Source organism: Microtetraspora sp. NBRC 13810 (genome assembly GCF_030268685.1).
Lineage (GTDB): Bacteria > Actinomycetota > Actinomycetes > Streptosporangiales > Streptosporangiaceae > BSRQ01.
This window is the reverse complement of sequence record NZ_BSRQ01000008.1, coordinates 1-113,313: the sequence shown is the minus strand read 5'-3', so window position 1 is coordinate 113,313 and position 113,313 is coordinate 1. Positions and strand designations below refer to the sequence as shown.

Below are 113,313 nucleotides of genomic sequence, written 5' to 3'. Positions count from 1 at the left end.
CTCGCTGGTGACGAAGCCGGGCACCTCGGAGTTGGTGGAGTCCGACATCAGCAGGTCGACGCCTTCGCCGCCCAGCCTGGCGAACCCGCCCAGGTCGGTCAGCCGGCCGTCCATCGGCAACTGGTCCATCTTGAAGTCGCCGGTGTGCAGCACGATGCCGGCCGGCGTGCGCAACGCCACCGCCAGGGCGTCCGGGATCGAGTGGTTGACCGCGAAGAACTCGCAGTCGAACGGCCCGAACGCGTGCCGCTCGCCCTCCACGACCTCGTGCTTCACCGGCTGGATGCGGTGCTCGGTGAGCTTGCTCTCGATGAACGCCAGCGTCAGCCGCGAGCCCACCAGCGGGATGTCCCGCCGCTCGCGCAGCAGGTAAGGCACGGCGCCGATGTGATCCTCGTGCGCATGCGTCAGCACCACGGCCTCGACGTCGTCCAGGCGTCCCCGGATGTAGTCGAAGTCGGGGAGTATCAGGTCGACGCCGGGCTGGTCGGGCTCAGGGAAGAGCACGCCGCAGTCGACGATCAGCAGGCGGCCGTCGAACTCGAAGACCGCCATGTTACGGCCGATCTCACCCAGGCCGCCCAGGGCGACGATCCGCAGCGCGTGGGGATCCAGCGGCGGCGGCGCGCCCAACTCGGGATGCGGATGGCTCATGCCCGCCCCCCGTCACGTGAAGTGCTTACTCTCAAGCTCTCTTTTCCTCCCCGTCACTTTCGGTCATGCGACTCCGTCGTGAGGCTTCACGCCTCCGGCTACCAGGTCTTCTCTCAGCAGGGCGATCTGCGCCGCGGTCGCGTCGGTCAGCGGAGGCCGCACGTGACCGCCCGGCTGTCCCGTGAGGTTCAGCGCCGCCTTCGCCATGATGGCACCCTGTGTGCGGGTCATGATGCCCGTGACCACGGGCGTCAACCGCCGGTGCACCGCCAGCGCGCCCGCCACGTCGCCCGCGCGGTAAAGCTCGATCATGGTCGCGAGGTCGGCTCCCACCACGTGCCCGACGACGCTGACGAGGCCCGCCGCGCCGACCGACAGCCAGGGCAGGTTGAGCGCGTCGTCACCGGAGTAGAAGACCAGATCGGTGGCGGCCATCACCTGCGAACCGGCGAAGAGGTCGCCCTTCGCGTCCTTCACCGCGACGATGCGCGGGTGGCCGGCCAGCCTGATCAGCGTCTCGGTGTGGATGGGCGTGCCGGTGCGGCCGGGGATGTCATAGAGCATGACGGGAAGCCCGGTCGCGTCGGCCACCGCGGTGAAGTGGCGGGCGATGCCCTCCTGCGGCGGCTTGTTGTAGTAGGGCGTCACCAGCAGCAGGCCGTGTGCGCCCGCGCGCTCGGCGGCACGGGCCAGCTCGGCGCTGTGCCGGGTGTCGTTGGTGCCCGCTCCCGCCACCACACTGGCCCGATCGCCGACGGCCTCGACCACGGCCCGCAGGATGCGGTCCTTCTCCTCGTCGGAGGTGGTCGGCGACTCTCCCGTCGTGCCGCTCACGACCAGACCGTCGTTGCGCTGCTCGTCCACCAGGTGGGTGGCCAGGCGCTGTACCCCGTCGTAGTCGACCTCGCCGTCCACGGTGAACGGTGTGACCATGGCGGTCAGCATGCGGCCGAAGGGGGCATCAGTGGTTGCAGTAGGCGGTGCCATAGACCGAACGGTACCTGGATCCGCAGGGAACGGTGGACCCCGCCACCCCGTATAGCCCGGTTGGCCCTGCCCGGGAGGCTTCGCCGTCAGAGAAAGAGGCCGTCGATATGTGCTCGGGGGTACACACATCGACGACCTCTATCCGGAAAATCGCCGACCCTTACCCGGGCGTTACACGGTTCCTGGGATATTTTTTCCGCTCTGTACCGGAGACCCGAGGGAAGGGCTCCAATTTGCGCCGATTACCGTCCGTCGCCCCGTCGATACGACAAGATTGAGCCACGCCCCACGACCCGACCAGAGGGATGGACCCGTGGCCAGCTCCGACCCCGTCTACCTGCGCATCGTGGAGGACCTCCGGCGGCAGATCGTCGAAGGCTCGCTGCCGCCCGGCGGCTCGATCCCCTCCCGGGCCCAGCTCACGCGCAGATACGGCGTGGGCGAGACCGCCGCACGGCACGCACTGCGGGTGCTGGTCGCCGAGGGGCTCGTCGTCGGCAAGGTCGGCTCCGGTCACTACGTCAGGGAGCGGCCGGACCTGCTCCCCCTGCACCGGGACCGTTTCCTCGGCCATCACGCCCCCCTCGCCGCCGACCTTCAGGCCCAGGGACTGCGGGTGACCTGGAACTGGCGGCTGGAGCGGGTCCCCGCCCCGCCCGGCATCGCCGCGCGGCTCCGGCTGCCCGAGTCGGCGCCCGTCGTGCGCACCCGCTACGTCCTGCGGGCGGCCGGCCGTCCCGTGCAGCTCGCCGCCGCCTACGAGCCCGCCGAGCTGGCCGGGGAGAGCGGCCCCGCCGAGGGCGCCGAGGCCCGCCAGAGCGTGCCGGCCCGGATGTCCGCCGCCGGGATCAGGGTGACCGGCGTCGTCGAGAGCGTCCGCACCCGGGTGCCGGAACCGGCCGAGAGCGACATGCTCGACCTGGTGACCGGCACTCCCGTGCTGCACGTGGAGCGTACCCACCTGGCCGGTGAGCGGCCGGTCGAGACCAGCGACATCGTGCTGCCCGGCGACCGGTTCCACCTCGTCTATCCCCTCACTTTTCCCGCCTGACGACTGTCGGCGCCGCCTGATACAACCGGAGTCCGGGAGCCGGATCCGGAGGTGTCGATGCGCGTCAAGGACATGCCCGCCGCCGACCAGCCGCGCGAGCGGCTGCTGGCGGCCGGGCCGGCGGCGCTCGCCGACAGGGAGCTGCTCGCCCTGCTCCTCGGCTCCGGCGGCAAGGGCACCAACGCGGTGGAGCTGGCCTCCCTGCTCATCGCGCACTGCGGCGACCTGGAGGCGGTGTCCCGTTCCGACGCGCACCGGCTTCTCGCCGTCCCCGGCATCGGGCCGGCCAAGGCCGCCCGGGTCGCCGCGGCCTTCGACCTCGTGCGGCGGGCGCGCTCGGCGCCCGACCGTCCCAGGATCACCGGTTCGGGCGACCTCGCGGCCCTCATCTCCCCCGCCCTGCGCGGGCTCGGCCACGAGCGGCTCGTGGCGGTCGTCTGCGACCACGGCGGGCGCGTCCTGCGGCAGGCGGTGATCGGCACGGGCGGGACCGACCACTGCCCGGTCTCCGTGCGCGAGGTCGTCACGATGGTGCTGACCTCCGGCGGGGCCGCCTTCGGCCTGGCGCACAACCACCCGGCGGGCAACCTCGACCCGAGCCCCGCCGACGTGGAGTTCACCGCCAGGCTGCGCGAGGCCGCGGAGACGGTCGGCCTCCGCCTGCTCGACCACCTCGTCATCACCGACCGCGGTTGGCGCCGGGTCCCCTGACCGCGCCGGGAAAGATCCTCTCGCCGTACCCGGGCGGACCGCGATAAGGTTTGCCTAACCTAATAGGTTCCCCCTGCAGGATGGAGTTGGTGCGGTGCGGTCCGACGCCCCCTCGGGCCTCAGAGTGCTCGGCCGTTCGATCGCCGGTCAGCGGTGGCTGGTCGCGGGCAGCTCACTGCTCGCCGGCGCGCACCAGGCCAGCGAGGCCATGGTCCCCGTCCTGATCGGCGTGATCATCGACGAGGCCGTCAGCACCGGGTCCACCGACGCCCTGCTGCGCTGGATCGCCGTGCTGGCCGGCGTGTTCACCGTGCTGTCCGTCTGCTACCGGTCCAGCGCCCGGCTCGGCGAGCGGGCGGTCGAGCGGGCGGCGCACCGGCTCCGCATCGAGCTCACCGAGCGCATCCTCGACCCGCGGGGCGGCGCGGAGAGCGGCCGGCTGCCCGGCGCGCTGGTCAACATCGCCACCGACGACGCCAAGCGGGTCGGCACGGTCAACATGGCGCTGCCCGCCACGGTCTCGGCGCTCGCGGCCGTCCTGGTCAGCGCCGTCGCGCTGCTGAACGTGTCGGTGCCGCTCGGACTCCTCGTCCTGCTCGGCATCCCGCCGCTACTCGGCGTGGCCCACCTGCTGGGCAAGCCGCTGGAACGGCGCAGCGAGGTCGAGCAGGACCGCGCCGCGCACGCCTCCGGCGTCGCCGCCGACCTGGTCGCCGGGCTGCGCGTGCTCAAGGGCATCGGCGCGGAGTCCGCGGCGATCGGCCGCTACCGGCAGATCAGCCAGGAGTCCCTCTCCGCCACGCTGCGCGCCGCCGGCGCCCGCGGCTGGCACGACGGCATCATGCTCGCCGCCACCGGAATCTTCATCGCCGTGGTCGCCCTGGTGGGCGGGAGGCTCGCCGCCGCCGGCGACATCGGCATCGGCGGCCTGGTCACCGCCGTCGGTCTGGCGCTCTTCCTGCTCACCCCGCTGTCGATCTTCGCGTGGGCCAACCGGATGCTCGCCCAGGGACGCGCCTCCGCGGGCCGCATCGCCTCCGTGCTCGCCGCGCCGCCCGCGGTCGTCCCCGGCGGCGACCGTCTGCCCGCCGCCCCGCGAGGCCGGGTACGGCTGCGCGACCTGTCCCACGGCACCCTGCGCGGCGTGAACGCCGAGTTCGCCCCCGGCGAGCTGACCGCCGTCGTGACCCCCGACCCCGCCGCCGCCACCGACCTGCTCGCCTGCCTGGGCCGCCACGTGGACCCCGCCGCCGGCTCGGTCGAACTCGACGGCGTCCCCCTGTCCCGCCTCGACCCCGGCGAAGCCCACACGGCGATCCTGGTCGCCGCCCACGACGCAGCCCTCTTCGAAGGCACCCTCCTCAGCAACATCGCCCTCACCACCCCGGACCCGCCCCTCAACGGCACGTCCCCCGGTTCTGGAGGTGCGGCCTCCGGAGGCGTCGTCGCGTCGGAGGCCGTCGTTGCCTCTGAGGCGGTCGTTGCGTCGGAGGTTGCGTTGGAGACGGTCGTTGCGTCGGAGGCGGTCGTTGCGTCGGGGACGGCGGCCAGGGCGATGGCGGCGGCATCCGCCGACGAGGTGGCCCGCGCGCTCCCCCACGGGGCCGGCACGGTCATCTCCGAGCGCGGCCGTTCACTGTCGGGCGGCCAGCGTCAGCGGGTCGCCCTGGCCCGCGCCCTCGCCGTCGACCCACCCGTCCTCGTGCTGCACGATCCGACCACCGCCGTGGACCCGGTCACCGAGGCCAGGATCGCCACCGGTGTCAGGGAGCTGCGGCGCGGCCGTACCACGATCATGGTCACCGCGAGCCCGGCGCTGCTGGCCGTGGCCGACCGGGTCCTGATGCTGTCCGAGGGCACCGTGACCGCCCAGGGCTCCCACACCGACCTGGTCCGGGACGACGAGACCTACCGTTCGACGGTCCTGGCCTGAGCCGAGGAGAACCGTGCCCCCCACCACCCCAGACTCCTCCCCCACCGACCCCCTTCGATCACCGGCCACACCGGCCGGCCCGACCCTGGGAAGCGGTATGCCGAACGACCCGCCCCTTTCATCCGAGGCCGCTTCCGCCGAGGCCGGTGCCGTTGACGCCGGGTCTGTGGCCGGGCGGGAGTTGTTGCCCACGGCCACGACGGCTCGTACGCGGGCGGTGGTCCGGGGGTTGCTGCGGGAGCGGCGGGGGCAGGCGGTGGTGGCCTTCGCCGTGCTGATCGCGGCGACCGCGAGCGGACTGGTCACCGCACCGCTGCTGGGACAGATCGTGGACCTGGTCAGGGGGCGGGCCGATCCGGCCGCCGTCACGACGCCGGTCGTCCTGCTCGTGGTGGTGGCGATCGTGCAGGGCGTGCTGACCGCCGTCGGCGTGTCCCTGGTGGCGCGGCTCGGCGAGAGCATGCTGGCGTCGCTGCGGGAACGCTTCGTGGAACGGGCGCTGTCGCTGCCTCTGCAACAGGTGGAGGGGGCGGGCTCCGGCGACCTGACGGCACGCGTCACGGGTGACGTCTCGACCGTGAGCGAGGCCGTACGCGAGGCGCTGCCGGAACTCGCCCGGTCCGCCCTGACCATCGGGCTCACCCTGGTCGGCCTGACCGTGCTCGACTGGCGGTTCCTGGTCGTCGCGCTGCTGGCCGTACCGGTGCAGTTCCTGACCGTCCGCTGGTACCTGCGCCGCGCCATGCCGCTCTACGCCGCCGAACGCGTGGCGGTCGGCGCGCAGCAGCAGCAACTCCTGGACACGGTCGGCGGTGCCGCCACCGTGCGCGCCTTCCGCCTGAAGGAGGACCACGTCGAACGGGTGACGAGCCGGTCCTGGGCGGCGGTGGAGCTGGCGTTGCGCGCCGTGCGGCTGATGACCGGGTTCTTCGGCCGGCTCAACGTCGCGGAGTTCATCGGGCTCAGCGCCGTCCTGGTGGCCGGGTTCGTGCTGGTGCGCGGCGACGTCGTCACGCTCGGTACGGCCACCGCCGCCGCGCTCTACTTCCACAATCTCTTCGGCCCGATCAACACCGCCCTGTTCCTGATCGACGAAGCCCAGGTCGCCGCCGCCGGCCTCGCCCGCCTGGTAGGCGTGACCGACCTCCCCACCACCCAGCCCGCACCGGCGAACGACCGCACCCGGCCCGGCGCACCCCCTTCCGCGAACAGATCACGCGAAACGCCTTCCGCGAACGGGTCACCGACCGGTGGGCTGGTGCCCGTGGACGCGTCGGTCAGGGTGCACGGGGTCGGGTTCGCGTACGCGGCGGGGCATGACGTGCTGAACGAGGTCGAGCTGGCGATCGAGGCGGGTGAGACGGTGGCCCTGGTGGGGGCCAGCGGCGCGGGCAAGTCCACGATCGCCAAGCTGGTCGCCGGGGTGCACCGGCCCACGACGGGGGCGATCGTCCTCGGCGGCGCCGACGCGGCGGAACTCGCACCGGAGACGCTCCGCCGCACGGTCGCACTGATCACCCAGGAGGTGCACGTCTTCGCCGGCCCGCTCGCCGACGACCTGCGCCTGGCCCGCCCGGACGCCACGGACGAGCACCTCCGTGCCGTGCTCGACCGGGTCGGCGCCCTGGCCTGGGTCGACGCCCTGCCCGACGGCATGGCCACAGTGGTGGGCGACGGCGGCCACCGGCTCACCGTCACCCAGGCGCAGCACCTGGCCCTGGCCAGGCTCGTGCTGGCCGACCCGCCGGTGGCCATCCTGGACGAGGCCACCGCCGACGCCGGCAGCGCGGGCGCCCGCACGCTGGAGACCGCCACCGCCGCCGCCCTGGCCGGCCGTACCGCCCTCATCGTCGCCCACCGCCTCACCCAGGCCGCCACCGCCGACCGCGTCATCGTCCTGGAGGCCGGCCGCGTCACAGAGACCGGCACCCACGACACCCTCCTCACCACGGACGGCCACTACGCCACCCTCTGGGCAGCCTGGTCGGCCCCCCGCCACGACCCCGTCGCCTAAACGAACGACTCCAAGTCATCCGCACCCAACACCAGATCAAAACACTGCTCGTGCACCCCGGCAGAAGAAGATTGCGTCCATGGAGGTGGTGTAGGAGTTTCCGCTGATGACAAGTGTGACGTCGTGAGATGAGGACGGCTGCGGCGTCCTCCTCGGGCAAGACCAACCGGCATCGTCTCAACCACGTCGTCCCATGCCGCCCGCGCTGGGACCCTCGCCCCGCGCTTACCGCGTACCGGGACCTACCGGAATTCCACCGGCGGAGGGTTCAGCACACCTGTCCCGTGATCAGCTGGGTCCATAACTGCTCGCCGTCCCGGGCCACCATCCACACCGTCTCGTGCACCGTCACCCGCCTCCTCTCCCGGCTGGTTCGGCGGATGTAGAGCAGGCCGCCCGCCTGGCAGAGCTCGTAGAACGTCGGTTGGCAGTCGCAGGTGTACGCCTTGATCCGCACCCTGTCGGCCCGAGGCCGGGACTCCTGCCAGTAGATCTGGCAACAGGAGTCCCGCGGTAGCACGTGGATGCTGCCCGCACAACGGTGCTGATTGTCTTCCTTCGAACTCCCCACCCGCAGAACTATAAGTCATGGCTATCACATAAAGAGCTACTCGTCACAACTGGTCTACGACTTGTATCTAGAACGCCTAGTAGTCGGTACCTTTTGTGTAGTCATGCCCGATTGCTCTATGATCCGAGCGTGCTTGACCGAGACGGACCAGTACCGCTTTATCAGCAGATAACGCAGATTATTCGGGAGCAAATTCGCGACGGAAGGCTGCCCGCGGGCCAGCCCATGCCGAGCGAGGCGGAGATCGAGGCCGACTACGGCGTCGCCAGGACGACGGCGCGGCGGGTGGCCCAGGAGCTGCGCGAAGAAGGGCTCGTGTACACGATCCAGGGCGAAGGCACCTTCGTCGGCGAGCCCGACGCTCCTCGCATGCGCCGCAAGGTGGCGCTCTACCAGCAGATCGCCGGCGAACTCGCCGGCCGCATCCGTGCGGGCGAATTCCGGCCGAACCGCGCGATTCCCAGCGAGAAGAAACTCATGCAGGAGTACGGCGTCGCGAAAGTGACCGCTCGCCAGGCCGTCGCCCACCTTCGCGAGCTGGGATACGTCTTCACGGTGAGCCATCGCGGCACCTACGTCACGCAGCCGGAGTAGTGGCCGCCGGCTCCGGAGGAGGGCAAGGCCAAGACCTGAGGTGAACGGCGGTCAGGAGCCGTCACGCTCCGTTACTTTGCGGGCATGATGGATTACGAGGCCGACACCTATCGCTACATCCAGATAGCCGACGTCCTCCGGCGACACATCACCGACGGCGAGCTCGCGGCCGGAGAACCCCTGCTCAGTGAGGTCAAGATCCAGGAGCGGTTCGGCGTCGCCAGGACCACCGCACGCAGGGCCGTCAAGGTGCTCAGGGACGAGGGACTGGTCTACACGCTTCAGGGCGAGGGCGCCTTCGTCGGCCCCCCGGCCGCGCCTCGTAGATCCCCCCGGACCATCCCGATGTATCAGCTCATCGCCCGCGAGGTGGCCAAACGCATCGCCAGCGGCGCCATCAAACCTCGTCGCGGCATCCCAAGCGAGAAGCGACTGATGGACCAGTACGCGGTCGCGCGCGAGACGGCCCGCCGCGCCGTGGCGCTGCTGCGCGAGCAGGGCTGGGTCTACACGGTCCCGCAACTGGGAAGCTTCGCATCCCTGCCGGAGAAATGGCCGGTCGACCGCGAGGACGACGCCTAGCCGCAACTCCGCCGAGCGGCGGTGAGGTCGGCGAGATGCCGCGGTGCGCCGCGGGCGGCGGAGGGTGCGCGGGTTGTGCGTGGCGAGGCTCGGCGTGGCCCTGCTCCCCCGTTCCGGCGTTCCGGCATCCGTGGACGGGGGCGGGGGCGGGGGCGTTGTCGAGGTTCGCTGTCGCCGCCGGTCTTTCGCACGGTCGGCCCGTGCTGGCCTGCCGCCGATCGGCTCACCGCGGCCGTTCGTGCGTTCGGCGACCACGTCTGCGCGCGCCTTCCCGGCCTTGTCCAGGAGTTCGGTCCGGAGTTCGGCACGCCGGGCGGGTGAAGCCGCCTCAGGGCCGGGGGGCGGCGGTACGCGAGCGCTGGGTGGCGGCGACGCAGACGAGTACGGCGAGTGCCGCGACGAGAGTGACCGGGCCGACCTCCTCGTGCAGCAGGAGCCACGACCACACCACGGTGAGCAGCGGCTGGGCGAGTTGGAGCTGGCCCGCCCTGGCGATGCCGCCGAGCGCCAGGCCCGCGTACCACGGGATGAAGCCGAGGAACATCGACACCAGGCTCACGTAGGCGAAGCCGGCGAGCGCGGGGCCGGTGGGATGCGGGCCGGTGACGACCGCGAGGACGGCGGTGACCGGGATGGTGATCGGGGCCGACAGGACGAGGGTGTAGGAGATGACCCGCCAGCCGGGCGTCTCCCTGGCCAGCCGTCCGCCCTCGGTGTAGCCGACGGCCGCGGACAGCAGCGCGGCCAGGAGGAGCAGGTCGGCCCCGGTGAGGTGGCCGCCGCCGCGGTTGACCGCGAACACGGTGACGCACGCCGCACCCGCCGCGCACGCCACCCAGAACGCCCCGCGCGGCCGTTCCCCCGCCCGCAGCACCGCGAACACCGCCGTCGCCGCCGGCAGCAGCCCCGTGACGACGGCCGCGTGCGCGCTGCTCGACCCCGCGTCCAGCGCGAGCCCGCTGAACAGCGGGAATCCTACGACGATCCCGAAGGCGATCACGATGTACGATCCCACGTCCCGGCGCGGCGGCAGCAGCGGCGCACGCGTCACGAGCAGGCACCCCAGCGCGATGCCGGCCGCCACCGCCGCCCTGCCCACCGAGATGAGATACGGGTCGAACCCGCGCAAGGCGAACACCGTCCCGGGGAACGATCCCGAGAACCCCACCACCCCCAGCGCCGCCAGCGCACTCCCCCGCCACACCGTCCGCGACTTCCCCGCCTGACGCCCACCGCGAAGAGGGGAAAGAGGGAAAACACCCCGCGCCGGCTCCTGGCCTTCGTGGCGTTTGTCGTTGTGTGTGGCGTTGGGTGCCGGTTCCTGGCCTTCGTGGCGCTTGTTGTGGTGGGTGGGGTTGGGGGCGGGTTTCTGGCCTTCGTGGTGGTCCTTGGAGGCTGGGAGGGCCTTGTTCGGGGGGTGGGGTGGTGTTATCGGTTCGGGGAGGATAGCGCTACTCTCGTCTTTCATGAAAAAGGATAGCAGTATCGGGCATTTGGCCGGGGTGCTGCGGGATGAGGTGGCGCGGCTGCGGCCTGGGGATCGGCTGCCTTCGAGCCGGGAGTTGATGCGGGTGCACGGGGTGAGCCCGGTGACCGTGTCGCGGGCACTGGGGCAGCTCGCGGCGGAGGGGCGGGTGGTGACGCGGCCGGGGAGCGGGACGTTCGTGGCGCACTCGCCGGCGCCCGCCGCCGAGGCGCCGGACCTGTCCTGGCAGACCGTCGCCCTGAGCGAGCGGGTGGTGGACGACACCGAGGTCGGCTGCCTGCTCGCGCAGCCACCGGAGGGGGTCGTCCTGCTGGCGAGCGGTTACGCGCATCCGAGCCTGCGACCGGCTAGGGCGCTGGCGGGGGCCGCGTCGCGGGCGGTGCACCGGCCGGACGCGTGGTCGGTGCCGCCGCTGTCGGGGGTGCCCGAGCTGCGGCGGTGGTTCGCCGGGGAGGCGGGCGGCGACGTCACGGCGGCGGACGTGCTGGTCACCGGCGGCGGGCAGGCCGCGCTCGCGCACGCCTTCCGCGCGCTGGCCGCGCCGGGCACGCCGGTGCTGGTGGAGACCCCGACCTACCCGGGCGCGCTGGCCGCCGCCCGGGTCGCGGGGCTGCGGGCGCGAGCCGTACCCATGGACCGCGACGGGGTGCGGCCGGATCTGCTCGCCGAGGCGTTCGCCGTCACCGGGTCCCGGTTGTTCTACTGCCAGCCGACGTTGCACAACCCGACGGGCGCGGTGCTGCCCCTGGAGCGGCGCGAGCAGGTGCTCGCGGTGGCGCGGGCGGCGGGCGCGTTCGTGATCGAGGACGACTACGCGCGGTACCTCACGGCGGGCCCGGTGCCGCCGCCGATGGTGTCGCTGGACGCGCACGGCACGGTCGTGTACGTCAACTCGCTCAGCAAGATCCTGGCGCCGAGCGTGCGGGTGGCGGGGCTGGTCGCGCGCGGCCCGGCGGCGAGGCGGCTGCGGGCGAGCCAGGTCGTGGACTCGTTCTTCGTCGCCCGGCCGTTGCAGGAGACCGTGGTGGAGCTGACCGGCTCACCGGCCTGGCGGCGTCACGTCGCCGGCATCGGCGGCGAGATCGCGACGCGGCGCGACGCGCTCGCCGCCGCGCTCGCCGCCCGGCTGCCCGAGGCCGAGATCCACCTCGTCCCGCCGGGCGGCCTGCACCTGTGGGTACGGCTGCCGCCGGAGACGGACGAGGCGGCCCTGGTGGAGGACGCGAGGCGGGCGGGGGTCGTGGTCAGCCCCGGCCGCATCCACTACCCCGCCGAGCCGCCGGGCCCCCGGATCAGGGTCACCCACATCGCCGCCGCCCACGTCGCCGAGCTGACCGAGGGGGTGCGCCGCCTGGCCGCCGCCTTCCATGGCCACGCGGACGCGGTCTAGCCCGCTACGCCTGCGCGAAGACGGTGTAGTGGCCGACGGTGAGCTCGCGGTCGACGAGGTAGCGGTCGTCCTCGGGGTAGAACACGGCACGTCCGGGCTCGTCGCCCGCGAAGGCTCTGACGGCCTCCCAGGAGTCCCACAGCGAGGTCAGCAGGAACTCGGTCCTGCCGTCCTCCTCGCGCCGGGTGAAGCACGCCCCCCGATTGCCGGGGACGGCGGTGTAGTCGGCGTAGCCGGTGCGCAGGAGGTAGCCCTCGTAGGCGTCGGCGTCCTCACTGCGGGTCCAGCCGCGCCAGGTTCGCATGATCACGTTTACATCCCTTTCTCTCAGACACCGGCCAAGACCTTATGGCGGTGTCGCGAAGAGGTGCAACCCCCTAATGGCATAGGCTGGTGTCATGACGACCGCCGCGGAGTTGGTGCGCGACTTCGTGAACACCTACGACGTCGAGGCCGACTCGGACGAGCTGGCCTCTCCCGCCGAACTCGCCGTCTGGCTGCGGGAGCGCGGCCTCGTCTCCGCCGACGACCGGGCCGGGGAGGAGGACCTCGCCCTCGCCGTGGGCCTGCGCGAGGGCCTGCGCACGACCCTGCGCCACCACCACGACCGCGCCGGAACACCGGCGGAAAGACCTGCGGGAACACCGGTGGGAACGGCTCCGGAGCCCTTCTCGCCGCAGCTGGACGCCGCGCTCGCCGCGCTGCCGCTGCGCATCTCGGTGCCGCCGGGCGGCCCGCTGCTGGTGCCCGCCGTGGACGGGACGGCCGGCGGGCTGGCCGCGATCGCCGCGGCGGTGGCCGGAGCGCACGCCGAGGGCGCCTGGCCACGGCTCAAGGTGTGCGCCGAGAGCACCTGCCAGTGGGCCTTCATCGACTCCTCGAAGAACCGCTCACGCGCCTGGTGCTCGATGAAGGTGTGCGGCAACCGCACCAAAACCCGCGCGTATCGGGCAAGACAGGTTGTTGAACGACCTTCGCGTCATTCTCGACGGTGATTCCCCGATACGGTTAGAGGGCCTGCACCGCGGATCCCCCACGGTTCTCTTTCGCGCGACGCCCGCCGGACGAGATCCACGGCGACAGGTTCAGGCACGACGGCATGCGAAGGAGCCGGCCGAGATGGCAGACGTAGGCGTGCGGGCAGCCCGGCGCGAAGACGTGAGCGCGGTGACGCGTACCCAAATCCGGGCATGGCGGTTGGGATACCGCGAATTCCTGCCCGAAGGGCCTCTTGACCAGATGACAGGGGCCGCAGCGGAAGAGATGTGGCAGAGCCAGTGGGAGGAGGCGGTCATCGCGCCGCCGACTCCTCGCCACCGGCTGCTGGTGGCGATAGAGCGCATCCTGGACACCGACGCGTTCCCCGCGCTCGGTCCGGGCGGGATCGCCGCGGCGGCCGCGACGGTGGCGCCGGAGCGGATCGTCGGCCTGGCGTCGCACGGGCCCGCCGAGGACCCCGACGCCGACCCCACGGTCACCGCCGAGTTGCTCTCCCTGCTCGTGGACCCGGATCACATCCGGCGCGGACACGGCAGCAGACTGCTCAACGCCACGATCGACCACCTGGTCGAGGACCAGTTCAGCTCGGTGATCACCTGGGTGTTCGCCGACAACCACGCCATGCTCGCCTTCCTGGAGTCGGCGGGCTGGGGTGAGGACGGCGCCGAGCGGGTCCTCGACATGGGGCGCCCGGTGCGCATGGTCCGGCTGGTCACGGACATCCGCCCATGACGACGACAGAGAACGACCGGAGCGCGGACGGCGGTCGTCCCGCCCCGACTCCGGCGCAGTGGGTCGCGGGCGCCCGCCCGCGTACGCTGCCCGCCGCGGTGGTGCCGGTCGTGGTCGGCACCGGCGTGGCCGTCTCGACCGGCGGCGCCGTCTGGTGGCGCGCGCTGCTGGCCCTGGCCGTCGCGCTGCTGCTGCAGATCGGCGTCAACTACGCCAACGACTACAGCGACGGCATCAGGGGCACCGACAAGGTCAGGGTCGGGCCGCTGCGCCTGGTCGGCTCCGGCGTCGCCGCCCCGCGCGCGGTGCTCACCGCCGCCCTGGCCTGCTTCCTGGCCGCCGCCGTGGCCGGTCTGGCGCTCGTGGTCGTCACCGGCGCGTGGTGGCTGCTGGCCGTGGGCGCGCTGTCCATCGCCGCCGCCTGGTTCTACACCGGAGGCTCCCGGCCGTACGGCTACCGCGCCCTGGGCGAGGTGTCGGTCTTCGTCTTCTTCGGCGTGGTCGCCGTGGCGGGCACGACATACGTCCAGGTGGACGGGCTGCCGTGGCTCGCCCTGGCCGCCGCGGTGCCGGTGGGGCTGCTGGCCTGCGCGATGCTGGTCGTCAACAACCTGCGCGACCTGCGCGGCGACGAGCAGTCGGGCAAGCGGACGCTCGCCGTCGTGCTCGGCGACCGCGGCACCCGGCTGCTGTACGCCGCGTGCCTGATCCTGCCGTTCGTGGTCGCGGTGGTCCTGATCCCGGTCCGGCCGTTCGCGGCGCTGGCGCTGCTCGGCGTGCCGCTGGCGGTGCAGCCGGTCCGCGCGGTGCTGGGCGGCGCGACCGGCCCCGAGCTGATCGTCGGCCTCCAGCAGACCGGCCGCCTGCAACTGGTCTACGGCCTGCTGTTCACCATCGGCCTGGCCCTCTAGGCCCCGTCCCGTAGATCTGGTTGCCGCCTACTGCGGCGACCGCGCCCGAACCTTGGTGGCGTCGAACTCGACGTACTCGATGACCGCGCCTCCGGGGTGGAGGATCGTCAGGTTGCGTCCGGTGGGGACGTCGTTGGGGCCGTCGAGCGTCTCGCCGCCTTTCTGCGCGACGACCGCGAAGACGTCGTCGAGGCTGTCGACGACGGCGGTGGCCTGCACGTTGAGGAACGGGGCCAACGCCTCCCGGGTCCCGGCGACCAGGAGATAGCCGCCGATGGCCGCCAGTTCGACATCCCGGAAGGCGAAGCGCAGTGCGCCTGATGGCCTCCGGCGGCGAGGTGTCCTGTAGCCCAGAGCACCTGGACGTTCCGCGCTCCACGCTGTCCAACCACTGGCGCATCCTGCGGGAGGCGGGCCTCACCTTGACCCGTTCGGAGGGCAAGGCCCGCTATATGACCTTGCGCCGCGAGGAGTTGGAGGCCCGCTTCCCGGGTGTGCTGACCGCCATCCTCGCCAGCGCCTCGGATCAGGCGAGCGCGAGCCGTACCTCACGATGAGGTCCGCCGGAGGCGACGGCGCTGGAGGCGCATCTGATCCGGGATGACGGCGCCACGCCCGTCGGATTCAGGGGGCGTCGCCGACACGCGCGCGCCACAGGTAGTCCTCGACCGGCTCGTCCGCCGCGCCCAGGCCGACGGCGACCTGCGCCACGACGTGGACGCCGGCGACGTGACGCTGATGATGGCCCTGCTGCTGCGGCCGATCCCCGGCCTGCGTGCCGAGCTGACCCAGCGCAGCGTGGACCGCTATCTGGCGCTCATGCTCGACGGCCTGCGTGCCCGCCCTGACCTCCGGCGACTGCCCGGCAGTGAGATCGGCCTGGCCGACCTCGGCGGCGCCTGACGGTCTGTCACCACCACATGAAGGACAGGTTCGGGCAGCCTACGGCCCGGAACATGACGACGCGTGGCGCGACCTCGATGCCGAGGTCGCGTTCGTGCGCGACGAGGGCGGCGAGTTCGTCTCCCCAGTGCTCCCGGGGCAGCACGGTGAAGCCGTGCCGGGCGTACCAGGGGGCGTTCCACGGCACGTCGCGGTAGGTGGTCAGGGTGACGCCGGGGACACCGAGCCGCGCGGCGTGGTCGCAGACGGCGGCGAGCAGCCGCCCGCCGATCCCGCGCCGCCCGGCCGAGGGGCGGACCGCGAGCTGTTCCAGGTGCACCAGCCCGTCGGCCGTGCCCGTCAGCGCGAACCCCTCTGGCGGGTCGCCGCAGACCAGGACGCGCGACGGGTCCGACACTCCCTCGATCACCGTCGTGCCCGGCGGGAAGCGGATGCCCACCTCGGCGAACAGCTCGTCGGCGGCGAGCTCCACGGCGACGAGCGACAGGAGATCACACTCCCGGGCGGGACGCACCGGAGCGGACGCCGGATCCTGTGTCATGGAGCCACACCCTAGGAGGCCGCCGCCGGGCGGAGCATCCCCTTTTCACGGCCCCGGAGGGCGTCAGGGGCGTCTCCTTCTCGCGGCCCAGGATGGCGTCAGAGGTCGAGCAGGTGCTCCAGGCCGACGGTGAGGCCGGGCAGCTCGCGGACGCGGCGGACGCCGAGCAGCACGCCGGGGGTGAACGACGACCGGCTGGTGGTGTCGTGCCGGATGGTGAGGGTCTCACCGTCCATGCCGAGCAGCACCTCCTGGTGGGCGATCAGGCCGGCCAGCCGTACGGCGTGCACGCGGACGCCGGCCACGTCGGCGCCGCGGGCGCCGTCGAGCTGCGTGGTGGTGGCGTCGGGCATGGCGGCGAGCCCGGCCTTGGCCCGCGCCTCGGAGACCAGCTCGGCGGTGCGGCGGGCGGTGCCGGAGGGCGCGTCCGCCTTGTTCGGATGGTGCAGTTCGACGATCTCCGCCGAGTCGAAGAACCTGGCCGCCTGCTGCGCGAAGTGCATCATCAGCACGGCGGCGATCCCGAAGTTGGGCGCGATCAGCACGTTGACGCCCGGCCGCTCGGCCAGCCGGCCGCGGAGGGTGCCAAGCCTCTCGGCGTCGAAGCCGGTGGTGCCCACGACGGCGTGGATGCCCTGCTGGACGCACCAGCCCAGGTTGTCCATCACCACGTCGGGATGCGTGAAGTCGACGACGACCTCGGCGCCGCCCTCGGTCAGCGCCTCGATGCGGTCGCCCTGGTCGACCGCGGCCACCAGCTCCATGTCGTCCGCCGCGTGCACGGCCTTGCAGACTTCCACACCGACGCGACCGCGCGCGCCCAGAACACCGACCCTGATCACCCGCTCACCTTATCGTCCCCCGGGGAGGCCGTGCCGCTACGCGGCGCTGCAACCGGGGCAGCCGGGGCACTGGCCGGCGAGCGTGGCGACGAGGTCGTCGGCGAGCCGCTGGTCCAGCGGCTGGCGGGTGGCGAGCAGCCGGTACCAGAGGGAGCCGAACACGATGTCGATCACGGTCGCGGGCGGCGGGACCGGCGGCAGGTCGCCGCGCTCCTTCGCCCGGTTCAGCACGACCCACAGCGCCTCCCGGCGGCGCTCCAGGAACCCCGCCCAGAGCCGCTCGTAGAACCCGGGGTTGACCTGCGCCTCGGCTATGAGGGCGACCAGCATCCTGACGACCTGCGGGCGGGAGCCGAGCGTGAAGGTGTCGGTGAGGAAGGCGTGCAGGTCCGCCGGGTAGCACCCCTGGTCGGCCAGGCCGATGTGCGTCTCGGCCTTGGTGGCCAGCACCTCCAGCAGCACGTCGGCCTTGGACGGCCACCACCGGTAGATCGTCTGTTTGCCGGTCCTCGACCGCGCGGCGATCCCCTCAAGCGACAACCCGGCGTAGCCGACCTCGCCGACCAGCTCATAGGTCGCCCGCAGGATCGCCTGCCTGCTCTCCTCGCTGCGCTTCCTCCCGCGGCGAACCGGCTCGGATGAGTCGTTCACCAGGCTCATGCTAGCTGAGAAACAGAGACGAGACGGTTCGGTTCGGAATGCGGAGAGTGCCCGGCCGTCGTGGTCCCCGAGCGGGACGGGCCGGGAGACGCCGCGGGCGGGGACGCCGTGTGACGTCCCCGCCCGCGATCCGGACTCCGGCCTATGCGATGACCGAGCTGAAGTCCTTGTCGCCGTAGGGACCGATGACGGCGAGCGTCAGCGGCCGGCGGAGCACGTCCTGGGCGACGGAGACGATCTCGTCGGAGGTGACCGCCTCGATCCGGGCGAGCACGTCGTCCACCGACATGAGCCGGTCGTAGACGAGCTCGCTCTTGCCGATCCGGGACATGCGCGAGCCGGTGTCCTCCAGCCCGAGCACCAGGCCGCCGCGCATCTGACCCTTGCCCCGGACGATCTCCTCCGCGGAGATGCCCTCGGCGGCGATCCTGGCGACCTCCTCCCGGCAGATCTTCAGCACCTCGTCGGCCTTGGACGGCAGGCAGCCGACATAGATGCCGAACTGCCCGGTGTCCGCGTACTGCGAGGTGTAGCTGTAGGCGGAGTAGGCCAGCCCGCGCTTCTCCCGGATCTCCTGGAACAGCCGGGACGACATGCCGCCGCCGAGCGCCGCGTTCAGCACGCCGAGCGCGAAACGGCGCTCGTCGGTGCGCGCGATGCCGGTGGTGCCGAGCACCAGGTTGGCCTGCTCGGTGGGCCGGTCCAGCACCCGCACCCCGGATCGGGCCGACACGCCGGGGCCGGACAGCCGCGGCGGGGCCGGCACGGCGTCGCCGCCCAGCGCCCCCGCCCGCTCGTACGCCTCGGCGACCAGGCCGACCACGACCTCGTGCGAGATGTTGCCCGCCACCGACACCACGGTGTGCGTGGGCCGGTAGTAGGCGCGGTAGTACTCAAGGATGCGGTCGCGGCTCAGGGAGTTGATGGACTCCTCGGTGCCCAGGATGGGCCGGCCGATCGGCGTGTCGCCGTACACCTCCGCGGAGAACTGCTCGTGCACGACGTCCGAGGGGTCGTCCTCGTGCATGGCGATCTCCTCCAGGATCACGCCACGCTCGGACTCGACGTCCTCCGGGGTGATCAACGCCGAGGTGACGACGTCGGAGAGCACGTCGATCACCAGCGGCAGGTCCTCGTCGAGCACCCGCGCGTAGTAGCAGGTGTACTCCTTGGCGGTGAAGGCGTTGATCTCACCGCCGATGCCCTCGATCGCGGCGGAGATCTCCAGCGCGTCCCTGGTGGGCGTGCCCTTGAACAGGAGGTGTTCCAGGAAGTGGGTGGCCCCCATGTGCTCGGGGGCCTCGTCCCTGGAGCCGATGCCGACCCACATGCCGACCGCGACGGAGCGCACCGTCGGCATGGTCTCGGTCACCACGCGGAGCCCACCGGGGAGTACGGTGCGCCGCACGACCCCGGCGCCGTCCTTGCCGGGATGCAGAGTGACAGTGTTCAAAGCTTCAAGGCTCCTCGCGGGCGGCCCGGACGATCACGTCCGGGCCGTCCGTCACGTCGAAGCGGCCGGTGGTCGCCGAGCGGTCAGGAATTGCGCTCGTCGCGCCCGCCGCGGGTGCGGGTGCGGCGGGGCCGCGAGGAGCGCTCCTCGCGGGCCTCCTGCGGCTGCTCGGACCGGCTCTCGCCGTCCTCGGGGGCCGGCGCGCCGCCGCCGGCGGCGGCGTTCTCGGCCTCCCGCTCGACGACCTCGACCGGCACCAGGGACAGCTTGCCGCGCGAGTCGATCTCGGCGATCTCCACCTGGACCTTCTCGCCGACGTTCATGACGTCCTCGACGTTCTCGATGCGCTTGCCGCCGTGCAGCTTGCGGATCTGGGAGACGTGCAGCAGGCCGTCCTTGCCCGGCAGCAGCGACACGAACGCCCCGAACGCGGCGATCTTGACGACGGTGCCCAGGTAACGCTCGCCGACCTCGGGCATGTGCGGGTTGGCGATCGCGTTGATGGACGAGCGGGCCGCCTCGGCCGAGGGGCCGTCGGTGGCGCCGATGTAGATCGTGCCGTCGTCCTCGATGGTGATCTCGGCGCCGGTGTCGTCCTGGATCTGGTTGATCATCTTGCCCTTGGGGCCGATGACCTCGCCGATCTTGTCCACCGGGACCTTGATCGTGATGATCCGCGGCGCGGTCGGGTTCATCTCCGCCGGAGAGTCGATCGCCTCCTGCATCACGTCGAGGATGGCGAGCCGCGCGGCCTTGGCCTGCTTCAGCGCGGCGCCGAGCACGTTGGCGGGAATGCCGTCGAGCTTGGTGTCGAGCTGGAGCGCGGTGATGATCTCGTCGGTGCCGGCGACCTTGAAGTCCATGTCGCCCATGGCGTCCTCGGCACCGAGGATGTCGGTCAGCGTGACGTAGTCGCCGCCCTCGTGGATGAGGCCCATCGCGATGCCGGCCACCATCTTGGCCAGCGGGACGCCCGCGTCCAGCAGCGACATCGTGGACGCGCAGACCGAGCCCATCGAGGTGGAGCCGTTGGAGCCCAGCGCCTCCGACACCTGCCGGATCGCGTAGGGGAACTCCTCACGCGTGGGCAGCACGGGGATCAGCGCCCGCTCGGCGAGCGCGCCGTGGCCGATCTCGCGGCGCTTGGGCGAGCCGACCCGGCCGGTCTCACCGGTCGAGTAGGGCGGGAAGTTGTAGTTGTGCATGTAGCGCTTGGTGCGCTCGGGGTTGAGCGTGTCGATCATCTGCTCCATGCGGAGCATGTTCAGCGTGGTGATGCCCATGATCTGGGTCTCGCCGCGCTCGAACAGCGCCGAGCCGTGCACCCGGGGCACCACGTGCACCTCGGCGTTGAGCTGGCGGATGTCCTTCACGCCGCGGCCGTCGATGCGCACGCCCTCGGAGATGACCCGCTCGCGCATGAGCTTCTTGGTCAGCGACCGGAAGGACGCGGCGAGCTCCTTCTCCCGGCCCTCGAAGTCGGCCAGCAGCTTCTCCGCCGCCAGCGCCTTCACCCGGTCGAGCTCGGCCTCGCGCTCCTGCTTGCCGGCGATGGTCAGCGCCGACGCCAGCTCGCTGCGGACCGCGCCCGCGACGGCCTCGTAGGCGTCCTCCTGGTACTCCGGGAACACCGGGTACTCGGCGGTCTCCTTGGCGGCCACCTGCGCCACCTTGGCCTGCGCCTCGCACAGCACCTTGATGAACGGCTTGGCGGCCTCCAGGCCCTCCGCGACCGTCTCCTCGGTCGGCGCGACGGCGCCCTGGCCGATCAGCTTCAGCGTGTCCCTGGTGGACTCCGCCTCGACCATCATGATGGCCACGTCGCCGTCGGCGAGGACGCGACCGGCGACCACCATGTCGAAGGTGGCCCGCTCCAACTCGGGATGGGTCGGGAAGGCGACCCACTGGCCGTCGATCAGGGCGACGCGCACGCCGCCGATCGGGCCGGAGAACGGCAGCCCGCCCAGCTGGGTGGACAGCGACGCCGCGTTGATGGCGACCACGTCGTACAGGTGGTCGGGGTGCAGCGCGAGGACGGTCGCGACGATCTGGATCTCGTTGCGCAGGCCCTTGACGAAGGACGGGCGCAGCGGACGGTCGATCAGGCGGCAGGTCAGGATCGCGTCCTCGGAGGGACGCCCCTCACGGCGGAAGAACGAGCCGGGGATGCGGCCCGCCGCGTACATGCGCTCCTCGACGTCCACCGTCAACGGGAAGAAGTCGAGATTGTCCTTGGGCTGCTTGGAAACGGTGGTCGCGGACAGCACCATCGTCTCGTCATCGAGGTAGACGACGGCCGAACCGGCCGCCTGGCGTGCGAGCCGCCCGGTCTCGAACCGGATCGTCCGCGTGCCGAAGGAGCCGTTGTCGATAACGGCTTCCGTGCTGTGGACACCCTCCACGGGGGACCTCCTCTTACAGTCGGTCTCCCGCGTCCTGCTGCCGGCTCCCCGTCAGGTGCAGCGCCGGTCTTCGATCGAAGCACCCGGTTCGTTCGGCCTGTGCCGTGAACATGTGACCGGAAGCCACTACCGAGGACCGGCCCTCCGACGCCGCGGGGCGCGCTTGCTGTGCGGACGCGGGGCTTTCTCGGCTATTCAGTTTGCTCAGTGGCGCCGGCCACCGCACGGAGGCGGGGCCGGGCCTCTTCTCATAATCGCCCCCGCCTGGGGGCGGACCATGAGGGATAGGGAGCGGCACGCGAGGGGCCGCTCCCTGTCACTCTATCGGCGCAAGCCGAGCCGCTCGATGAGCGAGCGGTAACGAGCGATGTCGTTGGCCTGCAGGTACTTCAGCAACCGGCGGCGACGGCCGACCAGCAGCAGCAGGCCGCGCCGGCTGTGGTGGTCGTGGCTGTGCGTCTTCAGGTGCTCCGTGAGGTCGCTGATGCGCTTGCTGAGCAGCGCGATCTGCACCTCCGGCGAACCGGTGTCGCCGTCGCCGGTGGCGTACTCGTCGATGATCGACTTCTTGGTGGCGGTGTCGAGGGACACAGCTCTCCTCTATCTCATCCAGGGGCACGCGCAGAATGGGAAAACGCCCGGACGACCGTGCGTGCCTACAGTCGCCGTGCCAGAGCTCACAGGGCAGCGCGACGCCGCCGGTACAGAGCCGACATGTAAGGCTACCATCACGGATCGCAGCCGGGCACATCATCGAACGGCGGCGCCGCCCACGGCCGGAACGATCAGCCTCCCGCGATCCCGCGGGCGTCGTCCACGTCGCGGCGGATCTGCGCCACCAGCGCGTCGATCGACTCGAAGCGCAGGTTGCCGCGCAGGTAGGCGGCGAAGTCGACGGCCACGTGGACGCCGTAGAGGTCGAGGTCGTCGTGGTCGAGCGCATATGCCTCCACGGTGCGCGGCACGCCCTCGAAGGTGGGGTTGGTGCCGACCGAGATGGCCGCGGGCCAGCGGCACCCGCCGTACGGGGCGGGCCGGTTGCCGACGGTGACGCACTCCAGCCAGCCGGCGTAGACGCCGTCGGCGGGGATGGCGGTCTGCTCCGGCGGCTCGACGTTGGCGGTGGGGAAGCCGAGGACGCGCCCGCGCTGGTAGCCGCGCACGACGACGCCCTCCACCCGGTGCGGGCGGCCGAGCGCGGCGGCGGCGCCCGCCACGTCGCCGGCGGCGACCAGGTCGCGGATCAGGCTGGAGGAGATCACGTCGGCGTCGCCGGCCAGCGAGACCGCCTCGGTCACGAAGTCGTGCTCCTCACCGAGGGTGCGCAGGGTCTCGAAGTCGCCCGCCGCCTTGTACCCGAACCTGAAGTTCTCCCCCACGACGACGCCCGCCGCGTGCAGCCGGTCGACCAGCACGCCGCGCACGAACTCCTCCGGCGTCAACTGGGAGAAGTCCACGGTGAAGGGCAGCACGCACACCTCGTCGACGCCCAGCTCGGTGAGCAGCTCGATGCGGCGGCGCGGGCTGGTGAGCCTGGGCGGCCGGGAGCCGGGCCTGATCACCTCGTCCGGGTGCGGGTCGAAGGTCACGGCGACCGAGGGCACGCCCAGCTCGCGGGCCAGCGCGACGGCGCGCTCCGCCATCCGCCGGTGGCCGCGGTGAACCCCGTCGAAAACGCCGATAGTGACGACGGACCTGCCCCAGTCGTCGGGCACGTCGCCGAGTCCGCGCCAGCCGCGCACCTTGTCCTCGATCCTGTCGGTGATCCGGGTGGACCTCACCGGCCGGTCCCGCCGGACCGCCGGTGGACGTGTCCGGGACAAGACTGCCATGCTCCCCGGCGCCGCGCCGCACCGGGGAGGCTCACGACCATCTTCATGATCACTGGGCGCTTGCAGGGTACACAACCGGCGACCACTCTGCGAACCGGGCCTATAATCGTGCGTCACAGCCCACTTCCTTCGAATACAGGTCCATGCCCACGTTCGCGATCCTGATCCTGCCCGCCTTCAACCGGGTCTACGGCGACAGCGCCGTCCGGCTGACCCGCGGCGAGCTCGCCGTGTTCAACGCCACGGCCCTGGACGGCCGGCTGAGCGGCATCGGGGAGACCACGATGGGCGGCGTGCCCTACGTGACCTTCGAGGCCGAGTCGCTCGACGAGCGCGACGTGGCTTTCCTGTCCAACCTGTCGTCGCTGTACGCGCTGTTCCGGGTCGAGGACGGGCTGCTGCGACCGCTGGAGGTCCGGCCGCTCGACGCGTTCCCCAGCGACCTCATCACGATCCAGAAGTACTCCGGCAAGACCAACGAGCACTTCACCAGGCTGCTGCTCAACGTCACGGTGCTGTCCACCGCCTCGCCGCGGGACATGCTGGACCGCAAGCTGTCCGTGCTCGACCCGATGTGCGGCCGCGGCACCACCCTGAACCAGGCGCTGATGTACGGCTACGACGCCACCGGGGTCGACGTGGACGGCAAGGACTTCGACGCCTACGCCAACTTCCTGCGCACCTGGCTGAAGAACCACCGGTTCAAGCACTCCGCCGAGATCACCCCGATCCGCCGGGATCGCGCCCTGCTCGGCCGCCGGTTCCACGTCACGCTCGGCCGTACCAAGGAGCGGTACAAGGCGGGCGAGGTAGACGCGATCACCATGGTCAACGCGGACACGCTGCGCAGCGCCGAACTGCTGCGGGCGCGCTCCTTCGACGTCCTGGTCACCGACGCCCCCTACGGGGTGCAGCACGGCAGCCGCGGCTCGGGCAACACGCTCTCCCGCAGCCCGCTGGAGCTGCTGCGCGCGGCCGTCCCGGTGTGGCGCGGGCTGTTGCGTCCCGGCGGGGCGCTCGGCCTGTCCTGGAACACCTACGTTGCCCCCCGGGCCGAGCTGGTGAAGATCCTCGCCGACAGCGGCTTCGACGTCCTCGACACCCCGGACCACCAGGTCTTCGAGCACCGGGTGGACCAGGCCATCGTCCGCGACATCCTGGTGGCCCGGGTGCCGTGAGGCGTCCGGGGACCCTACGGGCAGCGGGTGCGCGGCCGTCCCAGGGCGGCGACCAGGCGGTCGAGCAGGGCGGGGTCCTCGGGTAGCGCGCCGTGGTTCACGCCGGGGTTGCCGGTCAGGCTGAAGTGGTGGCAGGGCATCGCCCGCCAGGCCAGGACGGCGTTGTTGGTGATGTCCTCCTGGTTGCCGTCGCCCTCCCGTCGCAGGAATCCCGCGGGGTCGGCGATCTGCCCGGTCGTCAGGTTCGCCAGCCGCGCCCCGACCACCGTCGGCAGGCCGGAGCCTTTCTCCGCATAGACGTCCACGCCGGGGAACGATCCCGGGTCGGCGAACCGGACGAAGCCGATGTAGTAGGCGGCGATCTTCCCGGCCGTCCGCAGCCCGGCGTCGGCGAACAGGCGCGGGTAGTCGCGCGGGGTGTAGGAGCGGCCCGTGGAGGCGTCGCGGATGACGACCTCGCGGTCACCGAAGATCGCCGGGTCGGCGGCGCTCATGTAGGTCGAGGGGGCGCTCTGGTACATCCGCGCGCTGCTCCGCGCGTTCTCCCTGGTCGTGGGGTAGCCGAAGTCCTGGATGTTCTGCCCGGTGAACATCAGCGGGTACATCAGGCCCTGCCCCGGCATGTTGCCCGCGATCGGGGTGAAGCCGTGGATGTACCGGTCCCGCCAGGCCCGGCTGGAGTGGGTGAGCAGGTACTGCGCGTAGAGCGGCCCGTTGGAGTGGCCGACCAGGTGCACCGGCCGGTCGCCGTTGTCGTGGTAGGCGTCCTCGATGAGCGCACGGGTGCGCTGGAGGAAGCCGCCCATGTCGGGGGTGAGCCGGGCGTCGTACCCGGCCACCCGGATGTCCCGGTCGCGCACGTAGCCGGCGGCCTCCAGCCTGCGGTACAGCGCCTGGTAGTACGGCGCGCTGCCGGTGCGGCCGTAGTCGACGATCCGGACGGTGACGCCAGGCTGCTCGGAGAAGCGGGCCGGCATCGGCAGCGACGGATCGTCTCGGTAGCGCAGGGTGAGCAGCCGGTCCCGGCAGACCTGGCTGAAGGTCCTGCTCGGCCGGTCGTTGCGGAACCAGTCCTGGAAGGCGCCCGACCGCGGGCATCCGGGCACCGCCGTCTGGTCGCGCACGGTCACCTGAAGCTTGGTGAAATGGAACGCGGGGAACAGCACGACCGGCGGTCGCCCCCGCGGCGCCGGCGGCCCCGCGAGCGGTCCCAGCGAGACCAGCGCCGCCAGCGCACCGTGAAACCAGCGACCGTCGAACATGCGGACATCCCCCTCAACCGATCGGCACGCGTGATCCGAGACGATCGGGACCCGCGATCACTTTCTGTGATACTCGCAGGTCAGAAGGGGCTACGAGGTGAACACCACGAGCGGCTTGGCAATTTTGCCGTGTTCCTCCAGGAGGGCGACCAGCGTGCCGTCGGGCGCGAACGCGCCCACCGGGCCGGGGCCGAGACCCGCCGCGGCCGGCCGCCCGCCGTGCGAGACGATCTTCGCCTCCTCGGCCGTCAGGTCGCGGCGCGGGAAGGCCGCCGCCACCGCGTCCCCGATCGGCAGGATCACGCACTCCTCGGCGAGCTGCTCCATCGTGCGCGCGCCGGACAGGTCGTAGGGGCCCACCCGGGTGCGCCGCAGCCGGGTCAGGTGCCCGCCGACGCCGAGCCCGGCGCCGAGGTCACGGGCCAGCGAGCGGATGTAGGTGCCGCTGGAGCAGGTCACCGAGGCGTCCACGTCGACGAAGCCGCCCTCCCGGCGGATCGCGGTGATCTCGAACGCCGAGACCGTCACCGGCCGGGCCTGCAACTCGACGCTCTCCCCGGCCCTGGCCCGCTTGTAGGCCCGCTCGCCGTTCACCTTGATGGCGCTGACCTGCGGCGGGATCTGCATGATCCGGCCGGTCAGCTTGGCCACCCCGGAGACGATGTCGTCCTCGGACACGCCGGCGGCGCCGGTCTCGGTGACCGTCTCCCCCTCGGCGTCGTCGGTGTTGGTGGTCTGCCCGAGGCGGATCGTGGCGTCGTACCCCTTCTCGGTGAGCGCGAGGTGGCCGAGGAGCCGGGTGGCCTTCTCCACGCCGACCACGAGCACACCGGTGGCCATCGGGTCCAGCGTGCCGGCGTGGCCGACCCGCCTGGTGCCCGCGATCCCGCGCAGCTTGCCGACGACGTCGTGCGAGGTCCAGCCGGCCGGCTTGTCGACGATGACCAGGCCGCTGGGAGGCGGCGTGCGCCTCGGTCTGGGCTGGTTCATCGCGGCGGTTCCACGGGGGCGGAGGCGAGCAGGTCGCGCAGGGAGGTCATGGTCTCCTCAACGGTCAGCAGGGAGGTGTAACCGGCGGCCATCCTGTGCCCGCCGCCGCCGAACGCGGTGCACACCCGGGACATGTCCACGGCGCCCTTGGACCTGGTGGACACCTGCCAGGCCCCGTCGTCGTCCTCTTTCAGCACCACGGCGACCTCGGCCTCGTCGGCCCGCCGGATGACGTCGATCATGCCCTCCACCTCCGCGTACGGCAGGCCGTACGCGGCCCGGTCCAGCCGCGGCACGAACGTCCACACCAGTCCGAGGCCGTGCACGGCGTCGCGCTCCAGCGCCACCCGGTCCAGGGCGAGCCCGAGGACCTTGAGGTAGCCGAACGGGGAGCGGTCCCACAGCTCGCGGGCGATCTCGTCGGTGCGCAGGCCGGTGGCGATGAGCCGGGCGGCCATGGCGTGCGCGGCGGGCGTGGTGGAGGCGTGCCGGAAGGAGCCGGTGTCGGTGACCAGGCCCGCGTAGAGGCACATGGCGATGTCCCGGTCGAGCGGCACGCCGAGGCGGCGCAGCAGCTCCTCGACGAGCACGGCGGTGGCCGCCGCCGCCGGATCGATCAGGGACATCGTGCCGAACCCCTCGTTGGAGGGATGGTGGTCCATCACGATCAGCTCGCGCGCCCTGGCGGCGTTGCGGTTCAGCAGGCCCAGCCGGGCGGTGGTGGAGGCGTCGAAGGTGATCATCACCTCCGGTGCCGCGGGATAGCCGGCCGGCTCGACGAGCAGCTCCTGACCGGGCAGGAAGCGCAGCAGCCTGGGCACGACGAAGCGGCGGTCGCCGAAGGAGGCGACCACCTTCTTGCCCAGCCCGGTCAGCGCCCGCCCGGCGGCGAGCATCGAGCCCAGCGCGTCGGCGTCCGGTGACACGTGACAGGCGAGCGCGACCTCGGGCGCCGCGGAGATCAGCCCCACGGCTCGGGCCCAGGCGCTCTCCGGCACGTCGGGACCGGGCGTGCCGTTCCCGACGGGCCCGGCCCTGCCGAGCCCGATGCGATCGCCGCGCACGTCGGGCCTCACGTCGCGGGGTACCCCGCACGGTCGGCCGATCCGCTGCCGTTGGACCCGGCCTCCGGCAGCTCGGGCTCCTCCTCGTCCTGCTGGTCGGGCTTGCGGTAGGGGTCCGCGTCGCCCGCGTGGCTGGCGCCCGCGGCGCGCCTGGCGATCTCCGCGTCTCGCGCCTTGGCCTCGGCCAGCAGGTCGTCGATGTGCTTGGCGCTGTCCGGCAGCGGGTCGTGCGTGAAAGTCAGCGTGGGCGTGTGCCGCAGTCCGGTCTGGCGGCCCACCTCCGAACGGATGATCCCCTTGGCGCTCTCCAGGGCTGCGGCGCTGTCGGCCCGCTCGGCGTCGGACCCGAAAACGGTGTAGAACACCGTGGCCTCGCGCAGGTCGCCCGTGAGCCGCGCGTCCGTGACGGTGACGAATCCCAGGCGCGGATCCTTGATCCGGCGCTCAAGCATCTCCGCCACGATCTGCTGGATCCGATCGGCCAGCTTGCGCGCTCGTGCGGCGTCCATACTCGCTCCCCCTCCTGCTCCGACGGGTGACCGGCACGGGCGGCTCCGGCCGGTCACCACAGTCAATCCTCGTCCTCGTTGTAGAGCCGCTGCCTGGCGGCCAGCAACTCGATCTCCGGGTGGAAGGCGACCAGGCGCTCGCACGCGTCCAGCAGTTCCGCGCAGTTGGCGGCGGAGGCGGACACGACGGCGATCCCGATCTCCGTGCGGCGGTGCAGATCCAGATGGCCGGTCTCGGCGACGGCCACACCCGGATACCGTCGTTGCACCTCGGCGATGATGGGGCGCACCACGGAGCGCTTCTGCTTCAGCGAGTGAACGTCGCCGAGCAGGATGTCCAACGTCAGAGCACCTACATACATGGGCGGTTTCGCCGTGCCCGGCGCTCCCGGGTCCCGCCGGCGCGGCCCTGTCGGGCCGCGCCGGCGGAACGGGAAGGAGCGTCAGACGCGCGGCTTCTCCCGCATCTCGAACGTCTCGATGACGTCGTCGAGCTTGATGTCGTTGTAGCCGACTCCGATACCGCACTCGAAGCCCTCGCGGACCTCGGTCGCGTCGTCCTTGAAGCGACGCAGCGACGAGACGGTGAGGTTGTCGGCGATGACGACACCATCGCGGATGATCCGGGCCTTGCTGTTGCGGACGATCGTGCCCGAACGGACCAGGGCGCCCGCGATGTTGCCGATCTTCGGCACCTTGAAGACCTCGCGCACCTCGGCGGTGCCCATCTGGACTTCCTCGAACTCCGGCTTCAGCATGCCCTTGAGGGCCGCCTCGACCTCCTCGATCGCCTGGTAGATGACCGAGTAGTAGCGGATGTCCACGCCCTCGCGCTCGGCCAGCTCGCGCGCCCGGACCTCGGGACGCACGTTGAAGCCGATGATGACGGCGTTGTCGTCGGCGATCGCCAGGTTGACGTCGTACTCGGTGATCGCACCGACGGCGCGGTGCAGAACCCTGAGGTTGACCTCCTCGCCGACGTCGATCTTGAGCAGCGCGTCCTCCAGGGCTTCCACCGAACCGGAGACGTCACCCTTGATGATGAGCTTGAGCTCGTCGACCTGGCCCTTCTCCATGTCCTTGAAGAGCTCTTCGAGGCTGCGCCTGCGGCCGGACTTGGCCATGTCGGCGGTGCGCTGGCGGGCCGCCCGCTGCTGGGCGATCTGCCGGGCCATCCGGTCGTCGGTGACGACGATGAAGTTGTCACCGGCGCTCGGCACCGCGGTCAGACCCATGACCAGGACCGGACGCGACGGGTCGGCCTCGGAGACCGGCTCGCCGTTGTCGTCGAGCAGCGCCCGGACGCGGCCGAACGCCTCGCCACAGACGATCGAGTCGCCGACCCGCAGCGTGCCGCGCTGGACCAGCACGGTCGCCACGGGGCCGCGGCCCTTGTCCAGGTGCGCCTCGATGGCGATGCCCTGGGCGTCCATCGTCGGGTTGGCGCGCAGGTCGAGCTCGGCGTCCGCGGTGAGCAGGATGGCCTCGAGGAGGTTGGCGATGCCGATGCCCTCCTTGGCGGAGATGTCGACGAAGAGCGTCGAGCCTCCGTACTCCTCGGCCACCAGACCGTACTCGGTGAGCTGGGCGCGGACGCGGTTCGGGTCGGCGCCCTCCTTGTCGATCTTGTTGACCGCGACGACGACCGGCACGTTGGCCGCCTGGGCGTGGTTGAGCGCCTCGATGGTCTGCGGCTTCACACCGTCGTCGGCGGCCACCACCAGGACGGCGATGTCGGTCGCCTGCGCACCACGGGCACGCATGGCGGTGAACGCCTCGTGACCCGGGGTGTCGATGAAGGTGACCCGACGCTCTTCGCCCTCGTGCTCGGTCATCACCTGGTAGGCGCCGATGTGCTGGGTGATGCCACCCGCCTCGCGCGCCACCACGTTGGTGTTCCTGATCGCGTCGAGCAGCCTCGTCTTACCGTGGTCGACGTGACCCATGACGGTCACGACCGGCGGACGGGCGGCGAGGTCGGCCTCGTCTCCCTCGTCCTCGCCGAACTCGATGTCGAAGGACTCGAGAAGCTCGCGGTCCTCCTCCTCCGGGCTGACGACCTGGATGACGTAGTCGAGCTCGGCGCCGAGGAGCTGCAGCGTCTCCTCGTTGACCGACTGGGTCGCGGTGACCATCTCGCCGAGGTGCAGCATGATCTGCACCAGCGACGCCGGGTTGGCGCCGATCTTGTCGGCGAAGTCGGACAACGACGCACCGCGCGGAAGGCGGATCGTCTGACCGCCGCCACGAGCGACCTGCACGCCGCCGATCGCCGGGGCCTGCATGTTGTCGAACTCTTGACGCCTCTGGCGCTTCGACTTGCGGCCACGCGCCGGGCGTCCGCCCGGACGGCCGAACGCGCCCGCCGTACCGCCGCCGCGGCCACGGCCGCCGCCACCGGGACGACCGGCGAAACCGCCACCGCCGCCACCACCGGGGGCGCCGCCGGTACCGGTACGGGCGCCGGCGCCACCGGCGGGACGGGAGAACCCGCCGCCACCGCCGCCGCCACCGGGACGGCCACCGCCGCCACCGGGACGACCGCCGCCACCGCCGGGACGACCGCCACCGCCGCCGCCACCGGGACGACCCGGACCGCCCGCGCCACCGCCGGAGACGGGACGCTGGGGCATCATCATCGGGTTGGGCCGGGGACCACCGGGACGCGGACCGCCGGCACCGGGACCGGGACGCGGGCCGCCGGGACCCGGCCGCGGACCACCGGCGCCGGGAGCACCCGGAGCGCCGCGACCCGCGGGCGGACGCGGCATCGCGCCGTCGCGCGGACCCTGCCCGGCACCGTCACGCCTGGGCTCGCGGGGACCCGCGCCCGGACCGCCCTCGCGGGGGCCGCCGTCACGGCCGCCACCGCGCGGAGGACGGGCCTGGCCCATGCCGCTGGCGTTGGAGGAGAAGGGGTTGTTGCCCGGACGCGGGCCACGGGGACCGGGGCGCGGCCCCGGCTTGGCGCCACCGCCCGGACGGGGAGCGCCGCCGCCGGCGGACGCCGGGGCGCCCTGCTGCGGACCGGGGCGCGCACCGCCCGCGTTGCCGGGCCGCGGGCCCGGCCTCGGACCGGGCTGCGGGCCCGGCCGCGGCCCGGGGGCCGGCGGACGGGCGCCCTCGGCGCGGTCGGCACGCGGCTCGCGATCGGCACGCGGCTCGCGCTCCGGACGATCGGCACGCGGCTGCGGAGCCGCGGGCGGCTGCGGCGCGTGCTGAGGTGCGGCCGGCGGCTGCGCGGCCTGCTGGGGCTGCGCCGCCTGCGGCTGCGGGTGCGGCATCGGCACCGGCGGGCGCTGGGGCGCCGCCGGGCCCGGCCGCGGGCCCGGACGGGGCCCTGGCTTGGGGATGTTGCCACTGATCGGCGCCGACGGGGCGCCGTTGCCCGGCTGATTGCCACCGGGACGCGGGGTCGCCCTCTGCGACCTCGACCTGTCGGACGAGCCCTTTGACCCGCCCGAGAAAGCTTCCGTGAGCTTGCGGACCACCGGCGCCTCGATGGTCGAGGACGCCGAACGCACGAACTCGCCCATCTCCTGGAGCTTGGCCATCACGACCTTGCTCTCAACGCCGAACTCCTTGGCGAGCTCGTAGACCCGGACCTTCGCCACTGCACTCCCTTACTCGGCCCGGGAGGCTTGGCCGCCGGACCGTCGTTACCTAGACGTGTTCATCGCCGCATGCTCATCAGGCGCTCATCGCTATCTGACCCGCCCATCAACTCGGCGTCCTACATGACATTTGGCAACCTTCACGCGGTTCCTCCATCTTCGTCGTGCTCTTCCAGGTGCGCCCGCAGACGCGTCGAATCGAGCCGTACCGCGACGCGAAAGGCGCGCGGAAAAGCTCGGCGACGCTCGGCGAGCGCGAGGCAGCCGAGGGTCGGGTGCAGTGACGCACCACGGCCCGGAAGCCGTCCTCGCTGGTCGGGAACGATGACGCCCTCAACCATCACCAGGCGCAGCAACTCGGACTTGACCGTGCGAACCCGGCAGCCCACGCATGTTCTCAGCGGGGCCGCCTGGCCACCATATTCCAGCTTACCTTGTGGACGCATCGTAGGGACCGGCGGCATCTCCGGCCATCGTGTCCGGCCGGATGTCGATGCGCCACCCCGTGAGGCGTGCCGCGAGGCGGGCGTTCTGCCCCTCTTTGCCGATCGCCAGCGAAAGCTGGTAGTCGGGCACGGTGACCCTGGCCACGCGGGCATCGGCATCGATCACCTCGACCTTGGAAACACGGGCCGGGGAAAGGGCATTCCCCACGAACTCCGCGGGCTCCTCGGACCAGTCGATGATGTCGATCTTCTCGCCGTGAAGCTCGGTCATGACGTTACGAACTCGTGACCCCATCGGCCCGATGCACGCGCCCTTGGCGTTCACCCCGGGCCGCCGGGACCGCACCGCGATCTTGGTGCGGTGGCCCGCCTCGCGCGCCACCGCCGCGATCTCCACGGTGCCGTCGGCGATCTCCGGCACCTCCAGCGCGAAGAGTTTCTTCACCAGGCCGGGATGGGTCCGCGAGAGCGTCACCGAGGGGCCCTTGTGACCCTTCTTGACCTGCACGACGTAGCACCGGATGCGCTCGCCGTGGCCGTAGTCCTCACCCGGCACCTGCTCGTTGTGCGGCAGCACGGCCTCGATCTTGCCGAGGTCGACCAGCACCACCCGGGGGTCCTTGCCCTGCTGGATGGTCCCCGAGACCAGCTCGCCCTCGCGGCTGGCGAACTCGCCGAAGTTGACTTCGTCCTCGGCGTCGCGCAACTGCTGGAGGATGACCTGCTTGGCGGTCGTCGCCGCGATGCGGCTGAAGTTGCCCGGGGTGTCGTCGTACTCCCTGGCCACCTCGCCCGTCTCGTCGATCTCCGCGGCCCAGATCGTCACGTGACCGGTATCTCGGGCCAGCTCGGCGCGCGCCTTCGGAGCCGCACCCTCGGTGCGGGTGTAGGCGATCAGCAGCGCGTCCTCGATGGCCTTGACGACCAGGTCAAGGGAGATGTCCTTCTCCCGTTCAAGGCTGCGCAGAACACTCATGTCGATGTCCACGAGGCTCCCCCTTAGCCCTCGTCGCCGTCGTCGCTGCCGGCGCCGTCCTCGGCGTCTTCATCGGCGTCGTCGAGCCGGCGGAATTCCACCTGCACCCTGCCGCGGGTGAGGTCTTGATAGTCGATCCGGCGGGGCAGGCCCGCGACGTCGAAGTCGACGCCCGACCCGTCGGCCGTGAGCACCCTGCCCTCGAGGGCGGTGCCGTCGCCGAGTTCCGCCTTGACCAGCCGCCCCGCGGCGCGCCGCCAGTGGCGCGGCTCGGTCAGCGGCCGGTCCACGCCCGGTGAGGTGACCTCCAGCATGTAGGGGGCCGCGCCCATCGTGTCCTCGGCGTCGAGCGCCTGGGACACCGCCTGGCTGACGTCGGCGACGTCGTCCAGGCTCACGCCTCCGTCACGGTCGACGACGACGCGGAGCACCCGCCGCTTGCCCGCGGGCGTGATCGTGACGTCCTCGAGATCGAGACCCTCCCCGGCGATCACCGGTTCGAGAAGCTTCACCAGGCGGTCACGGGATGCATCCCTTCCCATGCCGACCTCCCATTTGTCACGATCTTAGCCGGGCGCACCTCGCCCATGCGGTTTACCAGCCTATCCACACCCAGGCATGGAAAGAGCGCCACTCGTGCGGCGAGCCCGCCACGCCGATCATCCGGCGAGGCCATTCACCCGGTGGCGCGCCGTACGATGCTAGATGCGTCGGCGCCGTCCGCGGACGGGCACCCGGGCCGCTTCGCCGGAAGGCCACCGGGGAGCCTCCGCGAGAGCCGGCGACGAGACACCTGACCGTCCCGCGCTCCAGGGAGGCCCACCCGTGCGTCCGCCTCGCCTCACCCGGCGCGTCCTGCTGCGCGGAGGCGTCCTCGGCCTGGCCGCCGTGCCGCTGGCCGGCTGCGTGGAGACCGAAGCCGCGCCACCGCCGCCGAAGCCGCCCGACCCGGAGGTCGAGCTGCTCAAGGAGCTCGTCGCGGAGAAGGAGCGGACGATCGCGCTCTACCGGGAGGCGGTCGCCGGCGACGCCGGGCTGCGGCCCTTCCAGCAGCGTCACGAGGTCCACCTGGCCGAGCTGAGGCGGCGCCTGCCGCCGGTCGCCCGGATGGCCGCGTCCACCGGCGCTCCCACCGGCACTCCCGCTGTCAGCCCCGGCGTCACGGCCACGCCCTCGCCGCCCGCGAGAGTGACGGTGCGCGAGCTGCGCAAGGCCGAGAGCAGGGCCGCCGCCTCCCGGGTGGAGCAGCTCGGCAAGGTCTCACCGCCTCTGGCGCAGCTCCTCGCCAGCATCGGCGCGTGCGAGGCGGCGCACGCCCACGCCCTGTCGGAGCCGTCATGAGCGGCCGGGTGAGCGGCCGGGTGGCGGGCGCGGCGAGAAACCCCGCGGGAGGCGCCGTGACGGGCCCTGGGACGGCCTCATGACCGCGCCGAGACCCGGACCCGCCGAGGTGACCATGAACGGGCTGAACGAACTCGTCAAGGCCCTGGCGGCCGAGCACGCGGCGGTCTACGCCTACGGCCTCGTCTGCGCGCGGACGAGCGGCGGCCTGCGCACGGAGGCCATCGCGGCCTTCAACGCGCACCGGGCCAGGCGCGACCAGCTCCGCGGGCTCATCCTCGCCCGTGGCGGCACCCCGCCGGAGGCCCTGCCGTCCTACGCCGTGCCGTTCACGCCCGGCACGTCCGCCGAGGCGGCCCGGCTGGCCGCGATGGTGGAGGACGGCGTGACGAGCGCCTATCTGGAGCTGGCGGCGGCCGGCGAGCCGTCCATGCGGCGGCTCGCCGCCCTGGCCATGCAGGAGTCGGTCACGAGGTCCTACGGCTTCCGCCCGGCGATCGCCGCGCTGCCCGGCTTCCCCGCCCCGTCGACCGCCCGCACACCGGCCCCGGCGCCTCCGGCCACTCCGCGGCCGTCGCGGAGCGGTCAGTAGGCGCCGGGGGCGCGGGCGTCAGCCGGCGCAGGCGGCGGCGATCCTGGCTGCGGCCCCGTCGAGCGGGACCTCCTCCTTCACGCCGCTGACGCGGTCGCGCAGCTCGATCACGCCCTGCGCGAGACCGCGGCCGATGATCACGATGGTCGGCACGCCGAGCAGCTCGGCGTCCTTGAACTTGACGCCGGGCGAGACGCCGGGCCGGTCGTCGCAGAGCACCCGCAGGCCGAGCCGCTCCAGCTCGCCGGCGAGCTGGAGGGCCACCTCGACCTGGTTCTCCTTGCCGGTGCCGACGATGTGCACGTCGGCGGGGGCGATCTCGCGCGGCCAGACCAGGCCGAGCTCGTCGTGCCGCTGCTCGGCGATCACGGCCACGGCGCGGGAGACGCCGACGCCGTAGGAGCCCATGGTGACCCGGATCGGCTTGCCGTCGGGGCCGAGCGCGTCGAGCTGGGCGGCGTCGGCGTACTTGCGGCCGAGCTGGAAGATGTGCCCGATCTCGATGCCGCGGTCGATGGACAGCGGCGAGCCGCAGCGCGGGCACTCGTCGCCGGCCCGGACCTCGGCCGCCTCGATGGTGCCGTCGGGGGTGAAGTCGCGGCCGGCGACGACGTCGGCGGCGTGCCTGCCCGGCTCGTTGGCGCCGGTGACCCAGGCGGAGCCGGTGACCACGCGCGGGTCCACGAGGTAGGTGATCCCGAGGTCCTTCAGCACCTGCGGTCCGATGTAGCCGCGGACCAGGCCGGGGTGCTTCTCGAAGTCGGCCGCCTCGAAGATCTCCGGGATGCCCGGGGAGAGCGCCGCCTCCAGCCGCTTGAAGTCCACCTCCCGGTCGCCGGGGACGCCGATGACCAGCACCTCGGTCTTGTCCGAGCCGGGGGTGCCCACCTTGACGACGATGTTCTTGAGCGTGTCGGCGGCGGTGACGCCGAGGCCGAAGTGCTCGTTGACGTAGTCGACCAGGGTCTCGATGGTCGGGGTGCCGGGGGTGTCGAGCACGCGCATCGCCGGGCGCCCGGCGGGGACCGCGGGCGGGGCCGGCGTGGTGACCGCCTCGGCGTTGGCGGCGTAACCGCAGTTGTGGCAGGCGACGAAGGTGTCCTCGCCGGTGGCGCAGGGGGCGAGGAACTCCTCGGAGGCCGATCCGCCCATGGCGCCGGACATCGCGAAGACGATCTTGTAGTCGATGCCGAGCCGCTCGAAGATCCTGATGTACGCCTCGCGGTGCTGCTCGTAGGAGCGCTTGAGGCCGTCGTCGTCGAGGTCGAAGGAGTAGGAGTCCTTCATGACGAATTCGCGACCGCGCAGAATGCCGGCCCTCGGCCGGGCCTCGTCACGGTATTTCGTCTGGATCTGATAAAGAATCACCGGGAAGTCTTTGTAGGAGGAATACTCCCCCTTGACCATGTCGGTGAACATCTCCTCGTGCGTGGGGCCGAGCAGATAGTCGGCGCCCTTGCGGTCCTGGAGCCGGAACAGCGTGTCGCCGTACTCCGTCCAGCGGCCGGTGGCCTCGTAGTACTCGCGGGGCAGCAGCGCGGGCAGCAGGACCTCCTGGCCGCCCATCCGGTTCATCTCCTCGCGGACGACGCGGCCGACGTTGTCCAGGACCAGCTTGCCGAGCGGCAGCCAGGAGTAGACGCCGGGCGCGACCCTGCGCACGTAACCGGCGCGGACCAGCAGTTTGTGGCTCGGGACCTCCGCGTCTGCCGGGTCGTCCCGCAGGGTGCGAAGAAACAACGACGACATGCGCAGCAACACGGCTGACTCCCTGCTCGAAGCGGCGGCCCGGGACGCGGGCCGGTGAAGGGTTACAGGCTATCGGCTAGACGACCGGGGCGATGAGGATGAGTGCCCCGGGCATGGCCAGTGCGACCGCGAGCCCGCGCAGCCGGGCGGCGAGCCCGCGGCGCAGGAAGAGCACCATCCCGATCACCGGTACGGCGACCGCGAGCGCGGGCCCCGGCCAGAAGTCCGGAACGTACCGCAGCAGGCCGAGCACGGCCTTGTCCAGCAGGTTCGCCAGCAGCAGCCCGCCGAGCACGCCGGCCAGCAGGTCGGCCCAGTAGCCGTCCCTGCGCGCCGCGTAGGCGAAGACGCCGTAGCAGAAGACGGCGAGCAGGATCAGGTCGGCGCCGGAGGGTCCGCGGCTCCAGACGTCCGTCTCGTAACCCTCCAGCAGCGCGGCGCCGGCCAGTGCGAACACCGCGGGCGTCACCGTGGACAGCAGGCTGGACAGCACGGCCCAGCCGGGGCCGGACGCGGTGGCGCCGACGATCGCGCTCAGCAGGAAGTAGGCGTAAGGATCGAACACCGCCTGGACCTGGCTGAGCCCGGTGTGCTGGACCACCGCCCCCGCGACCCCGAAGGCCAGCCCCAGGGCGAATGCCACGAGCATGTGGCGCTGAATGCGGCTCTGCCGCCGGTCGAACCTGACAAGATCGGTTTCGTCGTCCAAGTCATACTTCATACGCATTTCTGCCCATCATCACCAGGCATCCCCCGTAATGCCTGCAATGAGGATATACGAGCGTCAAATGCGCGAATTCCAACTACATCGCGAAAGCCGTCAACCGCCGAGCAATTCCTCCCAGGGGTGCCGGGCGGTGGTGGGCCGGCTGGTGTCGAGCGCCTCGGCCAGCCGCCACAGGCCGCGGCGGGCCATCACCCGGTCGCTGCCGAGCGGGTCCACCGCGCGCAGCTCGAACGGCACGCCCAGCACCTCGACCTCGGCCGAGCCCCTGGTGGCCTCGCCCCGCACGACCGCGGAGGCGCCCGGCCCGGCCAGCAACGCGGCGACCTCCGAGGCGCACGGCCCGTCCCGCCACTCGATCCGCCAGCCGCGGCCGGCGCTCCGCCACCAGGTCAGGTCGCGGCACGACTCAAGGATCTCGGCCTCGGTCGCCAGCGCCGCCATCACCCGCCCGAGCGCCTCGAAACGCCGCGCGTCCGCCCCTCGCCGTTTCTCAGCACCCACGAGATCCCACTCTGATGTGGCGCCCCCTTTCCCGCAAGCCCTCCGCCACCACGGATACCGGTCGAGCGCTTGCCTGGCACGCGGCGCCGCAGGAGATATGTTCGGGAGTGGAAGACGATCGGGGACACGTCGATGAACGTCCGGGCCGCGTCTGGTAGCACGTGCGGGCGGTGATCACAATCGCCGGCACGGCTGTCGCGACCCGCCGAGGTGAGGAGGCTCACGTGCCGCTCCGTGTGGCGATCATAGGCTCGGGTCCCGCCGGGATCTACGCGGCCGAGGCCCTGACCAGGCAGGCCGGGACCGGTCAGGTCGAGGTCGACGTCCTGGAGCGGCTGCCCACGCCGTACGGGCTGGTCCGGTACGGCGTCGCGCCCGACCACACCTCGATCAAGTCGATCGCCGGCTACCTGCGCAGGGTCCTGGAGCTGCCGGGGGTGCGCTTCCTCGGCGGGATCGAGCTGGGCCGCGACGTCACCGTCGCCGACCTCGCCCGCTGCTACGACGCCGTGATCTACTGCACCGGCGCGATGGTGGACCGGCGGATGGGCATCCCGGGCGAGGACCTCCCGGGCAGCGTGGCCGCCACCGACTTCGTCAACTGGTACTGCGGGCACCCCGACGTGCCCGGCGACGCGTTCACCCTGGACAGCACCGACGTCGCGGTGATCGGCGTCGGCAACGTGGCGGTGGACGTGGTGCGCATCCTCGCCAAGACGGCCGCCGAGCTGAGCGCGACCGACGTGCCGCAGGAGGTGCTCGCCCGGCTGGAGGGCAGCCGGGTCAGGGCCGTGCACATGATCGGCCGCCGGGGTCCCGAACACGCCAAGTTCACCCTCAAGGAGCTGCGTGAGCTGGGCGAGCTGAGGAACGCCGACGTCCGGGTGCGCCCGGAGGAGGCCGGTGACACGGATGTCTCCGCGCTGTCCCGGCAGATCAGGGGCAACGTGGAGGTCCTGCGCGGCTGGGCGCGGCGGGCCCCCGAAGGCCGCCCGCGGCTGCTGGACGTGCGGTTCTGGATGCGCCCGGTGGAGATCCTCGGCTCGGAACGGGTGGAGGCGATCAGGCTGGAGCGCACGGTGCTCGCCGACGGGCGGGTGACCGGCACCGGCGAGTTCGAGACGCTGCCGGTCGGCATGGTGCTGCGCTCGGTCGGCTACCAGAGCGTGCCGCTGCCCGGCGTGCCCTTCGACCCGGCCACGAGCACCGTGCCCAACACCGAGGGCAGGGTCGCCCCCGGCCAGTACGTCGCGGGCTGGCTCAAGCGCGGCCCCACCGGCGTGATCGGCACCAACAAGTCCGACGCGGCCGAGACCGTGCGCACCCTGCTCGCCGACGCGGCCGGCCGGGAGCCCGTCGAGGGCCCGGCGCTGGACGACCTGCTGGCCGAGCGGGGCGTGCGGCCGGTGACCTACAAGGAGTGGCTCCTGATCGAGGCGGCGGAGGCCGAGCTGGCCCGCACCCTCGGCCGCGGCGACCGGGTCAAGCTCGCCGGCCTTCGCGCGCTGCTGGCCGCATGCGAGCGGGACTAGGCGGGCAGATCACGATCATGCGCGTCACGCTTCCCGACCCCCTGGCCCACATCCCCGGCTTCGAGCGCCTCTTCGCCGAGCAGTCGGCCCTCTATCCTGCCCGGGAGCCCGCCTGGCAGCCGGTGCACACCGTCTACGTGCCGGCCGACGTCTTCTCCGCCGGCACGGTGGCCGAGTGGGGGCGGGCGGCCTCGGCGCTGTTCGGCGCCCATCTGGCCGGGCCGGAGGTCCTCGCCGAGCTGTTCGGGGTGCCCGGTGACCTGGCCCGCGCGGTGCACGACCGGGTCGCGGCGAAGCTCGCCGCCGAGCCGGTCGAGGACCTGCGGATCGACTTCGAGGACGGTTACGGCGTGTGCGACCCGGCGCGCGAGGACGCGGACGCGGCGGCCGCCGCGGTGTCGGTGGCCGCCATGCACGCCGAGGGTACGCTGCCGCGCCGGTGGGGGCCGCGGGTCAAGTCGTTCGCGGACGGCGACCCCGGCCGCTCCGTCCGCACGCTGGACGTCTTCCTGACCGCCCTCGTGGAGCGGGCCGGGCTGCTGCCGCCCGGTTTCACGGTCACCTTCCCCAAGGTGCTCATGGAGGGCTATCTCGGCCAGTTCGCGGCCTGCCTGGCGGAGCTGGAGCGCGGGCTGGCGCTCGCGCCGGGGACGCTGCGGTTCGAGATCCAGGTGGAGGCGCCGCAGACCGTGTTGTTCCTGCACCGCTCGCCCGGACTGGTGCCCTCGCTCGGCGGGCGGCTCGCGGCGGCGCACTTCGGCGTGTTCGACTACACCGCCGCCTGCGGGCTGCCCCCGCACGAGCAGCGGCTGGACCATCCGGCGTGCGACCACGCCCGGCACGTGATGCAGACGGTCTTCGCCGGGACCGGGGTGGAGCTGTCGGACGGCTCGCTGGCCGCGGAGCCCGCCACCGACTCCGCGCACGACGTCCACGCCCTGTGGCGCAGGCACGCGCGGCTGATCGGCCACTCGCTGGCGCACGGGTTCTACCAGGGCTGGGACATGCATCCTTCGCACCTGGTCAGCAGGTACGCGGCGACGTACGCCTTCCACCTGGCCCCGATGGCCGGCTACGCCGGGCGGGTGCGCGCCTGGCAGGAGCGGCGGGCGGCCGGGGACGGCCTGCTGGACGAGCCGGCCACGATCAGGTCGCTGTCCGCCGCGCTCGGCCGGGCCGCGCACGCGCTCGGCGAGGCAGCGGCAGCCGACGGGGCCGGGGCTGGGGCGGTGCCGCTCACTCCTGGTCGATGAGGGAGCGCCACTCGCCGACGAGCTCCGGGTCCACCGGGTCGGACCAGGAGTGGCGGACGGCTCCGCCGACGTGGAAGGCCCGTACGCCGTAGTCCAGCAGGACCGGCACGTGGTGCCGCTTGAGCCCGCCGCCGGCCAGGATCAGCGGCGCGTCACCCGCGCCCGACCTGGTGCGCAGCACGCCGAGCCCGTCCCGCACGCCGCCGGGCGCGCCCGCGGTGAGCACGGTGGCGAGGTTCGGCAGCAGCCGCACGGCCCGCCAGCCGGCCTGGACGTCGGCCGCGTGGTCCACCGCGCGGTGGAAGGTCCACGGCAGCGGCGCGACGGCGTGGATGAGCGCCTCGGTGGCGGCGAGGTCGACCGCGCCCGCCTCGTCGAGGAACCCGAACACGAAGCCCGCCGCGCCCGCCTCGGCGAGGGCCCGCGCATCCCCGCGCAGGCCCTCGACCACCTCGTCCGTGGCCCTGAATCCCGGCCCCGGCCGCAGCATCACCATCTGCGGCAGGGCGCACTCCCTGGCGATCGCGGCCACCGTCTCGGCCGCCGGGGTGAGACCGTCCGACGCCATGTCGGTGACGATCTCCAGGCGGTCGGCGCCGCCCTTCTCGGCGGCGACGGCGTCTCGGACGTCGAGCGCGATCACCTCAAGCAGGGATCCGGTCATGAGTTGAGGCTATCGGGTGGGGTTTGCACCACGTGTAACGTACGTCCCTAAAAGGGGTCCGAACTCGGGTGGAGCGCGGTCAGGCGCCCACGAGTGCGGGGCGCTCGGCCGTACGGTCGAGGACCACGACGCCCGGTTCGCCCGCGGCGGCGACCCCGGCCCCGCGCTGGAACAGCGCGCCCGAGGCCCGGTGCGGCAGGTCCACCGTGCGGACGTGGCCGAAGCGCCGGCTCCGGTAGTAGTCCTGCAGCCCCCGGTTGCCCTTGGCGCAGTCCAGGCGCAGCCAGCGCTTGCCGCCCGCGAGGGCGAGCAGGCCGGCCCAGTCGAGCAGGACGTCCCCCACCCCCCGCCCGGACAGCGACCGGGCGACGGCCAGCTTGTGCACGTAGAGCGCGGCGGCCGGGTCGTCGTCCCCGGTCCAGAACTCCGGGTCGGCGTGCTCGTCGACGGCGACGACCGCGACGGGCCCCTCCCCGCCGTGCCGGGCGCCGGGGGCGTCCAGCACGTAGAGGACGGACTCGTCGATGAGCGGCTCGATGCGCTCGGCGCCGAACCCGCCGAGCGGCCACTGCCGTACGCCGCGCCGGTGCAGCCACTCGGCCGCCTCCGCCAGCAGGGCGAGGACGCCGGGAAGGTCGGCGTGGCCGGCGTTGCGGAGCGTGAGGGGCAGGGGGTGCAGAGCGGTGTTCGCGTGCATGGTTCATCCCTTCGGTGCTTACGGTGCTGAAGTGATTACGGAGCGCGCCTGACTGATGGCATGCCGAAGTCAGGTACAAATAGGACAATTCGGAGTGTGCAGCACCAAGCGAGCGCTTTCCCGCGGGAAACGCAAACCAGCTATCGGGGCACGGCCCTCGATCAGGGGCGTTCGAGCTCGTATCTGATCAGATGCTTGTCGGCGGGCAGCACCGACACCGCCACCCGGACGGGCAGCCCCTGCGGGTCGTAACCGACCCGCACGTACTCGACGACCGGCGTGCCGGGCTCCAGTTCGAGCCGCTGCGACTCGACCGGGGTCGGCATCCGGGCGGAGATGTCGTCCACCACCCGCACCTGCGGATGGCCCAGCTCCTCCAGGACCCGGTTCGCCCCGCGCAGGATGTCCGACGGGTGCACGATCTCCGACTCCGCCACGATCGCGTGCGGGAAGTAGGAGTCGTTCGTGTTGTACGGCTGGCCGTCCACGAAACGCAGCCGGCGGCGCACCACGGCGAGACCGCCGTCGGGGAGTTCGAGCCGGATGGCGATGTCCTCGGGCGGCTCCACCATGGCCACCTCGATCACCTGGCTCGGCCGGCGGCCCTCCTGGGAGACCGCGAAGGCGAACGCCTCCCGGGCCGCACGGGACGGCCGGGGCTCCAGCTCCCGCTGGGGGTACATCAGCAGCGGGCGGCGGGCGCGGACGATCGTGCCCCGCCTCGGGGTGCGGCTGACGAGCCCCTCGTTCACCAGCTCGCCGAGGGCGAGGCGCACCGTGTTCCGGCTGACGCCGTGTGTCTGCATGAGGTCGGCCTCGGTCGGCAGCTGATCCCCGGGACCGAGGTCGCCGGAGTAGATGGCCCGCCGCAACTCCCAGGCCACCTGTTGGTACAGCGTCGACCGCGCCACATTCACCCCTTTTGTGCCAACGAATCTAGACGATCTGGTTCTAGTGTGAAACTCAGGCCTTGACCGCGCCGCCTGTTGACCCGCATCATCCAAACGTTGGTACAAATCCATCAAAGGTCTGCAAGGGGGGTGGAGGCCGGTGCTGACGGTCCGCGAGGGCACGCCGAACCTGCCCTGGCACGATCCCCGGGAGGCGACGCGCCTGCTGCGTTACGCGTTGCATCGCCAGGGATTCACCCACACCTACCAGAGCAATGGGAGCGGCATGTCCGTGCTTTCCGTGCTGCCCGAGCTGACCGTGTGGTGCAGAGACGGGATGTTCGTCTGGACGACCGTGGACGGGCGGGAGACCACCCATCCGGCGGACGACCCCGTCGGTGCCGCCGACCTGATCGCGCGCACCTACCGACGACCGGAGCCCTCCGCCGAGGAGGTCCACTCCCCCACCGGTTCCGAGCACGGACGATCGGCCTAGGACCCCATCCCTCGCCGGGGTCCTGGAAACCGCCTCCGCGCTCGGAAGGGAGGTGTCCTGGCGGGTCCCCCACGCCCGCCAGGGCACTCTCCCCAACGTCCGTCGCGCCCGGCCCCCGCCGATCTTCTTCCCGGCGGCGACGGCGGCGTCGGCGGTCTCCGCGCCTGATCCACACCTTCCGGCAGATCCCCCGACCAGGGCAAACCTATACCTGCCACATATCGGTCGGTCTTGGACTGGCGATGCGGGCGGTACCAGGCTTGGGGGCGGCGAAAGGAGAAGGTGCATGATCGGGGTCGGCAAGATCACACTCAATGTTCGGGACCAGGACGGCGCCAAGCGGTTCTGGATCGACAAGATGGGCTTCGAGGAAGTGATCGACCAGCCGATGGGCGAAGACGCCCGCTGGATCGAGGTCCGCTCCACCGACTCCAGCATCCACCTCGTCCTGTTCGCCCCCGTCTTCGAGGAGTCGAAGATCGGCCGGCTGAGCAATATGATCTTCGTCTGCGACGACATCCAGCGCACCTTCGAGGAGCTGTCCGGCCGGGGCGTCGAGTTCGTCGACAAGCCCTCCCAGCAGCCCTGGGGCTGGTGGGCCAGCTTCCGCGACAACGAGGGCAACCTGTACGGCCTGAGCCCGCGAGGGGAGTGACCGGTGGCGGTCGCGCCGGCGGATCGCCCCGACGGGCGGGGCCGCCTGGCGCGCCGGGCCCGGTGGGCTCTAGCGTGCACGACCATGAAAGACACGCGGCGTGCCGAGCACATCCTCGAAGTCCTCAGCACGGAGTTCGGTGAATCGATCAGACGAGACCCCGCCGCCTTCCGGCGGAAGTTCAGGAAGATGGCGGCGACGCCGTTCGCGTTCTACCGGGGCAGCGCCTCCCTGTTCTACGCGGACCTGACCGGCGACTTCGCCGACGACGACTTCCTCGACGCCAGGACCGGCCGGGTCTGGATCCACGGCGACCTGCACGCCGAGAACTTCGGCACCTACATGAACGCCTCCGGCGTCCTCGTCTTCAACGTCAACGACTTCGACGAGGCCTACGTGGGGCCGTTCATCTGGGACCTCAAGCGGCTGTCCGCCAGCCTGGCGCTCATCGGCTACGCCAAGGCGCTGTCCGACGACGCGATCACCTCGCTGGTCACGGACTTCGCGCGGGCCTACCTCGACGAGCTCACGGCCGTCGCCGAGGGCGGCGACGAGGGCATCGGCGCCCTGACCCTGGACACCACCACCGGCGCCCTGCACAAGGTCCTCCAGCGGGCCAGGCTGAACACCCGGGTGGCGCTGCTCGACATCGAGACCACGATCGACGGCTTCGACCGGCGGTTCGCCGCCATGGACGGGCGGCGGCCGGTGGGCGCGGAGGCCAGGCAGGCGGTGGAGGAGGCGTTCCTCGGCTATCTGACGACCCTGCCGCCGGTCCCGGGAGGCGGCAGGCAGGTCGAGCACGTGATCAAGGACATGGCGCTGCGCAGCGGGGTGGGGATCGGCTCGGCCGGCCTGCCGTCGTACAACCTGCTGCTCGAAGGCCACACGCAGGCGCTGGAGAACGACGTCATCCTGTACATGAAGCAGGCCCAGGTGCCCGCCGTAGCCCGGTACATCGACGACGAGAAGGTGCACGGCTACTTCCTGCACCAGGGCCACCGCACGGCCGAGTCGCAGCGGGCGCTGCAGGCGTACGCCGACCCGTGGCTCGGCTACACGACGCTGGACGGCGTGGGCCAGCTCGTCGCGGAGGTCTCGCCGTACTCCGCCGACCTCGACTGGGACGACCTCAACGAGCCGGAGGAGCTGTCCTCGGTGATCCGCGACCTCGGGCACGCGGTGGCCAGGATGCACTCCGTGGCCGACGACGAGTCCAGCCACGACCTGGTGGACTTCTCCACCGAGGAGGCGATCGTGGCGGCGGTCGACGGCCGGCACGGCGACTTCGTCAAGACGCTGACCGGCTTCGCGCACGCGTACGGCGCGCAGGCCCGCGAGGACCACCAGACCTTCGTGGACCTGTTCCGCAACGGCCGGTTGCCGGGCCTCTGACCCCATCGAGACCGACCAGTCGGTATGGACGGGTCGGTGGCCGTAGGGCATCATCGGGGCGTATGAACCTGTTCTCGGTGGAAGGCAAGACGGTCGTCGTCACCGGCGGCTCACGGGGCATCGGCAGGATGATCGCCGAAGGATTCGTCCAGGCGGGGGCCAAGGTCTACATCTCCTCGCGCAAGGCGGCGGAGGTCGAGAAGACGGCGGCGGAGCTGGGCTGCGTCGCCGTTCCCGCCGACCTGTCCACGCCGCAGGGCGTTGCGGCGCTGCACGAGGCCGTGTCCGCCGCGGAGGACCGGCTGGACGTGCTGGTCAACAACGCGGGGGCCACCTGGGGGGCGCCGCTGGAGGACTACCCGGAGAGCGCCTTCGACAAGCTGTGGGGCGTCAACGTCAAGGGCGTCTTCTTCCTGACCAGGCGGTTCCTGCCGCTGCTGCGCGCCGCGGCGACCCCCGGCGACCCCGCCCGCGTGATCAACATCGGCTCCATCGACGGCATCCGGGTGCCCGGCCTGGACAGCTTCGCCTACTCCTCCACCAAGGCGGCCGTGCACATGCTGACCCGGCACCTCGCCCACCGGCTCGCCGGCGAGTCGATCACCGTGAACGCGATCGCCCCCGGGCCGTTCGACTCCAAGATGATGGCCTTCGCGCTCGACGACCCCGCCACCCGTGACCGGATCGCCTCCGACGTGCCGCTCGGCCGGATCGGCCGCCCCGAGGACATGGCGGGCACGGCGATCTTCCTCGCCTCCCGGGCCGGCTCCTACCTGACCGGCGCGGTCATCCCGGTGGACGGCGGCCTCTCCACCCACGGCTGACCGGTACCGCTACGTCAGCAGCGCCTTCAGCGCGGCGGCCAACCTGTCCGCCGAACCGGGCGCCCAGCGGAGGTAGAGGTAGGGCTCGGTGAGCTCCAGTTCCATCAGCGCCGGTTCGCCGCCGGCCAGCCGGACCAGGTCCACCCGCGCGTAGAGCAGGTCGCCGGGGATCCCGGCCAGCACCCGCCCGGCCAGTTCCAGTTGGTCGGGCGCGGGGTCGCGGAGGGCGGCCCGCACGTTGTCCACGCCGGCGGCCGAGCCGGACAACATCGCGCTGCGCCGTACGGCGTGGCTGAAGACGCGGCCGAAGTAGACCAGCGAGGTCTCGCCCTCGGCCTCCACCATGGGGAGATACGGCTGGATCATCGGCGTCCGGCCGCCGGAGCGCAGCGCGGCGGCGTGCCGGGCGGCCTCCTCGCGGTCGGCGGTGCGGATCGTGTCCCGGGCGCCGGCCGAGATCGCCGGCTTGACGACGTACTCGTCCCAGAGGGGCAGGCCGGTGTCGGTCCAGTGGGTGGGCACGACGGGCACGCCCAGCTCACGCAGGTAGGTCTTGTCGGTGTTGCGCTCGATCACCGGGGCCGGGTTGAGCAGCCTGGTCAGGCCCGCGGCCCGGTGCGCCCAGGCCGTGAACTCCGCCCTGCGCCGCACGTAGTCCCAGGTGGAGCGGACGACCGCGGCCTGGAAGGACCCCCAGTCGGCCTCCGGGTCGTCCCAGCGCACGGCCCGGCCGGCGATCCCCGCCTCCGCCCACGCGGCGAGCACCGTCTCCCGCTCGTCGTCGTGCCCGTCCGGGTCGGCGAACGTCACGTATGCCACCGAAGATCCCATGCCCCGCCCTTCCGCCTCGCGCACCGGCGTCCCCACGGTACCGGCGAGGGCGGACATGGACGCGGGCCGGACCCCTTCAGGAGCCCGGCCCGCACTCTCTCGGTCAGCGGAAGTTGAACGTCACCGCGGCGCTGCCGTTGCGCGCGGTGGACGCGATGCCGTTGACGTTGTTGACGTTGGTCGACTCACCGGAGCCGATGTTGCTGTTGGCGACGTTGCCGAACAGGTTGCCCGACTGGAGTGAACGGCTGTTGTTGCTCCAGTTGTCCCAATCGTCCGCGTGCGCGGGGGTGGCGAGCAGGGTGACACCCGCCGCAGCGGTGATCACGGCACCGGTGACGCACAGCTTCTTGATCACTTCAGCTCCTTCGCCCTTTGGATGGCTGTCACCGAAGCCCGATCGGCGCCCGCCCCAGGGCCCGATGGGACCTGACACCTCTCCTGACTTCGGGCCTGACCTCTCAGTCAAACGCAACGAAGCATATAACCGAACGTCGTGGCCTGATAGCCCTACGTAACAGAAACTTCACAGCCTGCCAAAACGCCCGGAAAGCGGGTGGGAGTCAGCGGGCGGGGACCGGGGCGGGGGTGGTGGCGCGGCCGGTGAGGACCTCGGCGGCGGCCATGCCGCAGACCGGGGCCGAGCCGTGCGTCGCGATGTGCACGGCGCCGAGGTCGGAGCGGCCGGGCAGGCCCATCTCGACCACGACGGCGTCCGGCCGCGCGGCGAGCAGGTGGCCGAGCACGTCCATCTGCCACTTGTGCCGGTGCGCGTCGCGGACCACGGCCACCAGCGGCCGTCCCACGGCCTCGGCGAGGACGCTCTCCACGGCGGAGCCGGTGGCGCCGTCGGCGCGCAGCCGGGTCACGGTGGTGCCGGGCAGCAGTTCGGCCAGCGGGCCGCTGACGCCCCACGGGGTGCCCTTGTCGATGGCGAGATTGGTCTCCGGCGCCAGTTCGAGCACGTGCGGCGGCCCGGCGAGCGGGAACGCCACGGCCGCCGAGCGCCGGGTGACGCGCAGCGCGCGCCGCGCAGCGGCCAGCCCGAGCGTGGTGGGAAGCGCGCCGTCCGGGGCCCCTCCCGGCTCCCCGCCGAGCCCCCCGGACGACACGCCGTTCAGCCCCCCGTGCCTCGGGCGGGCGGCGGACCAGGCGGCCAGCTCGGCCACCCGCCCGGCCGCCTCGGCGAGGCGCTCCTCGGACAGCAGCCCGTCGATCACGGCGTCGGCGATCGCGTCGCGCAGCCGTTCCGCGGTCCGCTGGTCGACGTTCTCGCCGCCGACGCAGATCGCGTCCGCCCCGGCCGCGACGGCCCGCGCCGCCGCCCCGCCGATCCCGTACGGCCCGGCGACCGCGGACATCTCGATGGCGTCGGTGACCACGAGCCCGCCGAAGCCGAGTTCGCCGCGGAGCACCCCGGTCAGCACCTCGCGGCTCAGCGTGGCCGGGATGCCGGGGTCGATGGCGGGGACGACCAGGTGGCCGGTCATCACCGCGCGCACCCCCGCCTCCACCGCCGCGCGGAAGGGCACCAGCGCCGTCTCCCGCAGTTCCTCGGCGGTGACCGGCAGGTAGGGCGCGGCGTGGTGGGAGTCGACCGAGGTGTCGCCGTGGCCGGGGAAGTGCTTGGCGCAGGCGGCGACGCCGGCCGACTGGAGGCCGCGCACCCAGGCGACGGTGTGCCGGGCGACGAGCGCCGGGTCGGCGCCGAACGCGCGCAGGCCGATGACCGGGTTGTCGGGGTTGGAGTTGACGTCGGCGGAGGGCGCGAAGTTGACGGTGACGCCGGCCCCCGCAAGGTCGGCGCCGAGCCCGCGGGCGATCTCCTCGGTCAGCTCGACGTCGTCGACGACGCCGAGCGCGTAACCGCCCGGCCGGCTGCTGCCCGAGGCGGCCTCCAGCCGGGTCACCTCCCCCGACTCCTCGTCGATGCCCACGACGGCGTCCGGGTTCTCCGCCTTGAGCGCCGCCGTCAGCGCGGCCACCTGCCCGGGGTCCCCCGGCACGATGTTGCGGGAGAACAGCACCACGCCCGCCAGCCCGCCGGCGAGCCGGCGCCGCACCCAGTCGGGCGGCGTCGTGCCCTCGAACCCCGGAAGGAGAACCCCGTCGGCCAGGCGCAGCAACTCGTCCCCGCGCCGGCTCATGCGTCACCGCTCTTGAGCATGCCGCCAATCTAATAGGAAACTTTCTTGTCCGCTAGTGGGGTCTTCACACGTCGAGCCGCCGCAGACGCCCGCCCTCCACGCCGAACACCGCGCTCGTGCTCACCGGCGCGCCGGGGCGGTCCACGAAGTCCACCGTGCGGAAGGACACCTCGAACCGGTCCCTGGTCACCGTCCCCGTGAGGTAGCCGCGGTGCCCGTCGAAGTACTTGAGGTGCGGGTTGGCGGCGAGCACGGCCGCGTTGTCGGTACCGGAAGGCGCGCTGCTGACCGAGGAGCAGACGAACTCCGCGCCGAGCGAGTTCCCGGTCCCGTCGAAGGCGAGTTCCCCGGCCCAGTGGTTGTGCACGTCCCCGCTCAGCACCACCAGGCCCTCGCCCGCGGCGGCCATGATCCGGGCCCGCTGCTCCTTGAACGCGTCCCAGGCGTCCCTGCCGACGGCCGGCGGCGGCCCGGGGAAGATCCGCTCGGCGAAGAACAGCGGCTGCACCAGCACCTTCCATCGCGCCCTGGAGGAGCGCAGCCGGTTGATCAGCCACTGCTCCTGGGCCGGTCCGAGCATGTCGGTCCCGGTGCGGTGCTGCCGCGAGTCGAGGACCAGGAAGTCGGCCACCGTGCCGTAGGGCCGCCAGCGGTACATCTGCAGCCCGTCGCCGTCCGGCCGGATCCGCAGCGGCAGGTGCTCGAAGTAGGCGCGGTAGGCGGCGGTGCGGCGGCGCGCGAAGGCGGCCGGGTCCGAGCCGTCGGCGGGGCGCGTCCCGGCGTAGTTGTCCTCCACCTCGTGGTCGTCCCAGGTGGTCACCCAGGGCGCCGCGGCGTGCGCGGCCCGCAGGTCCCCGTCCATCCGGTACTTCGCGTAACGGTTGCGGTAGTCGTGCAGCGTCGTGCACTCCCGGGCGGGCGCCTCCAGCGGGCGCACGTAGCGGCCGGGCGCGGGGGCGGCGGGACGGCCGTACTCGTAGATGTAGTCGCCCAGGTGGAAGACCACGTCGGGCCGCTCGACCGCGAGGTGGCGGTGGGCGGTGTAGTAGCCGTGCTCGAACCGCTGGCAGGAGACGACCGCGAAGCTGACGGCCGCGCCGGAGTCCGCGGCGGGCGCGGTCCTGGTGCGGCCGACCGGGCTGGTGGCCGGGTTGTCCGGCGTGGCGAAGGGGGCGTCCGCGGAGAACCGGTAGAAGTACTCCCGCCCCGGCCGCAGCCCGTCCACCCGCACGTGCACGCTGTGCCCCCAGGCGTGCTGGGCGTGCGCGGTCCCCTGTCTGACGATTTTGCTGAAGCCCTGGTCCTCGGCGACCTGCCAGCGCACCGGGACCTCCTGCCGCGGCATGCCGCCGGGTCTGCCGGGGTCCAGCCCGAGCGGGTCCGGCGCCAGCCGGGTCCAGATGATGACGCCGTCGGGCGCCGGTTCTCCCGACGCGACGCCCAGCGTGAACGGATAGCCGAGATTCGCCATGTTCAGGATGGTGGCGTATAGAGATATCCGACGGGTCCGTTTCAGGGGTGTTTGACAGGAAGAGTGACGCGGCGCGGCTTTGTTAGCAAGCGCTTGGTCCTGGATGATCAGCCGCATGAGCTGGCTCGGTATGGCGAACAAGCGATTGCGCAAGAGGCCATAATGTAGGGCGTGAACACGCGAAAGAACTCCGGCGGCACCGCGACCACGTCGCCGAAACGGGCGGGAGCCACGAAACGGACCACTCCCGCGCCGGGCGCCGCCTCCGAGCGCCGCGATCACCTCGTCAAGCTCGCCGCCGAGATCTTCGCGCGCAAGGGCTTCCAGGCCACCACCGTAAGGGAGATCGCGCAGGAGGCCGGGATACTCTCGGGAAGTCTTTACCACCACTTCGACTCCAAAGAGACGATCGTCGACGAGGTGCTGTCCCACTTCCTGTCCGACCTCGTCGGCCGCTACCGCGCGGCGCTGGAGGGGGACCGCGAGCCGCGGGCCGTGCTGGCCGAGATGGTGCGCATCGGTTTCGGCACGCTGGAGCCGCACCGGGCGGCCATCACCGTGATGCAGAACGACTGGAGTTACCTGCGCTCCCTGCCCGGCGGCCGTTTCGACTACCTGGTCAAGGCCGAGGACGAGGTCGAGCGGCTGTGGATCGACCAGATCAAGCGCGGCCAGGCGGCCGGGCAGTTCCGCCCCGACGTCGATCCCAAGCTCACCTACCGGATGATCCGCGACACGATCTGGGTCGCGGTGCGGTGGTTCCGGCCCGGCGGCCGGCTCAACACCACCGCCCTCGCGGAGCACTACATCACGGTCCTGTTCGACGGCCTGGCCACCGGAGAGCGGACCAGCCAGCGCGCATGAGCCCCGTCGACACCCCCCAGGCCGGCCGCAGTCCTCTGCAGGAGGCGGTGCTCTACGCCCTCACGTCGGCCGCCGAGCCCGCCAAGGCCGAGGCGATGCGGTCCTACATGAAGTCCGCGCTGCCCTTCCTCGGCGTCCAGGCGTCGCGCCGCCGTACCGCGCTGAAGCAGGTCTTCGCCGACCACCGGATCGACAGCGCGCCCGAGTGGCGCAGGGCGGTCCTCGGCATCTGGCGGGACGCTGCCTACCGCGAGGAGCGTTACGCCGCCATAGAGCTGACCGGCTTCCGGTTCTACCGGCCCTGGCAGACGCTCTACACCCTGCCGATGTACGAGGAGATGATCGTCACCGGCGCCTGGTGGGACTACGTGGACGAGCTGGCCGTGCACCGGGTGGGCGGGCTGCTGGCCGCCTATCCCGAGACGATGCGCCCGCTCATGCTGGAGTGGGCCAACGACGCCGACCTGTGGAAGCGGCGCACCTCGATCCTGTGCCAGAACAGGTTCAAGGAGCGCACCGACCTCGGGCTGCTCTACGCGTGCATCGAGCCGAGCCTGTCCGACACCGACTTCTTCGCCCGCAAGGCCATCGGCTGGGCGCTGCGCGAGTACGCCAAGACCGACGCCGACGAGGTGGTCCGCTACATCCGGCACAAGGGCATCGCCGGGCTGAGCCGCCGCGAGGCCCTGAAGAACGTGCCCGTCACTTGAGGGCCCCCGCGGTCAGCCCGGCCTGGATCTGCCGCTGGAAGATCGTGTACGTGATGATCATGGGCAGGATCGAGATGCTCAGCGCGGCGAAGAGCGCCCCCCAGTCGGCGTCGTAGCCGGCCGAGGTGGAGATCTCGGCGATGCCCTGGGTCATCACCCATTTCTCCTTGGCCCCGGCGAGCAGCACCAGCGGGATCTGGTACTGGTTCCACTGGCCGAGGATGTTGAAGATCGTGACGCTGACCAGGCCCGGCCGGGCCATCGGCACCATGATCTGGAAGAAGACCCTGCTGTGCGAGGCCCCGTCCACGAACGCCGCCTCCGCGACCGCGCCCGGCAGCGTGCGGAAGAACGCCGCCAGGAAGAACACGGTGAACGGCAGTGAATAGGCGATGTAGACCAGGACCACCCCGGCGTAGGTGTTGAGCCCGATGAAGGGCCCGACGACCGGCACCCGGCCCATGTTCTGCACCACGAAGAACAACGGCGTGAGCGCCAGGTAGACCGGGAAGGCCAGCCCGGACACGAACAGCAGGTAGATCGCCCGGCCGCCGCGGAACTCGTACCTGGCCAGCACGTAGGCGGCCATCGAGCCCAGCACCATCGTGCCCAGCGTGCCGAAGGCCACCACGACCACGCTGTTGAGCAGGTACTGCCCGATGTGCGCCTCGGTCCAGGCGCGGGCCCAGTTGTCGAGGCGCAGCGTCGCGGGCAGCGACCACGCCTCGCCGAAGATCTCGTCCTCGCTCTTGACCGAGGCGAGGAAGGTCCACACGATCGGGACCACCACCATGACGGTCCACAGCACCAGCGCGAGATGGGACAGCCCCTGGAGCGGGCCGAGCCGAGCGCGCCGCCGCTCGCGGAGCTCTGCCCGCGAGATCGGCACGGTTCCAGACACCAAGGTGACTCCCGACCTAGTATTCGAGCCGCTCACGCCGCGACAGCCGCAGGGCCAGCGCCGCGAAGGCGACGGTGAAGAAGAACAGCACGACGCCCATCGCCGAGGCGTAGCCGAACCTGAAGTACTCGAAGGCGTTGCGGTAGATCTCGGCGGCCATCACGGTCGTCGAGGAGTCGGGACCGCCCTGTTCCAGGGTCATCACCCAGACGACGGCGAAGACGTCCAGCGCGGCGATGCCCAGGTACACCCAGCCGACCTGCACGGTGTCCCGCAGCAGCGGCAGCGTCACCCGGAAGAAGAGCTGGACCCGGCCGGCGCCGTCGATGGCCGCCGCCTCGAACATGTCCCGCGGGATCGAGGCCATGCCCGCCGAGAACAGCACCACGTAGAAGCCGACCGCCTGCCAGACCAGCACCCCGAGGACCGACCACAGCGCGACGTCCGGGTCGGACAGGAACCCGACCGGCGGCAGGCCGAGCGCGATGAGCGGCCCGTTGAGCATGCCGCCGGAGTCCGGCCGGAACACCTGCTGGAACAGCACGGCCACGATCGAGATGGCCAGCACCTGGGGGAAGAAGAACACCACCCGGTAGAACCTCGACCCCCAGATGCCGCCGGTCCCGCTCCGGCCGCCCGCGTTGAGCAGGAAGGCGAAGAACAGCGCGATGCCGATGGTCAGCAGCGGCATCAGCACCAGCAGCAGGATGTTGTGCAGCACCGCCTGCCAGAAGATGTCGTCAGCGAGCAGCCGCCGGAAGTTCTCCAGCCCGATGAACTGCGGCGAGGCGTTCACCCCTCGCCAGTTGGTGGTGGCGATGTAGAACGCCTGGGCGTAAGGCGAGATGACGTAGATCAGATAGAGCGCCACCGGAGCCAGCAGAAAACCCGTGACGAACCGCGCCCTGCCATGCCTCATCGGTCACTCACCCCTTCCCTCGGCCGTTCTTCGTCAGGTACGCGTGAACTTCACGACCGAGGAGTCGCCCTTGATGTCGGCGGCCTTCTTCTCGATCCGCTCCGCCCACTGCTTGGGCGTGAGCCGGCCGTTCATCAGCTGCCCGGTCGCCGCGGCCACCTCGTCGTGCAGCGGCAGGTACCACTGGCGGAACCGGAAGTAGGTGGTGTTCGTGCCCGCCGCCTTCAGCGCGTCGGCCACGCTCTGCAGGCCGGGCGACAGCGTGAGACCGTCGCCCGCCCCCTTGACGATCGTGGGCGTGCTGACCATCTCCATGAACCGGCCCGCCCCCTTCACCGAGAGCATCGCCCGCATGTACTCCACCCCGGCCAGCGGGTTCGCCGACTTGGCCGCCACCAGGTACTCCTCCCCCGGCCGGGAGTGGACCGTCCCGTACGGCAGGGCGTCCGACGAGGAGAAGTCGGGCAGCGGGAACATCGCGTAGCCGAAGTCCGCCGGCGTGGTGTCCTTCTGCTCGTTCTCCACCCAGGACCCGTTCGGCAGGATCGCCACCTCGCCCTTGTTGTGGGCGATCTGGGTCTGGATGTGGTCGAGCCCGGCCGTGCCCTGCATCAGGTACTTCGCCCCGATCTCGGCCCAGGCGGTCGCCGAGGTCATCACCGGCTCCGCCGTCCAGGCGCCGGGCTCCAGGTTGTCGATGTTCTTCACCACGTCCACCCCGCCGATCTTGGCGGCCAGGGTGAGGATCGTCTCGTAGATGTAGAAGGGGTGCTTGCCCGCGTAGGTGAAGGGCGCCATCTTGCCCTGCTTCTGGATCGTGTCCAGCAGGGCGGTGAACTCGGCCCAGGTCTTCGGCACCTGCCAGCCCTCGTCGTTGAAGAGCTTGCTGGAGTACCAGAGCCCCCACACCGTGTTGGCGTAGGGCAGCACGCTGAACGTGCCGTTGTAGCTGCCCAGCTCGATCGCCGAGGGCAGGATCGTGTCACGCACCTTGACGTTCGGGTCGTCCCAGCTCGGCGCGTCGAGCAGCGGGCCGAGGTCGTAGAGCTGGCCGTCCGCGGCGAGCGCCCCGATGTCCATCGCGTTGTCGCCCGAGTTGTTGATGAACTCCGGCGGGTTGCCGCCGGCGAACCTCGGCTGGAGCGTCTTGGCGATCTCCTTGGTGGCCGAGTGCTTGATCTCGACGCCCGGGTGCAGGCTCTTGAGGAGCGGCTCGTGGATGTCGGTGGCGTACTTCTCGCCGAAGCCGCCGTCGAAGATCACGATCTCCACCGGCTTGTCCGGCGCGATGCCCAGCGGGTTGGTCGCGCTCTTGGCCCCGGCGGCGGGCGCCTGGGGGGTGGCGGGTTCCTGCACCGGAGTCGCGCAGGCGGAGAGGGCACCGGCGGCGGGCAGCAGGACGCCCGCGAGCACGGCGCTGCGCAGCAGCTCGCGCCGGGTGAAGGGGGTGTGTGCCATGAATCCTCCTGGGGGGATCTCCTGATCGGACGTTCGGGCGGGCTCGGGGTCAGGCTCCTCTGCGGATCCGCCCCGCGTAGCGGCTCTCCAGTGCTCGGTTGTGCTCGTCGCCGCCGGCCACGTTGGCCGACAGGTACAGCGGCGGATCCTCGCCCGCCTCGGTCAGGGCGCGGACCACCTCGGCGACCACCATCTGGGCGAGCAGGGCCGAGGTGATGGTGGAGACCGCCCCGAAGGCCGCCCCGCCGGGCAGCGGCAGGATCGCGTCCCCGTAGGGCGCCCCGTTGTCCAGGACCACGTCGGCGAGGTCCATCAGCCTGCGTCCCGACGGGTGGCGCGAGGTCATCTCGGTGCTGTGCCGTACCGAGGTGAGGGCGATCAGCGGGTGGCCGCGGTCCTTGACGATGGAGGCCAGCTCGACCACGGACCCGTTCACGCCGGAGCTGGAGACGAGCACGAACGCGTCCTGCGGCTCGATCGGCGCGAGGTCGTAGATCCGGCGGGCCACCGAGGGGTCGCGTTCGAGCTCCGCGGCGCTGAGCACGCCGGCCGTCTCGCCCCCGTAGATCACGATGTCGCGCAGCGCCAGCCGGTTGGTCGGGACCAGCCCGCCGGCCCGGCCGGCGATCTCCATCGCGATGGCCTCGGAGTGCCCGGAACCGAAGGCGTTGATCACCCCGCCGGCCCGCAGCGACTCCGTGAGGATCGCGGCGGCCCGCCGTACCGGCTCCGCCTGTGTCCGCGCGACCTCGTCCACCAGCTCCTCGATCCGCCGCACGTAGGCGGCGGCCCCGACGTCCACGACCCGATCAGCCCCTCTCCACACGATGGCTCTCGACGGCGTTGATGGTCAGCTCGTAGGCGTTCCTGGCGCGTTCGTAGGTGCGCTGGGCGACGGCGACGTAGACGGCGTCCAGCACGAACAGCTGCGAGTGCACGGCGGACAGGCCGCCGGGGCGGAAGGTCTCCATCTCCCTGCCCGCGGTGGTGAGGACCAGGTCCGCCAGCTCGGCCAGCGGGGAGCGGGCGAAGGAGGTGACCGCCACCAGCGTCGCGCCGTGCCCGCCCGCCTCGCCCAGCGCCTCCAGCACCTCGCGGGTGCGGCCCCGGTGCGAGATGCCGACGGCGACGTCGCCCGAGCCCAGCAGCGCGGCGTCGGCGAGCGCCTCGTGCGCGTCGGTGTGGCTCCAGCAGGGCACCTTGATCCGGCGCAACCGGGCCTCCAGCATGCCCGCGACGGCCCCGCTGATCGACACCCCGAAGAGCAGCACCCGCTCGGCCGCCACGATCGCCTCGGCCACCTTGGCCACCACGTCGGCGTCGAGCTGCCCGGCCGTCTCCTGGATGAGCCTGGCGTCCACCGCGGCCATCGTCTCGATCACCGAGTCGATCGGATCGGTGGGGCCGATCTCCCTGCCGATCCCCGCGCCCCAGTTGGCCTGCGCCGCCCGCCCGGTCTCGGTGGCCAGGGCCACCCGCAGCTCGGCGTACCCCATGAACCCGAACGTCCGGCAGAACCGCGTCACGGTCGCCGGCGAGCTGCCGCTGCGCTCCGCCAGCGCGATGATCGTCGATCGTGCGGCCTCCCCCGGATCCGCCAGGATCTGCTCGCCGACCCGGCGCAACGCCTCGGGCAGCCCCGGCAGCTCGGTCTGGATACGTCCGAGCGGGCCTCCTGTCACAACTATTCCTTTCACCAATGTGACGACTCGGTGAAAATAATTCTTGCAACGATCGGAGTCAAGGCCCAAGATGTCCATGTGAACGACCACGCGTCAGGAGTCGTCGTCGGGGTGGACGCCGGTGGCACCTCCACCCGTGCCGTGGTCGCCTCGCTCGACGGCACCCGCGCCGCCCGCGGCCAAGCCGCAGGCGGCAACCCCACCGCGCACGGCGTCGCCGCGTCCTGCGCCGCCATCGCGCACGCCGTCGGCACGGCCCTGGCCGCCTACGGCGCCGCGGGCGCGCAGGTCCGCGCCCTGGTGGCGGGCGTCGCGGGCGGCGACCCGCTGCGGACCGGCGCGGGCAAGGCGGCCTTCGACCGCGTCCTCGCGGAGCTCGGCGTGCCGCCCGGGGTGCCCGTCCGGCAGATCGGCGACGTCCCGGTGGCGTTCGCCGCGGGTACGGCGGAGCCGTCGGGCACCGTGCTCATCTCCGGCACCGGCGCGGTGGCCGCCGCCATCGAGGACCGCGGGCTCGGCCCGCTCGCCGACGGCCTCGGCTGGCTGCTCGGCGACCACGGCTCCGGCTACTGGATCGGCCGCCGCGCCGCCCAGGCGGTGGTCACCGCCCTCGCCACCGGCGCCCCCGCCACCTCCCTCACCACCCCGGTCGCCGAAACCATCCTCCACACCCCCGCCCCCAGCCCTCACCCCCCTGACCGCACCACCCCACCGGGCTCCCCGCTGCTCGGCGGCGCTGCCCCACCGGGCCCTCCAGCAGCCGGCGGCACCGGTGCGGGTCCCGGGGGCGTCGCGGCCGGTTCGCCCTCAGGGGGCGGCGGGGAGGCGGGCGGCACCGGCGAAGGGGGCATCGGCGGGGTCGCCGGGCGGGCGCTGGCCAACCGGCTGATCACCGTGGCGCAGAGCCGGCCGCCGCTGGAGCTCGCCGCGCTCGCCCCGCTGGTGAGCCGGGCCGCCGCCGAAGGTGACGCGGTCGCCCTGCGCATCGCCGGGGAGGCGGCCCGCCTGCTGACCGACACCGTCGCCGCCGTCCGTCCCCCCGGCGAGCGCACCCCCGTCGTCCTCGCCGGCAGCGTCCTGACCAGCCCAGGCCCGGTACGGCAGGCGGTGAGGGACCTGGTGCGGGAACGCTGGGACGCCGCCGTCACCGTAGCCGGGGACGGCGCGTCCGCCGCCGCCTGGCTGGCCGCCCTCGAACTCCTCGGCGACGAGGCCCTCTCCCTGCACCCCCGTCTGGTCTCATTTGAGCGTTGATCCTGACGCCGGGTGCGCCTTGTGGCACAGTCGAAGACGAATCGGCGCGTGCACAGGGAGGGGCGACGCGTGTCGCAACCGGCGATGCCACCTGGTACGGGACCGCTGAACCCCGATCTGTCGGGCATCGACCCGGCGCTGATGGAGCAGTTCATCGCCGCCGTGGAACGCGCCCACGGCGTGATCGGCGAGCAGTCGGCCACCCTCCGCCGCGAGCTGGACCGGGTCAGCGCGGACGCGTCCGCGCTGACGCCGCTCAAGGAGATCGAGGACTGGGTCGGCAGGCAGCTCCCCGAGCTCCGCGCCAGGCACCAGACGATCACCAGGCAGACGGGCGACTGGCGGCCCGGCTCCCTGCCCACCGGCCTGGTCTCGTACGACGAGGGCGCGCTCACCACCTCACCCGAGGAGTCCCGCCGGGCGGGCGCCGCGCTGGCCGCCCGGTTCCGGCAGCCGGGGGACCTCTCCCAGGCGGAGCTGGACGCCCGCAGCCGCGACCTGCTGGGCCGGCTGCTGGCGCACCGGGCCGACGGCGACTACACCGCCTCGTTCTTCGCCGAACTCGGCGCGACCGCCATCGCGGCCCTACCCGAACAGATCAGGCGGGCGTGGGGCGGCCCGGTCCAGACCCGGGTGAGCGCCGAGGACGCCCAGGCGGTGGACGCCAGGCTCGTCGAGCTGGGCACCGCCTTCTCGTCCGCGGCGGCCGCCGTCCCACGGGTCAAGGGCATCCAGAAGGTGATGGACGACCTCGCCCGCGACGGTGACGCCGAAGCCCTGTCCTGGCTGGTCCTCTCCGGCGACTTCCCCGCCGTCTGGCTCGCCGACGTCGCCCGCCGGCACGCCGTACTGCCCATGGCCCGCGACGCGGTGCCGTTCCCGCACAAGCTGCACGGCACCACGGCCCGCTTCCTCAACGCCCTGGCCGCCAACCCCGCCGCCGCCCGCCTCGCCGTGACCGCCCTCGCCCAGGACTGGCACCCCGCCGCCACCTCCCCCGTCGACCCGCCCCTCCGCGCCCCCCTCGGCTCCGTGCTGACCACGATGAGCGCGAGCGCGTCCGACGACGCCCGCCTCGGCGAAGCCTTCGGCAAACTGCTCGCCGCCGCCTCAGGCGCCTACGACGAAAAGGACGGCGCCCACACCCCGGCCGCCGCGAAGTTCGCCTTCACCGTCCTCACCACGGCCCCATCCTTCTCCTTGCACGACAACATGCGCATCCACCTCTCCGAAACAGCCGCCTCCTACGTCACCGAGATCACGGCCGGGGCCGAATACTCCGATCCGGACTCCCAGCAGCCCAGCCGGTTCGGCGCCTTCGACGACCAACTGGCGGGCACCCACCCGGCGTTCAGGCTGTCGATCATGGACGCATATCGCTATCTGCAGACGTTCGCCGACACGGACGCGCACCTCAAACCCTTCGACAAGGCCATGGCGGGGCTCGCGAGCCGGCTGTTCGCCGAAGGGATCCGGATCGACAAGGACCGCATCGCGAACCCGCCTCCCGGCGGGTTGCAGGCGGAACTCGCCGTCCAGCAGGCGATGGCCCGGCTGGGCCAGGTCGCCGGGATGGAGCTATCCGCCCAGAAACTCGTCCTGGGTTCGGAGGACATACGGAACGAGGAGGCGGGGGAGGTCATCGGACAGATGATCGACAAGGGCGGCGACCTGGTCATGCTCAGCGTCCCGACCGGCGCTTATCCGTCCGCGCTGGCCTGGACGGTATTCGGCTGGATCGCGAAGGGCGGCCTGGAGGCCGTTTTCGAGTCGGACCCGAAACTACCGAAGGTCAATGCCAAGGAGTTCGCCGCGGCACGGGTGACCATTCACGAGATCGCTTCGGGCCTCCTTTCCCACGGCTACACGATGAAAGGCGACCCGGTGGCCTTCAAACCGCCTACCGACCCGCTGATCGTCGACGGTGAAGGCCGGCTGCGCAAATTTCAGGAGTTCGACAAGGATCCGAAGAAGATGACCGCCCTTCTGGAGTGGCTGAAGGCCAACGGGAGCACCAATATGGACGCAGACCGGCGGACCTTCGGCAAAGTGCTCTTCGGCACCGCGGACGCCTTCTCCGGCAACAAAACGCGTATGGAGACCTTTCTCACGGGCGCCGACCCTCAGCTCGAGAAGATCGTGATTGGCAAGGATTGATGACGGCACATGTCCTAATCCGGCGCGGGCACACAATCGGTCTCACCCGCCACCGTGGCCAGCCTGACGTCCGGCATGTCGAGTGTGAGGTTCGTGCGAGCGGACTCGAGCCGGAGAATCGTCTTCTCCGAACCACCGAACACTTCGGTCACCTCATAGCCCCAGATCCGGGAGAGAGCACCGGCCATCTGGCCAATGAGGCTTGGACGCTCGTACGGCATTTGCACCTGCACGGCATAAGTGCGTTTGGTCCCCCCTTCGCCACAGGCGACGTCCTTCCCACCCGCGTCGACGACCTTCACGTCCCGCAGATCGGTTTCGGCCATCAACTGCGTGATATGCGTCTTCAAGGTCTCCCCCGCCTGGGTCGCCGTCGGCCCCGAGGTGCTTTGGGTGCAGGCTGTGGACAGGGTGAGGACGGCGGATGCCATCAGGCAACGCCACACAGGAAGCCGCACCGGGATCTCCTCCGTCTGCTCGGGGTCGAGCGGTCGGTCTCATCCTGTCCGGTCCGTCGCCGCCGCCGTACCCTCTATGACGAAACAGGGAGCTGACCCGGTGACAGCCATGCCCGTCGAGCCGGCCCTCGTGCCGAATCCGCGCCGTCAGGCGCTCCAGCAGACGCTGGCCGCGGTCCGGCGGCATGTGGCGCAGTTGGAGGCCGCGCTGGATCAGCCGTTCGGGCAGTTCACCGGGCGGGCCGTCTGGGTGGGGCCGGCGGCGCGGCGGTTCGGCGACGATCTCGACGCTTATCGGCGGCGGCTCAGGAACCAGGCCCGGCGGGTGCTGAGCGATCTGGAGGAGGAGGTGGCGCGGACGCCGGAGAAGGTCTCCCCCTCGGTCGCCCGGTACGAAGCCGGCCGCCTGTGGCTCGCCCCGTGACCCGGCGGGCCGGTTCTCAGGCGTCTCTGCGGCGCAGGGTCAGGTGGCCGGCGAGGAGGGCGGCGGCGGTCCAGAGGGTGAGGATGGCCAGGCCCGTCCAGGCGCCGTAGTCGCGGCCGAACTGCGGGTCGCCGGGCGGGCCGGTGAGGTGCAGCATGACCGCGCCGGCCTGGTCCGGCAGGTATTGCAGGAAGGTCTTCAGCCCAGGAACGTTGCCGAGCCCCTGCGAGCCGAGGAACAGCAGGGGCAGCAGGATGGCGAGGGAGACCGTCGAACTGCGCAGCAGCATCCCGAGCCCGGCGGCGAAGAGGCACATGAGGGTCAGGTAGAGGGAGCAGCCGATCACCGCCTCGGACACGCCCGGCGCGCCGAGGCCGACGCCGTCCGGGCCGAGCGTCGCCTGGGAGGCGAAGAAGGATCCGAGGACGGTGGCCACCGAGACACCGAGCACCAGCGGCAGGCAGCCGAGCAGTTTGCCCGCGTAGAAGACGCCCCTGCGCGGCACGGCCGCCAGCGAGGCGTGGATCGTGCCGGAGGTGTACTCGGCGGTGACCGTGACGACGCCGAAGACCACCAGCGGGAGCTGGGCCAGCGTGAGGCTGTAGAAGGCGGCGAAGAGCGGATCGAAGAAGCCCGGCCGCGCCGGGGCGTTCCGGAAGGAGAGGCCGACCAGGGCACCGAGGCCGGTGCCGAGGGCCACGGTCAGCAGCATCGTCCAGCCTGTCGAGCGCACCGTCCGGATCTTGATCCATTCCGCGGCGACGACGTCCCGCATGGTTCCGCGTCCTTCGGCGAGCGCGCTCATCGCGTGCCCTCGCCTCGGTATTCGGCGGCGTCGCCGACGAGGCGGAGGAACGCCTCCTCCAGGGAGGCCGGCCGGGTGGTGATCTCGTGCACGGTCAGGCCGTGCGCGGCGGCAAGTTCGCCGATCCTGGCGGGCTCGGTGCCGTGGGCCGCGAGGGCGCCGTCGGGGGTCTGCTCGGTGGGGATGCCGGCGGCGGCGAGCGTCTCGCGCATCCGCGCGGGGTCCGGGGTGCGGATGAGGACGTGGGACCGGCTGCCGGACTCGACGAACTCGCGGACCGTGGTGTCGGCGAGGAGCCGGCCGCGGCCGATGACGATGAGGTGTTCCGCGGTGAGCGCCATCTCGCTCATCAGGTGGCTGGAGACGAAGACCGTGCGCCCCTCCGCGGCCAGGCCCTTGAGCAGGTTCCTGATCCACAGGACGCCTTCGGGGTCGAGCCCGTTGACCGGTTCGTCGAGGAGAAGCACCGGCGGGTCGCCGAGCAACGCCGCGGCGAGCCCGAGCCGCTGGGTCATGCCGAGCGAGAAGCCGCGTACCCGCCGCCGGGCCACGCCGGTCAGGCCGGTCAGCTCCAGTACCTCGGCCACCCGGGTCCGCGGGATCCCGTTGCTGCGGGCCTGCCACCACAGGTGGTGGCAGGCGGTCCGGCCGCCGTGCACGGCTCCGGCGTTCAGCAGGGCGCCGACCCGCAGCAGCGGGCGGGCGAGCCGCCGGTACGGCAGGCCGTCGAGGAGGACCTCGCCTGCGGTGGGACGGTCGAGGCCGAGCATCATCCGCATCGTCGTCGTCTTGCCTGCTCCGTTCGGTCCGAGGAACCCGGTCACCCGGCCGGGACGCAGCACGAAGGAGAGCCCGTCCACGGCGACGGTGTCCCCGAAACTCTTGCTGAGGTCACGTACTTCGATCACCGGACCAACGCTAGGAACGGCGTCGCCCGCGGGCAGTCCTCCAAAGTCGCGTCTTCCGGTGACCAAAGTGGACGTCGCCGGGAAAGTAACCTCCTGGGCATGGGCCGACACCTTTTCGCCGTCCTCGCCGTCCTGGTGGTCGTCGCGGATTCCGCTCTGATGGCGGCTTCGCATCGGGGCGGCCCGCCTTCGTGGGGGATGGCCGGGTACGTGGCGGCCGCGGCGCTGGTGGTCGTGCTGGGCCGGCGGTGGCCGGTGCCGGCGCTCGGGTCCGCGCTCGCGCTCAGCGCGGTGGCCGGCGGTCCTTACGTGCTGACGCTGTGGACCGCGTACCGGACCGGGCGGGCCGTGGTGTCGCGGCGGGGCACCGCGGCGCTGGCCGGGGTGACGCTGGGCGGTCTCGGGCTGCAGCTCGCGGTACGGCCGGCCGAGCCGCGTGCCGTCCCCCAGTTCGTGACGATCCATCTCGTGTTCGTGGTGCTGCCGTTGCTGGTCGGCCGCTATCTCGCGCAGCACGGGCGGCTGGTGGCGGCGCTCGACCAGCGCAACCGGGAGCTGCGCTGGAACAGGGAGCTCGTCGCCGAGCGGGAGCGGCTGCGCGAGCGGCTCAGGATCGCCCGCGAGCTGCACGACTCGCTCGGCCACCGGCTCGGCCTGGTCTCGGTGCAGGCCGCCGCGCTGGAGGTGTCGGGGTTGCCGCCGGCGCACGACCTGGCCGTGCGGCGGCTGGCCGGTGCCGCACGGGGCGCCCTGGACGAGTTGCACGAACTGGTCGGCGCGCTGCGGGCGGAGGACGAGCCGGACGCCCGCGCGCCCGGTGTGGAGGCGGTGGGCGTGGTGGTGGCGGAGTTCCGGGCGGCGGGGGTGCCGGTGACGCTGGAACGGCGTGGCGAGCCGCTGCCGCTGTCCGGGGCCGCGGGGCGGGCGGCGTACCGGGTGGTCGAGGAGGGGCTGACGAACGCGGCGAAGCACGCGCCCGGCCGCCCGGTCACGGTGACCGTCGAGTGGGAGCAGGACGCGCTCCTGCTCAGTGTCACCAACCCGCTCCCGCCGGAGGAGCGATCGGTCGCGCCCGCGCCGCCCGCGGGCCGCGGCCTGTCCGGCGAGCGGCCCACCGGGGACGGCGGGCGGGCGGGACAGGGGCTGGGGGGACATGGGCTGGGGGGACATGGGCGGGCGGGGCATGGGCTGGCCGGTCTGGGTGAGCGGGTGCGGCCGGCCGGCGGGTTCATCGATCACGGCCGGTCCGGAGACGGTTTCCGGCTCTTCGCGATGCTGCCCGCCACCCCGGAGGCGGCGGAGCCGGGCGAGCTGACGGTCGGCGAGCTGACGGTGGGCGAGCGGGTGCGCACGAGCGCGATCGGCGTCGCGGCCGCGGTCGGCATGCTGATGCTGGTGCCCGCCGGCTTCCTGCTGGGAACGCCGTGACCACGGGCGGGGACGCCGTGACCCCCGGTGGGAACGCCGTGACCGCCGGCGGGGGTGGCGCGGTCATCCGGGTGCTCATCGTGGACGACGAGCCGCTGATCGCGGCGGGGATCCGTACCGTGCTGGAGTCGGTGCCCGGGATCGAGGTCGTGGCGCAGGCGGAGAACGGCAGGGCGGCGGTGGACGAGGCCGTCGGCCGCCGTGCGGATGTGGCGCTGGTGGACATCAAGATGCCGGTGCTGGACGGGCTGAGCGCGATCGAGGAGCTGAGGCGGCGGGTGCCCGGGCTGCGGACCGTGGTGCTGACGTCCTTCGGCGCCGAGCCGAACGTGCTGCGCGCCCTGCAGAGCGGCGCGGCCGGGTTCGTGCTCAAGAACTGCACGCCGGAGGAGCTGGTCCGGGCGGTGCGGGCCGCGCACGCCGGGGACGCCTACCTCTCCCCGGCGGTGGCCCGGCTGGTGCTCGGGATGATCACTCCGGTGGAGGCGCGGCGCAGGCGGGAGGCGGCCGAACGGCTGGCCGTCCTGACGTCCCGCGAGTCGCAGGTGCTGGACCTGGTGGCCGAGGGGCTGTCCAACGCCGACATCGGCCGCCGCCTGAGCATGAGCGAGACGACCATCAAGACGTACGTGAGCCGGATCCTGGCCAAGCTCGGCTGCGCCAACCGGGTCCAGGCGGCCCTTCTCGTCCGCGACGCGGGCCCGACGGTCTGACGTCGGCAGGGCCGGGGACGGCCGGAGGGCTGGCCTGGTGACGCCGCCCGCGGCTTGACGATCGGCCTGGCCGGGCGCTACCCGGCGTGGAGCAGCGCGGCGAACAGCGGTGCCGGGTCGACTCCGGCGGGCCAGTCGCTGACCTGGCCGTCGCCGACCTCGATCACCCGCCAGACGCCGTCGGCCCGCCGTACCAGGTCGGTGGTGACGAAGGGGAGGCCGAGCCGGCGCACCGCCGCGCGGACCAGGTCCAGGCCGGGCGGTTCCAGCCGGTCGGCGGGGTGGTCGGGGTGCGGGCCGGTGGCCACGGGCTCGCCGCGGACCCACCAGACGCGCACCTGGCGGTCGCCGAAGTCCTCGAACCGGCGGATGACCAGGCCGCCGGTGAGGTCCTCCCCCTGGAGCTCGACGAACCGCGCGGCCACCCGGGCGAGGGCGGCGAGGTCGGGCGCGTGGCACGCCTCCTCCCACTCGTGCTTGCGCGACTTGACGTAGTCCTTCACCACGAAACCGTCGTTCCCCAGGCCGGCCGCGACCTGGGCGAGGCGCCCGGCATCCGGGGCCGCCTCGCCCGGTTCCATCGGCAGCACGGCCGTCTCCGGCGTCAGGTCGCGGAAGTGGCCGATCCAGCCGGGCAGTTCGTGCCCGGCCCGGTAGGCGGGGGCGTCCGTGACCAGGTGGCAGCCCCGGGCCGCCAGCGCGCCGGCCAGCTCCCGGTAGCGATCGGCCGGCAGCATCCACCCCCGGTACCACGCCGCCCCGAACCCCTCCGGCACCCCGGCCACCGCCTGCACGGCCCGGCCCGCCGCCGCCGCGTCGTGGTCGATCAGCGCCGGCACGCCGCCCAGCTCCCGTACGGCTGCCGCCTGGGCGGCGAAATGCGGATCGACCCGGCGCGGACGGAGCGGATCTGCGCAGAACAGGAAACCGGCGGTCATGATCGGCAGGATAACGCCGCAGCATCCGCTTATAGGCTGTCAAAGATCAATCAGTCCGCTTCCCGTTAGGCAGCCATGCTCGATCCACGACTTCAGCCCGTCCCGCCGTACTCCGCCCTGATCTTCGACTGCGACGGCACCCTCGTCGACAGCGGCCCGGCGAACGAGAAAGCCTGGCGGCAGGCACTGGCCGACTGGGGCATCGAACTGGACACCGCCTGGTACCGCGAGCGGACCGGCCTGTCGGCGGATCTGCTGCTCGCCGAGCTGGAGGCGCTGACCGGGGAGCCGCTGGACCGGGCGGCGGTGCGGGCGGCCATGCTGGACGCCTTCGGCTGGCTGGTCGACACCGTGCTGCCGCAGGCCCCGGTGGTCGCGATCGCGCGGGCGAACCACGGCCGGGTGCCGCTGGCGGTCGCCTCCGGCGGGACGCGGGCGGCGGTGGAGGCGAGCCTGCGGGCGGCCGGCGTGCAGGAGCTCTTCCCGATCGTGGTGACCAAGGACGACGTGGCACGCGGCAAACCGGCGCCGGACGTCTACCTGCTGGCCGCCGAGCGGCTCGGGACGCGTCCCGGGGAGTGCGTGGCGTACGAGGACACCGACGAGGGGATGACCGCGGCGCTCGCGGCCGGGATGCGGGTCATCGACGTGCGCCCCTCGCTGGCGTCGGGCTCGCCCGCCTGAGCCCGGAACGGCCCGCGCCCGGATGAGCGCCGAACCCGAGAGCAACGGCCACTACCACATGTGAAGATCGCCTCGCTAGCCCTGCCCATAACTTCTCCGCCGAAACTCACCACAGGCCGTACTGTGTAGTCGTATGGTTACACATTGTCGCGCCATCGATGGTGCTACATGGCAATCGGACCATTATGCGGGGAAGCAATGCCATACGTTCCCACGGTGCGCGGGCGGCGTCTCGCGCATGAACTGCGGCGCATCAGGGAGCAGTGCGGCCTCAGCGGCGAGCAGGCTGCGAACCTGCTCGGCTGGGACCAGTCGAAGATCAGTCGCATGGAGACCGCGCGTATGCGCATCACCTCGCGCGAGGTGATGGAGCTGTGCGACGCCTACTCCGTGGACGGCGACGCCCGTACCGCACTGGTCCAGATCGCGCGCGAAGCACGTCGGCAGGGCTGGTGGCATCCCTACCGCGACGTGCTGAAGACGGGTTTCAGCCAATACCTCAACTTCGAGGCGGAGGCGACGACCTACCGCAGCTATGAGACGCAGGTGATCCCGGGGCTGTTCCAGACCGGCGACTACGCCCGGGCCGTGCTGCGCGCCACCCGGCCGCGCACGGGCGAGGAAGTGGAGCGTGCCACGCACGTACGGCTGGCCCGCCAGTCGCGGGTCGTCTCGGGGGACGACCGGCTCGACGTGTGGCAGATCATCGAGGAGGGGGCGCTCCATCGCCGGGTGGGCGACTCGAACACGATGCGGCAGCAGTTCAAGCACCTGATCGCGATGAGCGAGCTGGCGAACGTCTCGTTGCAGGTCCTGCCGTTCGGCGTGGGCGTGCATCGGGCGATCGACGGCCCGTTCGTGCTGCTCACGTTCGACGGCTATCCGGACGTGCTCTACCTGGAGCATCTCATGGGCTGCATCTACCTGGAGGACTCGGCTCAGACGACGGCCGGAGGGGTGGTCTTCGACCATCTGCGGGCGGCCGCGCTGAACGTCTCCGAGTCCAGGAACCTGATTCACGACATGGCAGGTCGTATCACCTGATCATGTGAAGGGGCGGCGATGACAGCCGAATTAACCCACGCCTGCTGGCGTAGGAGTTCTCACAGCGGCGACGCCGGCAATTGCGTCGAGGTCGCGGAGGCCGATGGCGTCATCGGTGTGCGGGACTCCAAAATGCCGGGGGGCGAGATACTGACGTTCGGGACGGCGGCGTGGGGCGCCTTCCTCCAAGCGGCCAAGGACGGTGAGTTCGACCCGTCCGGCTGACCTCCGGACCGACCGCCACACGTCACCGTCACGTCACCGCCGGCCGTCCTCTTCCGGGCCGGAGCCGACGCTCCTTCGCCGAGCTACTCGTGGGGTCAGCGAGGCATCTAGGCCGAATTGTCCCTAATCGCTAGGCTCGCACCAGAGCTATGTTCTCCTTCTCAGGCGGAGGTCTGCCATGACGGTCGTCCACGGCCACTGCGATCCGCGGTTCGCCCCGGTACGCGAGGTGTTCGAGAAGCACTTCGCCCGAGGCGTGGAGTTCGGCGCGGCCTTCGCGGTCAGCCACGAGGGCCGCACAGTGGTGGATCTGTGGGGTGGCGTGGCCGACCGGCACACCGGGCGGCCGTGGGAACGTGACACTCCCGCCCTGGCCTACTCGTGCACCAAGGCGGTCACGGCCACCGCGTTGCTGCTGCTCGCCGAGCGCGGGCTGGTGGACGTGACCGCGCCGGTGGCGGCCTACTGGCCGGAGTTCGCCGCGGCGGGCAAGGCGGAGGTCACCGTGGAGCACCTGCTCACCCACCAGGCGGGCCTGCCCGCGCTGGAGGAGGCCGTGCCGGTGGAGGAGTTCGAGGACCAGCCGGCCATCGCGGACCGGCTGGCCCGCCAGGCGCCGATCTGGGAACCCGGCACCGCGCACGGCTACCACGCCATCACCTACGGCTTCCTGGTCGGCGAGGTGATCCGGCGGGTCTCCGGCAAGACGGTGGGCGAGGTCGTCGCGGCCGAGATAGCGGGGCCGCACGACCTGGAACTCTGGCTCGGCGCCCCCGGCGACGTGGCCGCCCGAGCCGCCCACCTGTCCGCCGGCGACCGTGCCGCCGCGTCGGACCCCGGCCCCAACTCAGGCCCCGACTCCGACTCCGGCCCCGGCTCCGGCTCCACCGGGGAACCGGCCGCGGCGTCGGCCGGGGCGAACGTGGCGGTGGCGGGCGCCGGGGGTGACCTGATGGCCGCGATGGCCGCCGCTGCGGCCGATCGTGACAGCCTGATGAACCGGGCGCTCGGCAACCCGCCGATGAGCAGGCTCAAGGGCGGCGCCAACCATCCGGTGATCCTGCGGGCGGGCTGGCCCGCGCTCGGCGCCGTCACCACGGCCCGCGGCCTGGCCGGCTTCTACCGTGAGCTCGTCGCGGGCCGGATCGTCACGCCGGAGACCCTGCGCGACGCGACCCGGCTCCGGGTGAGCGGGCCGGACCGGGTGCTGATCGTGGACAGCGCCTTCGGCCTGGGGTACATGCGCCCGGCCCTGACCTTCATGACCCCGCAGAGGGGGGCGCGGACCGCCTTCGGCCACACCGGGATGGGCGGCTTCCTCGGCCTCGGCGACGTCGAACACGGTCTCGGCCTGGGCTACGTGATGAACCGGATGTCCAGCACCGCCTCCGGCGGCCTGCGCGCCTACCACCTCGCCCAGGCGGTCTACGACTCCCTGTGACCTCTCCCCTCACCTCGGGCGCCGGCCGTCACACACAGCGATATCCAACCGACTAAGCGCGAAATATCCGCATTCGTGACAACCGGTACGGGGGGTGAGACCGTCGATGAGTTGACGGCACTCATGGGGGCGGGATGGTACCTGGATACCGCGAAGTTCGTCAGCTCGGCACGGGAGGCGCGGGCCGCGTGGTCCTCGCGACGTACACGGCCACGGGGGCCTATGTGGCGATCAGGTTCCTGCGGCCCATGTTGTGGGCCGATCCGGAGTTCCTCGCCAGGTTCCGCGGCGAGGCGCACCACCTGGTCGAGCTGGAGAACCCGCACGTCGTGCGATTACACGAGTACGTCGAGACGCCGACCAGCGCGGCGCTCGTCACGGAGCTGGTCGACGGGGTGTCGCTGCGCGTCATCCTGACCGAGCACCGCACGATGAGCCCCGAGGCGGCGCTGACGCTGTTCAAGGGCGCGCTGCTGGGGCTGTCGGCGGCGCACGACACCGGGGTGGCGCACCGGGCGGTCAAGCCGGAGAACGTCTACGTCCAGGCGGACGGCACTTCCAAGATCGCGGACTTCGGCCTGGCCATGCCGGGCGGGCCGCCGCCGTACCCGATGCCGTCCGGCGGGGCCGGGCTGGGCGAGCGGGCGGCCGACCTGTACATGGCGACGTGCGTCTTCGTGGAGTGCCTCACCGGCCGCCCGCCACGCGAGGAGGACCCGGCGGGGAACGTGCCAAGCTCGGTGCGCGCCCTGGTCGCCGCCGGCCTGGCCGTCCCGCCCGCCGCCGGACCGCCGCGCCCGCTGGACGGGCGGGCGTTCGTGGAGGACCTGGAGGAGGCGGCGCGGGCGGCGTACGGGCCCGCGTGGGAGAAGCGCGGGCGGCGGCACCTCGCGGAGCTGGCCACCATGCTCGCGCTGCGCTTCCCGCTGGCCAACGCCGCGCCGGGCGCCCGCGCCTCGGCCGCCGCGTCCCGCCGCGGCCAGGCTTCCCGGGCGCACCCCAGGATCGAGCCCGTCCCGGAGTCCGGATCCTCCTCCGGGCCGGGTGCGGCTGCCGGCACGGGGCCGGGCGAGAGGTCCGCCGCGGGGAGGTGGGCCCGCCGGGTGGGCGGGGCGCGTCGGCTGCCGCGGACGCGGGCGCCGTACCGGCCGAAGCCGCGCTTCGCGATCATGGCGACGCTGGCGGCGGTCGCGGCCACCGCGGTGCTGCTGTCCGCCGACCGCGGTCCCTCGGACGGCGTGCCGGACACCTTCCTCGCGCCTCCGCCGCGCGAACCCCACGACGGCGACCCGGCCCTGCCCACGGGCGGCGACGCCGGAGAGGAGCCCGGCGAGCGGACGGCGCCGGCCCCCGAGGCCACCACCGCCGCTCCCCAGCGGCCGACGGACACCCCGCGTCCCACCTCCGGAGCGGCCTCGCCCGCGCCCACCGGCGGCCGGCCCGCCGGGGCCGCGCAGGGGGTGAGCGCGCTGAGCATCGCCTCCTTCGACGGCGGCAAGGGGACGATCAACCTGCGCGCCGGGGCGGCCACCAGGGTGACCGTGACGGCGCGGTTCGCCGAGGGGCCGGCCCCGGACCGGCTGGTGGAGGCGCCCGCGCAGACCTTCACGCTGTCCGGTTCCAGCGCCTACGCCCCGGTGGTGGCACACGCGTACGCCGCGCCGCCGTGCGGGACGACCCTCTACCGGCGGCTCACCGTGACCACGTCGCCGGGCGGCGGCACCGCGTCCAGGACCACGACGGTCGCGGGCGTGCCGTGTTCCGCGCCCGCCGTGCGCGACGTGCGGGTGGTCGCGTGGAACGGCTCGGCGGGCACGGTCCGGGTGACGGTGGACGGCACCGGCCCGGTACGGCTGAGCGTGTCCTACACCCGGCGCGACGACGACGGCCTGGCCAGGACCAGGGACACCGAGACCCGGACGCTCAAGGGCAGCAGGACCTACACCGTCGCGCTGGCCGGTGAGCCCGGCGCGGTCGCCTGCGGCAGGCGGGCACATCTCGGCGTCGTGGTGACCACCAGCCGGGCCGCCGCGAACGGCCCCCAGGTGAGCGAGGCCGTGCTGGACGGTCCCGCCTGCCCGCGCCCCACCCCCGGTGAGCCGGACGAGACGAGCGAGACCGGCGGCGGCGAGACCCCGCCACCGGACGAGCCGCCAGGGACCGCGGACGCACTGCAGACCAAGGAGACCCCGCAGACCGGGGACGCGCCCCGGACCTGGGACGCGCCCCGGACCGCCGAGGCGCCGAGGTCCGGGGAGGCGGGCGACCCCGAGGACGGGGCCGGGCCGGTGGGCGATCTGCCTGCGGTCGCGGAGCCGCCGGCGGACGACGGGCTCCTGTGAGACGAGCAAGCGTTCGCCAGCTTGACGGGCGACCGCCTCCTGGCCGCTTCGGCGAGTCGCGGAACGCCGTCGAACAGGGACCTCCTGCCCCTGCCCGCGCCCTCCTCGCCTCCCTCCGCTCGTCGGCCGAACCGGCCTCGGCCGCCGGTCGCGACCGTCCCGCTCCTGCTACTCGCCGGTCTTCCAGGCGGACGGGACGATGAACAGGCCGGTGGCCTCGACCAGCGGCGTGCCGTCCGGCAGGGCGATGCCGCCGTCCACCCAGGTCTTGCGGCCCTCCGACCTGGTCACGGCGGCCCTGCCGACCACCGGCCTGCCGAGCGGCACCGGGCGCACGTACCGGATCGAGAGGGTGCCGGTGACGCCGCGGAACCCGGCCATCGCCGCCGCCTGCCCGAGCAGGTGGTCCAGGATCATCGCGCTCACCCCGCCGTGCACGTAGGACGGCGGCCCTTCGTGGACGGCGCGGAAGCACAGGTCGGCCCGGACCCCGCCGGCCGGATCCGGCTCGACGACCAGGGGCAGCGCGTGCGGGTTGTACTCGCCGGTGACCGCGTTGACCAGGTGCCGGAAGGTGCCGTCGGGGGCGAGCTCGAAGGGGCGCGGCCCGTCGAACCTGATCGCGTTCAGCCGCTCGGTGAGTGCTGCGACCTCCGCGGCGACGGCGGCGAGTTCGGCCTCGGGCACGTCGGTGAGCGCGACCGCGTCAATGAGCTCGCGGGTCCGCTCGGCGAGGGTGACGTGCGCGGAGGCCGTCGAGGAGGGCTGGGCGGTGCCGGCTCCGAAGTCCTCGGCGTCGGCGAGATCGAGCGACATGCCGACCATGCTAGAAGCACGTTCTGCTACGTGGCGCCGGAGTCCGCCGAGTGAGACCCCGCCAGGGCCGCATCCACCGATCCCCCCAAACACCGTAAGGTAGATTTTTTACGTTATACCGGTATAAAGGTGGATAAAGCGGAACATGCTCTGACCAGGGCTTTTGTCGGCGCAGGGTGCAGAGATTTCCCTTGGGTGCCCCTTTGGACCCGCTTGACCTGCGCTTTTGTCCGAGTAGTCTCGCTCGTCACCAGAGACCTACGGCACCGCCCGTACGCGATCGAGCTCCCCGGAGTCAGCGCGTGCACCCGTGCCATCGAACGAACCGACCACCGGTAGCCCGGTCGCGAGGCGGCGCGACCCCCGAGGGCTTCGGGCGGGTCCCCCGGACGTCTATGAGCCCAGAGATCGAAAAGTTCATCAAGCTTCTCGAAAAGGACCTCGGTTACGCGGAGAAGAGCGGCGGATACACCAAGTTCGGCGCCTGGTACAACAACGTCGAGCACGACTCCGACTACTCCAACCAGCCCTGGTGCGACATGTTCATCTCCTGGGCGGCCGACAAGCTCGGCTACCAGGACTGGATCGGCCAGTTCTCCTACACCGTCGCGCACGCCCAGTGGTTCCAGGAGCACGACGCCTGGGGTACGACCCCCGAGCCGGGCGCGCTCGTGTTCTACGACTGGAGCGGCGGCAAGAGCGTCGAGGGCATCGACCACGTCGGCGTCGTGACCAAGGTCGACGGCGACAAGATCCACACGATCGAGGGCAACATCGACGGCGGCGTCGCCGCCCGCAAGGTCCGCGACCAGAACTTCGTGGTCGGCTACGGCTACCCCGAGAAGATCAAGGAACGCCTGGACCGCAAACAGGAACTCCTCAACGCCACCAAAACCCCCTCCACCACCACGGCACCCCCCACCCCCTCCCCCGGCACCCCCGCCCCCGCCGTACCAGCCCCCGCGGCTTCCCAGGCGTCCACCACCACGACCCCGGCCACCGCCGCGTTCTCCCCCGCCGCCGCCTCCACCTCCGGCAACGACTCCACCCTTCGCACCAGCACCGCCGCGAGCACCACAACGGCCCCCGCTGTAAGCACCGTCGCCCCCTCCGGCACCAGCACGAACGCCGCCACCTCCTCCCCGGCGACCGTCACGAGCCTCGCCGCCGCCTACAACTCCCCCGTCACGAGCGCCGCCGCCCCCTACAACTCGCCCGTCACGAGCATCGCAACCCCCGGTGGCTCGTCCGTCACGCCCCGGTCGGGTAGCGACAGCGGCGGGGTCGCGCCGCACGACACCGTGGCGCTGGCCGGCGTCCCGGTTTCCGCCGTGTTCCCGATGTACGACGGCGTGCCCACGCTAGGCAGCCCGGCCGTCATCGCCCCAGCCCTGCTCGCCGCCATGGCGGTCGTGGCCCACGCCAGAACCCGCCAGCTCCGGGGCCGTCTCGTGACGTCCCTCACCTCGGGCGCCGGAAAACCACCGGCAACGTACGGGAACAGGGCGTCCGCGACCATCTCACCGGCAACCACATCCCAGAGGGCCGGGGAACAGGAGACATCCCAGGCACTGTCCCAGGCGCTCTCTCCGGCGACGGGCCAGGCGACATCCCAGGCGACGGGCCCGCGTACGGCAGGCCCGGCCGAGCGCCGGCCCGGCAGGCTACGCCGTACGGCGGGCAAGCGCCGCGCCAGGCGCCGCCGCACCCCCGTCACCACGGTCACGACGACAACGGAACCGACACCCGCCACCACGACGGCACTAAAGCCCCCCACAACGGACCCCACGGCCACCCACACCGCAACCACCCCGTCCACGACGCACAACCCCGGCACGCCCGCCCACCTCACGTCGACAGCCGTCACGACCACGGCCACCGCCCCCGACTCCAGGCCGACGACCACCACAGACCCGACAACCACCACCGACCCGGCGATCACCACGGAACCGGCGACCACCACCGAGGCGGCGGCCCTCCCCTACCGAGGCCGCAGACGCAAGGACCGCCTGATCGAGGAGATCAGCACGTTCACGCCCGGCGATACCCCACGCGGCCGACGCCGTCTCGCCGAACCAGGCGCCCCCTCCCAGGAGCAGCCCACCGACCACACCTCCTGGTTCGCTCCCGCCTCACCCCCGAAGGCACCACAAGACAAGCACGACGCCCCCCACGGCCCGGAACAGTCCGGTGACCCCGGCAGGACCGCCACACCCCACGGCCGCCACCGCCGGAGGTGAACGGGCAAACCGGCGATGCCCACGCAGCACCCGGCCCCTTTCACACCGGCGCAGGCGACCGCTCAGACGGCGGGTTCGCGGCCGGTGGGCAGATCCTGGCGGCCGGAGACGAGGTCGGGCGCGGTGCGGGCGGCGGGGAGAGGGGCGGGTGGCCGGGTGCGCGGGCCGGAGGCGAGGAGGGTGTCCCTGAGGCGGGCGCGGTGCAGGGCCGTGTCCCCGTAGGCGGCGGACAACGACCACACGCGGGCGAGCCACAGCCGCAGGTCGGGATCCGCGGCGTACCCGATGGCCCCGTGCACCCGCAACGCCGTACGGGCCGCGCGCCCGGCGGCCTCGCCCGCCGCGGCCTTGGCGGCGCTCACCTCGCGGTCGGCGCCGGGCAGCCCCTCGTCCACCGCCAGCGCCGCCCGGTGCACCAGCGGCGTGGCGAACTCCACGGCCACGGCCACGTCGCCGAGCTGATGCATGACGCCCTTCCACGTAGCGTGATCCGGTCGTAAGGGGGCCGGGTAGGCGACGGAGGTGTCCGCCCATGCCGGTCTGCCCGCGTGGGCGGCGGTGAGGTCGAGCAGGCGGCGGGCGGTGCCGACGAGTTGGGCGGCGGTGGCGACCGTGACCCTGCGCAGAGCCGTGACCGGGTCGGCGCCGGGGCCGACCGGCCGGGCGGCGGCGGGCTCGAAGGCGGCGGTGAACAGCCGGCGCACCGGATCCATCCCGGCCTGGTGGACGAGCCGCACGTCGGCCGCGTCCAGCACGTAAGGACGGGTGCCCGCGTCGAGTACGAGCACGTCGGCCAGGTCGGCGTCGGGGACGTAGACCTGGCCGCCCAGCCGCAGGCTCACGCACGTCGTACCGGCCGCCAGCCCGACGAGCAGGCCGGGCTCACCGGCGAGCAGCGCGGGCGCGGCGGCCATCGTCTCGGCGACCGGCCCCGGCATGGCCGCCCACCCGGTCTCCTCCAGCGCGAGGACGGCACCCGCGAGCCCCATCCCCCGGCCCCCGTACTCGACCGGGACGAGCAGGCCGAAGAAGCCTGCCCCGGCGAGCTGCGCCCAGCCGGGGCGGCGGTCCCGCCCGGTGCGCGCGGCGCGCGGCGGGCAGTGGACACGGAGGATGTCGCGCACGGCGGCGGCGAGCGCGAGCTGGTCGTCGGTGAAGGCGGAGTTCACGTGCACCCCTTGGCGTTCATGGCATCACCCGGCCGTTCAACGTGGGAGTCGGGGCCCGCGTTCCGGGTACGGCAGGCGGAGGGAGGACCGGCCCGCGCCGGGATCCGTCAGCACAAACTAGCGCATGCTTGTCCCCTGGCCACGGCCCCGGACACGACCGTGGCTCCGCGGTGAGCGTCCGCCCCCGCCGCCCCCGGCACGGACCGTCTCGCCTCAGCCGACAGCCGTCCGCCGACGGACGCGCAACCCGCCGTTCCCGAGAGCCGTCACCCCCCGTCGCCCGGCACGCTCCTACCCAGCGACACCGCCCCCCGACGCTCAAGCACCCGGCACCCCACGCCCACTGCCGAAACGCCCCGCGAACCCACACCCCGTACCGAGACGCCCCGCGAACCCACTGGTGTTCACGGGGTGGCCGGTGCGCCGGTGGTCGCGCCCGCGGTGGCGCCGGTCGTGGTGCCGGTGGTGGCCTCCGGGAGTGTTTCGGGGGGTTCCTCGCTGACGTCGTCGCCGTTCTGGCCGGGGCTGGGTTCCCTGCCGGGGATGGGGAGGGTGGTGCCTTCGACGGCCACGGTGATCGTGACGGTGGTGCCGCGGGTGCCGCAGGCGCCGGGGGCGGGGTCCTGGCCGATCACGGAGCCGAACCGGTCGGCGGTGTCGACGATCCGCGCCTGGACGCGTACGGCGAGCCCGGCGGCGCGCAGGCTTCGCCGAGCCTCCGCCTGGCCGGCGCCGACCACCGGCGGCACCGGCGTGCCGCGCTGGGCGACGGTCAGGGAGACCGGGGCGCCGCCCGGCACCCGCTGCCCGGCGGCGGGGTCGCTGGCGACCACCTGACCGGTTTCGGCGTCCGTGGCGCATACCCTGCTCAGTTGGCCGACGCTCAGACCTGCGCCGGTCAGCGCCGATTCGGCCGCCGAGCGCCGCAGTCCGGCCACCTCGGGCACCTTCAGGCCGGCCGACACCTCAAGGCTCACCTTGGAACCCTTCGTCACCCGGTCGCCCGGGGCCGGGAGGGCGGCGAGCACGCGGCCGATCTTCTCGGGCGAGTCGACCGCGTCGGCGTCGCCCAGGACCAGCCCGGCGCGCTTGATGGCGCGTTCGGCCGTGGCACGGTCCATCCCGATCAGCTCGGGCACCTGTACGGTCACGACCGCGGCTGACCGGGGCGGGGCGGGCTGCTGGGCTATGGGCTGCGGTTCCTCCTCCGGGACCCGGGTCTCGTCCGCCTGGGAGGGGGTGAGGTCGGGTTCGAGGGGCGCGCTCGTCGCGGGCGGCTGCCGTACGGCCTGCTCGTCCACCTCCCGCCGGTCCGCCGAGGTGAGCGCAGGCACGAGTACGGCCACCAGGACGGCCGCGCTGACCAACAGCGACCCGGAGACCGCCACGCCTGCCCTGGTCGCGGCCCGGCCGGGATGCGTCCGCCCCGCCTCCTCCTCCGCGACGCCCCTCGACCGCCCCGTCCGCTCCCCGGAGGACCACGGCCCCTCGGAGGGCCACGAACCTTCGGACGCCCCCTGCGTCCCGCCGCCCGACGACAACGCGGAAGAGCCTGACGACCACTCGGAAGGGCCCGACTGCTCGCGGGAGGACACGCCCCCCTGCGACCACCCCGGATGACCGGCAGGCTCATCGGCGCCCGTCCATACCGGTCCCTCACCCGAAGTCGCGGAGCCGGACCGCCAGGCCGAGGGCTCCGGCACCGGGTACGGCTCGGAAGCCGGGTACGGCTCAGGCACCGGGTACGGCGGGAAGGAGCGCTCCGGCCCGGAGGCGTTGAGCGGAGCCACCGGCGGGACGGAGTGCCCAGGCCAGGACGCGGAGACCGGAGAAGAGGAGACCGGCGGCGAGGACCCTTCCGGCCCGGACGCGGCAGCCGATCCCGGCGGCGGGAAGGAGCCTTCCGGCCTCGACGAGGACACCGGAGCCACCGGCGGGGTGGAGTGTCCGGGCCAGGACGAGGCCGCGGGTGAGGAGACCGGGGAAAAGGAGGCGGAGGAGGAGACCGGGGGCGAGGAGGGCTCCGGCCTGGACCAGGAGGGCGGCGGAACGAGAAGGCTCGCCACAGCGGGCGGCACAACGCCCACAGGAGGGACGGCACCCGCAGAAGGAACAACGCCCACAGAAGGAACAGCATCCGCAGAAGGAACAACACCCACAGGAGATACAAAGCCCACAGGAGGGACGGCACCCGCAGAAGGGATGGTGTCCGCGGGAGGGGCGACATCTCTCGGAGGCGCGGCGTCCGGGGGAAGCGGGAGGGGGGTGCCCGGTGGGGAGGCGCTGAGGAGGTGGAGGAGGAGGTCTCGGCTGGTGGGGCGGGCGGAGGGGGCTTTGGCGAGGCAGGATTCCACGAGGTCGCGCAGGCGTCCGCCGATCCGGGCGGTGTCGGGGCGGGCGGTGAGGATGCGGTGCAGGACGGCGGGGATCGAGTCCTGGCCGAACGGCGCGTGGCCGCTGGCGGCGAAGCACATCGTGGCGCCCCAGGCGAAGACGTCGGCGGCCGGGGTGATCTCCGAGGCGCTGACCTGTTCCGGGGCCATGTAGGCGGGGGTGCCGGCGCCGCGCCCGCTGAGCGTGGCGGCGGCGTCGAGCGCGCGGGCCAGCCCGAAGTCGATGACCCGGGGGCCGTCCGGTCCGAGGAGCACGTTGTGCGGCTTGAAGTCGCGGTGCACGATCCCGGCCTGGTGGATCGCGGCGAGCGCGGTGGCGGTGCTGATCGCCAGCCGTTCCAGCGCGCCGCCGGAACGCGGGCCGGCCAGCGCGACCTCCTGGTGCAGCGACGGCCCGTCGACGTACTCGCTGACGATGTAGGGCTGCCCCTCGGCCACCCCTGCGCCGATCACCTGGGCGGTGCAGAACCTCGCGACCTGTTTGGCGAGCTCCACCTCCCGCAGGAAGTCGGCGGCGTCGTCCCCCACGCTCTGGTGCAGCAGCTTGACCGCATAGTGGTCCGCTCCCGCCCGCGGATGGAACGCGAGATAGACCACTCCCTGCCCGCCCGCGCCGAGGCGCCCCACGAGCTCGTACTCACCGAGCCGTGCGGGATCCCCCAGTTTGAGCGGCTGCGCCTGCGGCACAAGCAGCCTCCCCTCGCCGCCACTCATTCCGTCCACTCCACTCAAGGGGAGCGAAACCCGTGCGTCAACGGACAGCGGCCGTATCTAGCCATGCGCGTGACAGTGATGTGCTCCCCGGGACAGCCATCTCGGCCACCGGGGGAAGTAACGCCCCGCGGGAGCGGGCACGCGGCGGCGGCCCGGTCATGCGAACCGGCCGTTCTCCCGACGCTCTCCCATGCCGGGAGCCGATAGCCTTTCGGGGTGTTGGATGTGATCACGGGGACTCGGTATGTGGTGCCGCTCCGGGAGGGCGGTTCGCTGCCGGGGGTCGTCGAGGCCGAGGATCTCGGTACGTATGCGGTGAAGTTCCGGGGGGCCGGGCAGGGTGTGCGGGTGCTGGTCGCGGAGATCATCTGCGCGGAGCTGGCCCGCGGGCTCGGCTTCCGCACGCCCGACCTGAAGATCATCGACATCGACCCCCAGCTCGGCGCCCGGGAACCGGACGAGGAGATCCAGGACCTGCTCAAGGCCAGCGAGGGGCACAACCTGGCGGTGGACTTCCTGCCGGGGGCGCTGGGGTTCGAGCCGCTGGCGATGACCCCGGATCCCGGCCTGGCCTCCCGGCTGCTCTGGTTCGACGCGCTGATCCACAACGTGGATCGGAGCTGGCGCAACCCCAACCTGCTCGTCTGGCACGGCGACATCTGGCTCATCGACCACGGCGCGGCGCTCTGGTTCCACCACAACTGGCGCACGGCCGACCCGCAGCGGCCCTTCGACGGCGGCGACCACGTGCTCGCGCCGTTCGCCACCGAGCTGCCCGAGGCGGATGCCGAGCTGTCCGGCCGGATCACCCGGGAACTGCTGGAGAAGGCGACCGCCGAGGTGCCCGACGAGTGGCTGGCCGGCGAGTCCGGCTTCGGCTCGCCGGCCGCGGTCCGCGAGGCGTATGTCGAACACCTGCTGGCCCGCGCGCACGGTCCGCGCGGGTGGCTGCCCGATCCCACCGCGCCGCGCCGTACGGGCGGCCCCGGCGTGCCGTTCTGGAAGGAATCCCGGTGAAGGCGGTCTACGAGTACGCGGTGATCCGGGTCATCCCGAGGATCGAGCGCGGCGAGCTGATCAACGCGGGCGTGATCGTCTACTGCCAGCCGCGCGACTTCCTGTGCGCGAAGGTCGAGCTGGACGCCGTACGGCTGCGCGCCCTCGACCCGCACGCGGACACCGAGGCGGTGCGCCGGTCGCTGGAGGCGTACACGAAGGCGTGCGAGGGGAGCCTCGGCCCGCTGGCGGAGGAGTCGCCGGGTGAGCGGTTCCGCTGGCTGACCGCGCCGCGCAGCACCATCGTGCAGAGCGGTCCGGTCCACGCCGGCCTGACCGCCGACCCGGAGGCCGAGCTCGGCAGGCTGTTCGCCCAGTTGGTCAGGACCGCCCGCCTCTGAGCCCGCCGGTCAGAACAGGACGGATGTGAACGTGCCGACCTGTTCGAAGCCGACCTTCGTGTAGACCGCGCGGGCGGGGGCGTTGAAGTCGTTGACGTAGAGGCTGACGACCGGGGCGAAGCAGTCCAGGGCGGCGGCGACGACGGCGGCCATGCCCGCGGTGGCGTGGCCCTCGCCGCGGCGGTCGGGGTGCACCCAGACGCCCTGGATCTGGCAGGCCTGCGGGGTGACCGCGCCGATCTCGGCCTTGAAGACCACCTGCCGGCCGTCGATCCGCGCGTACGAGCGGCCGATCCGGATCAGCTCGGCCACCCGGGTCCGGTAGAGCGCGCCGCCGTCGCCGGTGTCCGGTGAGACGCCGACCTCCTCGGTGAACATCGCCACGCACGCGGGGAGCACGATCTCGAACTCCTCGCTGCGGACCCGCCGGACCAGCGGATCGGGGGTCACCAGCGGCCGGGAGGAGATCGTCATGACCGGCTGCGCCCAGCGGATCGCGCGGGCCGGCCCCCAGTGCGGCTCAAGGAGGCGCCACAGCTCGGTCACGGCGTCCGCGGGGCCGACGATGGACGAGCAACGCCGGCCCTGTCTGCGCGCCCTGTCGGCGAACGCGTGCACGGCCTCGGTGCCCGCGTTCACGGGCACCAGGTTCGCCCCGGCATAACACAGAGAGGTGAGCGCCCCGCGTGATCCGAACCCCCACATCTGCCCGCCGAGCCTGGCGGGGTGCAGCCCTACGGACCGGACACGGGAGGCGACGAAGACGTTGGCGACAGGATCGGCGTCGAGGAGGGCGAGCACCTCTTCGCGGTCGTTGTCGTCCAGCACGCGCGACGCCGTTGTGCGCAGCATCACGCGCCAAGCGTACGCGACCTCCCCGAATTTAGCAGGAACCGACGCAGACCCCCGCTTCATCACCGCACGCGGAAACTCCCCCGGAAAGCGGCCGTCAGCGACCGCCCGCCTGTGCCGCCGCCGGCCGCGGCGCCGGGACCCCGGGGCACTTCAGGTCCGGCAGCGTCCCCGACGTGCGGGCCCGCCCGCCGGGCAGGCTGCCGTCACGCAGGTACTGCACGAGGTGCCGGTCCACGCAGGTGTTCCCGCCGAGCGAGACGCCGTGGTTGCCGCCGGGCTCGGTGACCAGCCGCGCGCTCGGCAGCACCCGCCGCATGCGCAGCGCCCCCGCGTACGGCGTGGCGGCGTCGCGCTCGGACTGGAGCATGAGGATGGGCGGCAGCTTGGGGGACGACTTGATCGGCACCGGCGTGCCGCCGCGCTCCGGCCAGAAGGCGCACGGGGCGTTGTACCAGGCGTTCGGCCAGGTGAGGAAGCGGGAGCTGCGGTGCGAGGCGGTCATGTCGGCGTGCCAGCGCCGCCAGTCGCGCGGCCAGGGGGCGTCGCGGCACTGCACGCTCAGGTAGACGGCGTAGTTGTTCTCGTCCTCCGCGTCGTTCTCGCCGTGCTGGCGGAAGGCGGCGACCAGGCCGCGGGTCTCCCCTCTGCGCGCGTACCCGGAGAACGCCTCGGCGAGCTGCGGCCACACGGTGGCGGTGTATCCGGCGATCATGAAGGTGTCGTCCAGCTCGCTCGGGCCGACGACGCCGGCCGCGGGACGCCTGCGCACCCGGTCGCGCATCGAGTACCAGGCGAAGCGGACGGCGCGGGCGTCGGCGCCGAGCCGGTAGACGTCGTCGTGCCGGGCCACCCAGGCGAGGAAGTCGGCGTGCCTGCGCTCGAAGGCGTGGTTCTGAGCGATGTTCGACTCGTACCAGCGGCCGGCCGGGTCCACCACGCTGTCCAGGACGAGCCTGCGCACCCGGCTCGGGTACAGCGTGGCGTAGACGGCGCCGAGGTAGGAGCCGTAGGAGTAGCCCAGGTAGCTGATCTTCTCCTCGCCCAGCGCCATGCGGATCACGTCGAGGTCCCGCGCGGAGTTCTCGGTGTTGATGTGCGGGAGCATCCAGGACCACCGGTTGGCGCACGCCTGCGCGTAACCCCTGGCCCTGTTGACGAGCGCGCGCTCCTCCGCCGCGTTCGCCGGGACGGCGTCCAGCCGCGGCGGCTCGTAGTACTTCTTCGCGTCCACGCAGGTCAGCGCGGGCTCGCTGGACCCGACGCCGCGCGGGTCGAAGCCGATCACGTCGTACCGCGCGGCGACCTCGGCCGGGAGGGCGGCGGCGACCTGCGGGCCGAGGTCGAGGCCGGAGGCGCCGGGGCCGCCGGGATTGACGAGCAGCACGCCCAGGTGGTTGTGGTCGCGTGAGGCGGTGCCCCTGACCCGCTTCAGCGCGAGCTGGATCGTCTGGCCGCCCGGCGTGCGGTAGTCGAGGGGCACCCGCACGTTGCCGCATTCGACGCCGCGGGCTTCGCCGCCGGAACCCTCCCCCGGCTTCTTGCCCTCACCGCACGGCCCCCACACGACGGAGGCGCGCGGCGCCGAGGACGGCCGCTCCCCCGGCGCGGCCTCCCCGGCGTACGCCGCCGCGCCGTCTGCCCCGACGGCCAGCAACGACAACCCGCTGACGATCCCGATGACCCTCTTCACTCGGTGACTCCCCCTCTGCTCATAGGACAGAGGCGATGTTCCACCAAGCGAGGATCGCGTCACGAAGAATCAAGGCCACTGATTGCCAACCTGTAATCAACACGTTGCCATCTGTAGCCGTCTGGCGGACGGTCAGCGCACGACGACCTCGGGACCGGAGGCGTCGTCGTCGAAGTCGATCTCGACGCCCATCTCCTCGGCCAGGCGCATGGCCTCCTCGATGAGGGTCTCCACGATCTGGGACTCCGGCACGGTCTTGACGACCTTGCCCTTGACGAAGATCTGCCCCTTGCCGTTGCCGGAGGCGACGCCGAGGTCGGCCTCGCGGGCCTCGCCCGGGCCGTTGACGACGCAGCCCATGACGGCCACCCGCAGCGGCACCTTGAGGCCGTCGAGACCCGCGTGCACCTGCTCGGCCAGCGTGTAGACGTCGACCTGGGCCCGGCCGCACGACGGGCAGGAGACGATCTCCAGGCCGCGCTCGCGCAGGTTGAGCGACTCCAGGATGCCGATGCCGACCTTGACCTCCTCGACCGGCGGGGCGGACAGCGAGACCCTGATCGTGTCGCCGATGCCCTCGGCGAGCAGCGCGCCGAAGGCGACCGCGGACTTGACCGTGCCCTGGAAGGCCGGTCCGGCCTCGGTGACGCCGAGGTGCAGCGGGTAGTCGCACTTCTCGGCGAGCAGCCGGTATGCCTGGATCATGACGACCGGGTCGTGGTGCTTGACGGAGATCTTGATGTCCCGGAAGTCGTGCTCCTCGAACAGCGAGCACTCCCACAGCGCCGACTCGACCAGCGCCTCCGGGGTGGCCTTGCCGTACTTCTGCAGCAGGCGGGGGTCGAGGGAGCCCGCGTTGACGCCGATCCGGATCGGGACGCCGTGGTCGGCCGCGGCCCGCGCGATCTCGCCCACCTTGTCGTCGAACTTCTTGATGTTGCCCGGGTTGACCCGGACCGCCGCGCATCCGGCCTCGATGGCGGCGAACACGTACTTCGGCTGGAAGTGGATGTCCGCGATCACCGGGATCTGCGACTTGCGGGCGATCACCGGCAGCGCGTCGGCGTCGTCCTGGGAGGGCACGGCCACCCGGACGATCTGGCAGCCGGAGGCCGTCAGCTCCGCGATCTGCTGCAACGTGGCGTTGATGTCTGCCGTGACGGTGGTGGTCATGGACTGCACCGTCACCGGAGCGTCGCCGCCCACCGGGACGGAACCGACCATGATCTGACGAGACCTCCTGCGCTCGGCGAGCGGCCGGGAACGCACGGCGGGAATCCCAAGATCAACAGACATCACAACACCTTGCATGTTAGGCGGGCGACCGGACCTCAGCCGCATCTTCCGACCCCACCAGTGTAAGTAGTGGCGGGCGGGCGGCGCCGCCGTTGTCCGCCTGGCCACCGGCCCGCCATGCGTTCGTGCCCTTCCCGCCACAACTTCGCGCAATATGCGCGGTTCGCGGCGGTCAGGCGCCTGCCACGCCGGGGCGGTCAGGCGCCCGTCGCGGCGTGCCGGGCGGTCAGTTCGGCGGCCCGGGCGCGCGCCCAGGCGTCGGCGGCGAGGATCTCCTCCACGCTCTCCGCGGGGGTCGGCGCGTGCTCGGCGACGACGTCGGCGACGGTGTCGACGATGCCGAGGAACGGCAGGCGGCCCGCCCGGAACGCCTCCACGCACACCTCGTTGGCCGCGTTGTACACGGCGGGGGCGGTGCCGCCCGCCGTACCGACCTGGCGGGCGAGCTGCACCGAGGGGAACGCCTCGTCGTCGAGCGGCTCGAAGGTCCAGGAGTGGGCGGTGGTCCAGTCGACGGCGGGCGCGGCGTCCGGCACCCGCTCGGGCCAGCCGAGGGCGAGCGAGATGGGCAGCCGCATGTCGGGCGGGCTGGCCTGGGCGATCACCGACCCGTCCGCGAACTCCACCATGGAGTGGATCACGGACTGCGGGTGCACCACCACGGTGATCCGGTCGAAGCCGATGTCGTAGAGCAGGTGGGCCTCGATGACCTCCAGGCCCTTGTTGACCAGCGTCGCGGAGTTGATCGTGATCACCGGGCCCATCGACCAGGTGGGATGGGCCGCCGCCTGCTCGGGCGTCACGTCCGCGAGGTCGGCCCGCGACCGGCCGCGGAACGGGCCGCCGCTGGCGGTCACGATCAGCCGGCTCACCTCGCGCCCCGGCGGCATGGGCGCGCCGTCCGGGCCGACCGCCCACAGGCACTGGGCCAGCGCGGAGTGCTCGGAGTCGACGGGCAGCAGCATGCCGGGCTTGGCGAGCCGCTTGACCAGCGGCCCACCCATGATCAGGGACTCCTTGTTGGCGAGCGCGAGCACCCTGCCCGCCTCCAGCGCGGCCAGCGTCGAGGCGAGCCCGAGGGCGCCGTCGATGCCGTTGAGCACCACGTCGCACGGCCAGGAGGCCGCCTCCGCGACGCCTTCGGGACCGGCGAGCACCTCGGCCCGCGACCCGAGCGCGGCGAGCGCCTCACGCAGCGCGGGCACCGCCGTGGGGTCGGCCACGGCCACGACCTCGACCCCGAACTCGGCCGCCTGGCGGGCCAGCAGGTCCACCCGCGCCCCTCCCGCCGCCAGCCCGGAGACCCGGAACCTGCCGGGGTTGCGCGCGATCACGTCGAGGGCCTGGGTACCGATCGAGCCGGTAGAGCCCAGCAGGACAACAGAACGTGCGGAGTGTGGGTGCATCGCCCCATTGTCCCCCACAGTCCCGTTGTGCGCAGCCCCGCCGGAGGGACATCCCCAAGCACACAGAAGGCCCGTTTTCCAGCGATCCGAAAAGGTCAGTATGAAAAAAGAGAACTCCTGTGACTATTGATCTCCATGTGGTTTATGCCAGAACTTGCCCATATCTATCTCTGTAAATCTTGAGAAATCGGGATAAGGGGCCTACTACCTTCCGAACCCAGCAATCCGCGTATCGGGAGGTAAATCCATGCACCGCACGGCACGTCTCGTGCCCATCGTCTCGCTCGCCGTGGGAGGCGCCCTGGGAGCGGCCCTGCTCCCCGCCGGGACCGCGTACGGCGCGCAGGCTCCGAAGCCGATCGCGAGGGCGGCGGCGGACAGCGGTCCGGAGCAGCGGACGGTCCGGAAGTACTGGACGCCCGCGAAGATGGAGGCGGCGCGACCGCTCGACCTCCCCGCCCGCAAGACGCCCCGCGCCCGCCTGTCCCCCTCGACCGGCCCCACCGCCTCCCGGGCGCTCCCGCCCACCGGCGCCCCGGTGACCATCCCGCCGACCGCGCCCGGCAAGGCGGCCGGAACGGCCCCCCAGGCCCAGACCCAGCAGCCCCAGGCCCAGAGCCAGCAGCCCCAGGCCCAGAGCCAGGCCCAGAGCCAGAGCCAGGCCCTGGCCGCCGCCAGGGCGACGCCGGGCGCGACGTGGACCAGGGGCGGCGCGGTCGCGAAGACCACCGGCCGGGTCTTCTTCACCTACCAGGGACGCAACGCCTCCTGCTCGGGCAGCGCCGTGACCAGCGCGAACAAGAGCGTGGTGATCACGGCGGGCCACTGCGTGAAGATGGGCGGCGTCTTCCACGGCAACTGGGTCTTCGTCCCCGGGTACGACCGGGGCAGCCGGCCGTACGGCACCTGGGTGGCCACCAGGCTGCTCACCACGCCGCAGTGGAGCGACGACGAGAACGTCGACCACGACCTCGCCGCCGCCGTGGTCGCGCCGCTGGACGGGCGGTCGCTGACCGAGGTGGTCGGCGGCCAGGGCGTCGCCTTCAACCAGGGACGCCGCAGGCAGATGCACTCCTTCGGCTACCCGGCGGCGAGCCCGTACGACGGCTCCCGGCTGACCTACTGCTCGGGACGGGCGTTCGACGACTTCCTGCTGTCCCGCGGGCTCGGCCTGACCTGCGCGATGACCGGCGGCTCCAGCGGCGGCCCGTGGTTCCTCGGGTTCGACGAGTCGACGGGGCTGGGCACGCAGAACTCGGTGAACAGCTTCAAGTACAACTTCGCCCAGGACTGGATGTTCGCCCCCTACTTCGGCCCCGAGGCCAAGGCGGTCTACGACGCCGCCCAGCGTGACGGCGCGACCTGACGTGAAGTAGCGGCACGGACACTTTGCGTAGTCCATACTCGGGTCGTATGACCACGAGCCTCCCCCTGCTTGCGGCCGCGGCGCTCCTCGCCGGTCTGGTGGGCGCCCCCGAGGGCCGGCCCGCCGCCGAGCCCGACGGGCAGCGTCTCGCCCGCGTCTCCGCCCCGCATCCCTCCGTGCAGCGGTCCAAGGCCGGTCCCGTGCGCCACGTCGCCGAGCACCTCACCGGAAGTGTCGCCGGGCACGTCGTCGAGCACCTGGCCGCGGTCAGCAGATCGGAGCAGCGCCGCGTGCGCGCCTACTGGACGCCCCGGCGGATCGCGGCCGCCGTCCCGATCGACCTGTCCGGCGCGTTCGGGCGCACCGGGCACGTGGCCGGTGACATGTCCGATGACACGGCGGGTGAGACGGCGCGCGGCGTCGCCGGGGGCCTCGGCGTGCCCGTGCCGTCCGCGCGGGCGTCGCGCCTCGCCATCGGCGGGCGGGAGCACGCGCGGGCGGAACGGCCCGGCGCGGTCAGCTCGGGCACCCGGTGGAGCGCGGGCGGGGCGGTGACCCGCACCACCGGCCGGGTCTTCCTCACCATGTCCGGCGTCGACTTCGTCTGCTCGGCCAGCACGATCCGCAGCCGCAACCGCGACCTCGTCGTCACCGCCGGCCACTGCCTGAAGGACGGCACCGGCCCGTGGGCCGAGAACTGGACCTTCGTCCCCGGTTACCAGGAGGGCGCTAAGCCCTACGGCACGTTCACCGCGCGCCGGATGTTCGTCGCCAAGCAGTGGTCGGGCAAGGGCGACGACAGCCACGACGTCGGCATGGTGGCGCTCAACACCCACAGGGGCAGGCACGTGGCCGACGTCGTCGGCTTCCAGGAGATCGGCTTCAACGGCCCGCGCGGCCAGCAGACCTACGGCTTCGGCTTCCCCGCCGACCCGCCCTACGACGGCAGGCGGCTCATCTACTGCGCGGGCCGGGTCCGCCAGGACCCCTACGGGGGGACGCAGGACCAGGGCCTGGGCTGTGACATGACGGCGGGGTCCAGCGGCGGCCCGTGGCTGTCCGGCTTCGACGCGGCGGGCGGCCGGGGCACGGTGACGTCGGTGAGCAGCTTCAAGTACGGCAACGACCACCGCACCATGTACGGCCCCTACTTCGGCGCCTCCGCGAAGGAGCTCTACGCCACCGCCGGGCGGGCGTGACCGCGGCGGGGCCCGGGCGGACGGCGGCGAGGTGAGCGGGTTCGGCCGCCTCGCCGCCGGGCCGCGTGGCCGGGCCGGATCAGAGGACCAGGCCGGTGAGGACCATCACCTTCTCGTAGGTGTAGTCGGCCATCGCGGAGCTCAGCCCCTCGCGGCCCGCCCCCGACTCCTTCACGCCGCCGTAGGGCATCTGGTCGGCCCGGTAGGACGGCACGTCGCCGATGATCAGGCCGCCGACCTCCAGCTCGCGGTTGGCGCGGAAGGCGACGTCGAGGGAGCGGGTGAACACCCCGGCCTGGAGCCCGTACCTGGAGTCGTTGACCTCGGCGAACGCCTCGTCCACGCCGGAGACCCTGGACAGCGCCATGACCGGGCCGAAGACCTCCTCGCGGCAGACCTTGGCGTCGCGGGGCACGTCGGCGAGGACGGTCGGCGCGAAGGTCGCGCCGTCACGGGTGCCTCCGGCGAGCACCTTGGCGCCCGCGGCCACCGCCTCGCCCACCCACTGTTCGACCCGCTCCGCGGCCTGCACCGACACCATCGGGCCGACCTGGGTCTTCTCGTCGGCCGGGTCGCCGGTGACCAGGGCGCCGACGGCGGGCAGGAGCCGCTCGACGAAGGCGTCGTAGACCGCGTCCTCGACGATCACCCGCTGCACCGCGATGCAGCTCTGCCCGGCCTGGTAGTTGGAGAAGAGCGCGATCCGCGACGCCGCCCAGTCGAGGTCGGCGTCGGCCAGCACGACCGCCGCCGCGTTGCCGCCGAGCTCCAGGGTGACGTGCTTGCCCGGGATGCGGTCCCTGATCGCGTAGCCGACCGGCGCGGAGCCGGTGAACGACACGACCGGCAGCCGGGGGTCGGCGACGAGGTCGCCTGCGCGGTCGTTGGGCACCGGGAGCACCGAGAACATCCCCTCGGGCAGCGCGGTCTCGGCCAGGATCTCGCCGAGCAGCAGCGACGACAGCGGCGTGGCGGGCGCGGGCTTGACGATCACCGGGGCGCCGACGGCGACGGCCGGGGCCACCTTGTGCGCGACGAGGTTCAGCGGGAAGTTGAAGGGCGTGATCGCGAGCACCGGGCCGTGCGGCACCCGGGACACGTAGGCCAGCCGGCCGGTCGCGGCGGCCTCGGTGTCGAGCCGCTGCACCTCGCCGGAGAACCGCCTGGTCTCCTCGGCGGCGAAGCGGAAGGTGGAGACGGCCCGGTTGACCTCGCCGCGGGACCAGAAGATCGGTTTGCCGTTCTCCTCCGTGATGAGCCGGGCGATCTCGTCGGCCCGCTCGCCGATGCGGCGGGCCACGTGGGCGAGGGCCTCGGCCCGCACGTGGATCGGCAGCGCGGCGGCTTCCCCGGCCACGGCCGCCGCGGCGGCGACGGCCTGCTCGACCTGGCCGGCGGTCGGCACGGAGGCGATCCCGACGACCCTGCCGTCGTGGGAGTTGGTCACGGTCAGCTCGCCGTCACCGGTGGCGGGGCGACCGGCGAGCCAGAAGGGGCGTACGTCCATGGTCCGACGCTATGTCACCGGCGGCCCGGCGGCTTTACTCCAGACCGCACAATCCCCGGTCCTATGCGCACCACCACGGACAAGAATATTTCCCCGCCGTGGGCTGTAACGAAAACAACCCCTTATCCCTATGTTTCTTCATGTAGAGCGGTTTGAACTTTCGCTGCCTTGGTTAAGTCAACGGGTGCGGGTCACGTGCGGGCCCATGATCAGAAGGGCGTGACCTCATGACCTCGTCGGCGCCGCTCGGGCTCCAGGGCGCCTACCTCCTCGGAGAGCGCACCTCGCACGACGAGCTTCGCAAGCGTCTTCTCGACGTCGCGGGGGACCTGCTGCTCACGCATGGCCCCGACAGCCTCACCATGCGCCGCATCGCCACGGAGGCGGGCTGTTCCACGACCGTGATCTACACGATGTTCGGCAGCAAGGAGGGCCTCGCCGAGGCGTTGTACCTGGAGGGCTTCGAGCGGTTCCGCCGCCGGCTGGAGGCCGTGCCGCTGCGCAAGGACCCGCTGGAGTACCTCACGGCGCTCGGCCCGGCCTACCGGGAGGCGTGCCTGGAGGAGCCCGTCTACTACAGCCTGATGTTCGAGAAGGCGATCCCCGGCTTCGAGCCGAGCGAGCGGGCCCGCACCCTGGCCAGGGCGGCGCTGAACATCCTGGACCGGGCGATCGCCGACTGCATCTCCGCCGGCTACATCACGCCGACCCAGCCCCGCAAGATCGCCGACGCGCTCTGGGCCGCCGCCCAGGGGGCCATCAGCCTGGAGCGGGCCGGCCACCTGCGCGGCCCGGCCACCTACGACACGGTCACCACGGCCACCATCTGCGGTTACCTCGTCAACCGGCGCTGATCCCGCGGTTCAGAGCCTGCTGAGGGCGATCCAGAGTTCGGCGCGGGCGGCCGGGTCGTCGAGGTCGCGGCCGAGGAGTTCGGCGACCTTGCGCATCCGGTAGCGGAGGGTGTGCCGGTGCACGCCCAGCCGCTGGGCCGCGGCGTCCCAGTGGCCGTTGCAGGCGAGGTAGGCGCGCAGCGACTCCAGCAGGTCGGCGCGGGAGCCGTACTCGGTGAGCGGGGCCAGCAGGGCGGCGGCGAAGGCGTCCGCGGCGGCCGGGTCGAGCAGGGCGAGCAGGCCCTGGCCGGGCAGGTCGGCGAAGCTCATGACCGGCGTGCCGGCCCGGCGGGCGGCGGCGAGCGCGCGCCGGGCGCGGTCCAGGCCGGCGCTCAGCCCGTCCAGCGGAGCGGGCCCGCCGACGCCGACCGGCCCGTGCCGGGCCACCGCCTCGGCCACCTGGCCGGCGCGCGCGGCCGGGACGACGAAGACCGTCATGCCGTCCAGCGCGGCGGCGAAGACCCCGGCGGCCTCCTCCCGCACCGCCTCCTGGTCCGCCGCGGTGGCGAGGACGGAGACGTCGCCCTCGGGCAGCCGGTCGCCGAGGGCGGCGAGGGCGTGGCAGGCGGCCTCCCGCTGCCCGGCCAGCAGCAGGCGCAGTACGGCGGAGCGCACGCGGCGCTCGGCGGCGGGTTCCTCCGCCTCGCGTTCCAGGGCGAGGGTGAGCAGGGAGCAGGCGACGTTCACGACGGTGTGCGCGACCGGGGAGAAGGCGCGGTCCAGCCCGACGGCGAAGAACCCGCGGACCCTGCGGGCGCCGCCGAGCGGTTGCGCGATCACGTGCTGGCCGGGGGTGGAGACGGCCACGCTGCCGGGCCGGTCCTTGAGCCGGTCGAGCTCGGGCAGCAGGTCCGCCACCCGTTCGCCGATCTCGGGCGAGTCCTCGTCGAGGTCGTCGCCGGCCGCGGCGAGCACGGCTCCGCCGGGGTCGAGCAGCACGGCCCAGCCGCCGATCTCCCTGGCGAGCCGCCGCACCACCGCCCGCATGCCGTCGGGCCGCAGCGCCGCCCTGGTCAGCCTGCCCTGGGCGGCGAAGGCGTGGCTGAGCTCCTCGTGCTGCTCGGCGGCCAGCAGGTCGCTGACCGCCTTGCCGACGGCGACGAACGGGATCTCCCGCGGCACCTCCACCAGCGGCAGGCCGGCCTCGGCCGCGACGCGTACCAGCTCGTCCGGGATCGCCTCGTGGCCCAGCCCGACGCCGAAGCCCAGCCCGGCCACCTGGCGGGCGACGAGCCTGCGCACGTAGGCCGCGGCGTTCTCGGAGGTGAGCCGCATCCCGGTGGTGAGCAGCAGCTCGCCCCCTTCGAGGAAGGGCGTGGGGTCCTCCAGCTCGCTGACGGCCACCCAGCGCACCGGCCGGTCGAGCGCGTCCGCGCCGGTGAGCACCCGCAGCCGGAGCGGTACGATCGCCACCACCCGCCGCAACGTAGGCGTCACGCCCATCACCCCGGTATCCGGCTTGTACGTTCTGGATAATCCGGATGGTTTCAGTCTGCCATAGTGCAGCATCGGCACCGGGCGGCCGGGACCGTAGCGTCGCACTTATGAGCGGTAAGAGCGGTATGAGCGGCACGAACGACACGCACGGCGGGCCGGCACTCCCCCAGGAGCGGCGCCTGCGCACCGAGATCCCCGGTCCGAGGTCGCGCGAGCTGCTCGCGCGCAAGCAGGCCGCGGTGCCTCCGGGCATCGGCACGACGCTGCCGGTGTTCGTCACCAGGGCCGGCGGCGGCGTGGTCGTGGACGCCGACGGCAACTCGCTGATCGACTTCGGCTCCGGCATCGCGGTCACCAGCGTGGGGAACGCGGCCCCCCGGGTGGTCGAGCGGGTCACCAGGCAGGTGGCCGACTTCACGCACACCTGTTTCATGGTCACGCCGTACGAGTCGTACGTCGAGGTGTGCGAGACGCTGAACCGGCTCACCCCGGGCGACCACGAGAAGCGCACCTTCCTGGTGAACTCCGGCGCGGAGGCGGTGGAGAACGCCGTCAAGGTGGCCAGGCACGCCACCGGGCGGCAGGCGGTCGTCGTCTTCGACCACGGCTACCACGGCCGCACCCTGCTGACGATGACGCTCACCGCCAAGAACATGCCCTACAAGGACGGCTTCGGGCCGTTCGCTCCGGAGGTCTACCGGGTGCCGCTGGCGTACCCGTTCCGCTGGCCGACCGGCAGGGAGAACTGCGCGGAGGAGGCCGCCGCGCAGGCCATCGACATGATCACCAAGCAGATCGGGGCAGAGAAGGTCGCCGCCGTGGTCATCGAGCCGATCGCCGGGGAGGGCGGCTTCATCGAGCCCGCGCGCGGGTTCCTGCCGCGCGTCCTGGAGTTCTGCCGGGCCAACGGCATCGTCTTCGTCGCCGACGAGGTGCAGACCGGCTTCGCCAGGACCGGCGACCTGTTCGCCTGCGAGGACGAGGGCATCGTGCCGGACCTGATCTGCACGGCCAAGGGCATCGCGGGCGGCCTGCCGCTCGCCGCGGTGACCGGCAGGGCGGAGCTGATGGACTCCGTGCACGTCAGCGGGCTCGGCGGCACCTTCGGCGGCAACCCGCTCGCCTGCGAGGCGGCGCTCGGCGTCTTCGAGACCATCGAGCGGGACGACCTCGTGGGCCGGGCCCGGCACATCGGCTCGGTCATGCTGCCCCGGCTGCGCGCGCTCGCCGAGCGGTCGGAGCTGGTCGGGGACGTGCGCGGGCGCGGCGCGATGATCGCGATCGAGCTGGTCAGGCCGGGCACCAAGGAGCCCGACCCGGTCGCCACCGCCGCGGTGGCCAGGCGCTGCCACGCGGAGGGCCTGCTCGTGCTCACGGCCGGCACGTACGGCAACGTGTTGCGCTTCCTTCCGCCGCTGGTCATGCCCGACCACCTGCTCGAAGAGGGGCTCGGCATCCTGGAGAAGGCCATCACCGAGGTTTAGATCCGGACATATGGGGCACCCGGCTTCTTGCTTGGTGCCCTTTTTGTCGTTCTGCGGGAAGGGTACTTCCGGTGATTTAACCCCACCTTGACGCCGCGCTAAGCGATCAGTGAGGGAGGCGGGGTTATAACGGTTCCGGTATAAGGCTGGGCGATCAGCACAGGGAGCATGATGAGCTGGGATCCGACCGAAAAGGCACGGATCATGTTGACGTTCGACCCTGAGGGCCTGACAGGCGCGCAACGCGACGGCGACGCCTGCGTGGTGTGCCACAAGAAATGGCCCCGGCCGCGGATCCGTGTCGGCACGCTGCCGAACCGCGCGCGGGTGTTCGCGTGTCCCGACTGCGCCGAGGCGCTGTGTCCCTCACCACCCGAGGAGGTCCTGACCGCCCACGTCCGCACGAGCGCCGCGTTCCCGTGAGCGGTCCCGCCCCGGCCGCTATGACGCGAGCGACACCGTCTGCTCGCGCAGTCCCCACGGCGAGCCGTACTCGTTGAGCAGGTCCAGGAACGGCACCGCGTCGAACGCCTCGGGCCCGAGCACGCCCGTGCCCCGCCAGACCCCGCTCGCGACGAGTTCCAGCGCGACGACGGGATGGATCGCGGTCTGCCAGACCACGGCCTGCGAGCCGTACTCCCGCATCGACCACTCGTTGTCCACCACGTGGTAGAGGTAGACCTCCCGGGGGGCGCCGTCCTTGCCCTCGCCCTTCACCCAGGTGCCCGCGCAGGTCCTGCCGCGCATCCGGTCGCCGAGGGTGGCCGGGTCGGGCAGCAGGGCGGCCACCACGTCGCGCGGCGCCACCTTCACCCCGCCCACGGCGATCTTCTCCGAGCTGTCCAGTCCGATCTTGCGCAGCGTCCGCAGCACGCCCACGAACTCCGCGCCCAGCCCGTACTTGAACGTCACCCGCTTGGCGTCCACCCAGCGGGGCACCAGGACGACCTCCTCGTGCTCGACGTTGACGCACTCCACCGCCCCGATGCCGTCGGGGAACTCGAAGACCTCCGGCTCGCTGAACGGCTCCGTCGTCCGCCACCGGCCGTCCTCCCAGATCAGCGGCGGGTTCAGGCACTCCTCGATGGTCGTCCACACGGAGAAGGTGGGGGCGAAGCCGTGCCCGTCCACGACGAGGTCCGCGCCGTCCCGGATGCCGATCTCGTCGATGCGGGTGAACAGGTGGTCCGCGGCATAGCGCGCGAAGACGTCGGAGAGACCCGGCTCGACGCCCATGCCGACCAGCGCCAGCCGGTCCGCGGCCCGCCACGCCGGGTCGAGCGCGAACTGCTCGTCCCCCAGCTTCACCCCGGGCGCCTCGTACGGCCGGCTGGGATGCGGCCGGGACAGCGACATCGCCATGTCGAGGTAGTGCACCCCCGCGTCCAGCGCGGCGTGGAACAACGGCATGGTGAACCTCGGGTCCACCGCGTTGAACAGCACGTCGCACCGGTGCTCGCGGAGCGCGTCGGCCACCTCCCGCCGGTTCGCCGCGTCGAGCGCGATCGCGCTGAACCGCGGGTCACCGACCCTGGCCACCGCCTCGGCCGCCCGCTCCGGCTGGTAGTCGGCCACCACGATGCTCTCGAAGAAATCCCGCCGCGCGGCGATGGGCAGCACGGCCGAGCCGACCCCGCCGGCTCCGACCAGAAGAATCCTCATGCCCTCGACCATACACTGACTGGTCATTCAGTCGGAAGCTGACTGGTCATTCAGTCGGAGTTCCAGGTTGGGATCTAGGTGGGCTCGTGAGCGCTGCCGTGACAGGTGGGGGTCAGTTGTCGGCGGCTGTGCGGAGGGGGCCGGCGAGTCTCCGGCGAGTTCGAGGGTGGCGGCCACAGCCCCTTCGGCCACCAGGCCCGGCCCGGAAGTCAAGGGGATCGACGAGGGAAACCGCTCGAACGGGCAGGCGAAATCACCAGGACCTGGTTTCTTGCGTTTTAAGATCGCTATCCCGCGACAGCGAAGCTTGAGCCTGGCGCAGAGGGATGCCCTGCCCCAATCATGTCGCCGGTCCGGTTGTGCGGGTGGCGGTCCAAGCCGGTGAGGGGTGCCACATGTGCGGGTGGGTAGTAAGTCGCCCCCCGTGCCAGGGCTTGCGAGGCGACGATCGCAACCTGTAGGTTGCCATTGATTGGCAACCTACAGGTTGCGAAGGAGGGCGGGCATGGTTTCGGACACGATCGAACGTGTGGCGGTGCTGCGGCACCCCATCGAGCGGGTGTGGGCAGCGCTGACCACCGCGGAAGGGCTCTCGCGGTGGTTCGGCTCGGTGGCGGAGATAGATCTGCGGCCTGGCGGGCGAGCGTTCTTCCGTTGGGACGACCTCGACGAGGAATCCGTCGCCACCATCGCGGTGGTCGACCCACCACACCGTTTCGCGTTCAGGTGGGCAATCGAGGGCCTGCCGGAGGATGACGCACCCCAGACGCTTGTGGAATTCACCCTGGAGCCCGTACCTGACGGCACCCGGCTGCGCCTGGTGGAGAGCGGGTTCGCCCAGGCCGCCGACGACGTGGCCCAGTCTGCCCGCAAGGCCAACAGTCAGGGATGGGACGCAGAGCTCGTCGACCTGGAGACCTACCTCGATGCGACCGCCTGATGTGGAGGGCCAGGCCGTTGCGGTGTTCGCGGCGCTCACCGATCCCACGCGGCGGGCGCTACTGGAGGAGCTCGCCCGCGCCGGGCCCGCAACCGTCACTGATCTCGCGCAACGGTTGCCGATCAGCCGCCAGGCGATCGCCAAGCACCTGGGCCAGCTCGCCGAAGCGGGCCTGATCAGCTCCGGCGAACCGGCCGGCCGCCGCCATCCCTACCGGTTGGAACCAGCCGCCATTCGCCCAGCCCAGGCGTGGCTGGCCAGGCTCGCCAACAGGTGGGATGACCGGCTGGCCGCGCTGGAAGGCGCACTGGACGCCACTGACACGAACCAAGGAGTCACGCAACAATGAGCAAGCCTGAATTCACGGCCGGCCTGAACATCGCCATGAAGATCCCCAAGGCGCAGTACGAGGCCACCGTGGCCTTCTACCGCGATACTCTGGGCTTCGACGTCAAAGAGGACGACGTCTCCTACGCTCCGACCGTCTCGAGAACCCATTCGGTGCGGTTCGGTCCCAATACGCTGTGGCTGGACTGTGTCGACAACTACAGCCAGCCCGACCTGTGGCTGCAGCTGTACACCGATGACCTGGACGCGGCAGCGAGCAAACTGGCCGACATCGGTGTCCACCCGTGTGACGAGGTCGAGCCCCTGGAGAACCTCGATTCCAGAACCCACTGGATCAAGAACCCGGCCGGTGTCGTCCATCTGCTCGCGGAGGCCGGCAGATCCTGATGTCTCGATGAGATGAGCAGCCGCCCTCGGCGGTAGCGCGAAGCCAACCGCCCGGCTTCCCCGAGTCGCTCACGCTTCGATGACACCAGCCCAAGGTTTGCTGTCGCAGGACAGTCGCTCGTCCTGGATGATCATGATTGGGTGGCGCAGCGGCACGTCGTGGTGACATGAGTACGGCCATCGCCGATCTTCTGTTCTGCAAAGGAACGACGATCACAACAATGGCCGCGGGGTCCGGTATGACGGGTGCGCCACTACGAGCGGGAGTGGCATCGACGAGTTCGTCGGCGATGGCGCGGATAGCAGAGTTCCGTGCGGGCTGGTATGCCTGCCTGACCGCGCGTGCGGATGCGTTATTCGAGCTCACTGACGCGGTGTTGTCGGCGCCGACGATCACCTCGTTGCCGTATCTGAGGCCGTGGGGGACGGCCCTGCCGTCACGGCGAGCAGTTTTCCTGCGCCCGGCCCGCTACCTGGGGCGAGCCCGGCCAGCAGCTCATCCTCACCGACGAGCACCACGGCCGGGTCACCGTGACCGCCTGGGACGGTCTGCACCCCAAGCTGGAGAAGAAGGATCACTTTGCGCACCGGGCCGAAGCGCCGATCCTGCCCGGGACCGTCATCTGTGTCCAGGTTGAACGGCTACCCGGCGGACGCCGTCCCACCCCGAAGCCGATGTGGCTGTTTTGGTCCGGTCATGGAGCCCCGGACCTGGACCGATGCTGGAGATCATATCTTCGCCGGTTTGACATCGAGCACTACCTGAAGTCCTTGAAAAGCGTGCTGAGCTGGACGAACGTCGCCCTCCGCCACCCGGAACAGGCATGCGATGGACCTGGGTACTGCTGGCCGCCTATACCCAGCTCCTGCTGGCCCGCGGCCTCGCCCAAGATCAACGCTACCCTTGGGAACGCCGCCACCACCGCAGGCTGTCACCCGGACGCGTCCGCCCGGATTTCGCCCGAGTACTACCGAGTGGGCGCTCCGGGGTCGGGGGGAGCACCCGGAGCGCCCGCGAAGCAGGCGTCACCCCACGGGGGGACGGAGGGACGCCCGCGGTCCAGGTCAAGCGTGGCTCAGACGCAGGTAACGGAATCCCCGCTCATTTCACAAGCTCCTGCCATCGAGCCGCCCACTCGGTGTACTCCGTACATTCCCCATTATCGCCCCCGCAATCCCCCGTCGGCCTTTCGGCAAAGGAAACCTTGTCCAGCCAGGCGTCGTCGGTCATCGGGTACGTGTCGCACACCCGCCTGGCCCGCCCGACGCACGCGCCGGGGTTCGCGGGAGCCATGCCGGTCCAGCCGACCGCCTGCTGCTGCACCTCCGGGGTGCTCATCCAGCGCAGCCACAGCCGGGCGCAGTTGGGGCTCGCCGCGCCGGCGGACACCATCCAGGCGTCCGCCCGCCCCGTCCCCGGGTCCGACTCCACCGCCTTCACCGGCCGCCCCGCCCTGCGCAGCAGGTCCTGGTCGTACGGCGAGGCCAGCGCCATCCGCAGCGCCCCTGCGGCGAACCCCTCGATCACGTCCAGCGGGTCCTTCCAGTACTCCCGCCCGTTGCCCTTCTGCCCGGCGATCAGCGCCACCGCCGCGTCGAGCTGCCTGTGCGTGAGCTGGAACGGGTCCTCGATGTCCAGGCCGGGATCGGACTTCTTCAGCGCCAGCGCCGCGTCCGCGATGCTCAGCGGGTCGTCCTCGATCGCCGCCTGCCCGCTCCGGTAGAAGTCCGCCCAGCTCGCCGAGCCGGCTTTGGAGCTGTCGTAGAGCAGCTCGTTCACCCGCCACAGGAACGGGACGCCGTAGACCTTGCCGTCGCGGTCGTAGGCGGGCAGGGTGCGCAGCCACTTGGGGATCTCGTCGTAGCCGGGCACCAGCGAGGTGTCGATCGGCACGACCTTCTTCTCGCTGATGAGCTGCCCGGCCAGCTCCGGCGAGGCGGACACCACGTCGTAGGGCTTCGTCGGCCAGAGCTCGGCCAGCTCGCCGGGGGTCCGCACCTGGTCGAGCACGACGACCCGGCAGCCGGTCTCCTTCTCGAACGGGCCGACCCAGTTGAGCCTGGGGTCGCTGCCGCCGTACTCGGCGTACCCCCGGTAGGCGAGCACCGACAGCCGGCCCTCGCCCGCGCCGATCGTCGGGCCGGGCGACCCGGTCGGCGTCGCCGCCGGACTCGGCGCCGCGGCGCCCCCCTGCACCGCGACCGACACCGTACGGCCGGCCGGCGCGTCGTTCGTGCCGCCGCAGGCCGCGAGGGCGAGACCGCCCACCGCGACGAGCGCCGCGAGACGCCTGCCACGTGCCATCAAGGCCCCCTCACACACTGGGAACCGGCCGGCTCCCGGACTCTCCGGGAGCCTACCGGCGAATGCGGGGACGGCGCGGGAGCGGCCGTCACCCGTTGGTGGGGAACCCCAGGTTGACGCCGCCGTGACTGGGGTCGAGCCAGCGCGAGGTGACGACCTTGCCCCGGGTGTAGAAGTGCACGCCCTCGGTGCCGTGCACGTGGGTGTCCCCGAAGAGCGAAGACTTCCAGCCGCCGAAGCTGTAGAAGGCCATCGGCACCGGGATGGGCACGTTGATGCCGACCATGCCGACCTCGACCTCGTTCTGGAAGCGCCGGGCGGCGCCGCCGTCGTTGGTGAAGATCGCGGTGCCGTTGCCGTACTCGCCGTCGTTGATGACCTTGAGTCCCTCCTCGTAGGAGGAGACCCGGATCACGGAGAGCACCGGGCCGAAGATCTCCTCGCGGTGCACCCGCGAGCCGACCGGCACGTGGTCGAGGAGGGTGGGGCCGAGCCAGAAGCCCGGGGTCGCGGTGGCGTCGGCGCCGCCGCGGATCGGGGTGCGGCGGCCGTCCACCACCACCTTGGCGCCCTCGGCGGCGCCGTGGTCCAGGTAGGAGGCGACCTTGTCGCGGTGCTCGCGGGTGACCAGCGGGCCCATCTCGGCCTCGGGGTCGTCGCCGGGACCGATGGTGAGGGCCGCCATCCTGGACACGATCCTGTCCACCAGGGCGTCGCCGACCGGGTCCACGGCGATCACGGCCGAGATGGCCATGCACCGCTCCCCCGCCGAGCCGAACCCGGCCGAGACCGCCGCGTCGGCGACCAGGTCGAGGTCGGCGTCGGGCAGCACGAGCATGTGGTTCTTGGCGCCGCCGAGCGCCTGCACCCGCTTGCCGTGCGCCGTGCCGGTCTCGTAGACGTAGCGGGCGATCGGGGTGGACCCGACGAAGCTGACCGCCTTCACCTCCGGGTGCGCGAGCAGCGCGTCCACCGCCTCCTTGCCGCCCTGCACGACGTTGAACACGCCGTCGGGCAGCCCGGCCTCCCGCCACAGCTCGGCCATCAGCAGCGAGGCGGACGGGTCCTTCTCCGACGGCTTGAGCACGAAGGCGTTCCCGCAGGCGATGGCCACCGGGTACATCCACATCGGCACCATCGCCGGGAAGTTGAACGGCGTGATCCCGGCGACGACGCCGAGCGGCTGGCGCAGCGAGTAGGAGTCGACGCGGGTGGAGACGTTCTCCGAGAAGCCGCCCTTGAGCAGGTGCGGGATGCCGCAGGCGAACTCCACGACCTCCAGGCCGCGGGCCACCTCGCCGAGCGCGTCGGAGTGCACCTTGCCGTGCTCGGCGGTGATCAGCGCGGCCAGGTCGTCGCGGTGCCGGTCCATCAGCTCGCGGAAGCGGAAGAGCACCTGCGTCCGCCTGACCAGGGAGGCGTCCCGCCAGCCGGGGTAGGCCGCCGCCGCGGCGGAGACGGCCGCGGCCACGTCGGCCGCGCCGCCCATGGCCACGGTGCCGCTCACCACACCGGTGGCCGGGTTGAAGATCTCGGCCGTACGGCTGCCGCCGGGGACCGCGGAGCCGCCGATCCAGTGCGTGACGTGTTTCACGACGCCACCTCCGCGTCGATCAGCTCCAGGGTGGAGACGATGATGCCGAGCCCCTCACGGGCCTCGTCCTCGCTGAGCGTGAGCGGCGGCGCCATCCGGATGGCGCTGCCGTACAGGCCGCCCTTGCCGGCGAGCAGGCCGGCCTTCTTCGACTCCTCCATGAACCGCGCGCAGAGCTGCGGCGCGGGGCCGCCGGTGGCCGGGTCGGTTAGCTCGACGGCGAACATCAGGCCCTTGCCGCGCACCTCGCGCACGATCGGCAGCCGGGCGGCGGCCTCCCTGAGCCCGTCGAGGATGATCGTGCCGGTCCGCCGCGCGTTGGCCTGGAGGTCGTGCTGGAGGACGTAGTCGAGGGTCGCGTTGGCGGCGGCGGTGGAGATGGGGTTGCCGCCGAAGGTGGACAGGCCGACCGCGGGCAGGGCGTCCATGAGCTCGCCGCGGGCCACGACGCCGCCGATGGCGAAGCCGTTGCCGAGCCCCTTGGCGAAGGTCATCATGTCGGGGGTGACGCCGTGGTTGGCGATGCCGAAGAAGGCGCTGCCGGTGCGGCCCCAGCCGGTCTGCACCTCGTCGGAGATGAACAGGATGCCGTGCTCGTCCAGCACCTCCTTGTAGGCGGCGAACAGCCCGTCGGGCGCCATGGTGAACCCGCCGACGCCCTGGATCGGCTCGGCGATCAGCGCGGCGACGTCGCCGCCGGTCGCGGTGGCGAGCACGTGCCGCAGGTCGTCGACGCAGGCGGCGATGTAGTCGGCGTCGCCCATGCCGCGGAACTGCGTGAGGTGCCGGTCGGTGCCGTGCAGGTAGTGCACGTTCAGCGGGGAGAGCGAGCTGTTCTTCCACGCCCGGTTGCCGGTGACCGAGATCGCGCCGAAGGACCGGCCGTGGTAGCTCTGCCGCATGGCCAGCACCTGGTCCGTCCGGCGCGCGTAGGTGGCGAGGAGGAGGGCGGTCTCGTTGGCCTCGGTGCCGGAGTTGACGAAGAAGACCTTGGGATTCTCGATGCCGGACAGCTTCGCGATCTTCTCCGCCAGCTCGACCTGCCCGCGCAGCAGGTAGGCCGTCGAGGTGTGCACGACTCCGGTGGCGAGCTGGCGCTCGACCGCCTCGCGTACCTCGGGGACGTCGTATCCGATCATGTTGGTGAGGATGCCGACGAAGAAGTCGAGATAGCTCTTCCCCGAGGCGTCGACGACCCGGCTGCCCTTTCCGCCGACGATCTCGATGGGCTCGCTGTAGTTGAGTGCCACCCAGTTGGGAATGATCGCGCGATGACGCGCAAGAAGGTCCGACATGCTCCGAGTATCCCGGTTAGCGGCCACCGCTCCCACCTGCCAATCTGTCGGGTTACTGGCGAAACAGCTTACATAGTGACTCAAAGCCGTACATAAGACCTTATGTCATGACATAGGGCCTCAAACCACCGCCTTCTCCGGGTCCGCGACCTGCTTCCGGGGCGCGGCACGGCGCAGGACGGCGAACGCCACCAGGGCGGCGGCGACCGAGGCGGCGGCGCCCACCCAGGCGCCGAGCGACATCGCCGACGCGAACGCCTCCCTGGCCGCCTGCCGGACGGCCGGATCGGTGAGCCGGAACGCGCCCCCGATGGACTCCCTGGCCGCCTGCGGCGCGTCCGCCGGCATCGACGCCGTGTAGACGCCGGCCAGCACGCTGCCCAGCACGGCGATGCTGAGCGCCAGGCCGACCTGCTGCACGGTGTCGTTCAGCGCCGAGCCCACCCCGGCGTGCTCCGGCGGCACCGCGCCCATCAGCGTCGTGTAGGCGGACGGCGCCACCAGGCCGCCTCCGACGCCCATGACGAGCAGGCCGGTGATGAGCAGGCCGTAGCCGCTGGACGGCGTCACGAAGGCCAGCACCGTGAACCCCGCGCCCATCACCAGCAGTCCGGACACGATGAGCGTGAGGTTGCTCACCCGCTGCCCGAGCCCCGCCCCCACGGCGTTGAACATCGCCGCCGCCACCGCGTAGGGCACCAGCGCCAGTCCGGCCCGCATGGGGCCGTAGCCGAGCACGAACTGCAGGTACTGGGTCAGCATCAGCAGCAGCGCCCCGCTGCCGAAGGACAGCAGCACGATGGAGAACGACGCCCCGCTGAAGTCGCGCTCCCTGAAGAGGTTCAGCGGCAGCATCGGCTCGGCGGCCCTGCGCTCCCAGAGCACGAAGCCGGCCAGCCCGAGCACCGCCAGCGCCAGCGCGGTCAGCGGCCCGGCCGAGGTCCAGCCCTGGTGCGGCCCGGAGATCACGAAGTAGACCAGCGCGGTCATCCCGGCGCCGGACAGCAGCACGCCGAGCGGGTCGATCCTCCTGGCCGGGCCACGCGACTCGGGCATGATCAGCACGGCGGCGGCGATCGCGACGACCGCGACCGGCACGTTGAGCAGAAAGACCGATCCCCACCAGAAGTGCTCCAGCAGGAAGCCGCCCACGGTGGGACCGGCGATCACCCCGGTCAGGGAGACCGCGCTCCACGCGGCGATGGCCTTGCGGCGCTCGCTCTCGTCGAACGTGGTGATCAGGATGGACAGGGTGCTCGGCATGAGGATGGAGCCGCCCACGCCCATCAGCGCGCGGGCCGCGATGAGCTGCCACGGCTCGGTGGCGGCGACGGCGACCAGCGAGGCGCCGCCGAAGAAGGCGAGCCCGATGATCAGGAAACGGCGCCTGCCGTACCGGTCGGACAGGCTGCCGGCGGTCAGCAGGAGGCCGGCGAAGACCAGCACGTAGGAGTCGATGATCCACTGGACGTCGCTCGCGGACGCGCCGAGATCGCGCATGAGCGACGGGATCGCGAGGTTCAGCACCGTGTTGTCCACGACGAGGACCAGCAGGCTCAGGCAGAGGACACCGAGGATCCACCAGCGTCGCGGATGAGGCTCTCGTACACTGTTCGAGGTCACTCGCACAGTGTACGACAAAGCTCGAACACTGTGCGAGCCGCCTATCCTGTGAGCGGACAGGGGAGGTGTCGTGCCCGCGAAGCAGCAGTACGGGTCCGTGTGGGCCCGCCAGGCCGCCGAGGAGAGCCGCCCGCCGGCCAGGGCCGGGGGTCCGAGCAGGCAGCAGATCGTCCGCGCCGCACTGGAGATCCTCGACGCCGGCGGGCTCGACGCGCTGAGCATGCGCGCCCTGGGCACCAGGCTCGGCATGGGCGCCACGTCCATCTACTGGTACGTCGCGAACAAGAACGAGCTGCTCGACCTGGCCCTGGACGAGGTGTTCGGCGAGATCGCGGTGCCCGGGAGCGCCCTCATCGACTGGCGGGAGGCGGTGAGCGTCTTCGCGCACAGCCTGCGGCGGGCGCTGCTGCGCCATCCGTGGAGCCTCCACATCCTCGGCCGGCGCCCCAACATCGGCCCCAGGTCGATGGCGGTCACCGAGCGCACCTACACACTGTTCGACGACGCCGGATTCCACGCCGACGAGATCGACGACGCCGTGACCACCGTGATGGCCTACGTCATCGGCATCGCCTCCGCCGAGGCCGGCTGGCTGGAGACCCTGTCCGCCGGCGAGCTGTCCGCGGCGGAGTGGCAGGCACAGCACGAGCCCGCGATCAGGTCCGCGCTGCGCGACCTGCCCCGGCTGCGCGCCCACTACGACCGCAAAGGCCCCTCGATCGACCCGCGGACCGGCCAGGAGGAGCGCTTCGACTACGGGCTCGGATGCATGCTGGACGGTCTCGCCGCCCGCCTGTGATGGACGCGGCCGAGCCGCCGACGGACCATGTGGAGATGACCGATTTTCGTGCCGCCCGGGATCTCCTGCTCGCCGCCGACCACACCACGGCGCGAAGGGACTTCCGCTGGCCGGGACCGGCCGACTGGAACTGGGCGCTCGACTGGTTCGACGACGGCCCGGCCAGGGAGACCCCCGACGCTGTCGCCTTGAAGATCGTCGATGACGACGGCACCTGGACCGCCCACACCTTCGCCGGCCTGGCCGCCGCCTCCAACCGGGTGGCCAACTGGCTGCGCGCCCAGGGCGTACGGCGGGGCGACCGGATCCTGCTGATGCTCGGCAACCGGGTCGAGCTGTGGGAGACCATGCTCGCCGCGATGAAGCTCGGCGCCGTGATCATCCCGGCGACGACGCTGCTCTCCGAGGCCGACATCGCGGACCGCCTGCGGCGCGGCCGGGTGAACCACGTGGTCGCCGAGGTCTCCGCGGCGGCGAGGTTCACCGCCCGCGCGTGCACCGGGATCGCGGTCGGCGGCGACGCCGACGGCTGGCTGTCCTACGCGGGCTCGCGGACCGCCTCCGACGTCTTCCACCCCGGCGGCGTGACCAGGACGGACGACACCCTGCTGCTCTACTTCACCTCCGGCACCACGGCCGAGCCCAAACTGGTGGAGCACACCTACGCCTCCTACCCGATCGGGCACCTGTCCACGATGTTCTGGATCGGGCTGCGCCCCGGCGACGTGCACCTGAACGTGTCCTCCGCGGGCTGGGCCAAGCACGCCTGGAGCAGCGTCTTCGCGCCGTGGAACGCCGGGGCGACCGTGCTCGTCCACGACTACGCCCGCTTCTCCGCCCCCAGGCTGCTCGACGTGATGCGCGACCACGGCGTGACGACCTTCTGCGCGCCGCCCACGGTGTGGCGGATGCTGATCCAGGAGGACCTGACGCGGTGGCCGCTGTCGCTGCGCACCGCCGTCGCCGCGGGCGAGCCGCTCAACCCGGAGATCATCGACCGGGTGGCCGAGGCGTGGGGCATCACGGTCAGGGACGGCTACGGGCAGACCGAGACCACCGCCCAGATCGGCAACCCGCCCGGCGAACCGGTCAGACCAGGATCGATGGGCCGGCCGCTGCCCGGATACGAGGTCGTGCTGGTCGATCCGGTGACCGGGGAGCGCGGGGACGACGGGGAGATCTGCCTCCCGCTGGACAACCGGCCGCTCGGCCTGATGACCGGCTACCGCGACGACCCGGCGCGCACGGCCGAGGTCACCCGGGACGGCCTCTACCACACGGGCGACGTGGCGAAGCGTGACGCCGACGGCTACATCACCTATGTCGGCCGCACCGACGACGTCTTCAAGGCCAGCGACTACCGCATCTCGCCGTTCGAGCTGGAGAGCGTGCTGCTGGAGCACGAGGCGGTGGCCGAGGCGGCCGTGGTCCCCGCGCCGGACCCGCTGCGCCTGGCCGTGCCCAAGGCGCACGTCACACTGGCGCCGGGCTTCGCCCCCGACGCCAAGACCGCCCGGTCGATCCTGGCCTACGCCCGCCGTCACCTGGCGCCGTACAAGAGGGTCAGGCGGCTGGAGTTCGGGGAGCTGCCGAAGACGATCTCCGGCAAGATCCGTAGAGTGGAACTACGCGAACGACCCGCCGGACCAGGCGAGTTCCGCGAAGAGGATCTCCCTGATGATGACAACATGTAACAGTACGGTCAAACAAATTAACATCGTGATCAGATAGTCTCTGGTGCGTGCTGCCCACTGTCGCCGACATTCTCGCTCTTGACGCCGTCCGCGCGGGCGATCCTCACGTGGTCGCCGGTGCCGACCGGCTGGACACGCGGGTGCGCTGGGTGCACGTGGCCGAGGTTCCGGGCATCGCCCAGTTGCTCCGCGGCGGCGAGCTGGTGCTGACCACCGGCATCGCGTTGCCCGACGCCCCGGAGAGCGTGGCCGACTACGTCGGCGACCTGGCCGCCGTGGGCGCCTCGGGGCTGATCGTGGAGCTGGGCCGCAAGTTCATCGGGGAGTTACCTCCGCTGGTGGTCAAGGCCGCCGAGCAGCACGGGCTGCCGCTGATCGCGCTCAGCAGGGAGACGCCGTTCGTGCAGATCACCGAGTCGGTGCACGCGCGGATCATCGACATCCAGTTGGAGGAGCTGCGCGCCTCGGAGCAGTTGCACGAGGTGTTCACCGAGCTGTCGGTGGAAGGCGCCTCCCCGGCCGACGTGCTCAGCCAGGTCGCCCGGCTGGCCGGCCGCCCGGTGCTGCTGGAGAACCTCGCGCACCAGGTGCTGGCCTTCGAGAGCGCCGGGCGGGACACCGGCTCGCTGCTGGCGAGCTGGGAGACGAGGTCCCGCGCGGTCGCCCCGGGCCGGCGCACCGGCTACGACGCCGCCACCGGATGGCTGGTGGCCACGGTCGGCGCCCGCGGCCAGGACTGGGGACGGCTGATCCTCTTCTGCGACCAGCGCCCGACGCCGCGCGACATCGTGCTCGTGGAACGTGCCGCCACCACGCTCGCGCTCGGCCGCCTGCTGGAGCGCCACCAGGAGAGCCTGGAACGGCAGGCGCACGGCACCATCATCACCGGCATCCTCAGCCACGCCTACTCCGACCCCGACGAGGCCGCCGCCCGCGCCCGCGCCATGGGCGTGCCCCTCGCCGGGCGCAAGCTGCTCAGCCTGATCCTGCGGCTCACCGAGCCGGTGGAGACCGCGCTGGACGGCCAGGCCAGGCTCAGCGAGCTGGCCGAGTCCACCGCCGCCGCCTGCCGCGAGACCCGGCTCCCCGCCCTGGTCGGCGCGCTCGACCAGAACCGGGTGGCCGCGCTGCTGCCGCTCCCTCCGCGCACCGCCGCGGAGAGCGCGCTCACCTCGCTGGCCGACCGGCTGCGGATGTCCTACCCGCGCGCCTTCGTCCTCGCCGCGGGCTCCGTGGTCGAGTCCATCAAGGACGTACGGCGGAGCTTCCTCGAAGCCGAGCAGGTCGCCGACGTCGCCGTCCGGCAACCCGACGGCCGGGCCTTCTACCGGCTTCCCGACCTGCGCCTGCGCGGCCTGCTGCACCTCCTGCGCGACGACGCCAGACTGCAGACCTTCGCCGAGCGCGAGCTGGCCCCGCTGCTCTCGCACGACGCCCAGCGCGGCGGCGACCTCACCAAGATCCTGCGCGTCTATCTGGACTCCGGCCGCAACAAGGCGGTCGCCGCGCAGAAGGCCCACCTGTCCCGCCCGGCCTTCTACGACCGGCTGCGCCGCCTGGAGCGCATCCTGGACACCGATCTGGACGACATAGAGTCCTGCCTGTCCCTGCACGTCGCCCTGCTGGCCCTGGAGTCCTTCCGCCGCGAAGCCCGCTGACCGGACCTGTTGTGGTCGGCTGAGGCCGGTTGAGGTTGGCTGGGATCGGCTGAGGCCGGTTGGGGTCGGCGCAAGCCGTACGGGACCCAGATGCCGTACGGCTTGCGCCCGCTCAGCGGAGTCGCTCGGGCACGGTGTCGTCGGCGCCTGCCGGGACATCCCAGCGACGGGGGTGCGCCATGACCACTCCGAGGACCAACCCCAGAACCATGCTCGCGACGATCACGATGAGAATATTCAGCCCCATGACGGCTGCCTCTCGAAAGATGTGCCGCTTCTTCCCGCGGAATGCGGCTGTCGAACCGTAACGTGTCCGCCCTGCTCCGCGCAGGGAAACCAGCCGCATCACCGTGGAATGGCCCGCAAGCCCACCCGGAATGACCAACCGGAAGTGGCCCGGATTGACCAAAGTCGATCGAGCCCTATCGAGCGATATCAGGCTTCATGTCCGGATCGATGCGCCGTTTCTTTACCGTCATCCGCACAACCCCCTGAGGCAACCTGTCTTTCTTCGTCTTTTTGGCGTGTTTCGCTCCCCTGGCGCCTCAATGATCGGCAGCATGGTGGGTCGGCACCCGGAAGATCCAGGAGAAAATTGATGTCACGTCGCCGTACAGCCGGCATTGTCGGGCTTTCCGTCGCCACCGCACTGGTGGCCTCGGCCGCGCCGGCGGCCTCCGCGGCACCGGCTCGCGTGACGTTCCCCACGAGCGGTTTCCCGCTCGGGGCGCCGGCCGCGCCGGTGCGCACCCAGTCCGCCGTCGCTCCGGGCGTCGACCTCTTCCGGGTACGGCACGGCAAGGCCACCGAGGGCTACACGGTCACCGTGCTCATGCCGAACGGCCGCGACCACGGCACCCAGCTGCAGGCCGAGGCCAAGGCCATCGAGGTGCAGACGGCCGGGCAGTCGCCCACCGTGCTGGAGTTCACCCGCCCCGAGGTGGCCGACGACCCCGCCCGGGTGTACTACGCGGTGCGGGTCGGGATGTGGACGCTGAAGCAGAAGGCCGAGGCGGACAAGGTCGTCGCCGAGCTGAAGAAGGCCGGCATCAGGGCCATCACCGACTACCTCGGCGACGACGGCTTCGAGAGCACCGGGCCGTGGGACATGCGGGTGCTCATGGTCGATCCGGGCGCGTTCCGCGGCTCCTACCAGGCTAGCGTGGGCGCCAGCGTCGCCGCGCGGGAGACCACGTCGTCGATGTCGCGCAGGCTGAAGGCCCTCGCCGGGGTCAACGGCGGCTTCTTCAACATCCACACGGCCAAGAACTACCAGGGTGACCCGGTGGGCATCTCCGTCGTCGGCGGCCGGCTGCTCAGCGAGGCGGTGCCGGGCCGCAGCGCCGTGGTGCTCAAGGGCCGCAAGGCGACCATCACCGAGCTGACCTCGGTGACCACGGTGGACACCGGCACCGGCACCGCCACCGCGGTGCAGGGCGTCAACCGGGCCGCGGCCACCGACGAACTGGTCGTCTACACCGAGGAGTTCGGCCAGAAGACCCCGGCCGACGACGGCACCGAAGCGGTGATCGACGCCTCCGGCCGGGTGATCGCCATCCGGCAGGCCGGGTACGCCGTGCCGCGCGGCACCTGGGTCCTGCACGGCCGGGGCGTCGCCGCCGACTGGGTGCTCGCCAACGTCACCGAGGGGGCCACGCTGCGGCTGTCCACCAAGGTGACCGACCTGCGGACGCAGAAGACGGTCGCGCTCACCCCCGAGACGCACATCGTGGGCGGCGGCGTCGGCCTGGTCCGCAACGGCCGGATCAACGTCACCGCGAAGGTGAACGGCCACGCCTCGGTCAACATGGTGCTCCGCCGTCACCCGCGCACGATGGTCGGCGTGACGAAGTCCGGCGGCCTGATCCTCGCCACGGTCGACGGCCGCAGGCCCGGCGCCACGGTGGGCGCCAGCATGGTCGAGGCCGCCCAGCTCATGCGCTGGCTCGGCGCCCGCCAGGCCATCAACCTGGACGGCGGCGGCTCCACCGCCATGGTCGTCCGGCACAAGCTCGTCAACACCCCCTCCGACGGCGCGGAGCGCACCATCGGCGACGCCCTCTTCATCACCCCCTGACCCCGACCCCCCTGACCTCCGCCCCCTGACCCCCGCTCCCCGAGCCCCGCTCCCCGACCGCCCGCACCCCGGGAGACGCCTCCCGACCAACCGCTCCCTGACCGCCCGCTCCCCCGAGACGCCCTCCCGAACGCCCGCTCCCCCCGAGACGCCCTCCTGAGTGTCCGCCGTCAGGAGGGTGCCTCCTGACCGTCAACCGTCCGGAGACGCGTCAGTCCAGGCAGAACTCGTTGCCCTCGGGGTCGGTCATCACGATGAAACCGGCGCTCAGCGGAGGAGCGGGCTCGAAGCGGCGCATCCGCGTCGCCCCCAGCGCGACGAGCCGGTCGCACTCGGCCTCCAGCGCCGCCATCCGCTCCTCCCCCCGCAGTCCGGGAGCCGCGCGGACGTCGAGGTGGACGCGGTTCTTGACGACCTTGTCCTCCGGCACCTGCTGGAAGAACAGCCGGGGGCCGTGCCCGTCCGGGTCCTCGATGGCCGATGACGTGTCGCGCTGCTCCTCCGGTACGCCGATCCGCGCGAGGAAGTCGTCCCACGCGACCAGCGGGTCTGCGCCCTCGGGCAGGTCCACCCCGGGCGGGCCGGGGTGGACGTAACCGAGTGCGTCGCGCCAGAAGGACGACAGCGCCCGCGGGTAGTGGGCGTCGAAGGTGATCTGAATGTGGCGACTCATCGGATTTCCCCCTTCGTAGCGGGTTTCGTGTGCAGGTAGAGGTCGCGCAGCAGGCAGACCTCGGCCAGGTGGTGGATCAGCTCGCGGTGGATGTGCTGGACCAGATCGGCCATGGGCGCCTCGGGGTAGGGCTCCTTCGCGCCGACCGGTATCAGGAGCCCGGCCTCGCCGAGCCCGCGCACCCCGGTCGTCCAGACATCGAGCTCCGCCTCAAGCTGGTCGAGCGCCGTGGCCGCGCTGCCGGCGTATTCCCAGGTCTCGTACGACGTCGCGGGAGCGCCGAAGTGCGCCGCGTTGCGCATGGCGAGCACGCCGACGATGACGTGCCCGAGTCGCCAGGCGATCGTGGTGAAGGCCGCGGGGACCGGCTGGGGGAAGGCGTAGTCCATCGTGAAGTCCCCGGCGCCCAACCGCACGGGCGCCGTCGAACCGCCGCGCGGTCGCACGCTCCAGGCGTCCGGCACCGGCGACCAGAAGTATTCGTCGTCGGTGAGGCCGTCGAGCCGATCCCGGAGCTGATGGTTCCAGTGGTACTCCCACTGCTCGCGCAGTGTCCGGTTCCAGTCGTGTCCGCCTGTGTCCATGGCGGCATTCTGACACCCATAGCGGAAAGAATCGGTCCGCAATCTCTGGCAGGGTGGACGCCATGGGCGTGGCCGACAGTGACGAACGGGGTACGACGGAGCGGGTGCTCAGCCTGCTCGGGCTGCTGCAGCAACGCCGGGTCTGGGCCGGCCCAGAGCTCGCCGACCGGCTCGGGGTCACGCCTCGTACGGTGCGGCGTGACGTCGAGCGGCTGCGCACGCTCGGCTATCCGGTGCATGCCGACCGGGGTGTGGGCGGCGGCTACCAGCTCGGCCCGGGGCAGGACCTGCCGCCGCTGCTTCTCGACGACGAGGAGGCGATCGCCACCGTGGTCTCGCTGCTCGCCGGCGCGGGCGGCGCGGTCGCGAGCGCCGGCGACGCCGCCATGCGGGCGCTGACCAAGCTCGACCGGGTGCTGCCCACCCGGTTGCGGAACGAGGTGAGCGCGCTGGCGGGCTCGGTGGAGTCCTTCGGCGGAGGCCGTACGCCGGTGGACCCCGAGGTGCTGATGACGCTGGCCAGAGCCTGCCGCGACGAGGTCGAGGCCGACTTCGGCTACCCGTCGGGGAACGAGGTGCGACGGCGACGGGTCGAGCCCTACCGCCTGGTCGCCTCAGACCGGCGCTGGTACCTCCTCGCCTACGACCTCGAACGCGACAACTGGCGCAGCTTCCGCGTCGACCGGATGACCGCAGTGTCCACCCGCACCTGGCGCTTCACCCCGCGCGCGGCCCCCGACGCCGCGTCGTACGTGCAGGAGGGTGTGGCGAGCCGGGTCTACCCGCACCGGGCACGCTTCCTCGTGCACGCGCCGGCCGCCACGGTGCGCGCCCAGGTCCCGGCATCGGCGGCCGTCGTACGACCGCGAGGGAGCGACTCCTGCGAGGTACTCAGTGGCGCCGGCAGCCTCGACTTCGTCCTCATGCACGTGCTCCTCCTGGGACACGACTTCGAGATACTCGACCCTCCAGAACTCGGGCCACGCTGTCACACCCTGGCAAAGAGACTGCTGTCAGCCGGCGCATCCCTCCCCCGCCCCGAATCCACTCCCATCAGCACCAGCCCCGAAGAAACCACAACCCAATAGAGCCCCCACCACAAGCCCCCTCGAACGCAGCCCCCAAACGCAAAAAAGGGCCACCCGCCACGGATGACCCACACCAACCACCAACCCACCACGACCAGCGACCACCCACCCCGCGGAAACAAACCCCACACGCGGAGGAAAACACCCCCCCAGAACGCAGAAAAGGGCCGCCCCAAAGGGCGACCCTTTCCCACAGACAAAAATTGTCCGGCGGTGACCTACTCTCCCACACCGTCCCCAGTGCAGTACCATCGGCGCTGGAAGGCTTAACTTCCGGGTTCGGAATGTAACCGGGTGTTTCCCCACCGCTACAACCG

Annotated in this window: 106 protein-coding genes and 1 rRNA gene (1 of these 107 only partly in view); 49 read left to right on the top strand and 58 right to left on the bottom strand. The window is 72.0% G+C overall.

The window, feature by feature from the left end; all coding sequences use genetic code 11:
- Together QSK26_RS17820 and dapA are read right to left on the bottom strand one after the other, a co-directional pair.
- Positions 1–654, bottom strand: the 5' end (the start) of a protein-coding gene (locus QSK26_RS17820; protein ID WP_285776282.1) for a ribonuclease J. Its footprint begins 1,032 nt before the window's first position; 654 of the gene's 1,686 nt are visible here — the first part of the coding sequence; its start codon is at positions 652–654; the stop codon falls past the left edge of the window.
- Positions 655–717: 63 nt separating this feature from the next.
- A complete protein-coding gene (gene dapA / locus QSK26_RS17815; protein ID WP_285776281.1) occupies positions 718–1,641 on the bottom strand; it encodes a 4-hydroxy-tetrahydrodipicolinate synthase in 924 nt (307 codons plus the stop codon).
- Between the two features lie 313 nt (positions 1,642–1,954).
- Here dapA and QSK26_RS17810 point away from each other — a divergent pair, with 313 nt between their 5' ends.
- From QSK26_RS17810 to QSK26_RS17795, 4 genes are all read left to right on the top strand, one after another.
- Positions 1,955–2,692: a GntR family transcriptional regulator gene (locus tag QSK26_RS17810; RefSeq protein ID WP_285776280.1), complete on the top strand. Its 738-nt coding sequence runs from the start codon at positions 1,955–1,957 to the stop codon at positions 2,690–2,692.
- Between the two features lie 57 nt (positions 2,693–2,749).
- Positions 2,750–3,403, top strand: a complete 654-nt coding sequence (locus QSK26_RS17805) for a JAB domain-containing protein (protein WP_285776279.1) — start codon at positions 2,750–2,752, stop codon at positions 3,401–3,403.
- A 94-nt stretch (positions 3,404–3,497) separates the two neighbouring features.
- Positions 3,498–5,336 carry an ABC transporter ATP-binding protein gene (locus tag QSK26_RS17800; protein ID WP_285776278.1) on the top strand — a complete coding sequence of 613 codons (1,839 nt, stop codon included), beginning with the start codon at positions 3,498–3,500 and terminating at the stop codon, positions 5,334–5,336.
- Between the two features lie 184 nt (positions 5,337–5,520).
- A complete protein-coding gene (locus tag QSK26_RS17795) occupies positions 5,521–7,350 on the top strand; it encodes an ABC transporter ATP-binding protein (protein WP_352244340.1) in 1,830 nt (609 codons plus the stop codon).
- Positions 7,351–7,618: 268 nt separating this feature from the next.
- Here QSK26_RS17795 and QSK26_RS17790 read toward each other — a convergent pair whose 3' ends face one another.
- Complete coding sequence (locus QSK26_RS17790; RefSeq protein ID WP_285776276.1) at positions 7,619–7,921, bottom strand: hypothetical protein; 303 nt, start codon at positions 7,919–7,921, stop codon at positions 7,619–7,621.
- Positions 7,922–8,050: 129 nt separating this feature from the next.
- Here QSK26_RS17790 and QSK26_RS17785 point away from each other — a divergent pair, with 129 nt between their 5' ends.
- Complete coding sequence (locus QSK26_RS17785; RefSeq protein ID WP_285776275.1) at positions 8,051–8,515, top strand: GntR family transcriptional regulator; 465 nt, start codon at positions 8,051–8,053, stop codon at positions 8,513–8,515.
- 84 nt (positions 8,516–8,599) lie between these two features.
- Positions 8,600–9,097 carry a GntR family transcriptional regulator gene (locus QSK26_RS17780; RefSeq protein WP_285776274.1) on the top strand — a complete coding sequence of 166 codons (498 nt, stop codon included), beginning with the start codon at positions 8,600–8,602 and terminating at the stop codon, positions 9,095–9,097.
- Positions 9,098–9,425: 328 nt separating this feature from the next.
- On the opposite strand, the gene QSK26_RS17775 is transcribed toward QSK26_RS17780, so the two are convergent.
- Positions 9,426–10,301: a DMT family transporter gene (locus tag QSK26_RS17775; protein ID WP_285776273.1), complete on the bottom strand. Its 876-nt coding sequence runs from the start codon at positions 10,299–10,301 to the stop codon at positions 9,426–9,428.
- Between the two features lie 262 nt (positions 10,302–10,563).
- Between QSK26_RS17775 and QSK26_RS17770 the strand changes: the two genes are divergently transcribed.
- Positions 10,564–11,973 carry an aminotransferase-like domain-containing protein gene (locus tag QSK26_RS17770; protein WP_285776272.1) on the top strand — a complete coding sequence of 470 codons (1,410 nt, stop codon included), beginning with the start codon at positions 10,564–10,566 and terminating at the stop codon, positions 11,971–11,973.
- Positions 11,974–11,977: 4 nt separating this feature from the next.
- Here QSK26_RS17770 and QSK26_RS17765 read toward each other — a convergent pair whose 3' ends face one another.
- Positions 11,978–12,283 carry an antibiotic biosynthesis monooxygenase gene (locus QSK26_RS17765; RefSeq protein ID WP_285776271.1) on the bottom strand — a complete coding sequence of 102 codons (306 nt, stop codon included), beginning with the start codon at positions 12,281–12,283 and terminating at the stop codon, positions 11,978–11,980.
- Positions 12,284–12,371: 88 nt separating this feature from the next.
- Here QSK26_RS17765 and QSK26_RS17760 point away from each other — a divergent pair, with 88 nt between their 5' ends.
- The 3 genes from QSK26_RS17760 to QSK26_RS17750 all read left to right on the top strand — a co-directional run bounded on the left by QSK26_RS17760 (position 12,372) and on the right by QSK26_RS17750 (position 14,615).
- A complete protein-coding gene (locus QSK26_RS17760) occupies positions 12,372–12,968 on the top strand; it encodes a CGNR zinc finger domain-containing protein (RefSeq protein WP_285776270.1) in 597 nt (198 codons plus the stop codon).
- A 244-nt stretch (positions 12,969–13,212) separates the two neighbouring features.
- Positions 13,213–13,704, top strand: a complete 492-nt coding sequence (locus QSK26_RS17755; RefSeq protein ID WP_352244339.1) for a GNAT family N-acetyltransferase — start codon at positions 13,213–13,215, stop codon at positions 13,702–13,704.
- A complete protein-coding gene (locus tag QSK26_RS17750) occupies positions 13,701–14,615 on the top strand; it encodes a 1,4-dihydroxy-2-naphthoate polyprenyltransferase (RefSeq protein ID WP_285776268.1) in 915 nt (304 codons plus the stop codon). Before QSK26_RS17755 ends, QSK26_RS17750 begins: the two co-directional genes overlap by 4 nt.
- Before the next feature lie 27 nt (positions 14,616–14,642).
- On the opposite strand, the gene QSK26_RS17745 is transcribed toward QSK26_RS17750, so the two are convergent.
- Positions 14,643–14,852 carry a VOC family protein gene (locus QSK26_RS17745; RefSeq protein ID WP_285776267.1) on the bottom strand — a complete coding sequence of 70 codons (210 nt, stop codon included), beginning with the start codon at positions 14,850–14,852 and terminating at the stop codon, positions 14,643–14,645.
- Positions 14,853–14,926: 74 nt separating this feature from the next.
- Between QSK26_RS17745 and QSK26_RS17740 the strand changes: the two genes are divergently transcribed.
- The gene (locus QSK26_RS17740; RefSeq protein ID WP_285776266.1) at positions 14,927–15,172 is read left to right on the top strand and encodes an ArsR/SmtB family transcription factor; all 246 of its coding nucleotides are present in this window, start codon (positions 14,927–14,929) and stop codon (positions 15,170–15,172) included.
- 43 nt (positions 15,173–15,215) lie between these two features.
- Positions 15,216–15,518 (top strand): SbtR family transcriptional regulator, encoded by a 303-nt coding sequence (locus QSK26_RS17735; RefSeq protein ID WP_285776265.1) that lies wholly within the window; start codon positions 15,216–15,218, stop codon positions 15,516–15,518.
- Positions 15,519–15,525: 7 nt separating this feature from the next.
- On the opposite strand, the gene QSK26_RS17730 is transcribed toward QSK26_RS17735, so the two are convergent.
- The 7 genes from QSK26_RS17730 to QSK26_RS17700 form a co-directional block, all read right to left on the bottom strand.
- On the bottom strand, positions 15,526–16,059 hold the full coding sequence (locus QSK26_RS17730; protein WP_285776264.1) for a GNAT family N-acetyltransferase: 534 nt from the start codon (positions 16,057–16,059) through the stop codon (positions 15,526–15,528).
- Between the two features lie 98 nt (positions 16,060–16,157).
- Entirely contained in the window at positions 16,158–16,901 is a 744-nt protein-coding gene (gene dapB / locus QSK26_RS17725) for a 4-hydroxy-tetrahydrodipicolinate reductase (RefSeq protein ID WP_285776263.1), read from the bottom strand.
- 36 nt (positions 16,902–16,937) lie between these two features.
- A complete protein-coding gene (locus QSK26_RS17720) occupies positions 16,938–17,552 on the bottom strand; it encodes a TetR/AcrR family transcriptional regulator (RefSeq protein ID WP_502888717.1) in 615 nt (204 codons plus the stop codon).
- A 151-nt stretch (positions 17,553–17,703) separates the two neighbouring features.
- Positions 17,704–19,014, bottom strand: a complete 1,311-nt coding sequence (locus QSK26_RS17715; RefSeq protein ID WP_285776261.1) for a M16 family metallopeptidase — start codon at positions 19,012–19,014, stop codon at positions 17,704–17,706.
- A gap of 83 nt (positions 19,015–19,097) precedes the next feature.
- Positions 19,098–21,416, bottom strand: coding sequence for a polyribonucleotide nucleotidyltransferase (locus tag QSK26_RS17710; protein ID WP_285776260.1), 2,319 nt, complete (start codon positions 21,414–21,416; stop codon positions 19,098–19,100).
- A 321-nt stretch (positions 21,417–21,737) separates the two neighbouring features.
- On the bottom strand, positions 21,738–22,007 hold the full coding sequence (gene rpsO / locus QSK26_RS17705) for a 30S ribosomal protein S15 (protein ID WP_285776259.1): 270 nt from the start codon (positions 22,005–22,007) through the stop codon (positions 21,738–21,740).
- 194 nt (positions 22,008–22,201) lie between these two features.
- Complete coding sequence (locus tag QSK26_RS17700; RefSeq protein ID WP_285776507.1) at positions 22,202–23,158, bottom strand: bifunctional riboflavin kinase/FAD synthetase; 957 nt, start codon at positions 23,156–23,158, stop codon at positions 22,202–22,204.
- Positions 23,159–23,391: 233 nt separating this feature from the next.
- Between QSK26_RS17700 and QSK26_RS17695 the strand changes: the two genes are divergently transcribed.
- Positions 23,392–24,426: a TRM11 family SAM-dependent methyltransferase gene (locus QSK26_RS17695; protein ID WP_285776258.1), complete on the top strand. Its 1,035-nt coding sequence runs from the start codon at positions 23,392–23,394 to the stop codon at positions 24,424–24,426.
- A gap of 14 nt (positions 24,427–24,440) precedes the next feature.
- On the opposite strand, the gene QSK26_RS17690 is transcribed toward QSK26_RS17695, so the two are convergent.
- The 9 genes from QSK26_RS17690 to rimP all read right to left on the bottom strand — a co-directional run bounded on the left by QSK26_RS17690 (position 24,441) and on the right by rimP (position 33,829).
- A complete protein-coding gene (locus QSK26_RS17690) occupies positions 24,441–25,688 on the bottom strand; it encodes a lipase/acyltransferase domain-containing protein (protein WP_285776257.1) in 1,248 nt (415 codons plus the stop codon).
- A gap of 90 nt (positions 25,689–25,778) precedes the next feature.
- Positions 25,779–26,678, bottom strand: a complete 900-nt coding sequence (truB, locus tag QSK26_RS17685; RefSeq protein ID WP_285776256.1) for a tRNA pseudouridine(55) synthase TruB — start codon at positions 26,676–26,678, stop codon at positions 25,779–25,781.
- The gene (locus QSK26_RS17680) at positions 26,675–27,742 is read right to left on the bottom strand and encodes a DHH family phosphoesterase (protein WP_352244338.1); all 1,068 of its coding nucleotides are present in this window, start codon (positions 27,740–27,742) and stop codon (positions 26,675–26,677) included. Before QSK26_RS17680 ends, truB begins: the two co-directional genes overlap by 4 nt.
- Before the next feature lie 8 nt (positions 27,743–27,750).
- Positions 27,751–28,251, bottom strand: coding sequence for a 30S ribosome-binding factor RbfA (gene rbfA, locus QSK26_RS17675; protein WP_285776255.1), 501 nt, complete (start codon positions 28,249–28,251; stop codon positions 27,751–27,753).
- A gap of 62 nt (positions 28,252–28,313) precedes the next feature.
- Complete coding sequence (locus QSK26_RS17670; protein WP_285776254.1) at positions 28,314–28,613, bottom strand: DUF503 domain-containing protein; 300 nt, start codon at positions 28,611–28,613, stop codon at positions 28,314–28,316.
- A gap of 81 nt (positions 28,614–28,694) precedes the next feature.
- The gene (gene infB / locus QSK26_RS17665) at positions 28,695–31,865 is read right to left on the bottom strand and encodes a translation initiation factor IF-2 (protein ID WP_285776253.1); all 3,171 of its coding nucleotides are present in this window, start codon (positions 31,863–31,865) and stop codon (positions 28,695–28,697) included.
- 140 nt (positions 31,866–32,005) lie between these two features.
- Positions 32,006–32,311, bottom strand: coding sequence for a YlxR family protein (locus QSK26_RS17660; protein WP_285776252.1), 306 nt, complete (start codon positions 32,309–32,311; stop codon positions 32,006–32,008).
- Positions 32,295–33,287, bottom strand: coding sequence for a transcription termination factor NusA (nusA, locus tag QSK26_RS17655; RefSeq protein WP_285776251.1), 993 nt, complete (start codon positions 33,285–33,287; stop codon positions 32,295–32,297). Before nusA ends, QSK26_RS17660 begins: the two co-directional genes overlap by 17 nt.
- Before the next feature lie 23 nt (positions 33,288–33,310).
- Positions 33,311–33,829 (bottom strand): ribosome maturation factor RimP, encoded by a 519-nt coding sequence (rimP, locus tag QSK26_RS17650; RefSeq protein ID WP_285776250.1) that lies wholly within the window; start codon positions 33,827–33,829, stop codon positions 33,311–33,313.
- 283 nt (positions 33,830–34,112) lie between these two features.
- Between rimP and QSK26_RS17645 the strand changes: the two genes are divergently transcribed.
- Together QSK26_RS17645 and QSK26_RS17640 are read left to right on the top strand one after the other, a co-directional pair.
- Entirely contained in the window at positions 34,113–34,628 is a 516-nt protein-coding gene (locus QSK26_RS17645; protein ID WP_285776249.1) for a hypothetical protein, read from the top strand.
- A gap of 79 nt (positions 34,629–34,707) precedes the next feature.
- Entirely contained in the window at positions 34,708–35,220 is a 513-nt protein-coding gene (locus QSK26_RS17640; protein ID WP_285776248.1) for a ferritin-like domain-containing protein, read from the top strand.
- Positions 35,221–35,238: 18 nt separating this feature from the next.
- On the opposite strand, the gene QSK26_RS17635 is transcribed toward QSK26_RS17640, so the two are convergent.
- The 3 genes from QSK26_RS17635 to QSK26_RS17625 form a co-directional block, all read right to left on the bottom strand.
- Complete coding sequence (locus QSK26_RS17635; RefSeq protein ID WP_285776247.1) at positions 35,239–36,981, bottom strand: proline--tRNA ligase; 1,743 nt, start codon at positions 36,979–36,981, stop codon at positions 35,239–35,241.
- A 64-nt stretch (positions 36,982–37,045) separates the two neighbouring features.
- Positions 37,046–37,678 (bottom strand): hypothetical protein, encoded by a 633-nt coding sequence (locus QSK26_RS17630; RefSeq protein ID WP_285776246.1) that lies wholly within the window; start codon positions 37,676–37,678, stop codon positions 37,046–37,048.
- Between the two features lie 111 nt (positions 37,679–37,789).
- A complete protein-coding gene (locus tag QSK26_RS17625; RefSeq protein WP_285776245.1) occupies positions 37,790–38,197 on the bottom strand; it encodes a hypothetical protein in 408 nt (135 codons plus the stop codon).
- Between the two features lie 224 nt (positions 38,198–38,421).
- Between QSK26_RS17625 and QSK26_RS17620 the strand changes: the two genes are divergently transcribed.
- Both QSK26_RS17620 and QSK26_RS17615 read left to right on the top strand, forming a co-directional pair.
- On the top strand, positions 38,422–39,729 hold the full coding sequence (locus QSK26_RS17620) for an FAD-dependent oxidoreductase (RefSeq protein ID WP_285776244.1): 1,308 nt from the start codon (positions 38,422–38,424) through the stop codon (positions 39,727–39,729).
- The gene (locus QSK26_RS17615; RefSeq protein ID WP_285776243.1) at positions 39,714–40,982 is read left to right on the top strand and encodes a DUF6986 family protein; all 1,269 of its coding nucleotides are present in this window, start codon (positions 39,714–39,716) and stop codon (positions 40,980–40,982) included. The genes QSK26_RS17620 and QSK26_RS17615 overlap by 16 nt, the downstream gene beginning before the upstream one ends.
- Here QSK26_RS17615 and QSK26_RS17610 read toward each other — a convergent pair.
- The 3 genes from QSK26_RS17610 to QSK26_RS17600 form a co-directional block, all read right to left on the bottom strand.
- Positions 40,966–41,646 (bottom strand): copper homeostasis protein CutC, encoded by a 681-nt coding sequence (locus QSK26_RS17610; protein ID WP_285776242.1) that lies wholly within the window; start codon positions 41,644–41,646, stop codon positions 40,966–40,968. The genes QSK26_RS17615 and QSK26_RS17610 overlap by 17 nt on opposite strands.
- A 79-nt stretch (positions 41,647–41,725) precedes the next feature.
- On the bottom strand, positions 41,726–42,343 hold the full coding sequence (locus QSK26_RS17605; protein ID WP_285776241.1) for a GNAT family N-acetyltransferase: 618 nt from the start codon (positions 42,341–42,343) through the stop codon (positions 41,726–41,728).
- Between the two features lie 161 nt (positions 42,344–42,504).
- Positions 42,505–43,254 (bottom strand): GntR family transcriptional regulator, encoded by a 750-nt coding sequence (locus tag QSK26_RS17600; protein ID WP_285776240.1) that lies wholly within the window; start codon positions 43,252–43,254, stop codon positions 42,505–42,507.
- A gap of 139 nt (positions 43,255–43,393) precedes the next feature.
- On the opposite strand from QSK26_RS17600, the gene QSK26_RS17595 reads away from it, so the two are divergent.
- The 4 genes from QSK26_RS17595 (at position 43,394) to QSK26_RS17580 (ending at position 46,603) form a co-directional block, all read left to right on the top strand.
- Positions 43,394–43,729, top strand: a complete 336-nt coding sequence (locus QSK26_RS17595) for a hypothetical protein (protein WP_285776239.1) — start codon at positions 43,394–43,396, stop codon at positions 43,727–43,729.
- Positions 43,730–44,015: 286 nt separating this feature from the next.
- Positions 44,016–44,384, top strand: coding sequence for a VOC family protein (locus QSK26_RS17590; protein ID WP_285776238.1), 369 nt, complete (start codon positions 44,016–44,018; stop codon positions 44,382–44,384).
- 84 nt (positions 44,385–44,468) lie between these two features.
- Positions 44,469–45,779: a DUF2252 domain-containing protein gene (locus tag QSK26_RS17585; RefSeq protein ID WP_285776237.1), complete on the top strand. Its 1,311-nt coding sequence runs from the start codon at positions 44,469–44,471 to the stop codon at positions 45,777–45,779.
- A gap of 62 nt (positions 45,780–45,841) precedes the next feature.
- The gene (locus QSK26_RS17580; protein WP_285776236.1) at positions 45,842–46,603 is read left to right on the top strand and encodes an SDR family oxidoreductase; all 762 of its coding nucleotides are present in this window, start codon (positions 45,842–45,844) and stop codon (positions 46,601–46,603) included.
- 9 nt (positions 46,604–46,612) lie between these two features.
- On the opposite strand, the gene QSK26_RS17575 is transcribed toward QSK26_RS17580, so the two are convergent.
- The 4 genes from QSK26_RS17575 to QSK26_RS17560 all read right to left on the bottom strand — a co-directional run bounded on the left by QSK26_RS17575 (position 46,613) and on the right by QSK26_RS17560 (position 51,052).
- Positions 46,613–47,422, bottom strand: a complete 810-nt coding sequence (locus QSK26_RS17575; protein WP_285776235.1) for an ATP-grasp domain-containing protein — start codon at positions 47,420–47,422, stop codon at positions 46,613–46,615.
- A 115-nt stretch (positions 47,423–47,537) separates the two neighbouring features.
- On the bottom strand, positions 47,538–47,792 hold the full coding sequence (locus QSK26_RS17570; protein ID WP_285776234.1) for a hypothetical protein: 255 nt from the start codon (positions 47,790–47,792) through the stop codon (positions 47,538–47,540).
- A 205-nt stretch (positions 47,793–47,997) separates the two neighbouring features.
- Positions 47,998–49,581, bottom strand: coding sequence for a glycoside hydrolase family 3 protein (locus QSK26_RS17565; RefSeq protein ID WP_285776233.1), 1,584 nt, complete (start codon positions 49,579–49,581; stop codon positions 47,998–48,000).
- Positions 49,582–49,645: 64 nt separating this feature from the next.
- Complete coding sequence (locus QSK26_RS17560; RefSeq protein ID WP_285776232.1) at positions 49,646–51,052, bottom strand: alkaline phosphatase D family protein; 1,407 nt, start codon at positions 51,050–51,052, stop codon at positions 49,646–49,648.
- Positions 51,053–51,223: 171 nt separating this feature from the next.
- Between QSK26_RS17560 and QSK26_RS17555 the strand changes: the two genes are divergently transcribed.
- Together QSK26_RS17555 and QSK26_RS17550 are read left to right on the top strand one after the other, a co-directional pair.
- Positions 51,224–51,916, top strand: coding sequence for a TetR/AcrR family transcriptional regulator (locus QSK26_RS17555; protein ID WP_285776231.1), 693 nt, complete (start codon positions 51,224–51,226; stop codon positions 51,914–51,916).
- Positions 51,913–52,626 (top strand): DNA alkylation repair protein, encoded by a 714-nt coding sequence (locus tag QSK26_RS17550; RefSeq protein ID WP_285776230.1) that lies wholly within the window; start codon positions 51,913–51,915, stop codon positions 52,624–52,626. Before QSK26_RS17555 ends, QSK26_RS17550 begins: the two co-directional genes overlap by 4 nt.
- Here QSK26_RS17550 and QSK26_RS17545 read toward each other — a convergent pair.
- From QSK26_RS17545 to QSK26_RS17525, 5 genes are read right to left on the bottom strand one after another with little or no spacing between them, the layout of a single operon-like run.
- Positions 52,619–53,527, bottom strand: a complete 909-nt coding sequence (locus QSK26_RS17545; RefSeq protein ID WP_285776229.1) for a carbohydrate ABC transporter permease — start codon at positions 53,525–53,527, stop codon at positions 52,619–52,621. The genes QSK26_RS17550 and QSK26_RS17545 overlap by 8 nt on opposite strands.
- A gap of 16 nt (positions 53,528–53,543) precedes the next feature.
- On the bottom strand, positions 53,544–54,446 hold the full coding sequence (locus QSK26_RS17540) for a carbohydrate ABC transporter permease (protein WP_285776228.1): 903 nt from the start codon (positions 54,444–54,446) through the stop codon (positions 53,544–53,546).
- Between the two features lie 33 nt (positions 54,447–54,479).
- Positions 54,480–55,904: an N-acetylglucosamine/diacetylchitobiose ABC transporter substrate-binding protein gene (ngcE, locus tag QSK26_RS17535; RefSeq protein WP_285776227.1), complete on the bottom strand. Its 1,425-nt coding sequence runs from the start codon at positions 55,902–55,904 to the stop codon at positions 54,480–54,482.
- Positions 55,905–55,953: 49 nt separating this feature from the next.
- Positions 55,954–56,706, bottom strand: coding sequence for a sugar isomerase domain-containing protein (locus QSK26_RS17530; RefSeq protein ID WP_285776226.1), 753 nt, complete (start codon positions 56,704–56,706; stop codon positions 55,954–55,956).
- Between the two features lie 7 nt (positions 56,707–56,713).
- Positions 56,714–57,586, bottom strand: coding sequence for a MurR/RpiR family transcriptional regulator (locus QSK26_RS17525; RefSeq protein WP_285776225.1), 873 nt, complete (start codon positions 57,584–57,586; stop codon positions 56,714–56,716).
- Between the two features lie 78 nt (positions 57,587–57,664).
- Between QSK26_RS17525 and QSK26_RS17520 the strand changes: the two genes are divergently transcribed.
- Together QSK26_RS17520 and QSK26_RS17515 are read left to right on the top strand one after the other, a co-directional pair.
- Positions 57,665–58,840 carry an N-acetylglucosamine kinase gene (locus QSK26_RS17520; RefSeq protein WP_285776224.1) on the top strand — a complete coding sequence of 392 codons (1,176 nt, stop codon included), beginning with the start codon at positions 57,665–57,667 and terminating at the stop codon, positions 58,838–58,840.
- An 84-nt stretch (positions 58,841–58,924) separates the two neighbouring features.
- The gene (locus QSK26_RS17515; protein ID WP_285776223.1) at positions 58,925–60,997 is read left to right on the top strand and encodes a hypothetical protein; all 2,073 of its coding nucleotides are present in this window, start codon (positions 58,925–58,927) and stop codon (positions 60,995–60,997) included.
- Positions 60,998–61,011: 14 nt separating this feature from the next.
- Here QSK26_RS17515 and QSK26_RS17510 read toward each other — a convergent pair whose 3' ends face one another.
- A complete protein-coding gene (locus tag QSK26_RS17510) occupies positions 61,012–61,455 on the bottom strand; it encodes a hypothetical protein (RefSeq protein WP_285776222.1) in 444 nt (147 codons plus the stop codon).
- A 100-nt stretch (positions 61,456–61,555) separates the two neighbouring features.
- Here QSK26_RS17510 and QSK26_RS17505 point away from each other — a divergent pair, with 100 nt between their 5' ends.
- Positions 61,556–61,879: a hypothetical protein gene (locus QSK26_RS17505; protein WP_285776221.1), complete on the top strand. Its 324-nt coding sequence runs from the start codon at positions 61,556–61,558 to the stop codon at positions 61,877–61,879.
- Between the two features lie 16 nt (positions 61,880–61,895).
- Here QSK26_RS17505 and QSK26_RS17500 read toward each other — a convergent pair whose 3' ends face one another.
- Both QSK26_RS17500 and QSK26_RS17495 read right to left on the bottom strand, forming a co-directional pair.
- Complete coding sequence (locus QSK26_RS17500; protein WP_285776220.1) at positions 61,896–62,654, bottom strand: ABC transporter permease subunit; 759 nt, start codon at positions 62,652–62,654, stop codon at positions 61,896–61,898.
- Positions 62,655–62,680: 26 nt separating this feature from the next.
- Complete coding sequence (locus tag QSK26_RS17495) at positions 62,681–63,592, bottom strand: ABC transporter ATP-binding protein (protein WP_285776219.1); 912 nt, start codon at positions 63,590–63,592, stop codon at positions 62,681–62,683.
- A gap of 99 nt (positions 63,593–63,691) precedes the next feature.
- Between QSK26_RS17495 and QSK26_RS17490 the strand changes: the two genes are divergently transcribed.
- Both QSK26_RS17490 and QSK26_RS17485 read left to right on the top strand, forming a co-directional pair.
- Positions 63,692–65,020 carry a sensor histidine kinase gene (locus tag QSK26_RS17490; RefSeq protein ID WP_285776218.1) on the top strand — a complete coding sequence of 443 codons (1,329 nt, stop codon included), beginning with the start codon at positions 63,692–63,694 and terminating at the stop codon, positions 65,018–65,020.
- Positions 65,017–65,733 carry a response regulator transcription factor gene (locus QSK26_RS17485; RefSeq protein ID WP_352244337.1) on the top strand — a complete coding sequence of 239 codons (717 nt, stop codon included), beginning with the start codon at positions 65,017–65,019 and terminating at the stop codon, positions 65,731–65,733. The genes QSK26_RS17490 and QSK26_RS17485 overlap by 4 nt, the downstream gene beginning before the upstream one ends.
- A 77-nt stretch (positions 65,734–65,810) precedes the next feature.
- Here the strand turns inward: QSK26_RS17485 and QSK26_RS17480 are convergent, their stop codons facing one another.
- Positions 65,811–66,671 (bottom strand): ATP-grasp domain-containing protein, encoded by an 861-nt coding sequence (locus QSK26_RS17480; RefSeq protein ID WP_285776217.1) that lies wholly within the window; start codon positions 66,669–66,671, stop codon positions 65,811–65,813.
- 75 nt (positions 66,672–66,746) lie between these two features.
- Here QSK26_RS17480 and QSK26_RS17475 point away from each other — a divergent pair, with 75 nt between their 5' ends.
- The 5 genes from QSK26_RS17475 to QSK26_RS17455 all read left to right on the top strand — a co-directional run bounded on the left by QSK26_RS17475 (position 66,747) and on the right by QSK26_RS17455 (position 72,407).
- A complete protein-coding gene (locus QSK26_RS17475) occupies positions 66,747–67,355 on the top strand; it encodes an HAD family hydrolase (RefSeq protein WP_285776216.1) in 609 nt (202 codons plus the stop codon).
- Between the two features lie 198 nt (positions 67,356–67,553).
- Positions 67,554–68,399 carry a helix-turn-helix domain-containing protein gene (locus tag QSK26_RS17470; RefSeq protein WP_285776215.1) on the top strand — a complete coding sequence of 282 codons (846 nt, stop codon included), beginning with the start codon at positions 67,554–67,556 and terminating at the stop codon, positions 68,397–68,399.
- An 18-nt stretch (positions 68,400–68,417) separates the two neighbouring features.
- Positions 68,418–68,624, top strand: a complete 207-nt coding sequence (locus QSK26_RS17465; protein ID WP_285776214.1) for a DUF397 domain-containing protein — start codon at positions 68,418–68,420, stop codon at positions 68,622–68,624.
- Between the two features lie 178 nt (positions 68,625–68,802).
- Complete coding sequence (locus tag QSK26_RS17460; RefSeq protein ID WP_285776213.1) at positions 68,803–70,065, top strand: serine hydrolase domain-containing protein; 1,263 nt, start codon at positions 68,803–68,805, stop codon at positions 70,063–70,065.
- Between the two features lie 134 nt (positions 70,066–70,199).
- Entirely contained in the window at positions 70,200–72,407 is a 2,208-nt protein-coding gene (locus tag QSK26_RS17455) for a serine/threonine-protein kinase (protein WP_285776212.1), read from the top strand.
- Positions 72,408–72,575: 168 nt separating this feature from the next.
- On the opposite strand, the gene QSK26_RS17450 is transcribed toward QSK26_RS17455, so the two are convergent.
- Entirely contained in the window at positions 72,576–73,223 is a 648-nt protein-coding gene (locus tag QSK26_RS17450) for a PaaI family thioesterase (protein ID WP_285776211.1), read from the bottom strand.
- A gap of 395 nt (positions 73,224–73,618) precedes the next feature.
- Between QSK26_RS17450 and QSK26_RS17445 the strand changes: the two genes are divergently transcribed.
- Complete coding sequence (locus QSK26_RS17445; protein ID WP_285776210.1) at positions 73,619–75,463, top strand: CHAP domain-containing protein; 1,845 nt, start codon at positions 73,619–73,621, stop codon at positions 75,461–75,463.
- Positions 75,464–75,525: 62 nt separating this feature from the next.
- Here the strand turns inward: QSK26_RS17445 and QSK26_RS17440 are convergent, their stop codons facing one another.
- Both QSK26_RS17440 and QSK26_RS17435 read right to left on the bottom strand, forming a co-directional pair.
- Positions 75,526–76,632 carry an acyl-CoA dehydrogenase family protein gene (locus QSK26_RS17440; protein ID WP_285776209.1) on the bottom strand — a complete coding sequence of 369 codons (1,107 nt, stop codon included), beginning with the start codon at positions 76,630–76,632 and terminating at the stop codon, positions 75,526–75,528.
- Positions 76,633–77,036: 404 nt separating this feature from the next.
- The gene (locus QSK26_RS17435) at positions 77,037–79,739 is read right to left on the bottom strand and encodes a serine/threonine protein kinase (protein WP_285776208.1); all 2,703 of its coding nucleotides are present in this window, start codon (positions 79,737–79,739) and stop codon (positions 77,037–77,039) included.
- 216 nt (positions 79,740–79,955) lie between these two features.
- Between QSK26_RS17435 and QSK26_RS17430 the strand changes: the two genes are divergently transcribed.
- Positions 79,956–80,756, top strand: coding sequence for a HipA family kinase (locus tag QSK26_RS17430; RefSeq protein WP_285776207.1), 801 nt, complete (start codon positions 79,956–79,958; stop codon positions 80,754–80,756).
- Entirely contained in the window at positions 80,753–81,136 is a 384-nt protein-coding gene (locus QSK26_RS17425) for a DUF3037 domain-containing protein (RefSeq protein ID WP_285776206.1), read from the top strand. Before QSK26_RS17430 ends, QSK26_RS17425 begins: the two co-directional genes overlap by 4 nt.
- A 9-nt stretch (positions 81,137–81,145) precedes the next feature.
- On the opposite strand, the gene QSK26_RS17420 is transcribed toward QSK26_RS17425, so the two are convergent.
- The 4 genes from QSK26_RS17420 to dxr all read right to left on the bottom strand — a co-directional run bounded on the left by QSK26_RS17420 (position 81,146) and on the right by dxr (position 86,383).
- Entirely contained in the window at positions 81,146–81,988 is an 843-nt protein-coding gene (locus tag QSK26_RS17420; RefSeq protein WP_285776504.1) for a GNAT family N-acetyltransferase, read from the bottom strand.
- A gap of 97 nt (positions 81,989–82,085) precedes the next feature.
- The gene (locus tag QSK26_RS17415; RefSeq protein ID WP_285776205.1) at positions 82,086–83,681 is read right to left on the bottom strand and encodes an alpha/beta hydrolase; all 1,596 of its coding nucleotides are present in this window, start codon (positions 83,679–83,681) and stop codon (positions 82,086–82,088) included.
- A gap of 132 nt (positions 83,682–83,813) precedes the next feature.
- A complete protein-coding gene (ispG, locus tag QSK26_RS17410; protein ID WP_285776204.1) occupies positions 83,814–84,977 on the bottom strand; it encodes a flavodoxin-dependent (E)-4-hydroxy-3-methylbut-2-enyl-diphosphate synthase in 1,164 nt (387 codons plus the stop codon).
- 197 nt (positions 84,978–85,174) lie between these two features.
- Complete coding sequence (dxr, locus tag QSK26_RS17405) at positions 85,175–86,383, bottom strand: 1-deoxy-D-xylulose-5-phosphate reductoisomerase (protein ID WP_285776203.1); 1,209 nt, start codon at positions 86,381–86,383, stop codon at positions 85,175–85,177.
- Positions 86,384–86,630: 247 nt separating this feature from the next.
- On the opposite strand from dxr, the gene QSK26_RS17400 reads away from it, so the two are divergent.
- Entirely contained in the window at positions 86,631–87,749 is a 1,119-nt protein-coding gene (locus QSK26_RS17400; RefSeq protein ID WP_285776202.1) for a trypsin-like serine peptidase, read from the top strand.
- A gap of 47 nt (positions 87,750–87,796) precedes the next feature.
- The gene (locus tag QSK26_RS17395; protein ID WP_285776201.1) at positions 87,797–88,948 is read left to right on the top strand and encodes a trypsin-like serine peptidase; all 1,152 of its coding nucleotides are present in this window, start codon (positions 87,797–87,799) and stop codon (positions 88,946–88,948) included.
- Between the two features lie 79 nt (positions 88,949–89,027).
- On the opposite strand, the gene QSK26_RS17390 is transcribed toward QSK26_RS17395, so the two are convergent.
- Positions 89,028–90,455 carry an aldehyde dehydrogenase family protein gene (locus QSK26_RS17390; RefSeq protein WP_285776200.1) on the bottom strand — a complete coding sequence of 476 codons (1,428 nt, stop codon included), beginning with the start codon at positions 90,453–90,455 and terminating at the stop codon, positions 89,028–89,030.
- 227 nt (positions 90,456–90,682) lie between these two features.
- Between QSK26_RS17390 and QSK26_RS17385 the strand changes: the two genes are divergently transcribed.
- A complete protein-coding gene (locus QSK26_RS17385; RefSeq protein WP_285776199.1) occupies positions 90,683–91,309 on the top strand; it encodes a TetR/AcrR family transcriptional regulator in 627 nt (208 codons plus the stop codon).
- A 9-nt stretch (positions 91,310–91,318) separates the two neighbouring features.
- Here QSK26_RS17385 and QSK26_RS17380 read toward each other — a convergent pair whose 3' ends face one another.
- A complete protein-coding gene (locus QSK26_RS17380) occupies positions 91,319–92,791 on the bottom strand; it encodes a PucR family transcriptional regulator (RefSeq protein ID WP_285776198.1) in 1,473 nt (490 codons plus the stop codon).
- A 101-nt stretch (positions 92,792–92,892) separates the two neighbouring features.
- Here QSK26_RS17380 and gabT point away from each other — a divergent pair, with 101 nt between their 5' ends.
- Positions 92,893–94,269 (top strand): 4-aminobutyrate--2-oxoglutarate transaminase, encoded by a 1,377-nt coding sequence (gene gabT / locus QSK26_RS17375; RefSeq protein WP_285776197.1) that lies wholly within the window; start codon positions 92,893–92,895, stop codon positions 94,267–94,269.
- Positions 94,270–94,437: 168 nt separating this feature from the next.
- Positions 94,438–94,692: a hypothetical protein gene (locus QSK26_RS17370; protein ID WP_502888716.1), complete on the top strand. Its 255-nt coding sequence runs from the start codon at positions 94,438–94,440 to the stop codon at positions 94,690–94,692.
- An 18-nt stretch (positions 94,693–94,710) separates the two neighbouring features.
- Here the strand turns inward: QSK26_RS17370 and QSK26_RS17365 are convergent, their stop codons facing one another.
- Entirely contained in the window at positions 94,711–95,931 is a 1,221-nt protein-coding gene (locus QSK26_RS17365) for a saccharopine dehydrogenase family protein (protein WP_285776196.1), read from the bottom strand.
- 505 nt (positions 95,932–96,436) lie between these two features.
- On the opposite strand from QSK26_RS17365, the gene QSK26_RS17360 reads away from it, so the two are divergent.
- The 3 genes from QSK26_RS17360 to QSK26_RS17350 are packed head-to-tail and all read left to right on the top strand — an operon-like array spanning position 96,437 to position 97,606.
- Positions 96,437–96,871: an SRPBCC domain-containing protein gene (locus tag QSK26_RS17360; protein WP_285776195.1), complete on the top strand. Its 435-nt coding sequence runs from the start codon at positions 96,437–96,439 to the stop codon at positions 96,869–96,871.
- A complete protein-coding gene (locus QSK26_RS17355) occupies positions 96,858–97,220 on the top strand; it encodes an ArsR/SmtB family transcription factor (RefSeq protein WP_285776194.1) in 363 nt (120 codons plus the stop codon). Before QSK26_RS17360 ends, QSK26_RS17355 begins: the two co-directional genes overlap by 14 nt.
- The gene (locus QSK26_RS17350) at positions 97,217–97,606 is read left to right on the top strand and encodes a VOC family protein (protein WP_285776193.1); all 390 of its coding nucleotides are present in this window, start codon (positions 97,217–97,219) and stop codon (positions 97,604–97,606) included. The genes QSK26_RS17355 and QSK26_RS17350 overlap by 4 nt, the downstream gene beginning before the upstream one ends.
- Positions 97,607–98,708: 1,102 nt before the next feature.
- Here QSK26_RS17350 and QSK26_RS17345 read toward each other — a convergent pair.
- From QSK26_RS17345 to QSK26_RS17330, 4 genes are all read right to left on the bottom strand, one after another.
- Positions 98,709–99,911: an extracellular solute-binding protein gene (locus tag QSK26_RS17345; RefSeq protein WP_285776192.1), complete on the bottom strand. Its 1,203-nt coding sequence runs from the start codon at positions 99,909–99,911 to the stop codon at positions 98,709–98,711.
- A gap of 88 nt (positions 99,912–99,999) precedes the next feature.
- Positions 100,000–101,505: a CoA-acylating methylmalonate-semialdehyde dehydrogenase gene (locus QSK26_RS17340; RefSeq protein ID WP_285776191.1), complete on the bottom strand. Its 1,506-nt coding sequence runs from the start codon at positions 101,503–101,505 to the stop codon at positions 100,000–100,002.
- Positions 101,502–102,800: an aspartate aminotransferase family protein gene (locus QSK26_RS17335; protein ID WP_285776190.1), complete on the bottom strand. Its 1,299-nt coding sequence runs from the start codon at positions 102,798–102,800 to the stop codon at positions 101,502–101,504. The genes QSK26_RS17340 and QSK26_RS17335 overlap by 4 nt, the downstream gene beginning before the upstream one ends.
- Positions 102,801–102,920: 120 nt before the next feature.
- The gene (locus QSK26_RS17330) at positions 102,921–104,423 is read right to left on the bottom strand and encodes an MFS transporter (RefSeq protein ID WP_285776189.1); all 1,503 of its coding nucleotides are present in this window, start codon (positions 104,421–104,423) and stop codon (positions 102,921–102,923) included.
- Between the two features lie 70 nt (positions 104,424–104,493).
- On the opposite strand from QSK26_RS17330, the gene QSK26_RS17325 reads away from it, so the two are divergent.
- The 4 genes from QSK26_RS17325 (at position 104,494) to QSK26_RS17310 (ending at position 110,651) form a co-directional block, all read left to right on the top strand.
- Positions 104,494–105,222 carry a TetR/AcrR family transcriptional regulator gene (locus QSK26_RS17325; RefSeq protein ID WP_285776188.1) on the top strand — a complete coding sequence of 243 codons (729 nt, stop codon included), beginning with the start codon at positions 104,494–104,496 and terminating at the stop codon, positions 105,220–105,222.
- A 35-nt stretch (positions 105,223–105,257) separates the two neighbouring features.
- A complete protein-coding gene (locus QSK26_RS17320) occupies positions 105,258–106,916 on the top strand; it encodes an AMP-binding protein (protein WP_285776187.1) in 1,659 nt (552 codons plus the stop codon).
- Positions 106,917–106,963: 47 nt separating this feature from the next.
- Positions 106,964–108,574 (top strand): PucR family transcriptional regulator, encoded by a 1,611-nt coding sequence (locus QSK26_RS17315; RefSeq protein WP_285776186.1) that lies wholly within the window; start codon positions 106,964–106,966, stop codon positions 108,572–108,574.
- 694 nt (positions 108,575–109,268) lie between these two features.
- Positions 109,269–110,651 carry a phosphodiester glycosidase family protein gene (locus QSK26_RS17310; RefSeq protein WP_285776185.1) on the top strand — a complete coding sequence of 461 codons (1,383 nt, stop codon included), beginning with the start codon at positions 109,269–109,271 and terminating at the stop codon, positions 110,649–110,651.
- A 211-nt stretch (positions 110,652–110,862) separates the two neighbouring features.
- Here QSK26_RS17310 and QSK26_RS17305 read toward each other — a convergent pair whose 3' ends face one another.
- Both QSK26_RS17305 and QSK26_RS17300 read right to left on the bottom strand, forming a co-directional pair.
- Positions 110,863–111,324, bottom strand: coding sequence for a VOC family protein (locus tag QSK26_RS17305; RefSeq protein WP_285776184.1), 462 nt, complete (start codon positions 111,322–111,324; stop codon positions 110,863–110,865).
- Positions 111,321–111,908, bottom strand: a complete 588-nt coding sequence (locus QSK26_RS17300; RefSeq protein WP_285776183.1) for a DinB family protein — start codon at positions 111,906–111,908, stop codon at positions 111,321–111,323. The genes QSK26_RS17305 and QSK26_RS17300 overlap by 4 nt, the downstream gene beginning before the upstream one ends.
- Positions 111,909–111,970: 62 nt before the next feature.
- Between QSK26_RS17300 and QSK26_RS17295 the strand changes: the two genes are divergently transcribed.
- Complete coding sequence (locus QSK26_RS17295; RefSeq protein WP_285776182.1) at positions 111,971–112,996, top strand: helix-turn-helix transcriptional regulator; 1,026 nt, start codon at positions 111,971–111,973, stop codon at positions 112,994–112,996.
- Between the two features lie 205 nt (positions 112,997–113,201).
- Here the strand turns inward: QSK26_RS17295 and rrf are convergent.
- Positions 113,202–113,313 (bottom strand): 5S ribosomal RNA (rrf, locus tag QSK26_RS17290); the annotation flags it as partial.

What these genes read in the sequence shown, in the direction of transcription:
- truB (WP_285776256.1), bottom strand. Translation starts at nt 26,678, where the DNA reads ATGAACCAGCCCAGACCGAGGCGCACGCCGCCTCCCAGCGGCCTGGTC.
- QSK26_RS17365 (WP_285776196.1), bottom strand. Translation starts at nt 95,931, where the DNA reads ATGAGGATTCTTCTGGTCGGAGCCGGCGGGGTCGGCTCGGCCGTGCTG.
- QSK26_RS17515 (WP_285776223.1), top strand. Translation starts at nt 58,925, where the DNA reads ATGCCACCTGGTACGGGACCGCTGAACCCCGATCTGTCGGGCATCGAC.
- QSK26_RS17585 (WP_285776237.1), top strand. Translation starts at nt 44,469, where the DNA reads ATGAAAGACACGCGGCGTGCCGAGCACATCCTCGAAGTCCTCAGCACG.
- QSK26_RS17805 (WP_285776279.1), top strand. Translation starts at nt 2,750, where the DNA reads ATGCGCGTCAAGGACATGCCCGCCGCCGACCAGCCGCGCGAGCGGCTG.
- QSK26_RS17320 (WP_285776187.1), top strand. Translation starts at nt 105,258, where the DNA reads ATGACCGATTTTCGTGCCGCCCGGGATCTCCTGCTCGCCGCCGACCAC.
- QSK26_RS17550 (WP_285776230.1), top strand. Translation starts at nt 51,913, where the DNA reads ATGAGCCCCGTCGACACCCCCCAGGCCGGCCGCAGTCCTCTGCAGGAG.
- QSK26_RS17755 (WP_352244339.1), top strand. Translation starts at nt 13,213, where the DNA reads ATGACAGGGGCCGCAGCGGAAGAGATGTGGCAGAGCCAGTGGGAGGAG.
- QSK26_RS17370 (WP_502888716.1), top strand. Translation starts at nt 94,438, where the DNA reads ATGATGAGCTGGGATCCGACCGAAAAGGCACGGATCATGTTGACGTTC.
- QSK26_RS17490 (WP_285776218.1), top strand. Translation starts at nt 63,692, where the DNA reads ATGGGCCGACACCTTTTCGCCGTCCTCGCCGTCCTGGTGGTCGTCGCG.
- QSK26_RS17565 (WP_285776233.1), bottom strand. Translation starts at nt 49,581, where the DNA reads ATGAGCCGGCGCGGGGACGAGTTGCTGCGCCTGGCCGACGGGGTTCTC.
- QSK26_RS17540 (WP_285776228.1), bottom strand. Translation starts at nt 54,446, where the DNA reads ATGAGGCATGGCAGGGCGCGGTTCGTCACGGGTTTTCTGCTGGCTCCG.
- QSK26_RS17390 (WP_285776200.1), bottom strand. Translation starts at nt 90,455, where the DNA reads ATGGACGTACGCCCCTTCTGGCTCGCCGGTCGCCCCGCCACCGGTGAC.
- QSK26_RS17350 (WP_285776193.1), top strand. Translation starts at nt 97,217, where the DNA reads ATGAGCAAGCCTGAATTCACGGCCGGCCTGAACATCGCCATGAAGATC.
- QSK26_RS17300 (WP_285776183.1), bottom strand. Translation starts at nt 111,908, where the DNA reads ATGGACACAGGCGGACACGACTGGAACCGGACACTGCGCGAGCAGTGG.
- QSK26_RS17445 (WP_285776210.1), top strand. Translation starts at nt 73,619, where the DNA reads ATGAGCCCAGAGATCGAAAAGTTCATCAAGCTTCTCGAAAAGGACCTC.
- QSK26_RS17335 (WP_285776190.1), bottom strand. Translation starts at nt 102,800, where the DNA reads ATGTCGGACCTTCTTGCGCGTCATCGCGCGATCATTCCCAACTGGGTG.
- rbfA (WP_285776255.1), bottom strand. Translation starts at nt 28,251, where the DNA reads ATGGACGCCGCACGAGCGCGCAAGCTGGCCGATCGGATCCAGCAGATC.
- QSK26_RS17730 (WP_285776264.1), bottom strand. Translation starts at nt 16,059, where the DNA reads ATGACACAGGATCCGGCGTCCGCTCCGGTGCGTCCCGCCCGGGAGTGT.
- QSK26_RS17695 (WP_285776258.1), top strand. Translation starts at nt 23,392, where the DNA reads ATGCCCACGTTCGCGATCCTGATCCTGCCCGCCTTCAACCGGGTCTAC.
- QSK26_RS17780 (WP_285776274.1), top strand. Translation starts at nt 8,600, where the DNA reads ATGATGGATTACGAGGCCGACACCTATCGCTACATCCAGATAGCCGAC.
- QSK26_RS17760 (WP_285776270.1), top strand. Translation starts at nt 12,372, where the DNA reads ATGACGACCGCCGCGGAGTTGGTGCGCGACTTCGTGAACACCTACGAC.
- QSK26_RS17460 (WP_285776213.1), top strand. Translation starts at nt 68,803, where the DNA reads ATGACGGTCGTCCACGGCCACTGCGATCCGCGGTTCGCCCCGGTACGC.
- ispG (WP_285776204.1), bottom strand. Translation starts at nt 84,977, where the DNA reads ATGTCTGTTGATCTTGGGATTCCCGCCGTGCGTTCCCGGCCGCTCGCC.
- QSK26_RS17345 (WP_285776192.1), bottom strand. Translation starts at nt 99,911, where the DNA reads ATGGCACGTGGCAGGCGTCTCGCGGCGCTCGTCGCGGTGGGCGGTCTC.
- QSK26_RS17465 (WP_285776214.1), top strand. Translation starts at nt 68,418, where the DNA reads ATGACAGCCGAATTAACCCACGCCTGCTGGCGTAGGAGTTCTCACAGC.
- QSK26_RS17660 (WP_285776252.1), bottom strand. Translation starts at nt 32,311, where the DNA reads ATGCGTCCACAAGGTAAGCTGGAATATGGTGGCCAGGCGGCCCCGCTG.
- QSK26_RS17395 (WP_285776201.1), top strand. Translation starts at nt 87,797, where the DNA reads ATGACCACGAGCCTCCCCCTGCTTGCGGCCGCGGCGCTCCTCGCCGGT.
- QSK26_RS17750 (WP_285776268.1), top strand. Translation starts at nt 13,701, where the DNA reads ATGACGACGACAGAGAACGACCGGAGCGCGGACGGCGGTCGTCCCGCC.
- QSK26_RS17385 (WP_285776199.1), top strand. Translation starts at nt 90,683, where the DNA reads ATGACCTCGTCGGCGCCGCTCGGGCTCCAGGGCGCCTACCTCCTCGGA.
- QSK26_RS17355 (WP_285776194.1), top strand. Translation starts at nt 96,858, where the DNA reads ATGCGACCGCCTGATGTGGAGGGCCAGGCCGTTGCGGTGTTCGCGGCG.
- QSK26_RS17475 (WP_285776216.1), top strand. Translation starts at nt 66,747, where the DNA reads ATGCTCGATCCACGACTTCAGCCCGTCCCGCCGTACTCCGCCCTGATC.
- QSK26_RS17380 (WP_285776198.1), bottom strand. Translation starts at nt 92,791, where the DNA reads ATGGGCGTGACGCCTACGTTGCGGCGGGTGGTGGCGATCGTACCGCTC.
- QSK26_RS17500 (WP_285776220.1), bottom strand. Translation starts at nt 62,654, where the DNA reads ATGCGGGACGTCGTCGCCGCGGAATGGATCAAGATCCGGACGGTGCGC.
- dxr (WP_285776203.1), bottom strand. Translation starts at nt 86,383, where the DNA reads ATGCACCCACACTCCGCACGTTCTGTTGTCCTGCTGGGCTCTACCGGC.
- nusA (WP_285776251.1), bottom strand. Translation starts at nt 33,287, where the DNA reads ATGAGTGTTCTGCGCAGCCTTGAACGGGAGAAGGACATCTCCCTTGAC.
- QSK26_RS17770 (WP_285776272.1), top strand. Translation starts at nt 10,564, where the DNA reads ATGAAAAAGGATAGCAGTATCGGGCATTTGGCCGGGGTGCTGCGGGAT.
- QSK26_RS17450 (WP_285776211.1), bottom strand. Translation starts at nt 73,223, where the DNA reads ATGTCGCTCGATCTCGCCGACGCCGAGGACTTCGGAGCCGGCACCGCC.
- QSK26_RS17640 (WP_285776248.1), top strand. Translation starts at nt 34,708, where the DNA reads ATGACCGCGCCGAGACCCGGACCCGCCGAGGTGACCATGAACGGGCTG.
- QSK26_RS17560 (WP_285776232.1), bottom strand. Translation starts at nt 51,052, where the DNA reads ATGGCGAATCTCGGCTATCCGTTCACGCTGGGCGTCGCGTCGGGAGAA.
- QSK26_RS17580 (WP_285776236.1), top strand. Translation starts at nt 45,842, where the DNA reads ATGAACCTGTTCTCGGTGGAAGGCAAGACGGTCGTCGTCACCGGCGGC.
- QSK26_RS17420 (WP_285776504.1), bottom strand. Translation starts at nt 81,988, where the DNA reads ATGCTGCGCACAACGGCGTCGCGCGTGCTGGACGACAACGACCGCGAA.
- QSK26_RS17605 (WP_285776241.1), bottom strand. Translation starts at nt 42,343, where the DNA reads ATGCACGCGAACACCGCTCTGCACCCCCTGCCCCTCACGCTCCGCAAC.
- QSK26_RS17400 (WP_285776202.1), top strand. Translation starts at nt 86,631, where the DNA reads ATGCACCGCACGGCACGTCTCGTGCCCATCGTCTCGCTCGCCGTGGGA.
- QSK26_RS17305 (WP_285776184.1), bottom strand. Translation starts at nt 111,324, where the DNA reads ATGAGTCGCCACATTCAGATCACCTTCGACGCCCACTACCCGCGGGCG.
- QSK26_RS17615 (WP_285776243.1), top strand. Translation starts at nt 39,714, where the DNA reads ATGCGAGCGGGACTAGGCGGGCAGATCACGATCATGCGCGTCACGCTT.
- QSK26_RS17735 (WP_285776265.1), top strand. Translation starts at nt 15,216, where the DNA reads ATGACGGCGCCACGCCCGTCGGATTCAGGGGGCGTCGCCGACACGCGC.
- dapA (WP_285776281.1), bottom strand. Translation starts at nt 1,641, where the DNA reads ATGGCACCGCCTACTGCAACCACTGATGCCCCCTTCGGCCGCATGCTG.
- QSK26_RS17590 (WP_285776238.1), top strand. Translation starts at nt 44,016, where the DNA reads ATGATCGGGGTCGGCAAGATCACACTCAATGTTCGGGACCAGGACGGC.
- gabT (WP_285776197.1), top strand. Translation starts at nt 92,893, where the DNA reads ATGAGCGGTAAGAGCGGTATGAGCGGCACGAACGACACGCACGGCGGG.
- QSK26_RS17360 (WP_285776195.1), top strand. Translation starts at nt 96,437, where the DNA reads ATGGTTTCGGACACGATCGAACGTGTGGCGGTGCTGCGGCACCCCATC.
- QSK26_RS17480 (WP_285776217.1), bottom strand. Translation starts at nt 66,671, where the DNA reads ATGACCGCCGGTTTCCTGTTCTGCGCAGATCCGCTCCGTCCGCGCCGG.
- QSK26_RS17295 (WP_285776182.1), top strand. Translation starts at nt 111,971, where the DNA reads ATGGGCGTGGCCGACAGTGACGAACGGGGTACGACGGAGCGGGTGCTC.
- ngcE (WP_285776227.1), bottom strand. Translation starts at nt 55,904, where the DNA reads ATGGCACACACCCCCTTCACCCGGCGCGAGCTGCTGCGCAGCGCCGTG.
- QSK26_RS17435 (WP_285776208.1), bottom strand. Translation starts at nt 79,739, where the DNA reads ATGAGTGGCGGCGAGGGGAGGCTGCTTGTGCCGCAGGCGCAGCCGCTC.
- QSK26_RS17610 (WP_285776242.1), bottom strand. Translation starts at nt 41,646, where the DNA reads ATGACCGGATCCCTGCTTGAGGTGATCGCGCTCGACGTCCGAGACGCC.
- QSK26_RS17455 (WP_285776212.1), top strand. Translation starts at nt 70,200, where the DNA reads ATGGTACCTGGATACCGCGAAGTTCGTCAGCTCGGCACGGGAGGCGCG.
- rimP (WP_285776250.1), bottom strand. Translation starts at nt 33,829, where the DNA reads ATGGGAAGGGATGCATCCCGTGACCGCCTGGTGAAGCTTCTCGAACCG.
- QSK26_RS17470 (WP_285776215.1), top strand. Translation starts at nt 67,554, where the DNA reads ATGCCATACGTTCCCACGGTGCGCGGGCGGCGTCTCGCGCATGAACTG.
- QSK26_RS17690 (WP_285776257.1), bottom strand. Translation starts at nt 25,688, where the DNA reads ATGTTCGACGGTCGCTGGTTTCACGGTGCGCTGGCGGCGCTGGTCTCG.
- QSK26_RS17670 (WP_285776254.1), bottom strand. Translation starts at nt 28,613, where the DNA reads ATGTATGTAGGTGCTCTGACGTTGGACATCCTGCTCGGCGACGTTCAC.